General features: G+C 35.9%; 110 protein-coding genes and 1 pseudogene (2 of these 111 running past the window's edge). 67 read left to right on the forward strand and 44 right to left on the reverse strand.

All coding sequences use genetic code 11. From position 1 onward, the window contains the following. Positions 1–566: the 3' portion of a glycosyltransferase gene (locus tag HAV12_RS17545; protein ID WP_171570804.1), read on the forward strand. 346 nt of this gene lie to the left of the window's left edge; the window shows 566 of its 912 coding nt (coding positions 347–912); its start codon lies off the left edge, out of view; it ends in the stop codon at positions 564–566. A gap of 12 nt (positions 567–578) precedes the next feature. After that, positions 579–1,505 (forward strand): glycosyltransferase family 2 protein, encoded by a 927-nt coding sequence (locus tag HAV12_RS17550; protein ID WP_171570805.1) that lies wholly within the window; start codon positions 579–581, stop codon positions 1,503–1,505. Here the strand turns inward: HAV12_RS17550 and HAV12_RS17555 are convergent. Next, positions 1,488–1,895, reverse strand: coding sequence for an FdtA/QdtA family cupin domain-containing protein (locus tag HAV12_RS17555; RefSeq protein ID WP_132035917.1), 408 nt, complete (start codon positions 1,893–1,895; stop codon positions 1,488–1,490). The genes HAV12_RS17550 and HAV12_RS17555 overlap by 18 nt on opposite strands. Next, positions 1,892–2,719: a glycosyltransferase family 2 protein gene (locus HAV12_RS17560; RefSeq protein WP_205423330.1), complete on the reverse strand. Its 828-nt coding sequence runs from the start codon at positions 2,717–2,719 to the stop codon at positions 1,892–1,894. Before HAV12_RS17560 ends, HAV12_RS17555 begins: the two co-directional genes overlap by 4 nt. 40 nt (positions 2,720–2,759) lie before the next feature. Here HAV12_RS17560 and HAV12_RS17565 point away from each other — a divergent pair, with 40 nt between their 5' ends. After that, complete coding sequence (locus HAV12_RS17565; protein ID WP_171570807.1) at positions 2,760–3,905, forward strand: glycosyltransferase; 1,146 nt, start codon at positions 2,760–2,762, stop codon at positions 3,903–3,905. 230 nt (positions 3,906–4,135) lie between these two features. Here HAV12_RS17565 and HAV12_RS17570 read toward each other — a convergent pair whose 3' ends face one another. The 12 genes from HAV12_RS17570 to HAV12_RS17625 all read right to left on the reverse strand — a co-directional run bounded on the left by HAV12_RS17570 (position 4,136) and on the right by HAV12_RS17625 (position 18,747). After that, positions 4,136–4,522, reverse strand: a complete 387-nt coding sequence (locus HAV12_RS17570) for a hypothetical protein (RefSeq protein ID WP_171570808.1) — start codon at positions 4,520–4,522, stop codon at positions 4,136–4,138. Positions 4,523–4,863: 341 nt separating this feature from the next. Then, on the reverse strand, positions 4,864–5,544 hold the full coding sequence (locus HAV12_RS17575; RefSeq protein WP_171570809.1) for a hypothetical protein: 681 nt from the start codon (positions 5,542–5,544) through the stop codon (positions 4,864–4,866). Positions 5,545–5,802: 258 nt separating this feature from the next. Continuing rightward, positions 5,803–6,039, reverse strand: coding sequence for a hypothetical protein (locus HAV12_RS17580; RefSeq protein WP_171570810.1), 237 nt, complete (start codon positions 6,037–6,039; stop codon positions 5,803–5,805). A gap of 3 nt (positions 6,040–6,042) precedes the next feature. Further along, complete coding sequence (locus HAV12_RS17585; RefSeq protein ID WP_171570811.1) at positions 6,043–6,525, reverse strand: hypothetical protein; 483 nt, start codon at positions 6,523–6,525, stop codon at positions 6,043–6,045. Between the two features lie 313 nt (positions 6,526–6,838). Further along, positions 6,839–7,543 carry a hypothetical protein gene (locus HAV12_RS17590; RefSeq protein WP_171570812.1) on the reverse strand — a complete coding sequence of 235 codons (705 nt, stop codon included), beginning with the start codon at positions 7,541–7,543 and terminating at the stop codon, positions 6,839–6,841. Beyond that, positions 7,540–8,169 (reverse strand): hypothetical protein, encoded by a 630-nt coding sequence (locus tag HAV12_RS17595; protein WP_171570813.1) that lies wholly within the window; start codon positions 8,167–8,169, stop codon positions 7,540–7,542. The genes HAV12_RS17590 and HAV12_RS17595 overlap by 4 nt, the downstream gene beginning before the upstream one ends. 140 nt (positions 8,170–8,309) lie before the next feature. Then, positions 8,310–9,020, reverse strand: coding sequence for a hypothetical protein (locus HAV12_RS17600; RefSeq protein WP_171570814.1), 711 nt, complete (start codon positions 9,018–9,020; stop codon positions 8,310–8,312). Next, positions 9,017–9,484 carry a hypothetical protein gene (locus HAV12_RS17605; RefSeq protein WP_171570815.1) on the reverse strand — a complete coding sequence of 156 codons (468 nt, stop codon included), beginning with the start codon at positions 9,482–9,484 and terminating at the stop codon, positions 9,017–9,019. Before HAV12_RS17605 ends, HAV12_RS17600 begins: the two co-directional genes overlap by 4 nt. A gap of 122 nt (positions 9,485–9,606) precedes the next feature. Further along, positions 9,607–10,332: a hypothetical protein gene (locus HAV12_RS17610; RefSeq protein ID WP_171570816.1), complete on the reverse strand. Its 726-nt coding sequence runs from the start codon at positions 10,330–10,332 to the stop codon at positions 9,607–9,609. A 5-nt stretch (positions 10,333–10,337) separates the two neighbouring features. Then, entirely contained in the window at positions 10,338–17,135 is a 6,798-nt protein-coding gene (locus HAV12_RS17615; RefSeq protein WP_171570817.1) for an RHS repeat-associated core domain-containing protein, read from the reverse strand. A gap of 165 nt (positions 17,136–17,300) precedes the next feature. Beyond that, positions 17,301–17,756: a T9SS type A sorting domain-containing protein gene (locus tag HAV12_RS17620; RefSeq protein ID WP_240345180.1), complete on the reverse strand. Its 456-nt coding sequence runs from the start codon at positions 17,754–17,756 to the stop codon at positions 17,301–17,303. Between the two features lie 25 nt (positions 17,757–17,781). Then, on the reverse strand, positions 17,782–18,747 hold the full coding sequence (locus tag HAV12_RS17625) for a hypothetical protein (protein WP_171570818.1): 966 nt from the start codon (positions 18,745–18,747) through the stop codon (positions 17,782–17,784). 288 nt (positions 18,748–19,035) lie between these two features. On the opposite strand from HAV12_RS17625, the gene HAV12_RS17630 reads away from it, so the two are divergent. Next, positions 19,036–19,173 carry a hypothetical protein gene (locus tag HAV12_RS17630; protein WP_205423331.1) on the forward strand — a complete coding sequence of 46 codons (138 nt, stop codon included), beginning with the start codon at positions 19,036–19,038 and terminating at the stop codon, positions 19,171–19,173. Here HAV12_RS17630 and HAV12_RS17635 read toward each other — a convergent pair. From HAV12_RS17635 to HAV12_RS17660, 6 genes are all read right to left on the reverse strand, one after another. Then, positions 19,170–20,444: an O-antigen translocase gene (locus HAV12_RS17635; protein WP_240345181.1), complete on the reverse strand. Its 1,275-nt coding sequence runs from the start codon at positions 20,442–20,444 to the stop codon at positions 19,170–19,172. The genes HAV12_RS17630 and HAV12_RS17635 overlap by 4 nt on opposite strands. A 1-nt stretch (position 20,445) precedes the next feature. Next, entirely contained in the window at positions 20,446–21,582 is a 1,137-nt protein-coding gene (locus tag HAV12_RS17640; RefSeq protein ID WP_171570819.1) for a DegT/DnrJ/EryC1/StrS aminotransferase family protein, read from the reverse strand. Positions 21,583–21,594: 12 nt separating this feature from the next. Beyond that, positions 21,595–22,572 carry a GNAT family N-acetyltransferase gene (locus HAV12_RS17645; RefSeq protein WP_171570820.1) on the reverse strand — a complete coding sequence of 326 codons (978 nt, stop codon included), beginning with the start codon at positions 22,570–22,572 and terminating at the stop codon, positions 21,595–21,597. 63 nt (positions 22,573–22,635) lie between these two features. Next, positions 22,636–23,238 carry a trimeric intracellular cation channel family protein gene (locus HAV12_RS17650; RefSeq protein ID WP_171570821.1) on the reverse strand — a complete coding sequence of 201 codons (603 nt, stop codon included), beginning with the start codon at positions 23,236–23,238 and terminating at the stop codon, positions 22,636–22,638. A gap of 50 nt (positions 23,239–23,288) precedes the next feature. Then, positions 23,289–24,143, reverse strand: coding sequence for a hypothetical protein (locus HAV12_RS17655; protein WP_171570822.1), 855 nt, complete (start codon positions 24,141–24,143; stop codon positions 23,289–23,291). 84 nt (positions 24,144–24,227) lie between these two features. Continuing rightward, a complete protein-coding gene (locus HAV12_RS17660; RefSeq protein ID WP_171570823.1) occupies positions 24,228–24,971 on the reverse strand; it encodes an RDD family protein in 744 nt (247 codons plus the stop codon). A 20-nt stretch (positions 24,972–24,991) separates the two neighbouring features. Here HAV12_RS17660 and HAV12_RS17665 point away from each other — a divergent pair, with 20 nt between their 5' ends. The 15 genes from HAV12_RS17665 to HAV12_RS17735 all read left to right on the forward strand — a co-directional run bounded on the left by HAV12_RS17665 (position 24,992) and on the right by HAV12_RS17735 (position 41,276). Beyond that, a complete protein-coding gene (locus HAV12_RS17665) occupies positions 24,992–25,972 on the forward strand; it encodes a stage II sporulation protein M (protein WP_132035938.1) in 981 nt (326 codons plus the stop codon). A 12-nt stretch (positions 25,973–25,984) separates the two neighbouring features. Beyond that, positions 25,985–26,761, forward strand: a complete 777-nt coding sequence (locus HAV12_RS17670; protein WP_171570824.1) for a DUF4129 domain-containing protein — start codon at positions 25,985–25,987, stop codon at positions 26,759–26,761. After that, positions 26,754–27,962 (forward strand): DUF4350 domain-containing protein, encoded by a 1,209-nt coding sequence (locus HAV12_RS17675; RefSeq protein WP_171570825.1) that lies wholly within the window; start codon positions 26,754–26,756, stop codon positions 27,960–27,962. Before HAV12_RS17670 ends, HAV12_RS17675 begins: the two co-directional genes overlap by 8 nt. A 41-nt stretch (positions 27,963–28,003) precedes the next feature. Continuing rightward, positions 28,004–29,017: a MoxR family ATPase gene (locus tag HAV12_RS17680; protein ID WP_132035944.1), complete on the forward strand. Its 1,014-nt coding sequence runs from the start codon at positions 28,004–28,006 to the stop codon at positions 29,015–29,017. Between the two features lie 107 nt (positions 29,018–29,124). Continuing rightward, entirely contained in the window at positions 29,125–30,456 is a 1,332-nt protein-coding gene (locus HAV12_RS17685) for a DUF58 domain-containing protein (RefSeq protein ID WP_171570826.1), read from the forward strand. A 137-nt stretch (positions 30,457–30,593) separates the two neighbouring features. Then, a complete protein-coding gene (locus tag HAV12_RS17690; protein ID WP_171570827.1) occupies positions 30,594–31,679 on the forward strand; it encodes a phosphoglyceromutase in 1,086 nt (361 codons plus the stop codon). Between the two features lie 355 nt (positions 31,680–32,034). Next, positions 32,035–32,823 (forward strand): RNA methyltransferase, encoded by a 789-nt coding sequence (locus HAV12_RS17695; RefSeq protein ID WP_132035949.1) that lies wholly within the window; start codon positions 32,035–32,037, stop codon positions 32,821–32,823. Between the two features lie 309 nt (positions 32,824–33,132). After that, positions 33,133–35,352, forward strand: a complete 2,220-nt coding sequence (locus HAV12_RS17700) for a bifunctional (p)ppGpp synthetase/guanosine-3',5'-bis(diphosphate) 3'-pyrophosphohydrolase (RefSeq protein WP_132035951.1) — start codon at positions 33,133–33,135, stop codon at positions 35,350–35,352. A 20-nt stretch (positions 35,353–35,372) separates the two neighbouring features. Continuing rightward, the gene (locus tag HAV12_RS17705) at positions 35,373–35,915 is read left to right on the forward strand and encodes a hypothetical protein (RefSeq protein WP_171570828.1); all 543 of its coding nucleotides are present in this window, start codon (positions 35,373–35,375) and stop codon (positions 35,913–35,915) included. A gap of 185 nt (positions 35,916–36,100) precedes the next feature. Next, entirely contained in the window at positions 36,101–36,559 is a 459-nt protein-coding gene (locus HAV12_RS17710; RefSeq protein WP_026981862.1) for a Fur family transcriptional regulator, read from the forward strand. Positions 36,560–36,653: 94 nt separating this feature from the next. Then, the gene (locus HAV12_RS17715; RefSeq protein ID WP_132035955.1) at positions 36,654–37,925 is read left to right on the forward strand and encodes an adenylosuccinate synthase; all 1,272 of its coding nucleotides are present in this window, start codon (positions 36,654–36,656) and stop codon (positions 37,923–37,925) included. Positions 37,926–37,982: 57 nt separating this feature from the next. Continuing rightward, on the forward strand, positions 37,983–38,567 hold the full coding sequence (locus HAV12_RS17720; protein ID WP_171570829.1) for an NUDIX domain-containing protein: 585 nt from the start codon (positions 37,983–37,985) through the stop codon (positions 38,565–38,567). A 119-nt stretch (positions 38,568–38,686) separates the two neighbouring features. Continuing rightward, on the forward strand, positions 38,687–39,571 hold the full coding sequence (locus HAV12_RS17725; RefSeq protein WP_240345182.1) for an alpha/beta hydrolase: 885 nt from the start codon (positions 38,687–38,689) through the stop codon (positions 39,569–39,571). An 88-nt stretch (positions 39,572–39,659) separates the two neighbouring features. Then, positions 39,660–40,541, forward strand: coding sequence for a L,D-transpeptidase (locus tag HAV12_RS17730; protein ID WP_171570831.1), 882 nt, complete (start codon positions 39,660–39,662; stop codon positions 40,539–40,541). A gap of 234 nt (positions 40,542–40,775) precedes the next feature. After that, a complete protein-coding gene (locus tag HAV12_RS17735; protein WP_171570832.1) occupies positions 40,776–41,276 on the forward strand; it encodes a hypothetical protein in 501 nt (166 codons plus the stop codon). Positions 41,277–41,335: 59 nt separating this feature from the next. On the opposite strand, the gene guaB is transcribed toward HAV12_RS17735, so the two are convergent. From guaB to HAV12_RS17755, 4 genes are all read right to left on the reverse strand, one after another. Further along, positions 41,336–42,808 (reverse strand): IMP dehydrogenase, encoded by a 1,473-nt coding sequence (guaB, locus tag HAV12_RS17740; RefSeq protein WP_132035965.1) that lies wholly within the window; start codon positions 42,806–42,808, stop codon positions 41,336–41,338. 221 nt (positions 42,809–43,029) lie between these two features. Continuing rightward, a complete protein-coding gene (locus tag HAV12_RS17745; RefSeq protein WP_171570833.1) occupies positions 43,030–44,430 on the reverse strand; it encodes a DUF5723 family protein in 1,401 nt (466 codons plus the stop codon). Next, complete coding sequence (locus HAV12_RS17750; RefSeq protein ID WP_171570834.1) at positions 44,427–44,981, reverse strand: hypothetical protein; 555 nt, start codon at positions 44,979–44,981, stop codon at positions 44,427–44,429. Before HAV12_RS17750 ends, HAV12_RS17745 begins: the two co-directional genes overlap by 4 nt. 79 nt (positions 44,982–45,060) lie before the next feature. Next, positions 45,061–45,927, reverse strand: coding sequence for a hydroxymethylglutaryl-CoA lyase (locus tag HAV12_RS17755; protein WP_171570835.1), 867 nt, complete (start codon positions 45,925–45,927; stop codon positions 45,061–45,063). A 215-nt stretch (positions 45,928–46,142) separates the two neighbouring features. Here HAV12_RS17755 and HAV12_RS17760 point away from each other — a divergent pair, with 215 nt between their 5' ends. Both HAV12_RS17760 and HAV12_RS17765 read left to right on the forward strand, forming a co-directional pair. After that, positions 46,143–46,748 (forward strand): hypothetical protein, encoded by a 606-nt coding sequence (locus HAV12_RS17760; RefSeq protein ID WP_171570836.1) that lies wholly within the window; start codon positions 46,143–46,145, stop codon positions 46,746–46,748. A 4-nt stretch (positions 46,749–46,752) separates the two neighbouring features. Further along, the gene (locus HAV12_RS17765; protein WP_171570837.1) at positions 46,753–47,469 is read left to right on the forward strand and encodes a DUF3307 domain-containing protein; all 717 of its coding nucleotides are present in this window, start codon (positions 46,753–46,755) and stop codon (positions 47,467–47,469) included. On the opposite strand, the gene HAV12_RS17770 is transcribed toward HAV12_RS17765, so the two are convergent. Next, positions 47,455–48,489 carry a quinone-dependent dihydroorotate dehydrogenase gene (locus HAV12_RS17770; protein WP_171570838.1) on the reverse strand — a complete coding sequence of 345 codons (1,035 nt, stop codon included), beginning with the start codon at positions 48,487–48,489 and terminating at the stop codon, positions 47,455–47,457. The two genes, HAV12_RS17765 and HAV12_RS17770, sit on opposite strands and share 15 nt — an antisense overlap. Before the next feature lie 250 nt (positions 48,490–48,739). Between HAV12_RS17770 and HAV12_RS17775 the strand changes: the two genes are divergently transcribed. From HAV12_RS17775 to HAV12_RS17785, 3 genes are all read left to right on the forward strand, one after another. Then, positions 48,740–49,876 carry a formylglycine-generating enzyme family protein gene (locus tag HAV12_RS17775; RefSeq protein WP_171570839.1) on the forward strand — a complete coding sequence of 379 codons (1,137 nt, stop codon included), beginning with the start codon at positions 48,740–48,742 and terminating at the stop codon, positions 49,874–49,876. 117 nt (positions 49,877–49,993) lie between these two features. Beyond that, a complete protein-coding gene (gene pepT / locus HAV12_RS17780; protein WP_171570840.1) occupies positions 49,994–51,268 on the forward strand; it encodes a peptidase T in 1,275 nt (424 codons plus the stop codon). A gap of 4 nt (positions 51,269–51,272) precedes the next feature. Next, positions 51,273–51,860, forward strand: coding sequence for a YdeI family protein (locus HAV12_RS17785; RefSeq protein ID WP_171570841.1), 588 nt, complete (start codon positions 51,273–51,275; stop codon positions 51,858–51,860). A gap of 300 nt (positions 51,861–52,160) precedes the next feature. Here the strand turns inward: HAV12_RS17785 and yajC are convergent, their stop codons facing one another. The 3 genes from yajC to HAV12_RS17800 all read right to left on the reverse strand — a co-directional run bounded on the left by yajC (position 52,161) and on the right by HAV12_RS17800 (position 54,824). Further along, on the reverse strand, positions 52,161–52,436 hold the full coding sequence (gene yajC, locus HAV12_RS17790; protein WP_127336894.1) for a preprotein translocase subunit YajC: 276 nt from the start codon (positions 52,434–52,436) through the stop codon (positions 52,161–52,163). 76 nt (positions 52,437–52,512) lie between these two features. Beyond that, positions 52,513–53,424, reverse strand: a complete 912-nt coding sequence (gene nusB / locus HAV12_RS17795; RefSeq protein ID WP_132036277.1) for a transcription antitermination factor NusB — start codon at positions 53,422–53,424, stop codon at positions 52,513–52,515. A 290-nt stretch (positions 53,425–53,714) separates the two neighbouring features. Next, complete coding sequence (locus HAV12_RS17800; protein WP_305069501.1) at positions 53,715–54,824, reverse strand: Glu/Leu/Phe/Val dehydrogenase; 1,110 nt, start codon at positions 54,822–54,824, stop codon at positions 53,715–53,717. A 204-nt stretch (positions 54,825–55,028) separates the two neighbouring features. On the opposite strand from HAV12_RS17800, the gene HAV12_RS17805 reads away from it, so the two are divergent. The 4 genes from HAV12_RS17805 to HAV12_RS17820 all read left to right on the forward strand — a co-directional run bounded on the left by HAV12_RS17805 (position 55,029) and on the right by HAV12_RS17820 (position 58,789). Next, positions 55,029–56,807: an ABC transporter ATP-binding protein gene (locus HAV12_RS17805; RefSeq protein WP_171570842.1), complete on the forward strand. Its 1,779-nt coding sequence runs from the start codon at positions 55,029–55,031 to the stop codon at positions 56,805–56,807. Positions 56,808–56,875: 68 nt separating this feature from the next. Next, entirely contained in the window at positions 56,876–57,244 is a 369-nt protein-coding gene (locus HAV12_RS17810; RefSeq protein ID WP_026981839.1) for a PUR family DNA/RNA-binding protein, read from the forward strand. A gap of 145 nt (positions 57,245–57,389) precedes the next feature. Further along, positions 57,390–58,220: an alpha/beta hydrolase gene (locus HAV12_RS17815; protein WP_171570843.1), complete on the forward strand. Its 831-nt coding sequence runs from the start codon at positions 57,390–57,392 to the stop codon at positions 58,218–58,220. A 17-nt stretch (positions 58,221–58,237) separates the two neighbouring features. Beyond that, the gene (locus HAV12_RS17820) at positions 58,238–58,789 is read left to right on the forward strand and encodes an alpha/beta hydrolase (protein ID WP_171570844.1); all 552 of its coding nucleotides are present in this window, start codon (positions 58,238–58,240) and stop codon (positions 58,787–58,789) included. 92 nt (positions 58,790–58,881) lie between these two features. Here the strand turns inward: HAV12_RS17820 and HAV12_RS17825 are convergent, their stop codons facing one another. Further along, positions 58,882–59,217 carry a tRNA-binding protein gene (locus HAV12_RS17825; protein ID WP_171570845.1) on the reverse strand — a complete coding sequence of 112 codons (336 nt, stop codon included), beginning with the start codon at positions 59,215–59,217 and terminating at the stop codon, positions 58,882–58,884. Between the two features lie 130 nt (positions 59,218–59,347). On the opposite strand from HAV12_RS17825, the gene HAV12_RS17830 reads away from it, so the two are divergent. Both HAV12_RS17830 and HAV12_RS17835 read left to right on the forward strand, forming a co-directional pair. Next, on the forward strand, positions 59,348–60,241 hold the full coding sequence (locus HAV12_RS17830) for an alpha/beta fold hydrolase (RefSeq protein ID WP_171570846.1): 894 nt from the start codon (positions 59,348–59,350) through the stop codon (positions 60,239–60,241). 128 nt (positions 60,242–60,369) lie between these two features. After that, complete coding sequence (locus HAV12_RS17835) at positions 60,370–60,924, forward strand: thioredoxin family protein (RefSeq protein WP_171570847.1); 555 nt, start codon at positions 60,370–60,372, stop codon at positions 60,922–60,924. Positions 60,925–61,011: 87 nt separating this feature from the next. On the opposite strand, the gene HAV12_RS17840 is transcribed toward HAV12_RS17835, so the two are convergent. The 8 genes from HAV12_RS17840 to HAV12_RS17875 all read right to left on the reverse strand — a co-directional run bounded on the left by HAV12_RS17840 (position 61,012) and on the right by HAV12_RS17875 (position 66,939). Beyond that, positions 61,012–61,329 carry a cytochrome c gene (locus HAV12_RS17840; RefSeq protein ID WP_171570848.1) on the reverse strand — a complete coding sequence of 106 codons (318 nt, stop codon included), beginning with the start codon at positions 61,327–61,329 and terminating at the stop codon, positions 61,012–61,014. A gap of 92 nt (positions 61,330–61,421) precedes the next feature. Then, a complete protein-coding gene (locus tag HAV12_RS17845) occupies positions 61,422–62,354 on the reverse strand; it encodes a peptidylprolyl isomerase (RefSeq protein ID WP_132036001.1) in 933 nt (310 codons plus the stop codon). A gap of 67 nt (positions 62,355–62,421) precedes the next feature. Then, positions 62,422–63,573 (reverse strand): MFS transporter, encoded by a 1,152-nt coding sequence (locus tag HAV12_RS17850; RefSeq protein WP_240345183.1) that lies wholly within the window; start codon positions 63,571–63,573, stop codon positions 62,422–62,424. 143 nt (positions 63,574–63,716) lie between these two features. Further along, entirely contained in the window at positions 63,717–64,067 is a 351-nt protein-coding gene (locus HAV12_RS17855) for a cupin domain-containing protein (protein WP_171570850.1), read from the reverse strand. Between the two features lie 210 nt (positions 64,068–64,277). Further along, positions 64,278–64,976, reverse strand: coding sequence for an aspartate/glutamate racemase family protein (locus tag HAV12_RS17860; protein ID WP_171570851.1), 699 nt, complete (start codon positions 64,974–64,976; stop codon positions 64,278–64,280). Positions 64,977–65,121: 145 nt separating this feature from the next. Beyond that, entirely contained in the window at positions 65,122–66,000 is an 879-nt protein-coding gene (locus tag HAV12_RS17865; RefSeq protein WP_171570852.1) for a sugar phosphate isomerase/epimerase, read from the reverse strand. Positions 66,001–66,036: 36 nt separating this feature from the next. Further along, positions 66,037–66,501, reverse strand: coding sequence for a nuclear transport factor 2 family protein (locus tag HAV12_RS17870; RefSeq protein ID WP_171570853.1), 465 nt, complete (start codon positions 66,499–66,501; stop codon positions 66,037–66,039). Positions 66,502–66,576: 75 nt separating this feature from the next. Continuing rightward, on the reverse strand, positions 66,577–66,939 hold the full coding sequence (locus tag HAV12_RS17875; protein WP_171570854.1) for a hypothetical protein: 363 nt from the start codon (positions 66,937–66,939) through the stop codon (positions 66,577–66,579). Between the two features lie 248 nt (positions 66,940–67,187). On the opposite strand from HAV12_RS17875, the gene trmD reads away from it, so the two are divergent. Both trmD and rplS read left to right on the forward strand, forming a co-directional pair. Further along, positions 67,188–67,871, forward strand: a complete 684-nt coding sequence (gene trmD, locus HAV12_RS17880; RefSeq protein ID WP_127336879.1) for a tRNA (guanosine(37)-N1)-methyltransferase TrmD — start codon at positions 67,188–67,190, stop codon at positions 67,869–67,871. A gap of 234 nt (positions 67,872–68,105) precedes the next feature. Continuing rightward, complete coding sequence (rplS, locus tag HAV12_RS17885) at positions 68,106–68,456, forward strand: 50S ribosomal protein L19 (protein WP_132036021.1); 351 nt, start codon at positions 68,106–68,108, stop codon at positions 68,454–68,456. A gap of 445 nt (positions 68,457–68,901) precedes the next feature. Here rplS and HAV12_RS17890 read toward each other — a convergent pair whose 3' ends face one another. Continuing rightward, positions 68,902–69,312, reverse strand: a complete 411-nt coding sequence (locus HAV12_RS17890) for a helix-turn-helix domain-containing protein (protein WP_171570855.1) — start codon at positions 69,310–69,312, stop codon at positions 68,902–68,904. Positions 69,313–69,710: 398 nt separating this feature from the next. Here HAV12_RS17890 and HAV12_RS17895 point away from each other — a divergent pair, with 398 nt between their 5' ends. From HAV12_RS17895 to uvrB, 8 genes are all read left to right on the forward strand, one after another. Further along, on the forward strand, positions 69,711–71,933 hold the full coding sequence (locus HAV12_RS17895) for an NADP-dependent isocitrate dehydrogenase (protein WP_171570856.1): 2,223 nt from the start codon (positions 69,711–69,713) through the stop codon (positions 71,931–71,933). A gap of 132 nt (positions 71,934–72,065) precedes the next feature. Then, positions 72,066–74,447 (forward strand): TonB-dependent receptor, encoded by a 2,382-nt coding sequence (locus HAV12_RS17900; protein ID WP_171570857.1) that lies wholly within the window; start codon positions 72,066–72,068, stop codon positions 74,445–74,447. 36 nt (positions 74,448–74,483) lie between these two features. Then, positions 74,484–75,305, forward strand: a complete 822-nt coding sequence (locus HAV12_RS17905) for a DUF4249 domain-containing protein (protein WP_171570858.1) — start codon at positions 74,484–74,486, stop codon at positions 75,303–75,305. Positions 75,306–75,323: 18 nt separating this feature from the next. Further along, a complete protein-coding gene (locus tag HAV12_RS17910; RefSeq protein WP_171570859.1) occupies positions 75,324–75,767 on the forward strand; it encodes a DinB family protein in 444 nt (147 codons plus the stop codon). A gap of 66 nt (positions 75,768–75,833) precedes the next feature. Further along, positions 75,834–76,496 (forward strand): thiamine diphosphokinase, encoded by a 663-nt coding sequence (locus tag HAV12_RS17915; protein ID WP_171570860.1) that lies wholly within the window; start codon positions 75,834–75,836, stop codon positions 76,494–76,496. A 103-nt stretch (positions 76,497–76,599) separates the two neighbouring features. Beyond that, a complete protein-coding gene (rlmF, locus tag HAV12_RS17920) occupies positions 76,600–77,550 on the forward strand; it encodes a 23S rRNA (adenine(1618)-N(6))-methyltransferase RlmF (protein ID WP_171570861.1) in 951 nt (316 codons plus the stop codon). A 252-nt stretch (positions 77,551–77,802) separates the two neighbouring features. After that, positions 77,803–78,747, forward strand: a complete 945-nt coding sequence (locus tag HAV12_RS17925) for an alpha/beta fold hydrolase (protein ID WP_171570862.1) — start codon at positions 77,803–77,805, stop codon at positions 78,745–78,747. Between the two features lie 82 nt (positions 78,748–78,829). Next, positions 78,830–80,821 carry an excinuclease ABC subunit UvrB gene (uvrB, locus tag HAV12_RS17930; protein ID WP_171570863.1) on the forward strand — a complete coding sequence of 664 codons (1,992 nt, stop codon included), beginning with the start codon at positions 78,830–78,832 and terminating at the stop codon, positions 80,819–80,821. Here the strand turns inward: uvrB and HAV12_RS22940 are convergent. Together HAV12_RS22940 and HAV12_RS22945 are read right to left on the reverse strand one after the other, a co-directional pair. Then, complete coding sequence (locus HAV12_RS22940) at positions 80,818–80,994, reverse strand: hypothetical protein (RefSeq protein ID WP_240345184.1); 177 nt, start codon at positions 80,992–80,994, stop codon at positions 80,818–80,820. The genes uvrB and HAV12_RS22940 overlap by 4 nt on opposite strands. 2 nt (positions 80,995–80,996) lie before the next feature. Beyond that, positions 80,997–81,218, reverse strand: a complete 222-nt coding sequence (locus HAV12_RS22945) for a TerB family tellurite resistance protein (protein WP_240345185.1) — start codon at positions 81,216–81,218, stop codon at positions 80,997–80,999. A gap of 56 nt (positions 81,219–81,274) precedes the next feature. On the opposite strand from HAV12_RS22945, the gene HAV12_RS17940 reads away from it, so the two are divergent. The 4 genes from HAV12_RS17940 to HAV12_RS17955 all read left to right on the forward strand — a co-directional run bounded on the left by HAV12_RS17940 (position 81,275) and on the right by HAV12_RS17955 (position 84,766). Next, positions 81,275–82,075 carry an alpha/beta hydrolase gene (locus tag HAV12_RS17940; RefSeq protein WP_171570864.1) on the forward strand — a complete coding sequence of 267 codons (801 nt, stop codon included), beginning with the start codon at positions 81,275–81,277 and terminating at the stop codon, positions 82,073–82,075. A 17-nt stretch (positions 82,076–82,092) separates the two neighbouring features. After that, positions 82,093–83,103: a dipeptide epimerase gene (locus HAV12_RS17945; RefSeq protein ID WP_171570865.1), complete on the forward strand. Its 1,011-nt coding sequence runs from the start codon at positions 82,093–82,095 to the stop codon at positions 83,101–83,103. 4 nt (positions 83,104–83,107) lie between these two features. Continuing rightward, complete coding sequence (locus tag HAV12_RS17950; RefSeq protein ID WP_171570866.1) at positions 83,108–84,139, forward strand: aminotransferase class I/II-fold pyridoxal phosphate-dependent enzyme; 1,032 nt, start codon at positions 83,108–83,110, stop codon at positions 84,137–84,139. 162 nt (positions 84,140–84,301) lie between these two features. Further along, the gene (locus HAV12_RS17955) at positions 84,302–84,766 is read left to right on the forward strand and encodes a DUF1456 family protein (RefSeq protein ID WP_171570867.1); all 465 of its coding nucleotides are present in this window, start codon (positions 84,302–84,304) and stop codon (positions 84,764–84,766) included. 284 nt (positions 84,767–85,050) lie between these two features. Here HAV12_RS17955 and sucC read toward each other — a convergent pair whose 3' ends face one another. After that, complete coding sequence (gene sucC / locus HAV12_RS17960) at positions 85,051–86,244, reverse strand: ADP-forming succinate--CoA ligase subunit beta (RefSeq protein WP_171570868.1); 1,194 nt, start codon at positions 86,242–86,244, stop codon at positions 85,051–85,053. Between the two features lie 416 nt (positions 86,245–86,660). On the opposite strand from sucC, the gene gltB reads away from it, so the two are divergent. The 20 genes from gltB (at position 86,661) to HAV12_RS18060 (ending at position 106,024) form a co-directional block, all read left to right on the forward strand. Beyond that, on the forward strand, positions 86,661–91,175 hold the full coding sequence (gene gltB / locus HAV12_RS17965) for a glutamate synthase large subunit (protein ID WP_171571716.1): 4,515 nt from the start codon (positions 86,661–86,663) through the stop codon (positions 91,173–91,175). Positions 91,176–91,283: 108 nt separating this feature from the next. Further along, complete coding sequence (locus HAV12_RS17970; RefSeq protein WP_171570869.1) at positions 91,284–92,738, forward strand: glutamate synthase subunit beta; 1,455 nt, start codon at positions 91,284–91,286, stop codon at positions 92,736–92,738. 219 nt (positions 92,739–92,957) lie between these two features. After that, complete coding sequence (lysA, locus tag HAV12_RS17975; RefSeq protein ID WP_133509415.1) at positions 92,958–94,181, forward strand: diaminopimelate decarboxylase; 1,224 nt, start codon at positions 92,958–92,960, stop codon at positions 94,179–94,181. Between the two features lie 463 nt (positions 94,182–94,644). Continuing rightward, positions 94,645–94,959: a GIY-YIG nuclease family protein gene (locus tag HAV12_RS17980; RefSeq protein WP_171570870.1), complete on the forward strand. Its 315-nt coding sequence runs from the start codon at positions 94,645–94,647 to the stop codon at positions 94,957–94,959. A 182-nt stretch (positions 94,960–95,141) separates the two neighbouring features. Continuing rightward, a complete protein-coding gene (locus HAV12_RS17985; RefSeq protein ID WP_171570871.1) occupies positions 95,142–95,600 on the forward strand; it encodes a DUF4262 domain-containing protein in 459 nt (152 codons plus the stop codon). Positions 95,601–95,632: 32 nt separating this feature from the next. Next, the gene (locus HAV12_RS17990; protein WP_171570872.1) at positions 95,633–96,124 is read left to right on the forward strand and encodes a YegJ family protein; all 492 of its coding nucleotides are present in this window, start codon (positions 95,633–95,635) and stop codon (positions 96,122–96,124) included. Positions 96,125–96,175: 51 nt separating this feature from the next. Continuing rightward, on the forward strand, positions 96,176–96,511 hold the full coding sequence (locus HAV12_RS17995) for a hypothetical protein (RefSeq protein ID WP_171570873.1): 336 nt from the start codon (positions 96,176–96,178) through the stop codon (positions 96,509–96,511). Positions 96,512–96,550: 39 nt separating this feature from the next. Further along, on the forward strand, positions 96,551–97,000 hold the full coding sequence (locus HAV12_RS18000) for a hypothetical protein (RefSeq protein ID WP_171570874.1): 450 nt from the start codon (positions 96,551–96,553) through the stop codon (positions 96,998–97,000). Positions 97,001–97,122: 122 nt separating this feature from the next. Then, on the forward strand, positions 97,123–98,283 hold the full coding sequence (locus HAV12_RS18005; RefSeq protein WP_171570875.1) for a DUF1624 domain-containing protein: 1,161 nt from the start codon (positions 97,123–97,125) through the stop codon (positions 98,281–98,283). A 507-nt stretch (positions 98,284–98,790) separates the two neighbouring features. Beyond that, the gene (locus tag HAV12_RS18010; RefSeq protein WP_171570876.1) at positions 98,791–99,192 is read left to right on the forward strand and encodes a helix-turn-helix domain-containing protein; all 402 of its coding nucleotides are present in this window, start codon (positions 98,791–98,793) and stop codon (positions 99,190–99,192) included. A gap of 106 nt (positions 99,193–99,298) precedes the next feature. Continuing rightward, positions 99,299–99,658, forward strand: a complete 360-nt coding sequence (locus HAV12_RS18015) for a hypothetical protein (protein WP_171570877.1) — start codon at positions 99,299–99,301, stop codon at positions 99,656–99,658. A gap of 362 nt (positions 99,659–100,020) precedes the next feature. After that, positions 100,021–101,202, forward strand: a complete 1,182-nt coding sequence (locus tag HAV12_RS18020; protein ID WP_171570878.1) for a hypothetical protein — start codon at positions 100,021–100,023, stop codon at positions 101,200–101,202. A 148-nt stretch (positions 101,203–101,350) separates the two neighbouring features. Further along, complete coding sequence (locus tag HAV12_RS18025; RefSeq protein WP_132036068.1) at positions 101,351–101,677, forward strand: helix-turn-helix transcriptional regulator; 327 nt, start codon at positions 101,351–101,353, stop codon at positions 101,675–101,677. Next, the gene (locus tag HAV12_RS18030; protein ID WP_171570879.1) at positions 101,667–102,170 is read left to right on the forward strand and encodes an SRPBCC domain-containing protein; all 504 of its coding nucleotides are present in this window, start codon (positions 101,667–101,669) and stop codon (positions 102,168–102,170) included. Before HAV12_RS18025 ends, HAV12_RS18030 begins: the two co-directional genes overlap by 11 nt. 52 nt (positions 102,171–102,222) lie before the next feature. Further along, the gene (locus HAV12_RS18035) at positions 102,223–102,723 is read left to right on the forward strand and encodes an SRPBCC domain-containing protein (RefSeq protein WP_171570880.1); all 501 of its coding nucleotides are present in this window, start codon (positions 102,223–102,225) and stop codon (positions 102,721–102,723) included. Positions 102,724–102,818: 95 nt separating this feature from the next. Then, positions 102,819–103,244: a DoxX family protein gene (locus HAV12_RS18040; protein WP_171570881.1), complete on the forward strand. Its 426-nt coding sequence runs from the start codon at positions 102,819–102,821 to the stop codon at positions 103,242–103,244. Positions 103,245–103,323: 79 nt separating this feature from the next. Beyond that, positions 103,324–103,692, forward strand: coding sequence for a nuclear transport factor 2 family protein (locus tag HAV12_RS18045; protein WP_171570882.1), 369 nt, complete (start codon positions 103,324–103,326; stop codon positions 103,690–103,692). A 212-nt stretch (positions 103,693–103,904) separates the two neighbouring features. After that, the gene (locus HAV12_RS18050) at positions 103,905–104,432 is read left to right on the forward strand and encodes a hypothetical protein (protein ID WP_171570883.1); all 528 of its coding nucleotides are present in this window, start codon (positions 103,905–103,907) and stop codon (positions 104,430–104,432) included. A gap of 10 nt (positions 104,433–104,442) precedes the next feature. Continuing rightward, positions 104,443–105,288, forward strand: a complete 846-nt coding sequence (locus HAV12_RS18055; RefSeq protein WP_171570884.1) for an alpha/beta hydrolase — start codon at positions 104,443–104,445, stop codon at positions 105,286–105,288. 25 nt (positions 105,289–105,313) lie between these two features. Beyond that, a complete protein-coding gene (locus HAV12_RS18060) occupies positions 105,314–106,024 on the forward strand; it encodes a GNAT family N-acetyltransferase (protein WP_171570885.1) in 711 nt (236 codons plus the stop codon). A 155-nt stretch (positions 106,025–106,179) separates the two neighbouring features. On the opposite strand, the pseudogene HAV12_RS18065 reads toward HAV12_RS18060, so the two are convergent. Then, a pseudogene (locus HAV12_RS18065) lies at positions 106,180–107,715 on the reverse strand (YifB family Mg chelatase-like AAA ATPase). 77 nt (positions 107,716–107,792) lie between these two features. Next, positions 107,793–108,767, reverse strand: a complete 975-nt coding sequence (locus tag HAV12_RS18070; RefSeq protein ID WP_171570886.1) for a Gfo/Idh/MocA family protein — start codon at positions 108,765–108,767, stop codon at positions 107,793–107,795. Between the two features lie 129 nt (positions 108,768–108,896). Here HAV12_RS18070 and HAV12_RS18075 point away from each other — a divergent pair, with 129 nt between their 5' ends. The 3 genes from HAV12_RS18075 to HAV12_RS18085 all read left to right on the forward strand — a co-directional run bounded on the left by HAV12_RS18075 (position 108,897) and on the right by HAV12_RS18085 (position 114,898). Beyond that, positions 108,897–111,893, forward strand: a complete 2,997-nt coding sequence (locus HAV12_RS18075) for an amidohydrolase family protein (RefSeq protein WP_171570887.1) — start codon at positions 108,897–108,899, stop codon at positions 111,891–111,893. 42 nt (positions 111,894–111,935) lie between these two features. After that, entirely contained in the window at positions 111,936–113,243 is a 1,308-nt protein-coding gene (locus HAV12_RS18080; RefSeq protein WP_171570888.1) for an amidohydrolase family protein, read from the forward strand. Positions 113,244–113,581: 338 nt separating this feature from the next. Then, a complete protein-coding gene (locus HAV12_RS18085; protein ID WP_132036095.1) occupies positions 113,582–114,898 on the forward strand; it encodes an ammonium transporter in 1,317 nt (438 codons plus the stop codon). Between the two features lie 149 nt (positions 114,899–115,047). Here HAV12_RS18085 and HAV12_RS18090 read toward each other — a convergent pair whose 3' ends face one another. Further along, on the reverse strand, positions 115,048–115,343 hold the 3' portion of the coding sequence (locus tag HAV12_RS18090) for a thioredoxin family protein (protein ID WP_171570889.1). It continues 1,798 nt past the right edge of the window; only the last 296 of its 2,094 coding nucleotides appear in the window; its start codon lies off the right edge, out of view; it ends in the stop codon at positions 115,048–115,050.

The raw sequence follows: 115,343 nt of genomic DNA on the forward strand, positions 1-115,343 counted from the left end.
TATTGTATCCTGATGAAAAACCAGAAAAAAGCAAACTGTTTCGATGGGTTTACGGAAAAAACAGAGAGGCATTAGATTATAAGATAAGAGAAAAAAAACCTTATCTGAGTTCTCTGAGCCTTAATTTCATCATTCATAAATCGATCTTTAAAAAAGTTTCGTTTAATGAAACCATTCCAAATTTAAGACATGAAGACACTTTATTCTCTTATAGCTTAAGGAAAGAAAACATTCAAATAGAGCACATTAATAATCCGGTTTATCACTATGGAATGGATGATTTTGAAGTGGCCATTCGCAAAGAAAATGAATCATTGCATGCTTTAAAATATTTAATTGACAATCAATTACTGTCTCCGGATTATGTCCGGATTTCTAAATTATTATTGAAAATTCAAAAAACACACCTATTATCGGTTTTTGCCTTTTTTCATAAAATAACGCTGTCTCTTTTTCTTAAAAATTTAAGCGGTAATAATCCTTCTTTGTTTATTTTTGATTTATACAGATTGGGTTATTTATGTCAACTTGAAAAAGAACAAAAGGGTCTCATTTCAGCCCGTTAAACATTAAAAAAAATGCCGTTTTTTTCTATCATTATTCCGTTATACAACAAAGAAAACTTTATCGAAAATACGATACAAAGTGTGCTGGCCCAGACTTTTCAGGATTTCGAAGTGATTCTTATTAATGATGGATCGACAGACAAAAGTGAGGCAAAAGCACTTCAGTTTAAAGATCCCCGAATTCACTATTATTCCAAAAAAAATGAAGGCGTTTCACTAGCAAGAAATTTCGGCATCGAAAAAGCTAAATCTCCAAACATCACTTTTCTTGATGCCGATGATTACTGGTACCCTGATTTCCTGCAGGTAATGTTCGAAAAAATCAGTCAGTTTCCGGAACAAAAAGTTTTTAGTGCCGCCATCGAAATCGAAACTTCAAAAAAAACATTTCCTGCTCAGTACTCAATACCTAAAACTAGCAGTTCCGAACTTGTCAATTACTTTCGTGCCAGCACAAAAGAACCTATTATCTGGACTTCATGCGCTGTATTTCACAAAAGTGTTTTTGACGAAATCGGAGTTTTTGACCCTAAAATAAAAAGCGGCCAGGATACCGATCTCTGGATCAGAATCGGATTGGTTTATCCTGTTTTGTTCTCATGGAACATTCTGGCACGTTATGTCTATGATAACAACAGCTTGTCTAAAAACGATACATTACTGCATGCAAAAATGGATTTCTCTAAATTTACAGCGCTTGAAAAAACGAATGCTGACCTGAAGTATTACTTAGATTTAAATCGGTTCTCGCTCGCCATCAAAAGCAAATTAACCGGTAATAATGCCCTTTTTACTCACTTTTATGCTGGAATTGATTTAGGGAAAATAGGTTTCAAAAAAAGAATTTTATTAAGTCTTCCCTCCTCTTTATTATGGCTTTTGATTCAGCTAAAATTAAAAATGGCTGACCTGGGTCTAGGTTCATCGGTTTTTAAATAGTTTGAAATTTTTATATTCCCTGATGTAATCTTCTTCGTCAAATTCGTCCGAAGCCAAAACCAGACAAACGGCCCCGGAAGAAAAATTTTGCAGTTCCCGCCATATTCCGTCCACAATTAACAAACCTAAGCTGGGTCTGTTTAGCGTTACCGTTTGTGATGATTTTCCGTCTTTTAATACCACGTCAAAACTTCCGCTTAAAGCGATTAAAAATTCCTGTTGTTTTTTATGGGCGTGCCCACCGCGTTTGCTTCCACCTGGAACATCATACAAATAATACACCCGTTTTGAGGCAAACGGAATGGTATCTCCTTCTATAACCGAAAGATTGCCGCGTCTGTCCTGAATTTTTGGAATTTCGATTAACTGAATATCAGTATTTGTAGTCATAGTTTATGTTGCGTTATTTCTCTGAATTTTGCGATTCCTGCTAAACCGCTTTTATATTTTTCTCCAGCTTCAGAAAAGCGAATGTACTTTTTTCTAATCAAAAAAAAGATATATTTTGCCAGCCAGATGTAAGCGAAGCTTCTATGCAATTTATAAAACAAAGCCGCTCTCGAATAAATTAAAGTATCAGATCCTTCGTTTTTTCCGGATGAAAATTCAGGATGTGAAACTATAATTTCCGGGCTAAAATAAACGTTCGCTTTTTGATTTAAGGCTGTTTTTAAAAATAAAAATTCTTCGGCAGTTTCAAAAAAGGAGCCAAGTCCAAAATTGGTGTCAAAAGCGATATTCTTTTTTTTAATCTCTGCTACTTTAAATGCAATTTCAATGGAACTCACATTCCAGATTGTTTCCGAAGTATGTCTAAAAGCTGAATCCCACTTTTTTTGCGGCTGCACAGCACCAATTCTCTGGTGATTAAAGGTAATGATATCTGCTTTCTCCTGATTTTGGAACGCTAAAAGAATATCTTTTCTGAAGTTTTCTGCAAAAACAACATCGTCATCGGAGATTAAACAGATTTTTTTTGAAGCATTCTGAATGGCTGTGTTCCTGCTTTTAGACAATCCCTTTTCAGTACTATTAATCACCCTAACGGAATCAAAATCAGAAGACAAAACCTTATTTAAAGATTGGTTTACAATCAGAATATTGAAGTTTGAAAAATGTTCAGACGGAAACATAGGCATCAAAAAATCAAAATTGCTTCTATCTTTGGTAGCAATTAAAATTTCGAAGTCCTTTTCAGAAAAAACATTTAACATTTTCATATATATTTACGTAAATATAAATATTTCGACACAAATGAGAATACTATTGGTAGGAGAATATAGCCGACTGCATAATTCTTTAAAAGAAGGATTGGAAGTGCTGCAGCATGAAGTGAGCATTATTGCAACAGGGGATAGTTTTAAGCAATTTCCTGTGGACTATTCCATTTTTCCCAGGTATTTTATGGACAACAAACTTTTAGTATTTTTAAACAAAATTTTGTTCCGTCTTTTCAAACTAGATTTGCCACTGGCGGAAAAAGGAATTCGTTTCTGGTTGTTTTTACCCCGATTAAAAGAGTATGATGTTATTCAGTTAATCAATTCCAATGCAATTGAAACCTATCCTTTTTTTTCTAAATTTTTATTAAAAAAACTCTTTCGTCAGAATAAAAAAAGTTTTCTGCTCGTTTGCGGAGAAGACACGCCCATAATCGATTTCATGCTAAAAGATTCTTTACCATATTCTATTTTGACACCTTTGTTAAAAGACAGAAAACTTGGTTCTTATTATCGTTTTTCACTAAAATACACTCAAAAAAAGTATCGCGATCTCTATGATTTCGTAAGCGAAAGCGTTTCCAAAACCATAGTTTCTGACCTAGATTATAAAATTCCATTGCGGGAAAAAACCTTAATTCCGAATCCGGTAAATACCGCTAAAATTGCTTTTGAACCGTTGGATAGCGTCCAAAAAGTCATCATTTTTTTAGGAATAAATAATACGAGCAGCATAAAAAAAGGAACTCCTTTTTTCGAAGAAGCACTTGAAATTATTCAGCAAAAATATGGCAACAAAATAGGTGTCATCAAAACTGAAAACGCTCCTTATAAACAATACATAACGCTTTACAATCATGCTCAAATTTTATTAGATCAGGTTTATTCGTACGATCAGGGATACAATGCACTCGAAGCAATGGCAAAAGGAAAAGTGGTTTTTACAGGTGCAGAAACTGAATTTACAAACTATTATAACCTTACCGAAAGAGTCTGTGTAAATGCGCTTCCGGATGTAGATTATCTGGTTCAGGAATTATCGTATTTAATAGAAAATCCTGAAGAAATAATGGCAATAGGTAAACGTGCCAGAGCTTTTATCGAAAAGGAACATGATTATGTGAAAATTGCTGAAAGGTACCTGAACGTTTGGAATGAAAGTGAAAGAAAAGTTTATTAAAACTACCTCATAACCTCTACCAATGTTATTGCTGTTTTAATTTTTACTTCTTATTTTTTGACATTTTGACATTGTAGGTTTGTTAGGTCATTTCTCCGTCACCGGTCCGTCACTCTTCCGTCACCGCTCCGTCGGTCTTATATCTAAATTTTGTTGATAAACTTTAGAATATTTGTTCTTTTTGCGTCATATTGTCACGTATTCTAGAATTTATATCTCAAAATTAGTTTTTATTTTAATATTAGCAATGAAATTGTATTGCCGTCTTTTTGAATAAAAATAGTATCACTATTTTTATTTTTGCTAATTATAAAAGGAGCTTCAATATCAGATATTCTTGGTTTATGTTTACTCCCTTTAGGTCTCCATATAGCGTCATCCTCTATCTTAATTGTATTAGTTCCAACTATAAAAGTGGAGCTATTTAAGTAATATTGATCATTTAAAATGTATATACCTCTTTCATTGTAAGCTTTTTTAATCTCTAGACTATTTATCTTATCCTCATATTGAATAGCTCTTATTTCTGATTGAATAGAATTATTAATTGAAATTAAATACATAAAAATTATTATTCCGAAAGTGAGCATAATTATAAAGAATGCCTTTTTATTCATAATCTAAATTTTAGTTTTTATCGCTTTGATGATAGGATCATTAAACAAGTCACAATAATTCAGTACTCGCTCGCTCCCTGCCAGAAATTACCTCCTGTCAATTCAGCTCCTACACCTCCGCTTAATGCTCCAAAGGCTATTGTTCCCACTGCGCTGTTAGCAAACTTTCCCGCTCCTGAACTCCATGCCGTCGCTCCCAGACTACCAAAAAATCCTGCTGCTGCTCCGCTCAGAAAACGTGAACCACCGATTGTAGCATCGCCAAAGCATTTTGTTTTAAATTAGGTGAACTCTTTTGAGTAAGAGACAAAAAAAGAGTTTATTGCTGCAATGTTTAATTTTTATTCTAAAACTTTAATTGGAACTTTATTTTTTGATTCAATAATACCATTGTAAACTTTTACATTGTTCTCTTTTATTGTTTCTTGAATATATTTTGGTAAACTTTGATACAAATCTGAACTATCGGACTTTATTTCCATTTTCAGATAATATTTCTTGTTTTTTCCTAACTCTGTGTAATAATTTCTTATTGGAAAAAAAGCAGAAGGTTCATTCAAATTAATAATCTCTTGAAAATATAAAGTTTCATTAGGATGTATAATTATTATATCATTTTCAATATCCTTGAATTTTTGATTATTCCATTTTTTCAAAATTTTATTTTCAAAATTTTCCTTATCTAATAAAAACTTATGCAAACTATCATTTATAAGAAGAGGTTTAATTTTATAATTCAATTCCTTATTGTTAGAATCAAAAACTCTAAAATACAATTTATTAGAAATTATACTTCTTTTAGAATCAGCTTCAAAACTTACAGATTTTTTTATTAAATAAATAGTGTCTGAATTATTTTTTATTTTATAATTCGCTGTTACAATTTCTAATTTATTGTCAACAATTAATGTATTAACTTCTTTATCAACTAATTCTAAACACAAACTAGTATTTTTGCTTTTATCAATACAACTAAATAAGCTAAAAAAGCATAAAAATAAAATTATCGATTTCTTGTCCATATACTTAACATTTCATTATAGTGTTTATCTATCCTACCTAAAACATAACTACTTGTATCTCCCATTTGATATTGCAAAGAATAAGCATCCAATTCTCTCCTAGATTGTAGTCCCACATTTCCATAAAGATTCTCCCAAGCATCAACACGATTTGCAGATCCCATATAAGGTGCAAAATATTGAAATGCATGTCTATATTCGTGAAAAATTGTTCCTGCAAACTTATAAATACCACACGAAAAGATTTGTGCGGGAGCATTATTGTTTAAGAAAGAGAATCCAAACAATTTTTAAAACTATAATAATTATCATCATTATAGAAATTATCTTTCCCAATTTTGCTTTTGTATTGAGATAAGAACTATACTTAGGATTTGAGTCTATTCTATTTTTATATAAATGTTTTTGTTTATCTTTTTTTAAAAAATAATTAGAAAAAAAGAAGATTAAAAAAGTTATAATAATACCAGGAATCATTGAAATTATTTCTTCCATAATTTAAAGTTTTAATCTATTTGGCGTTGTTATTGGCATAGGTTTATTTTGAGGAGTATTAGATTTATTCCAACTATCTTCTAAAGCAGGCATAACATAAGTTTCAGAAAAAGATTTAGCAGAGTTAATTAGATAGCCTGCTGTTTGTGGTAAGTGATCTAATGCTCTTCCCATTCCTAACCCTGCACCAAATTGAATTCCTCTCCATGCAAAACTATCCCATTTACCCTCAATAGCATCCATTGTCATATTACCCGCAGTGCCAAATCCACTTATAAAAGCTCCTTCTTCGGATATTGCCAGAGAAGCTCCACCAGTAAAAGGTGCTGCAACAAAACCAGCTATTTCCATAGTACCTCCTACAATTTCAGCACGATCAAAAATTTGTCGTAAACCAACTTTATTGTTATCATAAAATGTTTCTGCTTGTCGTAATTTATTTTGAAAATACCTTTTATATTTATTTGGCGGGTCTCTAAGAGTCATCTTATGCATCACGTGATTCAATCCGCTAACGAGACCACCCGTAATCGCTCCCTGCCAGAAATTACCTCCGGCAAGTTCAGCTCCTACTCCTCCGCTTAGTGCTCCAAAGGTTATTGTTCCAACATCGCTACTGGGAAATTTACGTGATCCTGATTTCCAGGCTGTGGCTCCTAAACTACCGAAAAAACCTGTTGCTACTCCGATCAGAAAACCTGAACCACTGGACTACCCCAGTGTCAAAGCACTTTGTATTAAAATAGTCAACTTTTTACGTAACGCAAGAAATGGAGTCTGCTGTTACGATATTTAATTTTCACTCTAAAACTTTAATTGGAACTATATTTTTTGATTCAATAATACCATTATAAACTTTTACATTGTTTGCTTCAATAGTTTTTAAAATGTCTCTTGGTAAGACATTTTTATAATTTGAAGAATCACTAGCGATCGATAATTTACAATAATACTTTTTATTCAAATCAAGACTCACATAACCTTGTCTTACTTCATCAGTAATTGTCGGCTTATTTAGATTTAATATATATGCAAAATATATTGTTTCATTTGGGTGAATAAAGAAAATGTTATTTCTTTCATATAAACCAAAATACCTTGAACTATTTTTATTACCAAGTCTAGCTTGATTTGCATGAAAATTTTCAATCATAAAATTCACGCAATCTCCTATTTCCGAGCCTTGATGTCGATAACGTTTATTCTTATATTTAACTTCAATGTTTCTTTCGTCATAAACAAGTAAATTTAGTCCATTATTATAAATGGCTTCTTTTGACAAATTTTCCTGTTCTGTCAAATTATTTACAAAATAAATTTTGTCAGAGTTGTTCTTTAAACTATACTTAACAATATTTATAGAATCTTTATCACTATCTTTTGAATAGCAAATAATATTTTCATTTAATAATGATAATTCTAAATCATTGCTTGTGCTTTCCTTAGTACAAGATGTAAAAAAGAATAATATATATAATCCGATTATTTTTAAGTTAATTTTCATCTTTTTATCCATTTATTCAACATGATTTTATAATAACTATCCATTCTTTCTAAAACATAAGATTGATTATCTCCAAAACGATATTGAGAAGAGTAAGCATCTAATTCCATCATATTCCAAACACCTCCTTCTCCTTTATACCCTGGACCATAAAGCGCTGAATTAGACCATGCTTCGTATCGACTACTATATCTTTTTCCTCCAACTGAATATGGAGCAAGATATTGAAAAGCATGTCTGTACTCATGAAATAAAACACCAGCGAAATATAGATTAGTTTTATTTGAAAACAGTCCCTTATTTAAATTCACGTTACCATTTTCCGTAATAGCAAAATAATCATTCCCTTCTAAATCAAATGTATGTGATGGCGAACCCCCTTCTTCATATCCCTGTGCTAATCCATCTACATTTTGATGTAATTTAGCTATGCCCTCATCAGAAACATCTGCTTTCTGAAAAGCTAAATTTTTGTTTTTAAATCGAGATAACAAACTACGTCTTTTATGCATCAATTCATTCAACCCTGCAATAAGACCTCCAGTAACCGCTCCCTGCCAGAAATTACCTCCTGTCAATTCAGCTCCTACACCTCCGCTTAGTGCTCCAAAGGCTATTGTTCCCACTGCGCTGTTAGCAAATTTAACCGGTCCTGAGCTCCATGCTGTGGTTCCTAAACTTCCACAAAATCCTGATACTGTTGCACATCGACAATAGTACTTTGCGCTAATGAGAGTGCGCTGGCATTAGCGAAGGTACCTAATCCCTATTCTATAAATTTAATCGAAACTCTGTTCTTAGATTTGATTACACCATGATAAACCTGATATCCATTTTTTTGAATAGTTCTTAAAATCGGTCTTGACAACATTTTTTTATAGTTGGTAGAGTCACTAAACATCGTTATTTCAGCACTATATTTTGCATTTTTATCAAAATCCACATGAGCATTTTGGATTGGATCTCCATAAGGAAGATTTACAAACCCTTCAAAATAAAGAGTCTCATTTGAATGAATTATAAAATTTGAATTGTCAAAATATTTTTCATTATCCGTAGTAGAATAATTTAACATTTTTAAAATATAAACATTCCTTTTATTCGATATAGAATTTGGATTAAGATTAAAATTTGGATGACCGTATCTCACTTTAACTCTTTCCTCATTATTTCTATTATCTTTATAAAAATAAATTGTAGCTTGATTTATTGTTAAACCGTCCAAATTAGAATATAATTTACCAAAATAGTTCAAATTAAAATAATAACTTTTGCAATCATAATTTGTCAGTTTAAAAACGATAATTGTTTTTGATTTATAATTAGTTAAACTGTCATCCATATTATTATATGTATTCTTATCTTCAGGAACTAAGGAAAGAATAGATTTATTAATTATCTCAAGTTCTAATCCTTCCTTCCTTTTGCATCCTAAAACAGATAAGCATAACATAATAATTAATATATTTTTTTTCATAATTTTTTATATTTATTAATTCCTTCCGAAACATATGAACTGCGATTTCCTAAATACCATTCAAATTCATATGCGGCTCTTTCTAAATATCTTTCACCACCCAAAGGCACTTCACTAATATAACCAAATGGTCCTTCTTTCGCTGCTAATCTATATGCCAATCCTCCCATGAACACCTCTTGAAAGGCATGATAAAATTCATGGAACATTGTAGACGCTAGTTTAAAATTTGATGTAAACGCATCTTCATAAAAATAGTGTGTTTTATTATCCGTATAACCTCTCATGCCAGAATTTTTTCTATCACTTACTTCGATTTTATAATTACTTTTTTTATGAAGTGCATCCAAACCATCAACATCTTCTAATAAAGCATTTATTGACTCCTCATTCATTTTTGGTTTTGCAAATGGATTTGTTTTATGAAATCTTTTTAAAAAAGCCATTCTTGCCTGTTTTTCCATCGTTGAGTGCATCACTTCATTCAACCCGGTAACAAGACCACCAGTAATCGCTCCCTGCCAGAATCAAGGTAACTTTTTAAGCAACAGAACAATAGTTAAACCGGTTCTACTACATATACATCTTACCTAAAAACAATTGGTATTTTTTGAGTTTCTATTTCTCCTTTAAAAATCTCAATATTATTCTCCTTATAATTAGACAAAATTTCTTTTGGCAGAATTTTATCTATATTATCTTTTAGTTTGTACTTCAAACGAAATGTATATTTTTTTTCAGGATTTAATTTAAAATAAATTGGCCTTCTTAAGTTCTCATCTTTATCTTCAACCACAAATGGAAGGGATAAAGATGTTTGAAAAATATAATTTTGTTTAGGAGAAATAATAACATCCTGATTATAAAAATTTAAATTTTCGCTTTTTATATTATAGCCATTTTTTTTTAGTAATAGCTCTTTTTTAGTTTGATTATAAAAATCCTGTTCCATTAAACTACCCAATTTACAACTGTATGAAGGATCAATTAACGGTGCGTTTTTTTCAAACAAATTACCTTTTTCATCTTCAATGATTATATCCATATTGTATATATCGGATAAGTTTAAATCTTTAATAAAAAGTAGATATTTTTTATCGGTCTGATTCGATACTTCAAATTTTACAACATTAGTAAAGAGATATTTTTCATTTTCACTATTAAACATAGTATGATTATAAAAAGTTTCCATTGTATCTGTAGCAAATCGTTTACTTACAATTTCCTTATTTATTAATTTTAGCTCTAATTTTCCTTCCTGACAAGATGCCAATAGAGTAAATAATAGAGATGTCAGAATGTACTTTTTCATTTTATTTATCTTTGAATATTATTAAAAAATATCGGATAACTTTGTATATTAAAATTATTAAATCCAGATTTATTTGCCATTTTAGAATATAAATTGTAAAAATGCGAATGATCACCATTGCTAAAAACATTATTATCAAAATAACGCATCATTTCATAGGCTCTTGTTTCAGTTATTGCTCTTGATTTAGAACCCCAAGCAGATACTAATCCGTGATAATAATCCCAAGCGTGCATCCCCTCATGCATAATTGTTAAAAACAAACCCTTATTTGTGGTAAAAGCTTTAGAATAAATAGTTACTTCTTTGTTACTATAACTTCCATAATCACTCAGTGCTGAGTCATATTTAATATTAGGATTTCCCGCATCATTATATAAAATATCTGCTGGATATACATTTTTACGCATACCTTTCACATATGCATCTCTACCACTTTCGTCCATACCAGAGATATCTCCATCAGCATCATAACCTCCGCTTGCCAACCATTCGTTTGCATTTGAGTGAATTTTAATTTTTTGCGCAATACGATGCATCACATCATTCAACCCTGCAACAATTCCTCCCGTAACCGCTCCCTGCCAGAAATTACCTCCGGCAAGTTCAGCTCCTACACCTCCGCTTAATGCTCCAAAGGCTATTGTTCCAACCCTGCTATTAGCAAATTTAACCGGTCCTGAGCTCCAGGCTGTCGCTCCGAGACTACCAAAAAATCCTGCCGCGGCTCCGCTAAGGAAACCTGAACCACCCGATTGTACCATCGCCATTACCCCTTGCGCTACTCCATGCGCCGCTGCCTGTACCAAAAATTTGGCACCTTTCAAACTTGACGCAAATACCGTATTAGCTCCTGTTCCTGCGACCGTAAAACAACTTCCAATACCAAAGGTAACTGCTCCCGATACCGCTCCCCAAAAAGCTGATTTTAGCATTCCGGATAAACTTAAACTGGCATCAGCACCATTCATTATGGCCGCCGTAACCCCTATCATATAACTTGCCGTACCTATTATCGCGCCAATAATAATAGAAGCAAGTATTCCCTCGCCTAAACCAATTTCTCCACTTGGGTCATTAAACAACAGCGGATTGTTCGTTACATAGCCATATTTATTGTAACATTGTGTATTGTAAGGATCCTGAATGTTTTCATCGGCATTCAGAAAACGCCTTTGCAACGGGTCATACAGCCTGCCATTCATATGGATAATACCTAATTCTGTAAAATGCTCGTGACTTGTATAGCCGCGATCCAGTACCGTTAATGCACCATTTGTCAGAATACCCCAGGCATCAAAATGGCGTTGTTCTACCAGATTACCTGCTTCATCACTTATGGCCAGAATGCTCCCCAAATAGTCCTTATGTAAAAATAGGTATTTTGCAGTAGCATCAGCATAGTTCTTTGTGTAAATAATATCGCTGCCATAAGGTGTGCCTCCCAGATACAGTACATGTTTTTCCTGTCCTGTAGTATTGTCTGTCGTTATTTCATAACTGCCGTCTTCGCTATAGTATTTGGTGAATTTACCCTGCTTGTCTTCCACAAAATTACCTCCATAAGTGACCATTTGCCTCATGTCGGTAAGTCCGTAACCAAATTGTGCATCCCCTTTTTCTCCGTCAACATAGATGGGGTCGTTATTTTCGTTATAACTTATCGTCAATGGTATGTTATTGGTATAATTTTGCATCCCCACCGCATTAAGGAGCTGCGTGTCGGCCTGATATATTTTATCTGTTCTAAAAGTGGTCGTTCCGGTCTGATCGTTTTCGAGAATACGCCCTTTATCGTCATAACCGTTACTGGACAGCAATCCGGTTTTAGGGTTGGTCCAGGTTTTTAGTCGGTTATTATCGTCATAGGTAAATACTTCATTTACCACTATGCCCCCTTTTCGGGTTCGGTTTTTTAATTCATTTTTTATCGCATCAAAAGCATATGTCATTTGCAGTACATTGGGCTGTATTGTTGAAACATGCGCTACAGTTGTCAGAAAATTATTGGCATCGTACTTATTATCTATCGCCACGGCACCTAAATTGGCTTTAAGTACCTGCCCGTTGGCATTTGCTTTGTTCAATTGCCATAGTACTTTTCCTGTGTTTTTATCTTTTACCTGATACAGGATACCACTCCACGTACTGTAAACGTTCTCGAGAGTCGTTTGGGTCATCTGTCCCGAGGAATAGAGTCCTTTGTCGTAACTGATTACACGTCCTTTATCGTCATACGAGATATTCTTTTTAAAAAACAACTTTCCATTACTGCTCTCACTTGTGGTCAGTACACGCCCGTTTGCATCGTAAGTCAGGTAGGTCAGGTAACTTTTACCATTGGCAGTCCCTTTTTTATCCGTTACCATTCCGGTGGCATTGTAAATAAAACTGATAGCTTTGTTGGTTGCCTTACCATTATCTGCTGTTGACAGCTCTTTTTGGGTCATCAACAGGCCTTTGGTATCATAGCTATATTCCTTGCTTCCTTTTGGGCTGGTTTCTTTGATCAGGTTTCCAAACCCGTCATAATAATACAGATAGGTTCCGTTGGACGGATCGGTAAATTCTGATTTTCTTCCCCAGGAATCATATTTGGTTACCACCGTATTTTGTGCGTAAACAGCCGAAGTATTCTGCCCTGCCGCATTGTACGTAAATTTTATAATTCCTCCTTTGTCTTCCGATTCCGTCACATTACCCATTACATCAGTAGTTTTTCGGGTCGTCCGATTGTAACCGTTTAATTCTTTTACCGTTATCGTCAGCCCTTTGACTTCTGTTTGTACAATTTTTCCATTAAATCCTGTTACGGTCGCTTTTGGAGGAAAAACCGAATCATCATAACTGAACACATTCCATTTTGGTGTTTCGGCCTGATCATAAGGCTCGCTCTCTTTTATTTTTCTGCCTACTGCATCATATTCTACCTGTTTGGCAATATAAGATCCCGACTCAAATCCTTTGGATCTCACTAGGTATTGTTCTCCTTTTTTGTTGGTACGGGTTTCTTTGATATCTCCTGTCGGACTGTATGCTGTAGTAACGATATCGTCCCCTTGTTTTTGATAAGTATATGTAGTAGTTCCGCTTAAGTTGTGTTTAGATTTCGTCAATTTTCCCCATCCGTCATACATATTGGTTAACGTGTTTCCAAGCGGATCAGTTTGCGTAAGCACTTGCCCCCAGTCATTGCTGGTCGTCTGGGTAATCAAACCTAAATTATCCGTAGTTTTTATCACAAACAATCCCTTAGCATCATACTCGTTTTTGACCGATTGCGTCTGGCTGTCCTGATTGTTGGTTTTCTTTTTTTCTGTAACATTACCAAAGCCATCATACGTGTAGGTCTCAGTTACCGATTTCGAATAATCCTGATTGAATGTGGTTATGGTTTTAGGCAGGCCATTTTCATACGTATACCCCACCTTGCTTTTTTTGGTATCCCCATAAGCGGTTACAATATCTTCTTTTTCCTTAACTCTTCCTACATAATAATCCTTGCCTGTTCCGGCAGCGTTGTCCGGTAAATAAGTAGTATTCGAAGTTAATGTAGCAAAACCATTATTGATTTTGGTTTCTACTTTAGTAAGCAGATAAAAATCACCATAGGTCATCGTCGCCACTTGAGTTTTGTTTTCCAGGAAGTTTTTTTCTGTAGACTGTTTTGGCACTATGGCTTCGACTCCCGTGGTAGCCGATTTAGTTGTTGTATATTCTAAAAATTTAAAAGATAGCAACTGCAGATTATTTACAGAAACATCCGTTGGAAAAACATCACTATCCTGTCTGGTACTCCATTCTTTGATGACTGAACCACTTTGAAGCGGATCGATCTCCAGACCGTACCAGATTTTGGTATTTTCGAAACCTGAAGCATACCAATTGGAACGGGCGGTTTTACGAAAACCAATCATTCCCTTACCATTGACGTGCGCCAAAAGTCCGCGGTATTTAAAATCCTGCTTTCTGTCGAGTTGACGCAATTGCGCTACTACAAAAGATTTTGAAACCCTGTCTAACTCTACAAAGGGATATTTTTCTTTTTTGACGGCAGCATAAAAATCAGGATCTGCCTGTCCATCCAGTTCCTTGTAGTCAATTACTGTAGGGATATTGCCCTGTGTGATGGTATTGATACGTGCTGTTTTTGAAGTGTCGTAAAGATTGAAAGTATACATAAAACCTTTAGTAACATCTTCCCGATTTTTGCCCAAAAGCACAATACTGTTGTTGATTTGATTGATATAAAAATCACCAACGAGTTCGTTATAATCATACAATCCATTATTTTTGAACGTGTAAGTAACCGGAGCCTTAAAATTAACATCTGTTGTGCTGCCGGCCCCGCTATCTCCAAATATATTTACGGTAGTTTCTGAATATTTACCGGCAGAGAGTTCAGAATTTATGGTATAAAAATCAAACTGAATGAATTCACTTTTTCCATCTTTATCCAAATCTAAAGCCTGATAGTTTATTCTTCTGGAAGCAGTTACATTGGGTAAATTTAAAGGCTGAAAAGGATACCACTTGCCCAGTCCTGTTTTATATTCTTCTTTAAATCCGTTGCCCGTAGAGGTATAAAGTCGCCAGTCTCCCGACAGTGCATCCGCTTTATAGTTTATTTGCATGTTGCTGGTTGATACTGCAGCGCCCAGTGCCACCGGTATCATCAGATCGGTTTTTTTGTCTCCGTTGAAATCGCCAACCACTGCATTCTCTGTTAACCCATTAAAGACAAAGGAAGTCGGACTGGTTTCTTCTGTAAATTTTTGTGTCGTTTTATCTTTCTTAAACGACGTTATGGTGGTGGCATTACCGGCTTTAAAATTAAGAATTGCAATTTTTCCGTCTCCTTTAAAATCACCCATTACGGGTTTTCGAAAAAGATTGGTATAATAAGAGGTTTCAGAAAAAGAATTCGCAGCGCTCAGATTATAATCAAGATTCAGAACGATATAGCGGTATTCTTCTCTTGTATTGGTATGAATTTCATATCCTACAGGAGGCGCGGCCATTTTCTTTAACTTACCAGTCGAATTATCAATCGTCTCATACACCGATGTTGTATTTTCTTTGATATGAATGATTAGTTCAGAAACGCCGTCACCATCTAAATCCAGCTGAGTAGGATCTAAAACAGTGGTTACTACTTTGTTGCTCTGATAATTACCTGTTCCCCTTGTTCCGGATTCCGTAAAGGAATCCCGGTAAGTCTGATTATTGGTTAATGGTTTACTGTATTCTAATTTTAGCTGGTTGTTGGCATCTAAAGAATAGATCTGACCTTCTATAGCCCCTTGTGTTCCTGATTTCTTAGGAATCAAAATACCTTGTCTGGGACTAATTTCGTTAGCACTGTTTTTGAAGGTAATGACTACGGCTTTATCAAACTCATCCTTAGTAAATGTCGGCGATGCCATCACAGTAAGGCCTTCATTTACTGTGTTGTCCATAAATGATTTAAAAAATCGTATGGCTTTAGGCTGTGCCGGAATTTCATTATATTGTAAACATTCGTAATTATACTCCTGCATTACCCATTGATTGCATATTGTTGCGGCTGGCGTTGCTTCAAAATACTTTAAATAATCCAAGACACCGTCTCCATCAAAATCCCCTACAATTTTATTGTTTTCATTATCTGCAAACGATTTGGCTGCCCAGCCCGTTGCACTCGAGCCTTCATAGCTTAGGGCTAAAGGGTTTGCAGCCTGATTTTGGGAATTGTACTCGGTTATATTTTTGGCATACTGATAATTCGTTCCGTTTGCATCTTTACCATAGCTGACTACATATTTTTTAAATTGTTTATTATTAGCGTTGACTACAATGTCTGAAAGTATTTTGTCCTGCAAAAACCGGATCCCGTGTACATAGGAGACTTCCGGGAGCTCTCTCGTGACATAATTAAAAACAATAGAGTTGAAATGCGGTTTTCCTAAAGTTTCATTACCGCCCCATTGTACACTTGAAATTACAGAGACATTATTGCTTTTTTTATAATTGTAGGTGATGTAGTTGCCCTGAGCATCTTTCCATTTTACAATATTATATTCCACCGGAGTTTGCGCATCTGTTGCTGTACCATACCAGGCCTGAGCACCATTATCAAAAGTAACTTCAAATGAGCCTGGTCCCGCATACGTCTGACCACTAATTGCACCAACAGATTTTATTTTCAGAGTCGAAAACTTCTCTGTAACGTATTCGGTACCATCTTTTCCGTATGTTGCCGGGGCACCGGGTGTTTTTAATAATAGCCTTTGCCCATTAAACTCATAAAAATCAGTATAGTCCAGCTGTACCCCTTTTGATTCACCATCTTTTTCGATATTTTTACCCACTCTCCTGATACTGGTAACGCCCGAAAGCGAAAAACCCATACCGGCAACCCCTACACCGAAACCACTGGTATAAAATAAATTCATTTGTGGTGCCACATCATTGATACTCGGGGGCAATGCAATGGGCAGCATAAACTGCAGCTGTCCATCACCTCCAACGGCAATTGTACCTTTGGTATCGTGAAAACTGCCTGTTCCTACTTCTCCCGAAAGATTGTTTTCTCCAGCAGTTGAATTCGTTGTTCCGCCACTCACAAACGGATCTGAGCTTGTTCCGATCTTAGCAGTAAAAGAACCCGCTGTTGCTGAATTGATACTAAAACCACTTGACAAAATAACTGTCTTGGGATCAGAAACCGTTCTTGATACTGTTTCAGGTTTATTAAGTATTTGCTGAGAAAAACTTAAATTTATAAGTAATAACGAAAAATAGGTAAATAGATGATGCTTCATTACAATGTTTTATTCCCTGGCAGTTTTAACTTCATTTAAAAATGAGGCATAGACTAAAGGTTATTTTTAAACTGATAGTATGATTTTCTAATAAGAAAACTGAATTTTTAGAATAATTTACCCGTTTTGTTCAGGAATTATAATCTTAAAAATTACAATCAAAATTTATTTTTTAATGATTTTAATAGTCTTTTGCCGGCCATTACTGTAATTCAGCACCACTAAATAGAGGCCTGAAGGATAGGGTGCAAAAGCAAGAGTCTGAGTAGTCAGTTGCTGCAGATTCGATACCGTCTTTAAAACCTGACCATTGATGTTATTTACATGTATAGAAGACACTGTATTATCGCTTGAAAATTCCCATTTCAGATACAATTCCTCTTTTACGGGATTTGGATAATAGGAAATCACATCTTCACTATAAAATTTCTGTAAATCTTTTTCTGCAAGTGAATCTATTTCCTTTACATCAGCCGTTTTTTCAGTTGTCGTGCGGCAATTTATACACAAATAGCGTTTAATCTGATTTCCGGCAGCATCATAGTCAAAGCCAATTTTGTTTGTTTGCGCTTTTGTTAAGATTGAAAATCCTAACACAAATAGCGTTATGTAATATCTCATAAATTGTAATTAAAAAACGTGACGTTTATTTTGCAATTAATAATGCTTTAACCTGTGCCTTTAATTCTTCAATTTCTTTGTGCTGCTGAATTAAATACAAGGTAAGTTCTTCGATTTTTTCCTGTTGAATTTTGGTCATTTCTCCCAGTTCCAAACCTTTTTCCGTAATTTCCTTAGCTGATGGTACATTTGGTAAATGACCGTTTTTTTGGATAAAAGTCTCTACCGCATTTAAAGTTGGCAATTCATAGAATGGACTAAAAACGTAATCAGCCCAGGTGTTATAAACTTTTATCTCTTCGGCTCTTATTTTTCCTTTTACGGAAAGCTTATACGTAGTAGCTCCATCTGTAAAACTTGAAGTACCAATGCATAGATTAGTATCTATAAATACATTATTGTCAAATTTTGCTGTCCCTGTTTTAACCCAAAAATTATGTGCTACTGGCCATACAGCTATACCACCAACTGTTAAATAAGAGCCTGGTTTAGTCAAATCAATAAAGGCATTTGTACCATCCTCATAAATCTGAAAAACATTCTTTTGAGTTTTATCACTAAGTCTAAAAAGACTTTCTCCATTAGTAATTGCAGTATGCCTTAACCTATTTGCATCATTTCTATCTTCTACAGCTAACATAGTTCGCGCATTGCCTGAAATATTAGAAGGAGGTATATCATAAAAAGTAAGTAATCTGTAACCACCAGTTGCAGTTGAATTTTCTCTTAAAGTACCAATATTCAATAAAATACTTTTTGCAAAAGAGTCTGCATCATCTACAAAAGTGTAGGTTTGGCCCACAGCAGGAAATCCCGCAATTTCTAACTTGCCTTTGGGGTTAGTAACACCTATGCCTATATTTTTATTTGTAGTTGGGTTATTAGGCAATAAACTTCCTGCACCACCTGTTCCCGTGCTAATTTGGGCACTTGTTTGTAATGCCATTAAAAAAATAATTGCTAAATAAATTTTTGTAGTAATTCTTTTCATATTAAACTTTCAAGACTAAATTAATTGGCGCAAAAGTAGCAAAAACTTTATACCGTGATGATAAATTATTGTTTTTTTTATTCAGAAATTCATTAAAAATTTAATGTTAAAAACATCTATATAATTATATCAAACATTAAACAAAAAAGTAAAATTTGATACTATTAATAGTGCTTAAAGAAAACTCTTAATGAATGTAATTAAATAGTAATAAGTCATTTAAGTCGAGCTGGTAAAAATAACTTAGGATAGCGTTTTCCAAGTAATTATATTATGTTTTAATTACAAATGATAAATCTCCAAAACATCATAGAATTACAAAGAGAAATAACAGCAATAGGCAAACGTGCCAGGGCTTTTATCGAAAAGGAACATGATTATGTGAAAATTGCTGAGAAGTACCTGAATGTTTGGAATGAAAGTTAAATCAAACTCTTCCTAAAATACAAACACAAAACAATCCAATACATAAAATTATCAAATGCCTGAGCCATTACTACGCCTTCAATTCCGTAATAATGCATAAAAAATAAACTGGCAAAATATAAAACGGTAAGAGAAAATAGTTCCGAAATTATAAAAGCTTTCGTTAGCTTTTTAGCAAAAAACTGATAGCCTAAAATAAGGGAGGCCACTTTAAAAACATCACCAATCAATTGCCAAAGAAACAAATTGGTAACCGGTAAAAACTCTTTCGTAAACAATACGTGGATTATGAAAAATCTTAAAAAATAAACGACAATTAATCCTCCGGCAAAAACAGGTAAAATTGATTTATAAAATCTCCAAAAAACAGTTTTAGTTTCTTCATTAGTTTGTGCTATTGAAAGTTTCGGTAAAAAATAGACGGTCAAAATTGTACTAACGAACATTAGATAATAAGAAGATATGCGAGTCATGGTTTCCCAGAAACCTGCCTGATCCATACCTAAATTTTCAATAATTTTATTACGGATAGCCAGAAAAACAACAGGTCCTAAAACAGAGGAGACCAGCGCCATAAGAGAATAAGAAGACAGATTTTTAATGATTTTGAAATCAAACAAATGCAAACGAACCGAACCTAAAAAGTTAATTTCTCTATTTAGAAAATAAAAAGTGACGAAAAACAATACTGCTGGTGTTAGTACAATTGCCAATAAAGCACCAAGAGTTTTAAATTGGAAAATCATAAAAACAGATACAAGCAAACCAATGGCATTGCCAATAATATTGATCCATATTACTTTTTTAAACTGGCTCAATCCATTTAAAATAGCGAGTAAAAATACCGAAACGGCATACCAGGGTAAGGCTAAAGCTAAAATTTTAAAAACGAGGGAATAATCCAATTGATCGCTGAAAATTTTAGCATTCCAGAATGCTGCAAAAAAATATAAAAGAAGACTTAAGATAACAGCAACGGTAATCAAACTTATAAAAACAGTGGCGATTATCTTTTGAAGTTCCCTTTTATTCTTTTGATTTTCGGCTACATATTTTACTATTCCGTTCTGAAAACCAAGTGTAGAAATACTCTCTAAAGAAGTTAAAAAATTACGCAAATTCCCAACCAAAGCCATACCGCCCGGACCAACAAAAATGGCTAATATTTTAGAGGTAATAAGCCCAATTCCTATTTTTAGCGCTACACTAAAACTGTTTAAGGAAGTGATTTTAAACAAGGTTGTCTGCGTTATTTTTTTTAAGGAATTCAAATTAATATTTATTTAAAACCGCAATAATAAAATCCACTTCGCTTTCTGTCAAAACCGGACTCATGGGCAAACTCAAAACCTCTTGATGAATCTTTTCCGTAATCGGAAAAGATAAATGATTCCAGTCTGGAAATGCTTTTTGCTTGTGTACCGGAATTGGATAATGAATAACGGTCTGAATAGTATTTTGGGTTAAATATTCCTGTAAATCTTCGCGATCTGAAGTCCGGATAACAAACAAATGAAAAACATGACTGTTCGAAAAATCCCAAACCGGAAGAACTATTTTTTCGTTCTTGATTTCAGATAAATATCTTTTGGCTATACTTCTTCGTCTGTTATTATCCGCATTTAAATTCGGTAATTTTAGATTTAAAAAGGAGGCCTGAATTTCATCCAGCCTTGAATTTACACCAATATATTCATTATAATATTTTTTTTCAGAACCGTAATTCCGCAGCGAAAAAAGCACTTTTGCTAATGCTGAATCGTTTGTAGTTATCGCTCCACCATCTCCTAATGCACCCAGATTTTTCCCGGGATAAAAGCTGTACGCCATTGCCCCCAAAGACTTTTCAACTTCGATCAAAGTGGTATTGTTGGAATTTGGAATTTTCACCCTATTGGAATTTTCAAAAGCTCCATGCGATTGCGCGGCATCTTCCACCACCAGCAAATTATTCTGGTTTGCAATTTCATTAATTTGATCCATTTCGGCCAATTGCCCGTACAGATGCACAGCCAAAATAGCTTTTGTTTTTAGAGTGATTTTTTCCTGAATCAGATCCGGGTTAAGATTGTAGGTTTCTAATTTTGGTTCGACCAAAACCGGTACTAAATCGGCTTCAATAATGGCTAAAATACTTGCAATATAGGTATTTGCAGGAACGATAACTTCATCGCCTTTTTGGAGTTTTCCTAACGCTACATATCCCATGAAGATTAATGTCAAAGCATCAAAACCATTGCCTGTTCCGATACAATATTCGGTCTTGCAATAGGCAGCGAAAGCTTTCTCAAATGTTTCCACCTCTTTTCCTAAAATATACCAGCCGCTATCCAAAACCGATTTCAGTTTTTCCTGAAAAGCAGTTTCATAGGGTTTGTTTATTTTTTTAAGATCCAGAAAAGGTATCATGTATTTGTTTGATTAGATAAAAACCGTTTCTAATTTACTATAATTGGCTGTTTCAACTTCATAAAAATCATGAATTATGGTACCGGCACCAAAACTTTCTTTCCAGTACGATAATCCTTCATTAAGATTTTTACCCTGATTTTCATTCGAAATTCCAAAATCGAAAAATCTTTTCCCGGCAAATCTTTCCTGAATTAAATACTGAAATAAGTAATCTAAACTGCCCAGGTTGTCACGCTTTTCGTTTTTCGAAATATATTGACAATGCGCTACCGTTTCGGTTTCAAAAATAGTAGTTCCTGCCACAATTTTATCAGCTGCATAAACATTAAACTGATAAATATTATTCGGAAAATGCGCTTTTAGCTGATTCATTTCTACTATCGAATGAACTGGTTTTGCATGATGTTTATATGCTAAATTCGGAATTAGGACTTCATTCCAAAAGGATTCAAAATCATTTTCTTCCTTAATGATCAATTGATTTGAAATGGCCTTCTGAAAACCTCTTTTCCTGATTTTGGAAATGTTTTTTTCCTGTGATAAATCAATTACAGAAAGGGAATCGCGCCGAACTAATTTGGCATCAGCTAAAAACAGACTGTATAAAATTTCTTCAGCGGGCTGGAGATGATAAATGGAGGGAATAGTTTTGTAATGCAATTTTTCGAATTCATTTTCATTCAAAAAAAACAAAATAGCCTTAAAAATTTCGATTACTGATGCTAGTTTTGTACTTCCTTCATACACCAATCCGCCATATGTTAATCCCTGATGCGAATACAACAAATTTCCTTGTTTATTAACGGGTAAAACTGCTTTTACTTTTTGATTTTCGAATACCAAAAGCGAAAAATCTTCAAAACGATCTGCATGATATTCCATGAAATCCCGGTGAAATAAAAACGTAGCATTTTTCGCCTGAGCAATAAACGCATTCCAGGTTGTATAATCACTTTTTTGATATTTCCTTACGGTATACTTTGTCATTTTCCTGCCACAGATTTTAAGGATTCTAATCCTTTAAAGTGGCTAATATATTATTTTAAAATCTTATTTGTGGTCAAATGCCGGTAAATACCATTTGAATTTTACTGCCATTAATCGAACTGAAATAATTACAACGGAAGTAACTATATATAAAATATCATTTTCCAGATTCAGCTTTTTCAGAATAAAGAATACAATTCCACCCAAAATACAGATCGTGGCATAGATTTCCCGTCTGAAAATAGTTGGAATTTCATTACATAAAATATCACGGATTACACCGCCAAAACAGGCTGTCATTGTTCCTAAGGCGATACAAATTACGGGATGCAGTCCGATTGAAATTCCTTTTTCCAAACCAATTAAAGTAAAAACGCCCAACCCAATCGTATCAAATAAAAACAAGGAGGTTCTTAGTTTATCAAATTTTTTCCGGAAAAGAATTGCAAGTCCAAAGCCTAAAATAATCACATAGACATATTGCAGATCCTGCATCCAGCCTACCGGCGTTCTGCCAATGAGAACATCACGAAGTGTTCCGCCGCCCACTGCAGTAACAAAAGCAATAATAAAGACCCCAAACGGATCGAGCTTTTTATGCATTGCCGTTAAGGCACCGGACATGGCAAAAGCCATGGTACCGATTATATCTAATAAATGGAACATTTTATATTTTTAACAGCCGGAATTTGAATTCCCCGGTTTTATTTAATTTTCTATCTTTTTACGTAAATCGGACTTCTTTTTAATAAATACGAAACAGAATCTATCCAGCTGTCTTTTAAATTTAAAAAAGGCTTTCTGGTTTGTGAGTAAATTTTACTGCCGTTTTTGTACATATCAAAATACACCGTATAATAGTAGTACATCTGAGTGTTAGCAGTGGTTGTAGAAATATCGTTTGTTTTTATTTTTTTGTCGTTGTCGCTAATTTTTGCATTTCCGCTGTTATAAGTGGTAGCCGTTGAACTTGAAGACATGGTAAACGAAACTTTGGCAGCCACAATATTATCAACGCCTAAGATTCTTTGAAGGTCCTCGATCGGCGTATCATCAATATTAGTATGGTCGATTCCGGCTTTGTGGAGTAAACTATTGGTAGTCCTTAAATCCTGAACGGTAAGCGGCAAAATATTAGCCGACTTGTCTAATAATTTATTGTAAAGGTCATTCTGTGCAAATTTTGACATGTCTTCCGAGCTTTGCAGATTATCCGAATTCACATAAGGAACCGGCAGTACAGCAATCGTATTGGTTTTCATTGGTGCATTCGCGATCACCTGATTTGATGAACTGCTATTGCTAACAGGATTACTGTTCGCAGCAACATCGAAAGTCTGGGAACGGCCACTCGAAAAATCAATTCTGGCAATCTGGGAAACATCCAGTGAAATTTGTAAAGTTTCCCCGGGTAAGGAATATTCGACTGTTTTATCAGACATTTTCGAAATTGTACACTCAATAATCTGATAATCACGTTTTATTATTTTGTCTAATTTTTTACTTCCCTGAGCAAAATTTGCTACTGAAAAAAGCAACATTATAACCGTAAAAATTTTTGTAATTCTCATAATCTTTATTTTTTAAGTTACCCTACTCTTATGGCTTTTCGGTTACGCCGTGATGAATTCTTTATTGTTTTTATAGTTATAGCACTACATATTCTGTGTGTAAAAATTATAATCTTTTAAAATCACCCGAAGGAAATCACGCTCATTGCCGGATTGATTTTTAATCCCGGAAACAGTTTCAATTTTAGAAACCAGTTTATGAATCGTTTCGTAATCATTTCTACTATCTGCTTTTTGAAATGTTTCCTTAATAATTCGCATATCATTATCAGACAATTTTATCACCAAAGGATAGGTTGGCACATATGCTTCCCCTATTTCTTCGAGAATAGTATGGCTTATATTGATTGTGTTTTTTAAGGTAATCACAGCGGTACCGGCCACCATATCGCCCAAACGCTGTCCTTTTTTACTGGAAACCACGGTTATCACAGCAATAATTCCGCTCAGAATTGAGATATCTACCAGCCTGAAAAACCATCGCATCAGATAATCTCCGAAACCGGCCTGATAACCATCAATTTTTACTACTTTTATTTTAACCAGTTTCTTTCCAATGGTCTGTCCTTCAAAAATGCTCTCCAAAGTGATCGAATAAATTATAATCGGAAAATAAAGGAACAAAAGAATTGACATTCTGGACCAGGTATCTAAACTATCTAATAATTTTCCCAATTGTAACGCATAAAAAAAGATAAGCGAAATCACTATCCCGTAGGCTATTTTAATCACTAAATCGATAAAATAAGAGCCTATCCGCTCGCCGGCAGAAGCTGCTTTAAAATTTATTTTGACATTTTGCGTCGTATTAATTGATAATTCTGACATATTTTATATTTTAGCCCTTAATGAGAGAAATCGCCTTCATAAAACAAAATAAAGAAAAATGGCTGGAATTTGAGCTAGCTATTTTCGGTAAAGCTAAAAAAAATCCTGATGAGTTAGCTAATTTATACATTCAAATGATGAATGATTTATCTTACGCCCAAACTTATTATCCAAAAAGTAAAACGGTGGTTTACCTGAATCACCTGGCTTCACAGATTTATCAGAAGATTTACAAAACCAAACGCGCTGAAAAGAACAGGTTTACGGAATTTTTTAAAACGGAAGTTCCATTGCTTCTTTACGAATACAGAAGGTATCTGCTGTATTCTTTCGTCCTCTTCTTTGTTACCGTTGCCATTGGTGTGATTTCTGCGCGATACGATCAGAATTTTGTGCGGTTGATTTTAGGTGATGGTTATGTCAATATGACTTTGGAAAACATCAAAAAAGGAGATCCCATGGCTGTTTACGGAACCGGAAGTAACTGGGGAAGCTTTATCGGCATCACCATGAACAATCTTTATGTAGGTGCCAGATGTTATATTTACGGAATTTTTGGCGGAATTGGAACTTTTTATATTTTCCTTCAAAACTGCATTATGCTCGGGTCTTTCCAATACTTTTTTTACGAGCAGGGTGTTTTCTGGAAAAGCGTTCGCGGCATCTGGATTCACGGTTCCATGGAAATATTTGCCATTGTAATTGAAACTTCTGCCGGATTTATTTTAGGGGCTTCTATTCTTTTTCCTAAAACTTTTTCGAGAGTAAATTCTTTTAAAATTGGTTTTAAAAACAGTTTCAAAATATTCCTGAGCACCTTTCCTTTTACCATAAGCGCGGGATTCCTGGAAGGTTTCATCACCCGATATTCTATCGATATGCCCAACTGGCTCAGCAGTTTTATTATACTTTTTACTTTAAGCATAATTTCTTTTTATTATCTGGTTTATCCCTATATTGTTCACAAAAAGACACAACCACTATCAGCCAAATTGACTTAATCAGAACCGATAATGAATAAAATTTTCTTTGTTTTATCTTTTCTTTTTTTCTTCAGCATTTCAAATGCTCAGGATTCTTTGACCGTTAAAACCGATCCTCCTGAAATTTCATCCGTAAAATATACCGAGAAAGATATTAGAATCGATACCACTACGGTTGAACGGAAAACCTTTTCTAAAAATTTCAAAAAAAAATATACCGACTCCGATTTTGTATACGAATACAAAGCGCCGGAAAAGAATGCCTGGGATCATTTTAAGGAATGGCTGGCGGGAATTTTAAGAAGCCTATTCACTTTTAACAACCCTGCAGCAGCACTCCATTTTGTATCAATTTTGTTGAAAGTACTGGCTGTCCTGATTATTGTCTTTGTGATTTATCTGATTGTAAAAGCCTTAGTTGGTAAAGAAGGAAGATGGATTTTTGGAAAAGATTCCAACAAAAAAACAATTTACTATTCGGAGCTCGAGAAAAACATTCATCTCTTAGATTTCAAAAAACTCATTCAGGAAAGTATCGAAAGAGGTGAAAAAAGAATTGCCATCCGTTACTATTATCTTTGGTTATTGAAAGTTATGGCGCAGAATCATTATATCGAATGGGATATCGAAAAAACCAATTCCGATTATTTGTATGAGCTTCAAAGTCCCGTTTATAAAGAAGAGTTTACGTATCTGTCTTATTTGTACAATTACATTTGGTATGGTGAATTTGAAATTGACGAAACTACTTTCAAAAAAGCCGAAAACCGTTTTAAGAATTCCATAAAAACCTTTGGCAATGAATAAATCTATCAAAATTTACATCGCTATACTGGTTTTTGTGTTTGCCATAATTCTAATTGCAAGTTCCAACCAGCAAAAACCTATCGATTGGAGGCCAACGTATTCTGTCAATGATAAAATCCCTTACGGATTGTATATTTTTGATAAGGAAATCAATGGCGTATTAAAAAATCAAAAGATTGAAAGGGTTTCCACCATAACACCCTATGAATTTTTAGATTCAAAATATGTACCGGATACAATTGACGGGAAATATAAAATAAAAGGCACCTTCTTAAACATAGCTCCATCCGGAGAAATTGACAACCAGTCGGTAACGGAACTTTTCTATTTTGTATCTCACGGAAACAATGCTTTCCTGAGTATGAAAACATTTCCGCAATCTTTATTAGACAGTCTGAAAATTGAATTAAATACAAATTTTCAAAATCCTGATCCCAACGTAAAAATGTGGATAGCTAATAAAAAAGTAAGTAATAAGAAATACCCTTTTAAAGACATTGATACAGAAAATTATTTTGCAAAAATTGACACTGCAACCACTACGGTCTTAGGATATCAGGGCAATGAAAAACAAAAGCATGTTAATTTTATAAAAGTTCCTTACATTAATGGTTATTTTTACCTGCACATGCAGCCTGTTGCTTTTACCAACTATCATCTTTTAAAAGCAGATCATTATCAATATACTCAAAACGTGCTTTCTTATGTCCCAAAGGGGAATATTTACTGGTATACAAAAGGGCAAAACAGTGAATCGATTTCTGATTCTCCTCTACGGTACATTTTAAGTCAGCCGGCACTAAAATGGGCGTGGTATTTATTTTTAATCGGAATGCTGATTTTTATTCTTTTTAATGCCAAACGAAAACAACGAATTGTTCCAATACTAAAACCTTTACCCAACTTAACAGTCGATTTTACCAAGACAATCGGGAATTTATACTATCAGGAAGGGGATCATTATAATATAATCGATAAAAAAATCATTTACTTTTTAGAAAGAATGAGAAATGAATATATGCTCGATACCACAAAACTCGATGATGATTTTATTACAAAACTGCATCATAAGTCCGGAAAAGACGAAAATGATATCCGGGAACTTGTATTTTTGATCAACGAACACCGGAAAAGTTATCACGGAAGCCTCGAAGAAGATTTAATCCGGATTAATAATGCCATCGAGAAGATTTTAAATTAATATTTTTAACAGAAATTCATTCAAAGAAAAACATACCAAACATGGACGATTTTAATACATCAGAAACAGAAGTTACCAACGAAAACGTAAATTTTGAAACCAGATTAAATTTAGCACCACTTTTAGAGCACGTTAATACGATCAAAAAAGAGCTTGAAACGGTAATTGTTGGTCAGCATAAAATGATCGATCAGCTTTTGGTTGCTATTTTATCCAACGGACATGTTTTACTGGAAGGTGTTCCGGGAGTTGCCAAAACGATTACCGCTAAATTATTATCCAAAACTTTAAATATTGGCTTTAGTCGAATTCAGTTTACGCCGGATTTAATGCCTTCGGATATTTTAGGAACTTCTATATTTAACCTCAAAAATTCTGAATTTGAATTTAAAAAAGGACCTATTTTCTCCAATCTGATTTTGATCGATGAGATCAACCGTGCCCCTGCCAAAACACAGGCCGCCCTTTTTGAAGTTATGGAAGAACGCCAGATAACCATTGACGGATCGGCCTATATTCTTGAGACTCCTTTTTTGGTTATTGCTACACAAAACCCAATTGAGCAGGAAGGAACCTACCGTTTACCGGAAGCACAATTAGACCGTTTTTTATTCAAAATCACCATTGATTACCCTAAACTGGACGAAGAAATTCTGATTATACAAAGAGAGCATTTATTGCAAAATCACGGTAAACTAGAAGCGATAAAAACGATTCTTTCCGCTGAAGAAATCAAGGCATATCAGGCACTGATCAAACAAATAAGAGTAGAACAGAACCTGTTGGAATACGTTGCCAGAATCGTAGTGAACACCCGTGAAAATGCCTTCTTATATCTGGGAGCTTCTCCACGTGCCTCAATAGCAATCCTAAACGCATCCAAAGGTTTTGCAGCCATTCGTGGCCGTGATTTCGTAACACCGGAAGATATCAAAGAAGCAGCAGTTCCCGTTTTACAACACCGTGTTATTGTAACACCGGAACGCGAAATGGAAGGAATTACAAGCGCTGAAATCATTAAGCAGATTATAGAAACTGTCGAAATCCCGAGGTAAAAAAGATTCGCAGTTTACAGTTTTCAGTCGCAGTCTGCACACTGAAAACTGAGACTGAAAACTGTTACTGAGACTGAAAACTGCTAAAAAACATAAAACAAAAAAAATTGAAATTCATAAAAAGTCTATACCTCAATAACTTCTTTTTCTACGTGCTTTTAGGCATTATAGGAATGTTTGTTTGCGCTTTTATTTTTCCGAATTTATACAATGGCGTCTGGTTTGTCGTTTTGGTTTTAAGTACTTTTCTGCTGCTTGATATTTTGCTTTTATACCTGGCCAAAACGGGTATTGAAGCAACAAGGAATACTCCTGAAAAGCTTTCGAATGGTGATTTGAACCCTATTAAAATTGTACTAAAAAATCACTATACTTTTTCAGTTTCAGTGAAAATCATTGACGAGATACCCTTTCAGTTTCAGGTGCGGGATTTTAAAATTCTGAAAAATATAAAAGCTTCTGCCCAGGAAGATATCAAATATGATTTGCGTCCGACAGAACGTGGTGAATATTATTTCGGAAACCTGAATATTTATGTTTCTTCCCCGTTAAAATTAATTTCCAGAAGATTCACTTTCGATAAAGACCAGATGGTTCCTACCTATCCGTCTTATATTCAATTGAAAAAATACGATTTGTTTGCTTTTTCGAATACGCTGTTTCAATACGGAATTAAGAAGATTCGCCGTATTGGACATACGATGGAATTTGAGCAAATTAAGGAATATGTTCAGGGCGATGACCTTAGAACCTTAAACTGGAAAGCAACGGCAAAGAAAAATGCGTTAATGGTGAACCAGTTTCAGGACGAAAAATCGCAGTCGGTTTATCTGGCGATTGATAAAGGCCGTATCATGCAAATGCCTTTTAATGGCTTAAGTTTGCTGGATTATGCGATAAATTCGACTTTGGTTTTATCCAATATTATCCTGAAAAAGCAAGACAAGGCAGGGATTTTTGCGTTCTCTAAAAAGGTTGAAAACCGGGTTTTCGCTGAAAAAAGAGGTTCACAGATGCAAAAAATACTGGAAACATTATACAACATCAAAACTGACTTTTTTGAGAGTGATTACAGCAGATTGTATGTAGACATCAAAAAAAATATCAATCAGAGAAGTTTGATTATTCTGTACACCAATTTCGAAACCATGGATGGCCTGAACCGACAGTTACCCTATTTGAAAGGAATTGCCAAAAGCCATCTTCTGGTGGTTATTTTCTTCAGTAATACCGAACTCAACGAAATCATCAACAAAAAAACCGACACGATTCAGGAAGTCTATGATAAAGTCATTGCCGAGAAATTCATGTTCGAAAAGCGTTTAATTGCCAATGAACTTAAAAAATACGGCATTCATTCGATACTTACACAACCGGAAAACCTGACTCTGGATGCCATTAACAAATATCTGGAAATTAAGTCACGTGGAATTTTATAGCTGATCCTTTTGTTAATTTATGGTTATTTTTAAAACATAAATTAAAAACACTTTTATTGTTTCGAATAATATTGGTTAGTTTTGAATTATTTATTGGTACCAATTCTTAATTTTAAACTTCATCTAAAATAATAAAAATGAAAAAATTACTTCTAATTCCATTCATTTTAATCAGCTTTTTGGCAACGGCACAAAAAACAGAAAACATTATTATCATAACCACAGACGGTTTTAGATGGCAGGAAGTTTTTAAAGGAATGGACCCGGCAATTGCGAATGATAAAAACTTCAATCAGGGAGACAGTACTTACATTTACAAAAAATATTACAGCACCGACAGCAAAGAAAGCCGCAAAAAGCTAATGCCTTTTTTGTGGTCTGAAATTGCTTCCAAAGGTCAGATTTATGGCAATCGTGCTTTAGGGAATAAAGTAGATGTTGCTAACCCGTATTGGTTCAGTTATCCAGGATACAGCGAAATCATGACCGGAAATGTGGATCTTTTGGTCAATTCCAATTCCTATATGGCGAATCCAAATGTGAATGTGCTGGAGTTTTTAAATCAGCAGTCCAAATTAAAAGGAAAAACAGCCGCTTTTGGCGCCTGGGATGCATTCGATCGGATTTTAAATGAAAAAAGAAGCAATTTTCCTGTAATTTCAGCCTTTGATGCTGTTGGAGGAAATAAACCTACGGCTGTTCAGAAATTATTAAATGAAATGCGTGATAATTCGTTTAAGCCGTTTCATGAAGATGAATCCCTGGATGTTTTTACCCATTATGAAGCTTTAAACGAACTGAAAACCAACAAACCAAAAGTACTTTATATTGCCTACGGAGAAACCGACGAATGGGCACATGCCGGACATTACAGATCTTATTTGGATGCGGCAAATCAGGTAGATACCTGGATAAAAGAAATCTGGAATTTTGTACAAAATGATCCCCAGTACAAAAACAAAACGACACTCTTAATCACAGTAGATCACGGACGTGGCGATAAAATAAAATCAGAATGGACAAGCCACGGTGACAAAATTGCCGGCGCCTCCGAAATTTGGTTCGCCGCAATGGGTCCTGAAATTGCCCCAAAAGGCGAGATCAAAACAGAATCTCAATGGTATCAAAAACAATTTGCCCAAACCATCGCCAAAATCATGGGATACACTTTTACGGCAGAACATCCTGTTGCGAGTGAGATTAACGAAGTTTTTAAGAAATAAACTTATGGGATACAGTGCTTTTTTTTGCCACGAATTTCACGAATTTGCACTAATTTTTAATTCGTAAAAATTCATTACCGAACGATAGCGAACAAGCGAAGTAAATTCGCAGCTAACTTTATATTTTATCTCTTAAATACCTATAACGTTTTAAAGACCTTGCAAAAGAAACCTCTGAACCTTTGCACCCTCAACCTTTGCTCCTATTTTAAAAAAATCTCAGTACCTTAGCCCCTCAGAAACTTAGCCTCTATTTTAAAAAAACCTATGAACCTTTGCAACTCTGAACCTTTGCTCCTATTTTAAAAAAATCTCAGTACCTTAGCCCCTCAGAACCTAAGTACCTTTAAAAAAAATGAAACAAATTACTTCAGTACAAAATCCTTTTATAAAATCACTTGTTTTACTGCAGGAAAAGGCAAAAGCCCGTAAACAAACCGGAACTTTTTTAATTGAAGGATTACGTGAAATTTCAATAGCCATAAAAGGCGGCTACGAAATCGAAACGGTTTTATTTTTACCGGAATTAGTTACTGAAAATCAAATCAATACATTAGTCGGCACACCGGTTCCATTAATAGAAATTAACAAAGAAGTGTACCAGAAACTGGCCTATCGCGATACCACCGAAGGCATTCTGGCCATCGCCAAAACAAAATCAATGCAGTTATCCGATTTAAAATTATCGGATAATCCACTAATCCTAGTAGCCGAAGCCCCTGAAAAACCGGGAAATATCGGAGCCCTTTTGCGTACAGCTGATGCTGCAAATCTTGATGCCGTTTTAATCGCCAACCCCAAAAGTGATTTATACAATCCGAATATCGTTCGTTCCAGTGTCGGCTGTCTGTTTACCAACCAAATTGCAACAGGAACTACTGCCGAAATTATTGCTTTTCTGAAAGAAAAAAAGATTGCTTTTTACTGTGCTACCTTACAAGACTCCACTTCCTATCATACACAGGACTTTACAACACCAACAGCTTTAGTGGTCGGTACGGAAGCCACTGGCCTGACGCAGGATTGGCGTGATGCTGCCACAAAAAACATCATCATCCCTATGCAGGGCGAAATCGACAGCATGAATGTATCTGTTGCAGCCGCCATTTTGATTTTTGAAGCCAAACGTCAGAGAGGGTTCTGATTTTAGATTCTTAGATTCTTAGATTCTTAGATTCTTAGATTCTTAGATTCTTAGATTCTTAGATTCTTAGATTCTTAGATTCTTAGATTCTTAGATGAAATTAAAAGCCTGCGGCTTTACTTTTTTTGCTTTTAAATATTTTTACTATTTATTTTTGAACAAATAATAAACATTTCTCTTGTCAGACTGAGCGAAGTCGAAATCCTTTTTAAAAGGCAAAAATCTAAAATCTAATATCATAAATCTCCAATCCATTCCCTTGCGTATGTTCTAACTTATGCTTATTTTTAGTACTTGAACTATGCCGTTATGATAGAAATAGATATTGAAAAAGAAAATAAAGCAATTGCGCAGGAATACAAAGAATTACTTCGAATTAGCTACCAGACTTTATCCCCTGCCGACAAAAAACTGATCCGAAAAGCTTTTGATGTTGCAGTTGATGCCCATAAAGAACAACGCCGCAAATCCGGAGAAGCGTATATCTTTCATCCTATTGCAGTTGCAAAAATTGTGGCCTCAGAAATTGGTTTGGGAGCGACCTCAATTGCAGCCGCTTTATTACACGATGTAGTGGAAGATACGCCAATAACGGTTGAAGATATTGAACGATTATTCAATCCCAAAGTGGCACAACTGGTCGAGGGGCTTACCAAGATTTCGATGGTTCAAAAGGATCTTAATGCCTCCATGCAGGCTGAGAATTTCAGAAAAATGATCCTGACTCTTAACGATGATGTACGTGTTATCCTGATCAAACTGGCCGATCGTCTGCACAATATGCAAACCATGGATTCGATGGCGGAATATAAACAAACCAAAATCGCCTCCGAGACGCTCTACATTTATGCTCCGCTCGCCCACCGTTTAGGTCTTTACAACATTAAAACGAAACTTGAAGATTTAGGTTTAAAATATACAGAACCGGCTGTTTACGAAGATATCGTAAGTAAAATCAGGGAGACTAAAGAAGAACAGGACGCTTATATCAAAGATATTTCAGATGTTTTAAAGAAATCTTTAGACAACGAAAATATTGACTACATCATCAAAGGCCGTCCGAAATCTATTTATTCGATTCGTAGAAAAATGCGTGCACAAAGTGTAAGCTTTGATGAAGTATACGACAAATTTGCCCTTAGAATTGTCTATAAATCAGACCCTCACGATGAAAAATTCGTAGCCTGGAAAATATATTCTATCGTAACAGATCATTACAGACCAAGCCCAAGTCGTTTGCGCGACTGGATTTCATCTCCAAAATCAACCGGTTACGAGGCATTGCACATCACCGTCATGGGGCCAAAAGGCCGCTGGGTTGAAGTACAGGTTCGAAGCGAGCGTATGGATGAAATTGCCGAAAAAGGTTACGCTGCCCATTACAAATATAAAAATGGAGCTACAGAAGAAAGCGGTTTGGATGTCTGGCTGAATTTACTTCGTGAAGCGCTGGAAAATCAGGAAACCAATGCAGTTGATTTTGTAGAGGATTTTAAAATGAATTTATATTCAAAAGAAATCTTCGTGTTTACCCCAAAAGGAGAAATCAAATCCCTGCCAAAAGGTGCCACTTCACTTGATTTTGCTTTTAGCATTCACTCCGAAATCGGAATCAAAACCAGAGGAACACGTGTAAACGGACGTCTTGTTCCCTTAAATCACGAACTAAAAAGCGGTGATCAGGTCGAAGTTATTACCTCTGCCAATCAAAAGCCAACCGTAAACTGGCTGGAGTACGTAACGACTTCAAGAGCTAAAAATAAGATCAAAAACGTTCTTAACGAGAACACCAAAAAAATTGCCGAAGAAGGAAAGGAATTGCTTACCCGAAAACTTAAACATCTAAAAATTACAATAAGTGAGCAGGTTATCAATGAATTGGTTAACTTCTTCAAGCTTAAAACGAGTTTAGATTTATTTTACAGAGTTGGAATTGGTGCTATCGAAAATCAGCAGTTAAAAGATTACGCTGCACAAAAAGGCAACACGTTTATCAATTTCTTTAAAAATAAAATCAAAAGAAATAAAGATACTGCTGCCGATGATATTCATAAACCCGTCATTAGCAGTAATTATGATATGTTGGTTTTTGGAACCGAACATGATAAATTAGATTATAAACTTTCACAATGCTGCAACCCAATTCCGGGTGACGATGTTTTTGGTTTCGTAACGATCAATGAAGGAATCAAAGTCCATAAAAAAGATTGTCCGAATGCGATCGGAATGCAGTCGAATTACGCGTATCGTATCATGAGCGCGAAATGGATTGATTCGTCTCAGGAAGAATTCAAAGCGATTATCAATATTACCGGAATGGATGTTTTGGGACTTACCAACCAATTGACCAGAGTGATTTCGAACAATATGAGTGTGAACATTCAGAGTATTTCCCTGAGTACGGATGCCGGAATTTTTCACGGTCAGATTGCGGTAATTGTCAAGAATAATACGATTTTGAAAAAGATGATCAATGCCATCAAAAAAATTGACGGCGTTGACAAAGTGACCCGAGAATACAGAACGTAAGCCTTAATAAAAAAGATCTCATGAGAAAGGACCATTTAAAAATACCCGAATTAACTTTTGATGAAAACGGAGTACTTATCATTACAGCCTCTGATTCTTCTTCTAAAAATGATTTTGATTTTTTTAAAGGCAAGTCCAATATCATCAATAAAAAACTAAAAAAGAGACTTTGTAATTGTACAGAGTGGATTGAATTTCCGTCGACTCAGGACATGTATACTATTTTGAAGGGAATTGGCAACATCGATAATTTTCTGGCCACTTTTGATGGAGAACCTTTTGAAGGAATGACCGTCCGTTTATTTAATCCGTTAACAAAACTATGGAGTATTTATTGGTCAGATTCGAACACAGGAGTTTTAGACAGGCCCGTAGTTGGTTCGTTTGAGCATCATGTGGGACACTTTTTTTCAGAAGACACTTTTGAAGGCCAAAATGTAATTCAGGTATTCCGATGGGATGCCAGAGATGAAAAAAATCCGGTGTGGAGCCAGGCGATGAGTGCTGATAAAGGAAAAACATGGGAATGGAACTGGTACATGTTTATGACAAAAACAGAATAAAAATTTTGTTAGTTTTATCTCATATAAAAATAAATATGTTAATAAAGTTTCTGCAAATCCATAAATAAAACACGATGTAAAACCCTTAAACAGGAGTATTGACAGCGTCTAAATCGAGATTTGAAAGTTAAACTTTGAACCTTAAACTTTTATTCATTAAAATAAAAAATTATCTTTGCCAGATTATGACACTAATTTCAACTGACAATACTAAAAATCAAGAAATTGTAAAAAATGTTTTTACAATGTATCTTGAGCAGAAAGGGCATCGCAAAACTCCTGAGCGTTATGCTATACTTCAGGAAATTTACGATAGCGAAGAGCATTTTGACATAGAAAACCTTTATATCAAAATGAAAAACAAAAACTACCGTGTGAGTAGGGCAACTTTATACAACACGATCGAGTTACTGTTAGACTGCGCTTTGGTTAGAAAACATCAATTTGGGCAAAATCAGGCTTACTACGAGAAATCTTATTTTGATAAGCAGCACGATCACATTATCATGACAGATTCCGGTGAAGTGATTGAGTTTTGCGATCCAAGAATTCAAACCATCAAAAAAACAATCGAGGAAATCTTTGACATTGAGATCACCAATCATTCATTGTATTTCTACGGAAACAAAAAACAAAAACAATAGTCCGGAAAGGAATTATTCAAAAAATAAAAAAAAGAAAATTAACTACATTAATCAGTAGGGCAACTTAAATTGTCTCAACGCAAATTAAAACAGAATGACCGTAGATTTATTACTAGGATTACAATGGGGAGATGAAGGTAAAGGAAAAATTGTTGACGTTCTTACCTCAAATTATGATATTATTGCACGTTTTCAGGGAGGACCAAATGCAGGACATACATTAGAATTTGACGGAATTAAACACGTTCTGAGAACGATTCCTTCCGGGATTTTTCATAAAAAATCAATAAACATCATTGGAAATGGTGTTGTAATAGATCCGGTAGTTTTTCAAAAAGAAATTGAAGGTTTAGAAAAATTTAACCTTGATATCAAAAGCAAATTGATCATTTCAAGAAAAGCACATTTAATTTTACCAACACACCGTTTGCTGGATGCTGCTTCTGAAGCATCAAAAGGAAAAGCGAAAATTGGTTCTACCTTAAAAGGAATCGGGCCAACTTACATGGACAAAACCGGTAGAAACGGATTGCGTGTAGGAGATATCGAGTTAGAAGATTTCAAAGAAAGATATAGAGCTTTAGCAGACAAACATGAAGCAATGATTGCTTTTTATGATGTTGCAATTCAATATAACCTCGAAGAACTTGAAAAAGAGTTTTTTGAAGCTGTTGAAGAATTGAAAAAATTAGATTTTATTGACAGTGAAGAATACATTTATCAGGCTCAAAAAGCTGGTAAATCTATCTTATGTGAAGGTGCCCAGGGATCTTTGTTAGATGTTGATTTCGGAACTTATCCTTTCGTAACTTCATCCAATACTACTGCTGCCGGAGCTTGTACCGGTTTAGGAATTGCTCCTAATAAAATCAAAGAAGTTTACGGAATTTTTAAAGCTTACGTTACACGTGTGGGCAGCGGACCTTTCCCAACGGAACTTTTTGACGAAGTTGGTGCTACAATGGCAAGAGTCGGAAACGAATTTGGATCTGTTACAGGAAGACAAAGACGTTGCGGATGGTTAGATCTTGTAGCTTTAAAATATGCTGTTCAGGTAAACGGAGTAACACAATTAATGATGATGAAAGGTGATGTTCTTTCCGGATTTGAAACCTTAAAAGTGTGTACCGAATACAATTATAAAGGACAAAACATTTCTCACTTTCCTTATAACATCGAACCTGAAAACGTAACTCCGGTTTATAAAGAATTTAAAGGCTGGAAAGCGGATCTAACAGGTTTGACTACTTACGATCAATTGCCAATCGAGCTAAAAGAATATATTGAGTTTATTGAAGAAGAAGTAGGTGTACCAATCAAAATTGTATCGGTTGGGCCAGACAGAAAACAAACAATAACAAAATAACAAACACTAAACGCTCTGATAACCAGGGCGTTTTTTTTATATAAAACTATTTTCGCCATGAGAAAAAACCCAGAAATCAAAATAACAGAAACTAAATTATTATCTGACAATTGGTATGTACTAAACAAGGTAACTTTTGATTACCAGAAGAATGATGGTAAAACAGAATCGCATATTCGTGAAGTTTATGACCGCGGAAACGGAGCAGCAATTTTATTGTATAATACGGCCAAAAAAACAGTTGTTTTAACAAGACAATTTCGTTTGCCTACTTACCTTAACGGAAATAAAACCGGAATGATGATCGAGGTTTGTGCGGGACTTTTAGATAAAGATAATGCACAACAAGCCGTGATTCGTGAAACGGAAGAAGAAACGGGGTATCGTTTAAGTAAAGTTCAGAAAGTTATCGAAACCTACATGTCTCCGGGTTCTGTAACAGAAATTCTATACTTATTTGTTGGAGAATATGACGAAACAATGAAAGTGAACGAAGGCGGCGGATTAGATGCTGAGCAGGAAAACATCGAAGTGCTTGAATATACTTTCGACGAAGCTTATGCGATGATTGAATCCGGTGAGATTTCAGATGCTAAAACGATTATGTTGTTGCAGCATGCTAAGATTAAAGGACTGATTTAATTTTTTTTTCCTATGCAATGTGTTATTTTTAGATAACATAAACTATGACATTATTCTAAATGAAATTACTTAAATACGTAAAAATAATTTTCACAATACTATTCGCTATTTTTATAATAATGAATACTATTGCTTTTTTTCATGCATACAAATTCACCCATTTTTCGAATAGCAAAGCTGAAAAAACTAAAAGCCCGGAAAAATTAACTTCGTTTGAAAAAGCGAAAATTTTATTTTTTGGTGTTAATAACCCGAAACCAAAAAGCACAAAATTCCCTTCTCAAGAATACCAAACTTTAAAATTGCAAAGTAATAAAGAAATTGAATGCTGGTTAATTAAAACAGAGAAGTCAAAAGGAACCGTAATATTATTTCATGGCTACGGTGGTGAAAAATCTTTAATGATTGAAAAATCAGATAAATTTATAAAATTAGGTTATAGCACAATGCTTGTCGATTTTATGGGAAGCGGAAATTCAGAAGGAAATCAGACTACAATTGGTTATAAGGAATCTGAAGAAGTTAAAACAACATTCGACTATTTAAGGCAAACCGGAGAAAAAAACATTTATCTATTTGGCACTTCTATGGGAGCTGTTGCCATAATGAAATCTATTCATGATGACAAAATAAAACCAAAAGCAATTATACTTGAATGTCCGTTTGGTTCGATGTACGAAACTGTATATGCAAGATTTAAAAGAGCCAATGCACCAACTTTTCCGATGGCCAGAATGCTGTTATTCTGGGGAGGAATTGAAAATGGATTTTGGGCATTTAGCCATAATCCGACTGCCTATGCAAAAAGTATAACTTGCCCCACTTTATTACTGTATGGACAAAAAGACAAAAGTGTAAGCCTAACAGAAATAAATCAAATTTATGCCAATTTGAAAGGTTCTAAAAAACTCAATACTTACAAAGATACAGGACATGAAAACTATTTGATTAAAAACAAAATTGAATGGGTGAAAGATATTTCTGGTTTTCTAAAATCAACTTAAAATGAAAATATAGCAAACAATTCAAAAAATTGTGTAAGCGATTTGAGAGGTGATTAAAATAACTTTACACCAATCAAAAAACCAATTTATGAAAAAGTTATACTATACATCCAATATCCTTCTTTTACTTGTTTTAGGCTTAGTAGGTTCTTGTAAAAAAAATGAAACTGCCAAAGAAAAAAACGGAGCAAAACCACATAAAACTGTTGAATACAAGAAACCAAAATCAATCGGTTTTCATTTTGAAAAAACAAAACAATGGCTTGAAGCCAACAAAAGCGATTCGACTAAACTGGATATCGTTTATGCTATAAACAGAACGGACAAAGCTAATTTTGCTAAAATGGATTCCGTTATTGTTCCTGCTGACTTTAGTGGTGATTTACCTTCTTATCTCCCTTTCCCGATTCATGTTTCTAATTTAGAAAATGTTGATAAGGTTTTAATTTTCTCTTACCCGGCCCAAATTTTTGCTGCTTACGAAAATGGCGAATTGGTGTATACCGGTCCGACCAATATGGGAAGAAAAAACGACCAGACGCCAACCGGGTTATTTTTCACCAACTGGAAAGCCGAAAAAACAACCAGTACTTTTAATGACGAATGGGACCTAAAATGGAATTTCAATATCGAAAATAAATTAGGAGTTGGTTTTCATGAATATGAATTACCGGGCTATCCGGCTTCGCATTCCTGCCTGCGTTTATTAGAAAAAGATGCTAAATATCTGTACAAATGGGCCGATGAATGGATTTTGAAAGACTCCGAAAATGTAAAAGTAAAAGGAACTCCGGTAATTGTTTTCGGAAGCTATCCTTTCGGTTCACCAAAACCCTGGTTTGAATTAGTTAAAAATCCGAAAGCTTTAGATATTTCTGAATCAGATCTTGAAAGTCAAACAGCTCCTTTTATTCAAAAAATAATAGACAATCAAAAAATTAGAACAGGAGATGAAACTGCTACACCTTAAAAAATCTTGACACTCTATATATACTTACGAAATCAGCTACAACAGTATTGTTTAGCTGATTTTTTTAATCATTACCAATTGTAGAGTGTTTGTTTGTGAACACGAATTTTTAAAGAAAGTTAATGCTGTTTTGACAAGAAGTCTCTTTAATTTTCCTATTTTCGTTAAAGAAATTTACCCTCAAGGAAATAAAAAAGACCGGAGAAAACTTAAACGCCTAAACCCATAACCAAAATGTTAAATAAATTAATGCTGTTATTTCTGCTGTCCGCTGCCTGCATGACAGGACAAACTAAAAGCAATACAAAAGTAGAAACGTACACTAGTCGAAAAAAACTTTATGAAATAAAATATGCCCCTGAAAGATGGATACGTGCAGATACATCAGATTGGGATGTTGAATTTCACGATCAATACAATTTAGTGACTGCGTATTTTATCGAATATGATTATTTCATCAGCGATAAAAAATTAAAAAGCACCATTGAAGAGGAATACAAAGAGTTTGGTAAAATCAAAAATCTTAAAATCTACAAAAAGAAAATAAATGACTTAACGGTTAATTATTTCGAATGTGAACTGGATTATAATGATATGCTATACAAATATCAGGGTTTTATCTACAACGGAAAAGGTGGCTCGATACAAATGCAGTTTGGCGCACAGGCCGAAGCCATAGAACAAAATAAGGACATTATTGATGAACTGAGTAATGGAATTTCGATCGTTAAGTAAAAACAAAAAAGGCGTAAAAATAAATTTTACGCCTTTTGTTTTATATGGAAAACTGAAAATTATCTGGAATAATTTGGAGCTTCTTTTGTAATCGTAACATTATGCGGGTGACTTTCCGTAATTCCACTTGAAGTGATTCTCACAAAACGCCCTGTATCCTGCAAAGTCGGAATATCTTTTGAACCACAGTAACCCATTCCGGCACGAAGACCACCGATGAATTGAAGCATACTTTCATTTAATTCTCCTTTGTATGGAACACGCCCTACAATTCCTTCCGGAACCAATTTTTTAACATCATCTTCAACATCCTGGAAATAACGGTCTTTAGAACCTGTTTGCATCGCTTCTACAGAACCCATTCCGCGGTAAGATTTGAATTTTCTTCCTTCAAAGATAATAGTTTCTCCCGGAGATTCTTTTGTTCCTGCTAATAGAGAACCCAACATTACACAGTCAGCACCTGCAGCGATTGCTTTAGGAATATCTCCTGTATAACGAATTCCACCATCTGCGATAACCGGAACTCCGGTTCCTTTTATAGCGGCTGCAACTTCAAGAACTGCAGAAAACTGAGGAAAACCAACACCTGCAACAATACGTGTTGTACAGATAGAACCGGGACCGATTCCAACTTTTACACCATCGGCACCATTTGCTACTAAATATTTAGCCGCTTCCGGAGTCGCAATGTTTCCAACGATTACATCTATTTGCGGGAATCTTGATTTTACTTCTTTCAATGTATTTACAACACCTTCCGTATGTCCGTGAGCAGTATCGATAATGATGGCGTCAACACCCGCAGCAACTAATGCAGCGGCTCTTTCGACAGCATCTCCGGTAACTCCAATGGCAGCAGCAACTCTCAAACGTCCAAAGATATCTTTGTTTGCGATTGGTTTTTGAGTTAGTTTGGTAATATCCCTGAAAGTGATTAAACCAACTAATTCGTATTTATCATTTACAACCGGTAATTTTTCGATTTTATGGCCTTGTAAAACTACTTCAGCCTGCTCTAATGAAGTTCCTTCTGCTACAGTAACCAGATTGGTACTTGTCATTACTTCTACAATGGGTCTGGCTCCGTTTTTTTCGAAACGTAAATCACGATTGGTAACAATTCCTTTTAAAATTCTGTTTTCATCAACGATTGGAATTCCGCCAATTCCGAATTCTTTCATGGCATTTTTAGCATCTGCAATGGTAGAAGTCATTGGTAAAGTTACAGGATCAATAATCATTCCTGCTTCAGCACGTTTTACTTTTCTAACCTTCGCCGCTTGCTGCTCGATCGTCATGTTTTTATGTAAAACACCAATTCCGCCTTCCTGTGCCATAGCAATAGCCATTGCACTTTCAGTAACAGTATCCATAGCAGCTGATACTATTGGAACGTTTAGTGTTATGTTTCTTGAAAATTTTGATTTGATACTCACTTCGCGTGGAAGCACATTCGAGTAGTTAGGTACTAATAATACATCGTCGTAAGTTAAACCTTCGCCGATAATCTTGGAGTTGTGTGCTATCATGTTGCAATTTCTAGTTGAATTGCGTGCAAATGTAGTGAATAAATCGGCAACTTGTTCACTAACTTAATCATAAAATTGTATTTACAGGAAAGGTCTTACAATGATTTAAGCGATAAAATCCAATTTTTAAATTCCAAATTCCAATAAAGGCGAGGAAAATTTCAATACTAAAAAAGCCAGATTTGGTATTTGAAATTTTGAAATTGGATTTTATATTTTTATTAATCTTCGGAATCCTGAAAAACGAAATTCAATCCGAACTGAAAGGCCAGACTATTGGCTTTGGTGACATCTTTGTACTCTAAAACATTGTCGACAAGAGCATAGATGTTAAATTTCCCAATCGTTCCGGCGACTCCTAAACCAATATTTTTCTTCGAAAAGGAATCGAATGTATAGGTGGCTTTTATATCTAATTTCTCCAGAATACTGCGTTTGTAAAAAACGGTGAAAGCTGTAAAAGGTGCTCTTGGCATTGTCATCAGAAATAACTGACCTCCAACTGCATTCAGGTATCTTCGGCCCACTTTTCCCTTACAATTACAATCGGCATCAGATCGGTATTCTCCAAACGAATATTGCATTGACGAATAGAATTTTACAGGCCGCCAGGTGGTGTATTTGTTATAAAGTGTGTCACGTGGAATGGCTTTTTCGAAATCATCAAAAACATTTTCAGGTTCATTCGTATCAGAGAAAATAGGGTTTACGCCTTCATATTCATAATACCCTTTGTAGGTTAATGTCTCGACATCTTTGGACTGTTTTATGAAACCCACATCAACAACACTTGCGGTAAATTGAAGGTTCTCTTTGAAATAGTACGTAATTCCGGCATCGAAACCCAGGCCTAAACTTCCGTTAAAAAAAGTATTGTGTGCTATATCTCCCGCAATACTTCCTTCGTATTCGTCTTTTGTAAAACTTGCAATTCCTGAGGTTTTAAGTTCTAAATCAGAAGAAATGATCTGATTATAAACATTAGCAGTTCCTGCATCTTTACCGGTATAAATATAACCGGAATTCTTTGTAGATGTTGCATTGGCGCCACTCGAATAGATTTTGGCACGACCACCCAAAACCAGCTTTTCATTTACTTTTTTATGAAATCCAATATGGAATACGGAAAGTACTTCGGCTCTAAGGTTTACATCCCTCAGATTGAATAATTTACCGATATAATCGCGGTTCCCGTCTAAGGCAAGGACACCAATATCTTTTGGGAAGTACATTAAAAAATCGAATTCCTGATAAACTCCAAAGGAAACATAAGATTTGCTTTCTTCCCCTCCTACTCTAAAACCGCCCGAAAATAATTCAAGCTGCTGGTTGATCTGGGTCTTATCATTATTGGATGACCGGTTTACGATTCTTCTGACTTTCTCATTAAAATCAACTCCATTATTAGCAAATAAATCATAAGCCGAAAAGCTTTTGGAACCGATATTTGCCGAAATCCCGGACAATACCGGAACTCCGAAATAAAATTTGTAGGAAACATCGGCACCCGGATTTACAAGTGAGGACTGTGGAATAGAGGTAAAATTATACAGCACTTCTTTATTTTGGGAAAAAGAAGCAAGCTGAAAAAGCACAGTTAAAATACAGAGTACCTTTTTCATTCGATTTCCAGATAAGCGGTTGCACCAGATTGCAATTTTAAACTTCCCGGACTATTTTCGTCCAGAGGAGCTCCCGACCCCATTGTTACTACAAAACCGATTTTAACAGTTTGTTTTAATAAATCCAATCGTTGGCCTTCGAATATTTCAGTAGTATGTTTTATAATGTTAGAATTTCCTGAATACGCAGGGGTTTCCAGTGTTATCGTTTCAAGGACGTCATCATTTTCATTAAAAAGTAATAAATCAATCGTAAAGGCACGTGCTATGGTGTTTTCAGTTTCGCAATCCAGCTCCAGTTTTACGAGATTATCTGTGAAAAATTTCTTTTTGAAAACATCAAATTCTTTTTCGTCAAAAGCAATTAGCTGTTCTTGTCCATTATCTGTAAATTCATTTGCAGGCACATCAAAATGAGCCACATTGGCAACAAAAACAGGCTTTAGTTTCAAATCATCCACCTGATCAAAATCTAAATCACTGGAACATGAAATAAATAACAGAGGAAAAAAAGCAAATAGAAAGATTTTATTTTTGAGGTATAATCCCATGACTGTAGACAATTAGATTTAAACTACAACGGATGAAAGTTGCTGATTATTATTCCTTTGTCATAAAGATACTTTATTTTTAATGAAATTTCCCAAACAATTTTGACGCTTCATTATAAGCACTTTCAAAACTTAAAGAATTGAGTCCTGTTATTTTTTTGTTAGCCGTAAAATATGAAATGAGTTTTTCTGTAGGCATATTTCCGGTCAGTTTATCGGTTGCCATTGGACATCCTCCAAAACCCTGGATAGCACCATCAAAGCGGGTACAGCCTGCCTGGTGTGCAGCCTCTATTTTCTCAAACCAGCTGTCTGGTGTGGTATGCAAATGGGCTCCGAATTCTATTTGGGGATATTTTGGAATTAAATTTGAAAAAAGATACGTAATAACCTCCGGAGTAGAACTGCCGACTGTATCCGAAAGGGATAAGATTTTTACGCCCATTTTAGACAATTTTTCAGTCCATTCCCCTACTATTTCTACATTCCAAGGGTCTCCATACGGATTTCCGAAACCCATAGAAAGATAGGTAACCACTTCTTTATTTTTTTTATCGGCAATTTCAAGGATTTCTTCCAGTGTAACTAAAGATTCAGCAATGGTTTTATGTGTATTCCGCATCTGAAAATTTTCTGATATCGAAAAAGGAAATCCCAGATACTGAATGGGTTCATGCTCTGAAGCGGAGGCTGCTCCTTGTGTATTCGCAATTATGGCTAAAAGTTTACTCTCGGTCTGAGACAAATCGAGTTGCGCCAGAACCTCTGTTGTATCCTGCATTTGCGGAATAGCTTTTGGCGAAACAAAACTCCCAAAATCAATGGTATCAAACCCTACCCTCAGCAAAGCCTGGATATAGGAAACTTTATTTTTGGTGGGAATAAAATCCTTGATACCCTGCATGGCATCACGTGGACATTCGATAATTTTGATTTCTTTATTCAAAGCTTATTCTTTAGTGAAGGCTAAGTTAGTTTCTTTTTTAAAGAAATAAAAGTTATAATTTTCTTTAATTACAATATTCCGTAATAGTGTAACATTTCAAAATGTTACTTAAAAACGTAACAATTAATAATGTTACATAAAAAAGTAACATTAAAAAATATTATCTATATTTGTACTATTATTATTATCTATTTATTTTAATTATATTTGAATCTATGACCAGTGTAATTACAGGAGACCTAATTGACTCGAGAAAGCAAAAATCCAAAGACTGGGTAGAAGGTTTAAAAAAGATCCTCTCCCCTTTTGGCGAAACCCCTGCAGAATGGGAAATTTACAGAGGTGACGAATTTCAAATTGAAATAAAAAACCCTGAAGATGCATTGTTGTCAGCTATCCTGATAAAAGCACATTTAAAGGCAATCAAACTGGACGCCCGTATGAGTATCGGTTTTGGGGATAAAACACATGGTGCCGAAAAAATATCTGAAAGTAATGGCTCTGCCTTTATAAATTCAGGAGAACTTTTTGAAACTTTAAAAAAACAAAGAATGACTTTAGCCATGCGAACAGGCGACATGGTTACAGATGAAAAAATGAACCTGATGATCCGGCTGGCTTTAACTTTTATGGACAACTGGCCTGCGCCATCTGCAGAATTTACAGCCATTGCAATAGAAAACCCGGGTTTGTCGCAAGAAGAATTAGCTCCGAAATTAGGTGTTAAAAGAGCTGCCGTAAGCCGAAGACAAAAACGTGCCCAATTTGATCTGGTTATGGATTTAGATCGCTATTTTAGAAAACAAATAAACAATTTATAATCTTATGATTTTATTTATAAAACTGCTTTTAGCACATTTACTGGGCGATTTTATATGGCAGCCCAATTCATGGGTAGCTGATAAAGAAGCTAAAAAACACAAAAGCATTTATTTATATCTTCACATCCTGCTGCATGGGACTTTAGCAGCAATTCTTGCCGGAGAAATTCAATTTATACCGTATGCTGTTCTTATTGCCGTTACACACGGAATTATTGATCTGATCAAACTAAATTTTCAGAAAAATAAAACAAAACGCATTTGGTTTATAGCCGACCAACTCTTGCATATCATCGTGTTAGCCGGAATAACAATCCTTTATCAAAACAAATCCATAAACCTGAACTGGTTTGACAATCAGTTCTGGATTTTAATAACGGGAATTTTGCTGATAACCAAACCCACTTCTATTTTTATCAAAATAATAATTTCGATATGGAGTCCTGAAAGCAGCACTACTGACAGTGATCATTCGCTTGCCAATGCGGGAAATTACATTGGCATACTAGAGCGATTGTTTGTTTTCTGTTTTATCCTGACCGGTCATTTTGAAGCAATAGGTTTTTTATTGGCAGCAAAATCTATTTTTAGATTTGGAGACCTGAAAGAAGCCAAAGACCGGAAACTTACCGAATATGTTTTAATCGGTACTTTGTTAAGTTTTGGAATTGCAATACTTACGGGATTTATAGTACAGGCGCTACTTTTACAACTGCTGTAAAACCTTTTTATTTATAGCTTTAATCAAAGCCGGACCTTCATAAATAAAACCGGTATACAATTGCACCAGGCTGGCCCCCGCATTTAACTTTTCGATCGCATCATCGGCGGAATGAATTCCTCCTACTCCAATAATAGGGAATGCCTTATTGCTTTTCTCAGAAAGAAAACGAATAACTTCAGTAGAACGATTTGTCAATGGTTTGCCGGACAAACCTCCCATTTCAGTTTGATTTGCAGCTTGTAATCCATCACGTGAAATTGTAGTATTAGTAGCAATTACACCGGCAATCTGAGTTATTTTTATAATATCAATAATGTCTAACAATTGTTCGTCTGTTAAATCCGGAGCAATTTTCAGAAGTATTGGCTTTATTTTTTGAGTGCTTGTTTTTTGCTTTTCTATGTTTCTGTTCTGCAAAGTCTGGAGTAAAGCCGTAAGCGGTTCTTTATCCTGTAAAGCTCTCAAATTAGGTGTATTGGGCGAGCTTACATTCACCACAAAATAGTCTACATGATCAAATAAGGCATCAAAACAAATGATATAATCATCAACAGCATTTTCGTTTGGGGTAATTTTATTTTTACCGATGTTTCCACCGATTAAAACACCTGAATTCTTTTTCAAACGTTCTACCGCTTCCAGAACCCCTCCGTTATTAAACCCCATTCGGTTAATAATAGCCTGATCTTCCTTTAGTCTGAACAATCGTTTTTTAGGATTTCCTTCTTGTCCAACCGGGGTTACAGTTCCTATTTCTATAAAACCAAATCCAAAATCAGAAAGTTCTTTATACAATTTGGCGTCCTTATCAAATCCTGCTGCAAGTCCAACCGGATTTTTAAACTTAATTCCAAAAACTTCCCGTTCTAAACGAGTATCTTTTACTTCGTAAACAGACTTTATAATCGACGAAACGCCAGGGATTTTTGACAGGAATCTAATAAATGAAAAAGTAAAATAATGCACTTCTTCCGGATCAAACCAAAAAAGTATCGGGCGAATTATCAATTTATACATAGTAAGTTGTTGTTGTTTTTTCGGTTGCAAATTTAACTATAATAGTTGAAATCTCCCTATATACTTTACCACTGAAGTTAAAATAATTTGCACAAAAAATATTTATCCTATAGAATAAGTAGAATTTTTATATCTTTGAAATAAAATTATACAACCTTATTAAATAAATCCTATTTGATAAGGTTATTTTTTTATTAATCGAATTCTATTTAGCTGTAAAACAACCATTTTAAAATTAAAATTTGCCCTGATGAAAAATAAAATTTACTGGATATTTGCCATTCTGATCTTAGCTGCTATTTCAGTCGCTTACAGCTTCACCAAATTTAATACGCCAAAAGAAAAATTAACCGCAATGGATTGTACAGAGGCTCCAAATACTACAGCGGTATCTGAATTCGAACCTACCATCATTAATAAAAATTCAGCCCCCTCCAAAGCTCCAAAAGGAATGGTTTGGATTCCCGGAGGTGAATTTTCGATGGGCAGCAATGTTGAAGACGAAAGTTTGTGCAGCATAAAAGGCGTTACAAAGGATGCCGCTCCTATTCATCGCGTTTATGTGGACGGATATTTTATGGATGAAACCGAAGTGACCAATGAACAATTTGCGAAATTTGTAAACGCTACCGGTTATGTGACTGTCGCGGAGCAAAAGCCAACTCAGGAAGAATTCCCGGATGCTCCGCCACAAAATCTAATTGCAGGTTCTGTAATATTTTCTCCAACACCGGCAGCTGTAAATCTCAATGACTTCCTTCAATGGTGGTCTTACGTAGGCGGAACCGACTGGAAACATCCCCTGGGCCCTGAAAGTTCGATAAAAGGAAAAGAAAAATATCCCGTGGTACAAATTACTTATGAGGATGCTGCTGCTTATGCAAAATGGGCGGGAAAAAGATTACCAACTGAAGCCGAATGGGAGTTTGCCGCCCGCGGCGGAAAAACAGGAAATCTGTACGCGTGGGGAAATACGTTAAAACCAAACGGAAAATTTCAGGCTAATATCTATCAGGGGCACTTTCCTATTAAAGACGGAGATACGGGAGAAGACGGCTTTAAAGGAATTGCACCCACTGCCCAATTTAAACCAAATGCCTATGGATTATATGATATGGCAGGAAATGTCTGGGAATGGGTAAACGACTGGTACAGCACATCCTATTATAGTGAATTAAACAAAGACGGAAAAACAGCAAAAAACCCTCAGGGACCCGATAGTTATAATGATCCTAATGATCCAACTGAAAAAAAACGGGTACATCGTGGCGGCTCTTTTTTATGTACCGATCAATATTGCACCCGATACATGGTGGGCACAAGAGGAAAAGGAGAAATACGGTCTGCCGCCAACCATCTTGGATTCAGATGCGTCAAAAGCATTTAAAAGAGAAAAATAAAAAGGATTCTATAGTAAACTGAATCCTTTTTTATTTGAATTTAGATATTAGGAGCGGCAATAATACAGCTCATAAAAATGCCTATATTTGCTAAAAAATAAAAAATGCAACATATTATAGATCGTTTTATCAGTTATGTAACAATTGATACAGAATCTGATCCGAACTCAAAAACTACCCCAAGTACAGAAAAACAATGGAATCTTGCCAACAAATTAGTTGAAGAACTAAAAACAATTGGATTACAAGAGGTTACCATTGACGACAAAGCCTATATCATGGCAACCCTTCCGAGTAATGTTGATCATGAAGTTCCCGTAATTGGATTTATTTCACATTTTGATACTTCACCGGACTTTAGCGGAGCTAATGTAAAACCGCAGATTATTGAAAATTACGACGGAAAAGATATTGTCCTGAATGCTGAAAAAAACATTATTTTATCGCCTAATTACTTCAAAGATTTAATACAATATAAAGGCCAGACCATTATTACAACAGACGGTACCACACTTTTGGGTGCTGATGACAAAGCCGGAATTACCGAGATTGTTTCTGCTATGGAATATCTGGTGCAGCACCCTGAAATCAAACACGGCAAAATCAGAATTGGCTTTACACCTGATGAAGAAATCGGTCGTGGTGCCCATCATTTCGATGTCGAAAAATTTGGTGCTCAATGGGCGTATACGATGGACGGAAGTCAGATTGGTGAACTGGAATATGAAAACTTCAACGCTGCAGGTGCTAAAATTACGTTCAAAGGAAAAAGTGTTCATCCGGGTTATGCCAAAGGAAAAATGATCAATTCGATGCTGATAGCAAATGATTTTATCAATGAACTTCCAAAAGGAGAAACACCACAGGAAACAAAAGGATACGAAGGTTTTTTCCATGTGCATCATCTGAAAGGTAGCATCGAAGAAACGGTTTTGGAACTTATTATTCGCGATCACAACAAAATCAAGTTTGAAAAAAGGAAAAGCTTAATCGAAAAAATCGCGAAAAAAATCAATAAAAAATTCGCAAAACAATTTAGTGAAGATATTGTAACTACTGAAATAAAAGATCAGTATTACAATATGAAGGAAAAAGTACTTCCGGTGAAGCATATTGTTGATATTGCCGAAAAAGCAATGAGAGAATTGAACATTAAACCGATCATCAAACCCATTCGTGGCGGAACTGACGGATCTCAATTATCGTTTATGGGATTACCTTGCCCGAATATCTTTGCGGGTGGTCACAACTTCCACGGGAAATATGAATATGTTCCTGCAGAAAGCATCCAGAAAGCGACTGATGTGATTGTAAAAATTGCGGAACTAACTGCTGTTCCCGGAGCTTTCGATACAACTGAAAAAGCTAAAAAAAGATAATACTTTGGAACCGGAATCCGATAAAAAACACGTTTGGGACAAAGTCAATAATTGGGAAGAGGAATTGCTTTTCCTCAAATCAATTATAGACAAAACCGAATTGACCGAAACCACAAAATGGGACGGTCCGGTTTATGTTTACAATACAAAAAATGTTGTCGGAATTGGTGGCTTTAAAGACTATTTTACCATTTGGTTTTTTAATGGCGTTTTTCTGAAGGATGAAAAAAAGAAACTGATCAACGCCCAGGAAGACAAAACAAAATCTTTACGCCAATGGCGATTTACTTCTAAAGAAGAGGTCAACGAAAAGGAAGTGCTGGAGTATATTCTGGAAGCTATTGAAAACGAAAAGCAGGGAAAAATCATAAAACCGACTAAAAAAGAAACCATTGTTTCTGAATTATTGGAAAAAGAAATGAATCAGAATCCGGCTTTATTAGAGGCTTTTCAGAAATTCTCTCCTTATAAACAATATGAGTTTTTAGAATATATTGAAACAGCTAAACAGCAAAAAACGAAACTTTCGAGAATTAAAAAAGTGATTCCGATGATTCTTGGAAATATTGGACTGAATGATAAATACAGATAGTTGTAAATTCCAAATTCCAATTGAAGCTGTCACTCTGAGCGAAGTCGAAGAGCCAAATTCCAATTTTGCGGATATTAAGAGGAATCGAAATACATATGTCACATCGAGCGGAGTAGAGATGCACAAAGGTTCTCGACTCGGCTCGAACTGACAAATAGAACAAACCTTTGTCAAAGTTTTAAAACTTTGACAAAGGTTTTTTTTAGCTCTTTTTGAACATGAAAAATCCCAAACTCCAATCGTTAATTGGAATTTGGGAATTTTATCCCGACGCTTCGGGATTGGAATTTTATAAAAAACTTACGCTTTTTTATTCAACGCAGAACTCATTTCCAAAGAAATAGCAGAACGCTCAATTTTTAATTTCCCAGACATGGTTTCGATGATTACAGAAGTTTCACCAAGTTCAACAACTTTACCGTGAAAACCACTTTTTGTAATTATTTTATCACCTACTTTCAGGCTGCTTTCAAATTCTTTTTCGTTTTTAGCTCTTTTTTGTTGTGGTCTGATCATAAAGAAATAGATCACTACAAACATTAATAGAAATGGCGCAAATTGAGTTAATTGTCCCATAATTTAAATTCTTTTTTTTGTTTATTATTAATATTCTTTTGGAATTTGGCTTTTATTAATTGAAATTTCTTCCCGATTACATCAAACCTCTTCCCACTTTAATCATTTTTTTGTTGGCTTCCAGCTCTTTAACCAGATTATCTAAAATTCCGTTGATAAAAATACTGCTTTTTGGCGTAGAATACTCTTTAGCAATTTCTAAATATTCGTTCAGCGTTACTTTTACGGGAATAGAAGGAAATTTTAAAAACTCGCAGATCGCCATTTTCAGAATAATCGTATCAATCTCTGCAATACGATCGCTGTCCCAATTTGGTGTTTTGTCTTCGTATTCTTTTGCTAAGATCGATTCGTTTAAAACTGTTCTTCTGAACAAATCTTTTGCAAAATCTTTATCTTCAACATCCTTATACAATTTTGGCACTCTGAAATCATCCGGATCTTCGGTTTTGATAGCTTTCAATTGTTTGATAATATGCGTATTCACAACAGGAATATCATCAACCCATGTTAACTTATCGTCTTCCAGGTATTCATACAATTTATCATTCGGAACAATAACATCGGCAAACAAATCAACAATAAATTGTCTGTCTTCCTGAAATGTATTCACGGAAGTCTTCATGTAGTTGGCGTACAATTCACTTGCTTTAATATCATTTAAAAGCAATAAAATATAATCATCATTTAATGACCAGTTATTGATTTTACGATTTTCTAAAGCGATACTAAGTGAATTACTTTCGGCAAGTAGCTGAAAAATTTTGTTTTTGATAAATTTTTCATTTGGATTACGTTCTGCAGCAGTTGCAAGATGTTTTTTACTTGACAGATGTAAAAAAACAGATTCTTTTTTACAGATCTCTATCAATGAAGATAGCATTATTAAATATAAGTCCTGAATATTATCAATACTGTAAAAAAGAAACTTCTCTTCTTTTTCCATATTGTCAGAACCGCTTTGATGCATTGCATAAATGGACTGCATTACCTTAACGCGTATGTGTCTTCTATTTACCACCTTGTAAGAACATTTAAAAATTAGTCTGCAAAAATAAGTATTTAAGACCTGATATTAAAATTTAAATCCATTAATTTTCGAACAAAAAGCAGTCGCAGTGTTCAGTCCCAGTTTTCATTGCAAACCGGTTAAAGAGCCGCAGTCGCAGTCTGCAGTATAAAAAAGTCTCAGTCTCAGTCACAGTTTTCAACTTATACCGAAAACTGAGACTGATACTGAGACTGTGACTAATTACTAAGACTGAGTCTATAAAAAAACTACTTCTTAGCTGCGTTTTCAATTTTTCTCAAATCGATACGATTCTGAGCAATTGTAAGTGCGGCTTTATGCGTTGTCATTCCGTTTTTCACGGCATAATCGATAATTTCTAAAGTAGTGTTGTAGATATTTTCGGTTTTACGCATGATTTCTGCTTTACCATAATGCTCTAATTCAGCATAAACATTGATAATTCCACCAGCATTGATCAGGAAGTCAGGTGCATATAAAATACCTCTTTCTGACAATCTTGCCCCGTGAATATTTTCATCAGCCAATTGATTGTTGGCAGCACCGGCAATCACTTTAGCTTTTATTTTATTTACTGTATCATCATTGATTGTAGCTCCCATTGCACATGGCGCATAAATATCAACATCGGCAGTATATATATCTTCACCTGTAAATATTGTTGCGTTGTATTTTTGAGCTACTTCATATAATTTCTCTTCGTTGATATCTGTAATGAAAACCTTTGCTCCTTCTTTGGTTAAGTACTCCACCAAAGCTTCACCAACGTGACCAATTCCCTGAACCAAAACTTTTTTACCGTCTAAAACATCAGAACCAAACTGACTTTTTGCAGCCGCTTTCATTCCTAAGTAAACGCCATAAGCCGTTACGGGAGAAGGATTTCCGGAACCACCTCTTTCTTCTGAAATACCTGTAACGTAAGGCGTTACATCTCTTACAGTATCCATGTCTTTAGTTTCCATTCCAACATCTTCAGCTGTAATATATCTTCCGCTTAAAGAGTGCACAAATTCACCAAACTTACGCATTAACTCGGGTGTTTTTTGTGTCTTGGCATCCCCAATAATGACTGCTTTTCCACCACCAATATTAAGTCCTGTAATGGCAGATTTATAAGTCATACCTCTTGAAAGACGCAAAACATCGTTTAAAGCTTCCCATTCCGTATTATAATTCCACATTCTAGTACCTCCTAAAGCCGGGCCCATAACTGAATTATGAATACCAATAATTGCTTTTAAACCTGTATCTTTGTCATTGCAAAATACAATTTGTTCGTGATCGTTAAAAGATAACTGACCAAAAACAGGATCCATTTTTTGAAGTTCCTTTCCAGTTGCGAAAGTTGCATCCATAGCGTTACTGTTTATTTGTTAAAATTATGAATTTGTCAAAAAGACATCTCAAACATAAACAAAAAATACACATGTGCTAATATTTTATCTTTATAATAACAAATTAACAATCCATTTATATTGATTAAATTACACTTTCTATTGCTTTTAATTGAAAGTAATTTATAAAATCAATATCATTTCAACATTGAATATCTTAAAAAAATGAAAGAATTACGCTATTTAAACAAATATTTCATTAAATATAAATATAGTTTTTCACTAGGAATTTTAATCACCATAATCGCACAAATATTTTCCTTATTTACTCCCAAGCTGATTAGCAAGTCTTTAAACGCAATTGAAAACTTTGACAAACTGTCAAAAGCCGATCAGAGCTCAAAAGTGATCATCGCTTCTTATCATCAGGATTTAATTCATAATGTATTGCTAATCATAGCGACTACAATTGTTGCGGGTTTTTTGACCTTCTTAATGCGTCAGACTTTAATCGTGATGTCACGTCATGTCGAATTCGATTTAAAAAACGAAGTCTTCAGACAATATGAAAACCTTTCTCAAAATTTTTACAAACAAAACAGGACCGGGGATCTAATGAACCGAATCAGCGAAGACGTTTCAAAAGTCCGAATGTATGTTGGTCCGGCCGTAATGTATACGATCAATACCTTTATTCGTTTTGCCATTGTTATTATCTACATGTACAATGTATCGCCATTATTGACGCTCTATACCATATTACCGCTGCCGATACTTTCGTATTGCATTTTTAAACTGAGTTCGGAGATCAATAAAAGGAGTACTATTTTTCAACAATATTTATCTAAAGTTTCCAGTTTCTCTCAGGAAATATTTTCAGGAATCCGGGTCATTAAGGCGTATTCTTTAGAAAATCAACATCAGAATAACATGATCGCTCTTGCTGACGAAAGCAAAAGCAAAAGTTTAAACCTGGCGAAAGTTCAATCGTTGTTTGGTCCCCTGATGATTGCGCTAATCGGAATCAGTAATTTGGTGGTGATTTATTTTGGAGGTGTTATGTACATCAACGGAACGATCCGGAACATAGGAACAGTTGCAGAGTTTATTCTCTACGTAAACATGCTAACCTGGCCTGTAGCATCGTTGGGATGGGTTTCTTCGATGGTTCAGGAGGCAGAAGCTTCCCAAAAACGTCTGAATGAATTTTTAAAGATTCAACCGGAAATCAAAAACAACAATGAAAACTCATCTGACATTCAGGGTTCCATTTCTTTTGAAAATGTAAGTTATACGTATGAAGACACTAATATCACCGCTTTAAAAAATGTAACTTTTACCGTTAAAAAAGGAGAAACTTTAGCAATCCTTGGAAAAACAGGTTCCGGAAAATCAACCATATTATCCCTGATCTCCCGTTTGTATGATGTTACGGATGGAAGAATAACAATTGACCAAAATGAAATAAGTACTTTAAACCTAAATGACTTAAGAAATAACATCGGAATTGTTCCTCAGGATGCTTTTCTATTTTCAGATACGATTAAGAATAACATCAAATTTGGCAGCCGCAATGCTACAGATGAAGAAGTAATCAATGCAGCCAAAAACGCTGTGGTTCACGACAATATCATTACTTTCAACAAACAATATGATACCATTTTAGGAGAAAGAGGCATCACACTTTCAGGCGGCCAGAAGCAGCGTGTTTCTATTGCGAGAGCCATTATTAAAAATCCTGCAATTTTACTTTTTGACGATTGTTTGTCTGCTGTCGATACAGAAACAGAGGAAACCATTCTGAATAATTTGTTCGAAATTTGTAAAGATAAAACTACAATAATAGTCAGTCATCGGGTATCTTCCGCTAAAAATGCCGACAAAATAATCATTTTAGAAGATGGTAAAATCATTCAACAAGGCTCTCATAATCAATTAATAAATCAGGAAGGGTATTACGCATCGTTATATTTAAAACAACTTTCGGAAAAAGAATTACTTTAATTGTTGCGTAATAGATAAATTTTTATGATTTTTGAGTACTATTAATTCCAAAAATGATAGAACGTATTATGAGAGAAAATGACATGTTAGAAAAAGAAGAGATTTTTTCTAAAGTATTACGAGCAGGGAGAAGAACTTATTTCTTTGATGTAAGAGCTACGAAAGCTGATGATTATTATATCACGATTACTGAGAGCAAAAAATTCACTGAAGAAGATGGTTCTTTTCATTTTAAAAAACACAAAATTTACTTATACAAAGAAGATTTTGGTGCTTTTGCTGAAATACTCGAAGAAATGACTTCCTATGTCTTGAACCACAAAGGCGAAGAAGTAATTTCTGAAAGACATCAAAAAGATTTCAAAAAAGAGTACGGTTCTGATAAACCAGAAGGACAAAGATCCAGCTTTACTGATATTGATTTTGACGATATTTAGTCCTAAATAACTTTTTAAAAAGTACGAGTCCAACATGTATGTCCTGCATTTTGGGCTTTTTTTTATATATTTAAGTTTAGATTTTAGACCATTCAATTTTTAAAACCTTCCTAAAACCACCATTGCTGGTTAATACGTTATAAAAATGAAAAAAATACTTCTTTTATTTAGTTTCTTCTTAATTGCAGCTTCTTCTTTTGCTCAAAAATTAGAATATGAGACCAAATCGAATATTCAATATTATAATTCAGCTGCCAGTAAAGCTGACGCTTATAGTAATGAACGTTGCGTATTAGACATTTATTATCCTAAGAACAGTAAAAATTTTGCTGCTATCGTCTGGTTTCATGGAGGAGGGCTGACGGGAGGAAACAAGGAAATTCCCGAAGCCCTTAAAAATAAAGGTTTCGCTGTTATTGGCGTAAATTATAGATTATCCCCAAAAGTAAAAGCTGCAAAAGCTATAGAAGATGCCGCTGCTGCTGTTGCCTGGACCTTTAACAACATTGATAGTTATGGAGGAAATCCGTCTCTGATTTTCGTCTCCGGGCATTCTGCAGGAGGTTATCTAGGGACAATGATTGGCTTGGACAAAAAATGGCTGCAAAAAAAAGGTATTGATGCTAATAAAATAGCAGGACTTATTCCGTTTAGCGCGCAATGCATCACTCATTTTGAAATCAGGAGAGAAAACGGAATTCCGGATACACAACCCACAATTGATGCTTTTGCACCGCTTTTTCATGTTCGTGCTGATGCTCCGCCCTTATTATTAATAACCGGGGATCGCGAACTCGAAATGTTAGGCCGTTATGAGGAAAACGCTTATATGGCGCGCATGATGAAAGTTGCCGGACATAAACAAACCCAACTTTTTGAGCTGGACGGCTATGGTCACGGAATGACTGAACCTGCTTTTCCGTTACTATTAAATGAAGTAAACCGAATTATAAAAGAACACCAAAAAATAAACTAAACTTAAAATCCACGGTAATGGACACCAATTTATTAATACTACCGGGACTAGGAAACTCAGGCGAAAAACACTGGCAAACTTTCTGGCATGAAAAATTTAAAAACTCAAAAAGGATTGTTCAGGACAATTGGGTTGAGCCAGTCAGGGAAGAATGGCTCGAAAGATTAAACGAAGAAATTTCAAAATTAGACCAACCGACGATTCTTGTGGCGCATAGTTTAGCTGTTTCGCTGGTTTTACACTGGGCAGCTTCACATACAAACAAAAATATTGTCGGCGCTTTATTGGTTGCTCCAGCCGATGTAGATTCACCTCAGCATACTCCGGAATCCATTCGCAATTTTTCTCCTATGCCGACTCTTAAATTGCCCTTTCCATCCATTGTTGTAGCAAGTGAGAACGACCCTTATGCATCATTCGAGAGAAAACAATATTTTGCAGCCATGTGGGGAAGCGATTTCATCAATGTGGGACAGCAAGGACACATCAACTCTGATTCAGATTTAAAATACTGGGAAGAAGGACAGGTGATTTTACAACAATTAGTTGCAAAGATTAATACTTTTTAAAGCAGTGTTCAGTCACAGTCGCAGTTTTCAGTCTCTGTTTGTGACTGTAAACTGTGACTGTAAACTGAGACTGTAAACTGAGACTGAAAAAACTACCCAATCCTCAACCCGTTTTCTATTTTAAAATCGGGAGCTAATAAAACAACATCTCCCTCCTCGCCTACTGCGCCCAGCACCAGGCATTCGCTCATGAACTTTCCGATTTGTTTTTTAGGGAAGTTGACAACAGCAACGATTTGTCGGTTTAGTAAATCTTCTTTTTGATAGCGTTTTGTAATTTGTGCCGATGATTTTCTGATGCCAATTTGGGAACCAAAATCAATCGTAAGCTGATAGGCCGGTTTTCTTGCTTCCGGAAAATCATTTACTTCTAATATTGTTCCAACACGCATTTCGGTTCTTTCAAATTCATTCCAGGTTAAATCCATAGTGTATTTCGTTTGATAGTTACAAACCTATTAATTTTGTAAGTATTACTACTAATTGTATAACCCTTTTTTTTGTGTAGCTTCTACTTTTACAATAGAGATTAGCATGCTAACGTTAAAAAAGAAAAAAATGGAAAATAATATCATCGACTCAACACTTTCTGAGAAAAATTTCGAGTCCAATCTAAAACAAATTCACACCGACAAATATATAGAAACAGCCCAAAACGTAAAACTTTACGTAAAGGATTATGGTCAGGGTAAACCTGTAATTCTTATTCACGGGTGGCCGCTTTCTAATGAAATGTGGGAATATCAAATCGAATTCCTTGTTCAGAACGGATTCAGAGTAATAGCGTATGACCGTCGCGGATTTGGTAAATCGTCACAACCTTGGGATGGTTACGATTACGATACCTTATCAGATGATTTACAGGAAATTATTGAACAATTAGAATTAACAGATACTACACTTGTCGGTTTCTCTATGGGCGGTGGTGAAGTAGTTCGTTATTTTAGCCGTCATGGCGGAAAAGGAGTCTCAAAAGCAGCTTTGATTTCTTCTGTCATTCCTTATTTGCTAAAGACCAATGACAATCCTGAAGGACATCCAAAAGAGAAAAGTGAAGCCACTGCAAATGCTATTAAGGAAGACAGAATTGCTTTTATTGATAATTTCGGAAAAACATTCTTTGGCGTAAACATCATCAACAAGCCTTTAAGCACACCTTTATTGGAATATTACAGAAATCTTTGTTCTGTTGCATCTCCCCGAGCAACTTTAAAATGTGCAGAATCTTTTTCGTTTACTGATTTCAGGGATGAACTGAATTTTGTAAAAGTTCCAACCTTAATTATTCATGGGGATGATGACAAAATTGTTCCAATTGAACTGACGTCAAAAAAAGCGGCTGAAGGTATTCGAGAAAGCACTTATATTGTGTATGAAGGCGCACCGCACGGCTTATTTTACACCGAAAGAGAAAAACTAAACAACGATTTACTGAATTTCTTAAATTCATAATTTACATATAAAAATATCCAAAGAGTATTTTAAGGTAATCCTGAACTCTTTGGATATTTTTTTTAATACTATTGTGCTTTTATTTAAGGAATATTAAGTTTATTTTTGAGAAATCAATTCTCTTTAAAATGGCACAAACTCCTTCAAACATGTTACCTCTTGGAACGATTGCTCCGGAATTCAGACTGAAAGACACCAATTCTAATGACACCTATTCGTTTGAAGATCTCAAAGGATCAAAAGGGACACTTGTGATTTTTATGTGCAACCACTGTCCTTATGTACTTCATGTAATCAATGAAATCATTATGATTGCAAATGATTACCGTGTACAGGGAATAGGAATAATTGCCATTTCAAGCAATGATATTGAAAAATTTCCTCAGGATTCCCCGGAAATGATGACTGAATTTGCTTTTCAGAACAAGATCGATTTTCCTTATTTATTTGACGAAACTCAGGAAGTAGCCAAAGCTTTTGATGCTGCCTGTACTCCTGATTTCTTTTTATTTGATAATAGAGACCGCTTATTTTACCGCGGACAACTGGATGATTCGAGACCCAATAACGGAATTCCGTTAAGCGGAAGCGATCTGCGCAGTGCTATAGATGGACTTATTTACAACCGAAGCTTAAAAGATCCTCAAAAACCAAGTGTGGGCTGTAATATCAAATGGAAATAAAAATTCAAACACCTCATCTGTGAAGGTGTTTTTTTAGGCTTGATCCCAAAAAAAGTATCCCGGTTAAGAATGCTTCTTTTATTTTTTTTACAATTGCGAATTGATATAATTCGTAATCGATGTCATTTGTGCAGCATCTAAATGTGCTTTTTTACCCATTCTCACAAGAATTGGCGTCCATTCTTCCTGAGTAAATTTTTTCGGCTGAAACAATTCGTGGCATTTTGCACAATTGTTTGAGTACAAATTTTGACCCTCTGCAAGTTCAGGAGTCAGTGTTACAGCTTTAGCACTTTCAGTTGGTGGGGTGGCTGGCTCAGCTGCTGCAACCGGAGCTGTCTTTTGAGTACCACAGGAAACTACAAATAAAGCTAGCGCTGCAAGAGTTATAATTTTTGATTTCATCAGGTATATTTTTGAAGTAAATATAAAAAAAATCCCATTCGGCAAGCGAATGGGATTCTTTATTTAAGACAATTTAGAAGTTGTCTAATTACTTATTTTACTTCCATTAATTCAACGTCAAAAATCAAAGTTGCATTTGGTGGAATAACTCCTCCTGCACCGGCAGATCCGTAAGCTAAATGAGAAGGAATAACAAAACGGGCTTTGTCTCCAACCTGCAATAAAGCAATACCTTCATCCCATCCTTCGATAACCTGACCCTGACCTAATCTGAATTCGATTGGTTTTTTACGTGGGTAAGAAGAATCAAAAACTTTTCCGGTTTCTAAAGATCCTTCGTAATGAACTGCAACTGTTTTACCTGCTTCAGCTCTTTTGCCATCTCCTTTTTGAATCATTTTGTAACGTAAACCACTTTCTGTTTTATCAAAACCAGCAGCAAGTTGTTCCATTTTAGCTTCAGCTGCAGCTTTTTCATCAGCATCACGTTTTGCACGGGAACCTTCAAAAACTCTGAAAGCTTCAACAGCATTCCATTTTTCAGCTTCTTCTCCTACTCTTACAATTTCTAAAGTTTCAAGAGCATCTCCCTGAGCAATTGCATCAACGATGTCCTGTCCTTCTACTACGTGACCGAAAACGGTATGTTTTCCGTCTAACCATGAAGTTGGAACGTGTGTAATATAAAATTGAGATCCGTTTGTTCCTACACCGGAATTAGCCATTGCTAATACTCCCGGACGATCATGTTTTAAACTTGGATGAAATTCATCATCAAATTTGTAACCAGGACCACCTGTTCCTGTTCCCTGAGGACAACCTCCCTGAACCATGAAATCAGGAATTACACGGTGAAATGATAATCCGTCGTAATATTTGTTTCCTTGTGGTTTAATTTTATTTTCTAAGTTTCCTTCAGCCAGTCCTACGAAGTTACCCACTGTTCCCGGTGTTAAATCGTGTGCCAATTTTACTAAAATCGACCCTTTGCTGGTATTGAATTTAGCGTATATTCCGTTTTCCATTGTTGTTATTTTTAATTTGAATGCAAATTTACAAATTAATTTTATATCAATTTGTGCTTTCTATTGTTTAATCCGATCCCGAAGCGTCGGGACGGGATGATTTATAAGTAAGTCCGTAAACCAGTAATGCCAGTATCGCCAGAAGTGCACATCCGATGGTGACACCATGCCACCCGCCTAACTTCCATAGTAATAATCCATACGCAGATCCGGCAGCAGTGCCCAGGAAACTAAAGGACATAAATACAGTATTGAGTCTGTTTCTGGCTTCCGGCAAAAGTGAATATACTCTTGTTTGGTTGGAGATATGTACCCCCTGAATTCCGATATCGATAAAAACGATTCCTATAATTACTCCTATCACGCTTTCGATTGAAAAATAAAAAGTGATAAAACTGATCAGCATCAATAAACAGCCGTAGCCCACTGCAACCCTTGGATTTCCTTTATCTCCCATTTTACCAACCAATGGCGCTGCCAAAGCTCCTGAAGCTCCCACAATCCCAAAAAGACCAATTGTTGCACTATTAAATTTAAAAGGTTCTCCCGAAAGCAACAATACCATTGTAGTCCAGAAAGCACCAAACTGTGCAAAACAAAAAACATTGATTAATGTAGCTTCACGCAGAACAGGCTGGGTTTTAATCAATGTAAAAAGTGATTTTATCAACTGACCGTAGGAACCCTGAAATTGAGGTTTATTGACCGGAAATTTTTTCTGAATAGCAAAAAATATCAAAAGACAGATTCCGGCAGCGATCCAAAACATAGATCTCCATCCAAAAAGCTGACCGATAAATCCGCTTAGCGTTCTGGAAAGTAAAATTCCCACCAGCAAACCACTCATAATAGTTCCTACTACTTTCCCACGTTGTTCCGGCGCTGTTAATGATGCTGCCAGAGGTAAAATAAGCTGAGGCACTATAGAAGTAATCCCTAAAAGCAATGAGGCAATTTGTAGTATAAAAAAACTTTTGGCCGTAGCGGCGATAATTAAAGCAATAACAGAGGCAAAAGTGGTCATCAGAATTTGTTTTTTACGCTCGATTTTGTCTCCAAGCGGTACCATAAAAAACAAACCAATTGCGTAACCTGCCTGAGTAAGATAAGTTATCGTTCCGGCATTGGCTTCCGGAATTTTAAATTCGTTGGCAATTAAAACAATTAGGGGTTGGCAGTAATACAGATTTGCAACTATAAGTCCAGTGCAGGCTGCCATAAATAAGACATTCGTTTTGGATAGATTCATTTTGCAAAAATACTATTCTAATTCTAACCTAAACTTAAAAAAAAGTATAATTTTTCCTGAAGTTATGGTCAAAACAGTTCTTTATTTTATCTCTTCTAGTGCCATTCAAAACTTTACAGTTTCAAAAAATCTTCACGCATCGGACTGAAAACATCTGTCAAAGTACCGCTTTCCAGACACAACACACCGTGAATCGCATGGGGCGGAATATAAAAACTGTCTCCTTCTTTTAAAGTCTCTGTTATTCCACTGATCGTAACATCAAATTTGCCACTCGAAATATAAGTTACCTGCGTATGATAATGCTCGTGCAAAACACCAATCGCCCCTTTTTCAAAATGAACATTTACCAGCATGGCCTGATCATTATAAGCCAGAATTTTTCGTTTAATGCCTTCTCCAACCACTTCCCACTCTATTTCATCTCCTTTTATAAATTCCTTACTTGTCCCTGAACTTTGCATATTCTTTTATTTTAATTTAACTCCTCGATTTCCTCTTCAAAATTCCGAATGAATGCTACAAGATTATGCAGTGTTTTTTCATCCGTAATCGTTCCGTCAATACTTAATTTTCCTCTTATGCCTTGTATCAAAAGCTTCGTTTAAAATTACTGAAATTCTTTCTGGTGCTTCCTGGAACGGTATTTTTTTCTTTTGATCTGTCATTGCGATTTACTCTGCTGAAACAGCAAAATGCACCGCTGCCTCCGAATGAATTTTCGTCGTATCAAAAACCGGAACCGACACATCTTCCTGACTTATTAGCAACGGAATTTCGGTACAGCCCAAAATAATTCCTTCCGCACCGTTCTCAATTAGTTTTTCAATAATGGAAAGATAAGCTCTTTTGGTTTGTTCTTTTATGATTCCGCGTCCTAATTCTTCCTTTAAGGTCTGTTGAATAAAATCTCTTTCGTCCTGAAGAAAAGGAACAATGGCTTCTATATTATTTTCTGCGAGTTTTTTAAAGTAAAAATCCATTTCCATCGTGAATTTTGTACCCAATAAACCCACCTTTTTTAATCCCTGCTTATTAATTGCGTTCGCCGTAGCTGTTGCCACGTGAATAATAGGCAGGTTAATTTCCTGTTCCAGCTGGTCTGAAACCGCATGGGCCGTATTGGCACATAAAACAATTGCATCAGCACCACTTTTTTCCAGACTTTTGCAGGCGTTTAAAAGTAATTCGAAAGTCGCATCCCAGTTTCCATTGGTATTATTTCTTTGAAAGTCATCAAAATTCAAAGAATAAATAATGCATTCTGCAAAATTAAGCCCTCCTAATTTTTCGTTGATTCCTTCATTTATAAATCGATAATAATCAATTGTCGAAACCCAGCTGATTCCGCCAACAAGTCCTAGTTTTTTCATATTTGTATGCTCTGTTATGAGTTTTTATTTTACGTTATTAGGTATTGCTTTCTGACCGTTTACTATCATCTGTACACCAAATAGTTAAATTGTTCAGCAAATACTAACGATTGCATCATGCGGCAATGTTTTTTTTTAATTTTGATTAGTAACGAATTAGATTATTCAAAATAAAATCACAACTTGTTTTTATAGAATCAAAAGAATTAATAGCAAAATTGTTCTCCTGTTCTACAAAAAAGTGTTCCATTCCGGCAAGTTTTGCTTCCTTAAAAATGGGTTTAAAATCGATTGATCCTGAACCCACTTCCGTATTCAGGGCCGGTTTAAGTTTATCCATGTCTTTTACATGCCACAATTTAAAACGCCCGGGATTTTCTTTGAATATGTGCAACGGATCTTTCCCGGCACGCACGACCCAATATAAATCCATTTCAAAATACACCAGATCCTTATCGGTTTCCTTCAATAAAATTTCGTAGCCTGTAACTCCGTTATGATCTTCAAATTCAAAATCATGATTATGATACGCTAATTTCAAACCTGCATCCTGACACATTTTCCCAGCTTCGTTTAAGCGGCCGGCAATTTTTTTGTAATCTTCGCTGTTTTTTCTAAAAGGCGGATCTATCCATGGAATGGTGAGATATTCACTTTTTAAAGTTCTCGCAGCAGCAATTGCGGCTTTAAGTTCAGCTGTGTCTCCATCAGCCAGAAAAGAGGCTATCCCATAATGACCACTCACTGCTTTTAAGTGGTTTGTGTCCAGTATTTCTTTGAACTCAGCCGGTGATAATCCCCAAAACTGATCCCTGATCGAAAAACCGTACGTCTCCACAGTTGTAAATCCCGCTGAAGAGACTTTCTCTAAAGTCTCTTTTATATCTTTCGGAATTTCTTCACGCAAAGTATACAATTGCAGACCAATTTCTTTTTTGTTCATAGTAAAAGCGAATGACGGCACAGCCAAAACCGCCGCAGTAGCCAGGCTGCTGTTGATTATAAAGGTACGTCTGGAAGTCATTTGTTGTTTTTCTAAATTAATAAAGTAAAACTAACTTTATTTATTAGATTTTGAATCATCGAAATTATCAAAATAGGTAAAATCTTTCGTTATTTTTCCGTTCTCGATGGTGAAAATGGTACAAATCGGCAGCTTAAATTTCGAACCGTCCGAAGCCGTTCCGGTTGAAACAAATTCTACAATGATGTGTTTCTCATCTGAAGGATAGATATTGATAATTTCATCATGCAGATCCGGAAAAACAGCCTGAAGCGAGGCGTATTTATCGATAGTTTGTTTCCGGGTCTGTGTAATCATCTCTTTTCCGAATGACGGATCTTTAAAATCCGATATTGGAGCATACATCTCTGCCAGTTCTTTCCAATGGTGTTTATTGAAATACTCAAAATATTGTTTTACTATTTTTTCTTTTTCTGTTGGATCTAAATTTGGTGGTTTTACCTCATTATTGCAGGAAACAACTAATAGCGCTGCGATTAATATTAAAAATATTTTCTTCATAATTTCAGGATTTAGAGAATTTTATATCTTATCCTAAATTAAATAAAAAAAGAAATCATTTTACAGAAGATTTTTTTATTTGGCACTAATTGCATTAGTTCCTTTTAATAAGCTGGCATCTATTTGTTGCGGTGGAAAATTTTGCTTTTCATTTCTCAGGGAGGTCACTTTTCCTTCGTTATTTACATATACATACAGGTATTCCCAGTTGTTTGAAGCATGCATTGGAGATCCGTTCGTATTATCTGCTTTTTTATAGACCTGATCGGCATAAATAAGTATTTCTCCGTCAGCATTCTGTAATGTCCGAACAGGTGGCCCTAAAGTTATAATGAAACTTTGTTTTGTTTTTCCGACCCAGCTATCCATGGATTTTTTAGTACTTGTACATGCTGCGTTAATCAACAACACAACAATTAATATGTAGCGCTTTTTCATGAGGATTCTGATTTGTTAGTGGTATGATAATTTTCTTACGTAAAAGTAATATTTTTTATCAAACAAAAACACAACATAATGTTTATCAGCATGTTATTTTTTAATTTAAAAAACAATTCTCACAAAATAAATACTTTCTGTTACATCCCAAAACGGATATTTATTGCATTATTTACGGAATCTTTAAATCTTTAAAATTCCCAATATTTACTTTGTATATTTGCCGCTTACACTATTGAAGAGAAAAAATGCGAATTGACATTATAACGATTTTGCCGGAATTATTAAAAAGCCCGTTTGAGGCTTCGATTATGAAACGTGCTATTGACAAAGGCTTAGTAGAAGTTCATTTTCATAATTTAAGGGATTACACGACCAACAAACAAAAAAGCGTTGACGATTATCCGTTTGGCGGTGGCGCCGGAATGGTAATGACCGTACAGCCAATCGATGCATGTATCACACATTTAAAAAGTGAGCGCGAGTACGACGAAATCATTTATATGTCACCTGACGGAGAAACGCTGAATCAGAAAATGGCCAACACCATGTCGATGTATGAAAATATCATCATTTTATGCGGTCACTATAAAGGTGTGGACCAAAGAGTCCGGGATCATTTTATTACCAAAGAAATCTCGATTGGAGATTATGTTTTATCCGGTGGCGAGTTAGGAGCTTTGGTTTTATCAGATGCACTAATCCGATTAATTCCGGGTGTTCTAAGCGATGAAACCTCAGCATTGACAGACAGTTTCCAGGACAATTTACTTTCAGGACCTATATACACAAGACCCGCAGACTATAAAGGATGGAAAGTCCCTGAAGTTTTAACCAGCGGCCATTTTGCCAAAATCGACAAATGGCGCGAGGATATGGCGTATGAACATACAAAGAACAGACGTCCGGATTTGCTTGAAGGACAGGAGTAGTTTCAGGTTTCAGGTTATTTTTGTTTCAAGTTCCAACTTTGCGCAATCCAACCTGAAACTTGAAACCTGAAACAGAAAAACACTCTAAATAACTTTTTATCAACAACTTAAAATAATTTATAATTTACAATTTATAATTCATAATTATTTTCTACATTTGCACCCAAATTAGACTAACCTCTGGCGAGATCCGTGAATGTTGCTCTATTATAAAAAACCATAATTAAAGATATCATGGCAGATTTAATGAAATTCGTTCAAACCGAATTAGTTGAGAAAAAAGATTTCCCTGTTTTTGGAGCTGGAGACACTATCACAGTTTACTACGAAATTAAAGAGGGTGAAAAAACAAGAACTCAGTTTTTTAAAGGAGTTGTTATTCAAAGAAGAGGTTCTGGTAACACAGAAACTTTTACTATTCGTAAAATGTCTGGTGCTATCGGAGTTGAGCGTATCTTCCCGGTAAACTTACCAGCTTTACAGAAAATTGAAATCAACAAAAAAGGAGCTGTTCGTAGAGCTAGAATTTTCTACTTCAGAGAACTTACTGGTAAAAAAGCTAAGATTAAAGATAAAAGAAGATAATCATTTATCTCTTTGTTATAAAAAAGCTCGTTTCATTTATTTGAAACGAGCTTTTTTTGTGCTTAATTTTTAAAAAGGATTTCCACTTCTATCGGGGCTAGGCCAATCATTTTCAGAACAATATTTTCGTTTAGTTTGTCATTTCGACGCAGGAGAAATCTTCGCAAGTAACTCCGCAAAGAGAATCAAATCTTTGTCGAGCTCCTCGTGGAGATTTCTCCTGCGTCGAAATGACAATATTGGGCTGAGGCTTCGACTTCGCTCAGCCTGACAAAAAGTTCTTGTTTACGCTTTACGTGAGGGATAGAAGTGGGAAGCCCACAGCCTGACGAAGGAAGTACGAGGACTTGAAACGGATAGCCCGATTCGCCGCGGCGAACACGCCAAAATAAAAAAACCGACACTTATAAAGCATCGGTTTGTATTTTAATGAAAAATGGGCATCCTATTTTTTCAATAGTTTTTCCAAATACTCAATTTTATCTTTTTCAGCTTGTAGCAATCGTTCGTAAAGCTTTTCTTTTTCATGAAAAGTTTCAATTAATTTATCTAATGGATTAAAAGTGCAATGATTATTTGCAAAATGACCGTTATTGATACTATTGTCGTGGAAACTATTAAAATAATTAATCATATTTTCTTCTGAAAAATTCTTGATTGCTTCTACGGTTACGCCAAGCGCTTTTGCAACTTCTGCAAGCTTTTCTTCATCAATAGTCTCACTGTTTTCTATAATTGAAACAGCCTGCTGATTAGTCCCTAAAGCTTGTGCTAAAGCTTCCTGTTTCATATCACGCAGTTCACGGATACGACTGATTTTTCGGCCAATATGACTTGGTTTGGTTAGTGTGCTCATAATTCAAAGATAATAATTAAGTTTAATAACAAACAACTTGTAAAAACATATTCTACAATGTAGCTACGCTTTATTGTCTGTGTTTTTTATTGAGACAAACGTACAATTTTTCATACAAAAATACAAATTTAAATTATTTTTATATAACTGAAAAGCTTTCGCTTTTTCAAAATCGGCGACTTTTATCCGTGATTCATCAAAACTGTAATTTTTTAATATCAAAATCATCGATTTGACAATTAAATGAGCGCGAAATAACAATCTGATAATTTCGGTATTTCTTGGGAAAACTACACCGTTTTCGGACTGATTTTATTATATTTGCTCCGCTCATTCTGAGCCGAATATATCTTTTACATCACCATCCCTTGGCGATACGATTATAAAAAAAAAAAAAAATGACACAGAATTCAAAAATTTTTTACACCTTAACTGATGAGGCGCCATTATTAGCGACCTATTCTTTGTTACCAATTGTTCAGGCTTTTACTGCTACTGCCGGTATCGCTATTGAAACCAGAGATATTTCTTTGGCAGGTAGAATTTTATCTAACTTTCCTGAAGTTCTTACCGATGCTCAGAAAACGGGAGATGCATTGGCAGAATTGGGTCAGTTAGCGACACAACCTGAAGCTAATATCATCAAATTACCAAACGTTTCAGCATCAGTACCACAATTAAAGGCTGCTATTACTGAATTGCAATCGCACGGATACAATATCCCGAATTTCCCGGAAGATCCACAAAACGATGCTGAAAAGGAAATTAAAGCAAAATATGCGAAGGTTTTAGGTTCTGCCGTAAATCCTGTTTTGCGTGAAGGGAACTCAGATCGTAGAGCTCCAAGAGCCGTTAAGAACTTTGCAAAAGCAAATCCACACTCGATGGGTGCCTGGTCTGCTGACTCAAAAACTAAAGTAGCTTCAATGCCAAACGGTGATTTCTACGGAAGTGAAAAATCACTTACTTTAAATGAAGCAGATGATGTAAAAATCGAATTCGTAGCCAAAGACGGTACTACAACTGTTTTAAAAGCAAGTACGCCATTAAAAGCAGGAGAAATTATTGACAGCTCTGTTTTAAGTGTAAAAAAATTAAAATCTTTTGCTGCTGAAGCGATCGCTGATGCAAAAAAAGAAGGACTTTTACTTTCTGTGCATTTAAAAGCTACCATGATGAAAGTTTCAGATCCAATTATCTTTGGCGCTATCGTTGAAGTTTATTTTGCTGATCTTTTCAAAAAATATGAAACCTTATTCACTGAATTAAACATCGACACCAGAAATGGTTTAGGTGATATCTATGCAAAAATTGCAGGAAGACCGGAACAGGCTGAAGTTGAAGCTGACATTACGAAAGCAATCGAAAACGGACCGGCTTTGGCAATGGTAAATTCTGATAAAGGAATTACTAACTTACACGTTCCGTCTGATGTTATTGTTGATGCTTCTATGCCGGCAATGATTCGTACTTCCGGACAGATGTACAACAAAGAGGGAAAACAACAAGATACAATTGCGGTTATTCCGGACCGTGCTTACGCCGGAATTTATACTGCAACTATCGATTTCTGTAAAAAACACGGTGCTTTTGATCCTAAAACAATGGGAAGTGTTCCTAACGTAGGTTTAATGGCTCAAAAAGCAGAAGAGTACGGATCTCACGACAAAACTTTCCAAATAAAAGGTGATGGTGTGGTTCGCGTTACAGATAACAAAGGAACTGCTCTAATGGAACAAAACGTTGAAGCCAACGACATTTTCAGAATGTGTCAGGCTAAAGACGCTCCTATTCAGGACTGGGTTAAACTGGCTGTAAACAGAGCACGTTTATCAGATACTCCTGCGGTTTTCTGGTTAGACGAAAACAGAGCTCATGACAGAGAATTAATTGCAAAAGTTCAGAAATATTTAAAAGATCACAATACAACAAATTTAGATATCCGTATTTTAAACCCTGTTGCTGCAACTGAATTTACTTTAGACAGAATCATCAAAGGTTTAGACACTATCTCTGTAACAGGAAATGTTTTACGTGATTATTTAACTGATTTATTCCCGATTTTAGAATTAGGAACTTCGGCTAAAATGCTTTCTATCGTTCCGTTGATGAATGGTGGCGGATTGTTCGAAACGGGTGCAGGAGGTTCTGCTCCAAAACACGTTGAACAATTTACAGAAGAAGGTTATTTACGTTGGGATTCATTAGGAGAGTTTTTAGCGCTTGGTGCTTCATTAGAGCATTTAGGACAAACTTTAGACAATTCTAAAGCCATTATTCTATCTGAAACTTTAGATCAGGCAAACGATAAATTCCTGGCAAATGACAAATCTCCGGCTCGTAAAGTAGGTCAAATTGACAACCGTGGTTCTCATTTCTACCTTGCTTTCTATTGGGCTCAGGCTTTGGCTGCTCAAAATAAAGATGCTGAATTAAAAGCAATTTTTACTCCAATCGCTGCTCAATTTGAAGCGAACGAAGCTAAAATCAACGAGGAATTAATCGGTGCTCAGGGAAAACCACAAACTCTTGGCGGTTACTATCAGCCGACTCCTGAGTTAATGAGCAAAGCAATGCGTCCTAGTGCGACATTCAATGCAATTCTTGCTGAAATAAAATAGTACAATTACATATACTATCCATATCTAAAAGGCAGCCTTAATCGGTTGCCTTTTTTCTTAACTAATGTTTAACAATCGTTCCGAGGTAATATTTCGTAAGAATTCCTAACTATGTAATTCAAAACCAATACAATGATTTCAAAAAATAGCTTCATATTTCTTATCATTATTTTATCTTCATTTGCATCCTTCTCTCAGGAAAAATTTACACTAAGCGGCACTATAACGGATAATAAAAACAATGAGACCTTAATTGGTGTCAATATTTACATTCCATCCTTAAAAATAGGAACTACAACCAATGAATATGGTTTTTATTCGCTAACCGCTCCTGCCGGGGAACAACAAATTGAAATAAGTTATGTTGGCTACCAACCCATTCAGAAAACAATAAATTTAAATCAGAATATTAAAAATAATTTCTCCCTAAACGAAGGCGGCGAAGAACTTCAGGAAGTGGTAATTACAGACAATAAAGGCAAAGCCAACATTAAATCTCCTGAAATGAGTACCAATAAACTCTCTATTGCAGCCATCAAAAAAATGCCGGTGGTTTTGGGTGAAGTGGATGTTTTAAAATCAATTTTATTATTGCCCGGTGTGACAAATGCAGGCGAAGGTGCTTCAGGATTTAACGTCCGTGGCGGCGGTGCCGATCAGAATTTAATTTTATTAGACGAAGCTACTATCTTTAATTCTTCTCACGTATTTGGTTTCTTCTCTGTTTTTAATCCCGATGCCATTAAAGATTTAAAATTGTACAAAGGCGGAATTCCTGCCCGTTACGGAGGGAGAGCTTCTTCTGTTTTAGATATTTATCAGAAAGACGGAAGCAGCAAGGATTTTCATATGAATGGCGGAATCGGATTAATCTCCAGCCGGCTTCTTGCCGAAGGGCCGCTGGTAAAAGACAAAGGTTCCTTTTTAATTGGCGGAAGAGCTTCCTATGCCCATTTATTTTTAAAATTATCTGAAGACAACAAAGATAATGCGGCCTATTTTTATGATCTAAACACCAAATTAAGTTATAAAGTAAACGACAATAATAGTTTATACTTATCCGGATATTTTGGCCGTGATGTCTTTAGCATTAACAAAAGTTTCTCTAATACTTATGGAAACGCAACCCTGAACCTGCGTTGGAATCACTTGTTTTCTGATAAATTATTCTCCAACCTATCCCTGATTTACAGCGACTATTATTACGGACTGGATCTGGATTTTGTGGGTTTCAAATGGGATTCCGGCATCAAAAATTACAATATCAAATACGATTTCAAACATTATATTTCAGACAAATTCAAACTCAATTACGGATTAAGCGGTATTTATTACGAATTCAATCCCGGAACGATCAAACCAACAGGAGAGGTTTCCGGAATTAATCCTGATCAGTTAGATAAAAAATATGCTTTTGAACCTTCTGTCTATCTGGATGCCGAAAGTCAGCTTTCAAAAAAAATAACCGTTTCCTACGGATTGCGTTATAGTTTATTTTATCGTCTGGGCGCTTCTACGATTAACTATTATGCCAATAATAATCCGGTCGTTTTTAATACCAGCACAGAGATCTACGAAAAAGGCAAGCCAACTTCAACAGCCTATTTTGGTAAAAACAAAGTAATTCAGGATTATAATAATTTGGAACCGAGGTTTGCTATTTCTTATCAATTAAATGACGACCAGTCTATTAAAGCGAGCTACAACCGAATGGCGCAATATCTTCAGCTAATTTCGAATACCTCATCGCCTACTCCGCTTGACGTATGGATGCCCAGTGACAAATACATAAAACCTCAAATTGCAGATCAGGTAGCGCTGGGGTATTTTAGAAATATCAAGAACGGGGCTTATTCTGTCGAAGTAGAAACTTATTACAAAGAAATTCAAAACAGACTGGATTATATTGACGGTGCTAATTTAATTGCCAATGAGGCTATTGAACAGGTCATTCTAAACGGACAAATGAGAGCGTATGGTCTGGAAATTATGTTTAAGAAAAATGAAGGCAAATTTAACGGATGGATTTCGTATACGCTGTCAAAATCAGAACAGCAAACACCCGGAAGAACACCGGAAGAAACCGGAATCAACAACGGGCAATGGTACAGTTCTGCTTATGATAAAACACATAATCTAGCCATCACCTCTGCCTACACCTTAAACGATAAATGGTCGTTTGGAGCTAATTTTGCGTTACAATCGGGACAGCCGGTCACCTATCCGAATTCGCAATATGAATATTTGGGAATTAAAGTTCCAAACTACGGATTAAGGAATGAAAATCGTCTCCCTGCCTATCACCATTTAGACATCTCAGCCACATTAACTTCAAGAAAAAATAAAAACAGAAATTGGAAAGGCGAATGGGTTTTCAGCATTTACAACTTGTACAATCGCCAAAACGCCGCTTCGATAAATTTCAGGCAAAATGTGGACAGCGGAGCAAATGAAGCCGTGCAGACCTCCATTTTCGGAATTGTACCGGCCGTTAGTTATAATTTTAAATTTTAAAAAATTCTTCCGTAAAAAGAAAACAAAAAATATAGCATGAAAAAAGCAACCCTATTAATCGTATTTTTTATATCACTATTCTTTACAAGTTGTGAAGAAGTAGTCGATGTCGATCTGGATACTGCTCCCCCTAAATTGGTTATTGAAGCGTCAATCAACTGGAGAAAAGGAACAAATGGCGCACAGCAATCCATTAAATTAACTACCACTACCGGTTATTTTGAAAATCAGATTCCGGTTGTTTCAGGTGCAGTTGTTTTTATAAAAAACAATCAAAACGAGCAATTCAATTTTATCGAAGTTTCGAAGACCGGACGTTATGTCTGCAATAATTTCAAACCTGTAATTAACGAGCAATATACCCTGACCGTCGTTACTAACGGCACAAACTATACGGCAACTGAAACTATGAAATCCGTAGCTCCAATTACCCGAATAGAACAAAACAACGAAGGCGGTTTTACCGGAAAAGATATCGAAGTCAAAGCCTTTTATAATGATCCGGGAAATGAAGATAATTTCTATTTATTCAAATATACCTATTCCAGTAAAGTGACTTCTACATTTTATGCCTCCGAGGATAAATTTTATCAGGGGAACGAAATTTTCAGCAGCTCCGATGATGAGGATTTAAAAGCGGGCGATCAAATTGAAATCATACATTACGGAATCTCCGAACAATATTATAATTATATGAATATCTTAGTGAGTATTGCAGGAAACAATGTTGGCGGGCCCTTTCAGTCCCCTCCCGCGACCGTAAAAGGCAATATTATCAACACTGCCGATAAATCAAATTATCCGCTGGGTTATTTTTCACTGAGCGAAATTGATGTCAAAAAATATATAATCGAATAATAAACAGAAATCAGAGTTATGCTAATCGAAACCCTAAAATCACTTTTTAACCGTGATCTTACCAAATTGAAACTGGAGATTGAATCGTATCAAAATGAAACCCAAATCTGGGCAATTGACAAAAACATTTCCAATTCAGCCGGAAATCTTTGCCTGCACCTTATCGGAAACATCAATACTTATATTGGAGCAGAAATTGGAAAAACCGGTTATATCAGAAATCGTGAACTCGAATTTTCATTAAAAGACATTCCGAAAGCCGAATTGATTCAAAAAATTGAGAATACCATATCGGTAGTAAATACAGCATTAGATAAGCTGATCCCAGCCGATTTAGAAGCTATTTATCCCTTAGTTGTTTTCGAAAAAGAAATGACGACCGGTTTTTTTCTGGTCCATCTTTCGACGCATTTAGCCTATCATTTAGGACAAATCAATTATCACAGAAGATTATTAGCTTAGGTTCTCGGAGACTAAGTATCTCGGATTCCCTATCTTTGAATTTTAAAATCAAAACCTCAATTCAAAATGTCTTCACACCATATCGTACGCGACGACCAGGAACCCGCTTTAATTATTGCTAACGGTGCCGCCTGCGATCCGGAATTATTAGGTCAGTTGCTCGAATGGTCACCGTTGGTTATCGTTCTCGATTCTGCTATCGAAAGAGTGATTGATCTGGGTATAAAAGTAGACGTCCTTCTGGGAGATTTCGACCGTGGTTTTGATCCTGAAAGCTACAAAATAGCTCAATATCCGCTTGAGATTGTACATGCACCGGACCAAAACAAAACTGATTTAGAGAAAGCTTTTGATTATTTAATTGACCGCAAAATCCCTGCTGCCAATGTGGTTTGGGCTACCGGAAAACGTGCTGATCATACGATAACGAATTTAACCAACATTGTTCGGTACCGAAATTTACTTAAAATTGTCATCCTCGACGATCATTCCAAAATATTCCTGCTGCCCCATAAATTCGAAAAATGGTATACGGCCAAAACCCCCATATCACTAATTCCAATCGGAGTGGTAAACGGTATTTTCTCTACCAATTTAGAGTATCCGCTGGAAAACGATACACTGACCATTGGCTACAGAACCGGCAGCAGCAATTCCGTTACAAACGATGGTCTTGTAACCATTACATATTCAGACGGTGATTTACTGCTCATGGAATGTATGGATTAGCAACGAGACATTTAGAGTTTGGAATTTGGAATTTAAAAAATTGGATTTTCAATAATCCCTTTCCTCCAAAAGGAATGACTATCTTTGCACCCAAATTCACAAAATGAAAACAATAGACAATTCCGAAAAAAACAATTTACATCCCCGAAATCTGCATCGTTCGCGATATGATTTTGAACTTCTTATTTCGAATTGTCCGGAATTAAAAAAGCATGTAGCCATCAATGCTCATGGCATCGAAACTATTGATTTCAGTGATCCGCAGGCAGTAAAAATGCTCAACAAAGCATTATTACAGACCTATTACGACATTCAGGGCTGGGATATTCCGGCCAATTATCTTTGCCCTCCTATTCCCGGACGTGCCGACTATATTCATTATCTGGCCGATTTATTAGCCGAAACCAATAATGGAATTATTCCGGAAGGGAATTCTGTTTTAGGTCTTGATATCGGGACAGGCGCAAACTGCATCTATCCGATATTAGGGAATGCTGTTTATGACTGGAGTTTTGTAGGCACAGATATCGATTTGAAAGCGATTGAAAATTGCAGCAAAATCATCGAAGCAAACCCGAAACTAATTGATGCGATCAGTTTGCAGCAGCAAACCGAAGCGCGGTTTATTTTCAAAAACATTATAACGCCCGAAGACCGTTTTACCTTTACCATCTGTAATCCGCCCTTTCATGCCTCCGCTGAAGATGCCAATCAGAGTACGGTAAGGAAAGTTTCCAATCTGAATCCGAAAGAAAAGAAAAAAATGAATCCTGTTTTAAACTTCGGAGGTCATAATGCTGAATTGTGGTGTGACGGCGGTGAAATTGGCTTTGTAACCCAAATGATTTACGAAAGTGCCAAATACCCAATGCAATGTTTGTGGTTTACTACTCTGGTTTCCAAAAGAGAAAATCTTTCGAGTATTTATAAAACGTTAAACAAAGTAAACGCAGCTTCCATAAAAACGATAGACATGGCTCAGGGCCAGAAAACAAGCCGCATTATAGCCTGGACTTTCTTAACCGAAGCACAACAGAAAACCTGGAAAATTTAAATAAAATCGTTAGGGATAATTCAAAATTGGTGTCAGGCTGAGCGAAGTCGAAGCTCTTTCCATGTATAAAAGCCTTCGACTTCGCTCAGGATGACATTGATTAAAAAAAAAAATAAGGTTTCAGTGAATTACACGCAACGCATTAAATGATTACATTTTAAACAGTATAACATTGTAATTTTGATACTTTAAATTAAAATTCTAATATCTCCCCGGACTTTTTTGAAGTACCTTTAGACTAAATTGAATTTTATGAATATTAAAAAATTACTCTTCATCTCTTTATTATTTATTTTACTTTCAGGCTGTTCTTCAACAAAAAAAGCCAAATTTGACGATTACATCTTTCAAACCAAAAAAGATAAAAATTCCTATATTACTTCATACGACAAATCCCTGAAACTTTGGGGGATTGCGTATACTGAAGAAAATCTAAAAACCTCATACGGAACCGCTCATATTGTAATGGCCGGACCTAAAAACGGTAAAGATCTCGTTTTGCTTCACGGTATGGACGCAAGCTCTACGATGTGGTATCCCAACATTAAAGCTTTAGCAAAGACCTACCGCGTCTACGCCATTGATTTTCTTATGGAACCCGGAAAATCTACGATGACCTCAAACCCTCTTTCATCAGAAGAAATTGTAATTTGGTACAACGAAATTTTCAACCATTATAAGCTAAAAAAATTTGATATTATCGGGGCTTCACGAGGGGGATGGATTGCGACTTTACTGGCGACTCAAAAATCAAATTCAATTGATAAAGTCGTTTTACTGAGTCCGGCACAAACCTTTAAATTTATTGATCAGGTCGGAAAAACAACTTCTGCCCTAATGCTCAAACTTTTTCCAAGTGAAAAGAAATTCGGAAAAACATTAAAAGCTTTTGCTACACATCCCGAAAATATTAGTCCGGTATACAGAAGACAATTTTATCTGGCCAACAAATATGCCAAATCGAATTCGAGCCTGCTTAAAATGCATCCTTTTTCAGATGACGAGTTAAAGTCAATTTCAAATCCTGTTTTGGTTTTAATTGGCGATAATGATGTCATAAACTCACAGGAAAGCTTAGAAAGAGCCCAAAAATATATGGCGAAAAGCAAGACTAAAATCATAAAAGATGCGGGTCATTTTTTAACCATTGATCAACCCAAAATTGTAAACGATGCCATTATGGATTTTTTAAAATAGACTGAATTTTTAAATTCAACTACCTATTTTATAGAATTCAAACTTTGTATCTTTACAAAACTAAAATTTTCATCAAGCAAAAATGGAGTTTCAAGTTACCTCAGATTATAGTCCAAAAGGCGATCAGCCGCAAGCCATTCAAAAATTAGCACAAGGAGTTGTTGATGGCGAAAAATATCAAACTTTACTGGGTGTAACAGGTTCCGGTAAAACATTTACGGTAGCCAATGTTATTCAGGAAGTGCAGAAACCGACTCTGGTTTTAGCCCATAACAAGACTTTGGCGGCGCAGCTGTACTCGGAATTCAAACAGTTTTTCCCGAATAATGCGGTGGAGTATTTTGTTTCGTACTACGATTATTATCAACCGGAGGCTTTTATGCCGGTAACAGGGGTTTTTATTGAAAAAGATTTATCGATCAATGAAGAACTTGAAAAAATGCGTTTAAGCACCACTTCTTCCCTGCTTTCAGGTCGTCGTGACATTTTGGTTGTTGCTTCCGTTTCCTGCCTGTACGGTATCGGGAATCCGGTAGAGTTTCAGAAAAACGTCATTGCCATAGAAAAAGATCAGGTCATTTCGCGCACCAAATTATTACACAGCCTGGTACAAAGTTTATATGCCAGGACAGAAGCAGATTTTACACCCGGAACATTCAGAATAAAAGGAGACACGGTTGAAGTGTATCCGAGTTATGCTGACGATGCTTTCAGGATTCACTTTTTTGGAGATGAAATCGAAGAAATAGAATCTTTTGATGCCAAGACTTCCCAGGTCATTGAAAAATTTAAAAAACTGACGATCTATCCCGCCAATATGTTCGTGACTTCTCCGGAAGTTTTACAAGGCGCCATCTGGGACATCCAGCAGGATTTGGTCAAACAAGTCGATTATTTTAAAGAAACAGGTAAACATCTGGAAGCCAAACGTCTCGAAGAGCGCACCAATTTTGACTTAGAAATGATTCGGGAACTGGGGTACTGCTCCGGAATTGAGAATTATTCAAGATACCTTGACGGAAGATTACCCGGAACAAGACCTTTCTGTTTATTAGATTATTTTCCTAAAGATTATTTGATGGTTGTTGATGAAAGTCACGTAACCGTTTCTCAGGTTCATGCCATGTACGGAGGTGACCGCAGCCGAAAAGAAAACCTGGTGGAATACGGTTTCCGTTTACCGGCTGCCATGGACAACAGGCCTTTGAAATTTGAAGAATTTGAAGCTTTGCAAAATCAGGTGATTTATGTATCTGCCACTCCGGCCGATTATGAATTGGAAAAAACAGACGGTGTTTACATAGAACAGGTGATTCGTCCGACAGGATTACTGGATCCCATTATAGAAATTCGTCCGAGTTTAAATCAGATTGATGATTTAATCGAAGAAATTCAGGTTCGTTGTGAATTAGACGAAAGGGTTTTGGTGACCACTTTAACCAAAAGAATGGCCGAGGAATTAGCCAAATATCTAACCAAAGTAAATATCCGCTGTCGCTATATCCATTCTGATGTCGATACCTTAGAGCGTATCGAAATCATGCAGGATTTACGAAAAGGTATTTTTGATGTTTTAATTGGTGTCAATTTACTTCGTGAAGGTTTGGATTTACCCGAAGTTTCGCTTGTTGCGATTCTTGATGCCGATAAAGAAGGTTTCCTGCGAAGCCACAGATCCCTGACGCAGACTATTGGTCGTGCGGCAAGAAATCTTAATGGTAAAGCCATCCTGTATGCTGATAAAATTACGGCCAGTATGCAAAAAACAATCGACGAAACGAATTACAGAAGAACCAAACAAATTAATTACAATACGGAACATAATATTACGCCGCAGGCCTTAAATAAAAAAATCGAAAGTGCGTTTACTAAAAATCCATTAGTAGATTATGAACTGGGCCATATTTTGACAGCAGCTGCCGAACCGGATACCAAATACATGTCCAAGCCGGATCTGGAGAAAATGATTCGCGAGAAACGAAAATCAATGGAAAAAGCTGCTAAGGATCTAGACTTTTTACAGGCCGCGAAATTGCGCGATGATATTAAAAAACTACAGGAACAATTGCCTTAATTGTGCTGTTCCTGAAAAACTTTCAATAATAATTTAGGGTTAATCATAGCATTTGGTGCTTTGTGCATCAGATCTAAAATGCGTTTTGTAGCATTGGGGTTCAAACCCATTTCTATGGCGATTTGCTGGATCGCTTTAGCTTCTTTTTCATGCAAAATACCATCGCAATGCATAATCAAAGCCAATCTGTAGAATTGCTGAATGCGCTGAACTCTGATTTTATGTTTAATGGAGGGGTTTCCTGATGAAATAAATCCTGAAAATCTTTTTTATCGATATTTAATTCCTGGGCTACCAGCCACAAAAAGTCCAGTTCCCTTTTATGCAGCTGACCATCGACTGTTGAGAAAGCAATCATTTCTAAAAGTAAGCTTCTCTTTTGTTCTTCGGTATCCATCAATTTATTATTTTTAGCTAAAATATTGTTTTTAAATCTAAAACACAATAAAACATATGATTCGGTTATTCTCCTTTTTTATTTTTCTGGGCATAATCTTTAGCGGAAATGCTCAGGAAAACACAGCGTCAAAAAATGTTTCTACTTTTACGATTGAAGCTCCACAACTCAAAACCACCAAAAAAATCTGGATTTATCTACCGGAAAATTATACCGCTTCAGACCAGAAATACAGCGTAATCTATATGCACGACGCCCAGAATTTGTTTGATGCCAAAACTTCTTATGTCGGCGAATGGAATGTCGACGAAAAACTGGACAGCTTAAAAGCAAAGGTAATTGTTGTCGGAATAGAGCATGGAAACGACAAACGAATCGATGAATTAACACCTTTCAAAAATGAAAAATACGGCGGCGGAAATGCCGATAATTATCTCGATTTTATTGTAAAGACAGTAAAACCATACATAGATAAAAACTACAGAACCAAAACAAAAGCCAAAAATACCATTATTATGGGAAGTTCACTTGGCGGATTGGTATCGTATTATGCCATCTTAAAATATCCGGAAGTTTTTGGTAAAGCGGCTGTTTTTTCTCCTTCTTTCTGGTTCTCGAAAGACATTTATACCTTAACAGAAAAAACACCCAAAATTAAGACCAAAATTTACTTTTTATGCGGTGACAAAGAGGATGAGAACATGGTGCAGGATATGACCAAAATGGAACGTTTATTAGACACAAAACGTTGTTATTGCCTTCACCTTACCAAATCAAAAATTGTAAAAGGAGGAGAACATAATGAAAAACTCTGGCGCGACGGCTTTGTTGGTGCACTTTCATGGCTGAAATATTAAATTAAAAACAACAAATTATGGAATTGATTTTAAGAGCATACAACCTAAAACTAAAACATACTTTTACTATTTCCAGAGAATCCATTGATTTTCAGCCTTCGTTGATTGTTGAACTCAAAAGTGATGGTTTTTCCGGTTTTGGTGAAGCCACCTCCAATCCGTATTATAAAACAACAGTTCCGGTCATGATGCAGGATTTAGAAAAAATCAGACCTCTCATTGAAAGTAACGAAAACGAAACTCCAGAAGCTTTTTGGACAAAAATATATCCTTTTTTAAAACACGACATGTTTGCTTTATGTGCATTAGACCTGGCTTATAATGACTGGTATGCCCGTAAAAAAGGGAAAAAATTATATGAATTATGGGGCTATTCTCCAGATAAAAACCCAATGACCGATTACACGATCGGAATTGCTTCAATCGAAAAGATGGTCTCAAAAATGAAGGAATTACCCTGGCCGATTTATAAAATTAAACTGGGAACCCAGGAAGATATTGCCATTGTAAAAGAATTGCGCAAACATACCGATTCCATTTTTAGAATCGACGCCAATTGCGGCTGGGGAGTTGATGAAACGATTAACAATGCAATTGAATTAAAAAAATTAGGGGTTGAATTTTTAGAACAGCCTATGAAAGCAGATAATTGGGAAGCGCACAAAGAAGTGTACAAACATTCTGTTTTGCCTGTTATTGCCGATGAAAGCTGTATTATTGAAGAAGACGTTGCCAAATGCCACAACTATTTTCATGGTGTAAATGTCAAATTGGTCAAATGCGGCGGACTGACTCCGGGGAAACGCATGATAGAAGAAGCCAAAAAGTTAGGTCTCAAAACCATGGTGGGTTGTATGACGGAATCTACGGTTGGAATCTCTGCAATCGCTCATTTATTACCGCAACTCGATTATGTAGATATGGATGGCGCACTGCTTTTAGCACAGGATATCGCAACCGGAGTAACGATACAAAATGGTGTCATCAGCTATTCTGAACTAAACGGAACCGGTGTAACTTTAATCTAGTTATATGAAAGTCAGCCAATTTCCGGATCGGATTATCGAAATAGACCAGGAACAGTATTTGTATTTTGGCGGAACGGCCTATTTGGGCTTATCGGTCCATAAAGAATTTCAGCAATTGGTCCTTAAAAATATTTTAAGATGGGGAACAACTTACGGAAGTTCCAGGAACGCGAATGTAAAAGTCACTGCTTATGATGATGGCGAAGCATTTTTAGCGCAATATATCAAAGCAGAATCAGCCGTTACGGTTTCGTCGGGAATGTTGGCCGGAAAAATGGTAATCGAGGAACTGAACAAGGAAACAGATTGTTATTTTCATTTTCCCAACGCACATCCTGCAATTAAAGCCCATGATAGTCTTCCCTTTTTTGAAGCTGGTAAAATCAATCCCAGATTATTCAATCCTAAACCGGAGAGAATTACCATTCTTACCGATGCCGTTCCTTCCTATCAGACAAAAGCAGTTGATTTATTGGTTTTAAAAGAAATCCCTAATCATAAAGAAATTACCCTGGTTATTGATGAATCCCATTCGCTTGGAATTTTGGGCAAAAATGGCAGTGGAATTTATTCGGAAATCAATCTTCCAACAAAGAGAAAAATTATGGTTTCCTCACTTGGGAAAGCTTTTGGGTTAACCGGAGGAGTAATTGCAAGTGACGGAGCTTTCATTAATCAAATAAAAAAATCAGGCACTTTTATTTCCGCAGCCGGAATGAATCCTGCTTTTGTGCAAACGCTGGCAGAAGCTGCTGAAATTTATCCGATTCAACATCAGAAACTATTAGAAAACCTGAAGTATCTGGATTCCAAACTGATCAAAAATGAAAACATCAAATTTGACAAAACCTATCCGTTGATTTATATTGAAATTGAAAGTATTACTGAAATCCTGAAAGCAAATAAAATTATTATTACCAATTTCAGGTATCAGGAAAACGCCAAAGACATCAATAGAATTGTAGTTACGGCAAATCATCTTAAAGAAGATCTGGATAAATTAGTCAATATCTTAAACGCCTGTAATTCTAAATAAAGTAAAAAAGTGTGCCACGAATTACACCAATTTCCACGAATTAATTTTTAAATACAATGCAATTCGTGGAAATTGGTGTAATTCGTGGCAAAAAACAGTAGCCCGACTCAATAAATTGTAATCAAATTACTTTTAAAACGTACCTTTGTAAAAAATTAAACGATGACGAATAACGATATCCTAAAAAAACTTCGCGTAGCTTTGATGCTCCGTGATGACCAAATAGTTGAGATTTTAGAATTAGTAGATTTTAGAATTACAAAATCAGAATTAGGAGCTTTTTTCAGGGCCGAAGATCATGAAAATTATATGGAATGCGGTGATCAGGTTTTACGTAATTTCTTAAACGGATTAGTAATTCATTTAAGAGGAACGAAAGAAAACCCTAAAAACCCGAATGATGTTTTAGCAAAGCATAAAGCAGAAATTCCGAAGAAAGACAGCACAAAAGACAGACCTGAATTTAAAGCAAGCGCAAAAGATGCCGAAAAAGGAAGAGGCGACAAAGCACCTTCTAAAAATGGTCCGGCTGCTAAAAAACCGTTCAAGAAAAACAACACCAAAACAGCTCCTAAAGTACAGGTAGTTGAAAAAGTGATTTACAAAAACGGGAAGAATAAAAAATAATAATTTTTGTAAAAGGTAAAATGTGAAATGTGAAAGTTTAACCGCAAAGAACGCTACGATTTTATCCTGTTATTAAACTTATAAACGCAAAAATTCGCAAAGCTTTTTTAGCCACAGATTATCAGTATTAAAAGGATTTTTAAAATCTGCGTTAATCTGTGTAATCTGTGGCTAACTTTTTTATACAATCCTTTGTTTTTTTGCAGTTAAAATGATTTCAAAAAAAAAAAAAAACCATTCCGTTAGGAATGGCTTTTTTTTTATATAATCGATTTCTTATTTGATTAAGATAATGCAGCTTTAACCTGATCAGCAGCTTCCTGAAATTGAGTAGCTGATAAAATTGGCATACCTGAATTGTCAATTAATTCTTTTGCAATTTCAGCATTTGTTCCTTGCAAACGAACGATAATTGGCACATTGATAGCATCACCCATATTTTTGTAAGCGTCAACAACTCCTTGCGCCACACGGTCACAACGAACGATTCCACCAAAAATATTGATCAAAATAGCTTTTACGTTTGGATCTTTTAAGATAATACGGAAAGCAGTTTCAACACGTTTTGCATCAGCAGTTCCACCAACGTCAAGGAAGTTAGCAGGCTCAAAACCAGCGTATTTAATTAAATCCATAGTTGCCATTGCAAGACCTGCTCCGTTTACCATACATCCTACAGTACCGTCAAGATCTACATAGTTCAAACCTACTTCTTTAGCTTCAACCTCGATTGGATTCTCCTCACGGATATCTCTCATCTCAGCATATTTTGGTTGTCTGTATAAAGCATTATCAACGATATTTACTTTAGCATCAACAGCCATAATTTTGTTATCTGAAGTTTTCAAAACCGGGTTGATTTCAAACATAGAAGCATCAGAACCAATGTAAGCATTGTAAAGTGAGTCAATGAATTTCACCATTTCTTTGAAAGCATTTCCTGAAAGACCTAAGTTAAAGGCAATTCTTCTTGCCTGAAAACCTTGTAATCCAACAGTAGGATCTACTTCTTCAGTAAAAATTAAGTGAGGTGTGTGCTCCGCAACTTCTTCAATATCCATTCCACCTTCAGTAGAATACATAATCATGTTACGACCAGTAGCTCTATTTAATAAAACAGAAACATAAAATTCAGAGGTTTCACTTTCACCAGGATAGTAAACATCTTCTGCTACTAAAATTTTGTTTACTTTTTTACCTTCAGCAGAAGTCTGAGGCGTAATCAATTGCATTCCGATAATTTGTCCTGCAATTTCTTCAACTTGTTGTAAGTTCTTAGCAAGCTTAACTCCACCACCTTTTCCACGGCCACCTGCGTGAATTTGGGCTTTAATTACGTGCCATCCTGTACCGGTTTCGGCAGTTAATTGTTTTGCAGCAGCTACAGCTTCAACTGCATTGTTAGCCACAATTCCGCGTTGAATGCGTACTCCGTAACTCGCTAAAATTTCTTTTCCTTGATATTCGTGTATGTTCATAATATAGAATTTGTCTGGTTCTGAATTTATTTCAGAATAAAAGTGCGACAAAAATAGCAAAATTCAACTGAATAGTAAAATCTTTTTTCAATTAAAAAATGCCTTAAACCGACATTAAACAGTTATTCATTTTCAAAGAAAAGGAATCGTTAAACTATCGCTTCTAAAATGTTAACTAAAAAACACTAAAAAGTTTGATATTTAACAAAAACCTCACTGATTTCAAAGCCTTACGCCCAATTTCATTCCACATATTACAATGTAAATTGTGATTTTATCATTTCACAATGCTTTCTGCAATATTATTATCATTTAAGAATCATTTTTCTAATATTACAACAAAAATGAAAGCGGAATTACATTTTCAATACATTATGTTTAACGAAATCTCTATTTTTGTAGAAAAAATATCAAGAATGAGAGTTAAAGAACAAGGGCTTTATTTGCCTGAATTTGAACACGACAATTGTGGTGCAGGATTTATTTGTAATTTGAATGGTATTAAATCTAATGACATCATTCACAAAGCATTGGACATCTTAATAAAACTGGAACATCGTGGTGCAGTTAGTTCTGATGGAAGAACTGGAGATGGAGCCGGAATTTTATTTGATATCCCACATGACTTTTTCAAAAAAGTATGTGATTTTGAAATCCCTGAAACACGTGAGTATGCAGTAGGAATGGTTTTTTTACCAAAAAGCAAAAACCAGGTTTCTTTTTGCATGAATGCTTTCGAATCAACAATCAAAGATCAGAATTTAAAGGTTTTAGGCTGGAGAGACGTACCCGTTGACGTAGAAAATTTAGGGCAGATTGCCGCAGAAAAAGAACCATCTGTTAAACAGGTTTTTGTTAGCAAAAACGGTCAGGATTTAACAGAACAGGAATTTAATGCAAAACTTTTTGCAGCCAGGAAAATTGCAGAACACGCGATCAGAGGATCTAAAACCTCCGAAAGTCACATGTTTTATTTTACCAGTTTATCGACAACTACTATAATATATAAGGGCTTATTGATGCCGGAAGACATCAGCCGCTATTATATTGACTTAAAAGATCCCGATTTAGTGACGCGTCTGGCGTTAGTTCACCAGCGTTTCTCTACCAATACTTTCCCTTCATGGGACTTAGCACAGCCATTTCGATACATGTGTCACAATGGAGAAATCAATACGCTTCGCGGAAACGTAAGCAGAATGCGTGCCCGTGAAGAATTAATGGAAAGCAAAATTTTTGGGGATGATATCAAAAAATTATTTCCGATTATCTTAGAAGGAAAATCAGATTCTGCTTCTATGGACATGGTTATTGAACTTTTATTAATGACCGGACGTTCCTTGCCTGAAGCCATGATGATGGTAGTTCCGGAAGCCTGGGAAAAACACCAGACGATGTCGGCAGAAAAGAAAGCGTTCTATGAATTCAACTCCTGCATCATGGAGCCTTGGGATGGACCGGCTTCGATTCCGTTTACAGATGGAAACGTAATTGGTGCTTTATTAGACAGAAACGGATTGCGTCCTTCCCGTTACACCCTGACAAAAAGTGGTTTCGTAATCATGTCATCAGAAATTGGTGTACTGGATATCGAACCGGAAGATGTAATTCAGCACGGTCGTTTAGAGCCGGGAAAAATGTTCCTCGTAGATATGAACGAAGGCCGTATTATTGAAGATGAGGAGATTAAAAAAGCAATTGTAACCAAGCGTCCTTATAAAGAATGGGTTGAAGCTAACTTGTTGCCATTGGCTAAAGTTCCCTACACCAACAACCCTGTTCCGGTTGAAAAGCTTGATTTTCATACCAGACAGCGTTTGTTCGGTTATACTATCGAAGACTTAAAAACGATTATCAATCCAATGGGATCAGATGGTGCTGAAGCCATCAGTTCTATGGGTAATGATACGCCTTTGGCCGTTTTATCAGATCAGCCACAATTATTATACAACTATTTCAAGCAATTATTTGCTCAGGTTACTAATCCACCTTTGGATGGTATTCGTGAGGAAATCATTACCGACATCAGTTTAGCCATTGGAGGTGATTTTAATATTTTCGAAATTGAAGCAAAACAATGTAAAAAATTAAAAATCCAGAATCCGGTTATTTCGAATGAGGATTTGGATAAAATCAAAAACATTGATCACGAAGATTTCAAATCGGCTACCATTTCTACTTTATACAAAATAGAAAAAGGAGTTAACGGTTTAGAGCGTGCTTTAGAGAAATGCGTTCAGGCTACATTCAAAGCAGTTTCTGAAGGCTGTAATATTATCATCCTTTCCGACAGAGGTGTAAGTGAGCAGATGGCTCCAATCCCGATGTTATTGGCTTGTTCTTACATCCACCACTCTTTAAACATCCTGAAAGTTCGTTCTAAATTCGGAATCATAATCGAATCTGCAGAGCCTCGTGAACCGCATCATTTTGCTTTATTGTTCGGATATGGTGCCAGTGCCATTAATCCATATATGGTCAACGAGATCATTCACGATCAGGTCAATCAGGGATTCATTACAAAGGTGAAAGCGGATTACGCTATTATCAACTATAACAAAGCGATTGCAAAAGGTATTCTTAAAATCATGAACAAAATTGGTATCTCTACTTTACATTCGTACAGAGCTGCCCAAATTTTCGAGATTTTAGGTTTAAATAAAACATTCACTTCAAAATATTTCCCTTACACCCCTTCCAGAATCGAAGGAATTGGTTTAATGGAAGTGGAGAAAGAAGTAAAGAAACGTTTCCAGAAAGCATTTCCAAATTCAAAAATCGCCAACTTATTGCCTTTAGAAATTGGAGGTATTTACAGATGGAGAAGAGGCGGGGAAAAACACATGTTCAACCCAACTACGATTTCTAAATTACAACAGGCCGTTCGTCTGAACAGTCCGGAAAGTTATAAAGAATACTCCGATATGGTCAATGAGCAAAGCTCAAACTTAATGACGATCAGAGGTTTGTTTGAATTCAACAATTTAGATCCGATTTCTATTGACGAAGTAGAACCGTGGACAGAAATTGTAAAAAAATTCAAAACTGGTGCCATGTCTTACGGATCGATCAGTAGAGAAGCCCATGAGAATTTAGCGATTGCCATGAACAGAATTGGCGGAAAAAGTAATTCCGGAGAAGGTGGAGAAGATCCTAAACGTTTCCAGAAAGAAATTAACGGAGATTCCAGAAACAGTGCTATCAAACAAGTGGCTTCGGGACGTTTTGGTGTTTCGATCAACTATCTGACAAACGCGAAAGAAATTCAGATTAAAATGGCTCAGGGGGCTAAACCCGGAGAAGGCGGACAATTACCGGGAGAAAAAGTAGTGCCATGGATTGCTGAAACCAGAAATTCCACTCCTTATGTAGGTTTGATTTCACCTCCCCCACATCATGATATTTATTCTATTGAAGATTTATCCCAGTTAATTTTCGACTTGAAAAACGCCAATCGTGAGGCACGTGTCAACGTAAAATTAGTTTCTGAAGTGGGAGTTGGAACTATTGCTGCGGGTGTTGCCAAAGCAAAAGCTGACGTTATCCTGATTTCAGGTTATGACGGAGGAACAGGTGCTGCACCTTTGACTTCCTTACAGCACACCGGTATTCCGTGGGAACTAGGTTTAGCCGAAGCACAACAGACTTTAATTTTAAATGATTTAAGAAGCCGTGTCGTTTTAGAATGTGACGGACAATTGAAAACTGGTCGTGATGTAGCGATTGCTGCCTTATTAGGTGCTGAAGAGTTTGGTTTTGCCACTGCTCCGCTTGTAGCTTCAGGCTGTATCATGATGAGAGCTTGTCACTTAAATACTTGTCCGGTTGGTATTGCCACTCAGGATCCTGAATTGAGAAAAAATTTCAAAGGAACTCCGGAGCACGTGATCAACTTCATGTATTTTATTGCTGAAGAGTTAAGAGAAATTATGGCACAGTTAGGTTTCAGAACCCTGAAAGAAATGGTGGGTCAGTCACAAAAATTAAATGTGAACAAAGCGATCAAGCATTACAAAGCCAATGGTTTAGATTTATCATCGATTCTGTACAAACCGGAAAAAGCAAAAACAGAACCAATTCACAATACAACTACGCAAGATCATCAACTTGAAAACGTATTGGATTTCGAAATTATCAAAGAAGCGATTCCTTCTATTTACAGAAAAGAAAAAACAAGAGTTACGTTTAAAATTAAAAATACAGACCGTTCTGTAGGTGCTATTCTGAGTAATGAAATCTCAAAAATATATGGCGCACAAGGTTTACCTGAAGACACTATTTTAGTTGATTTTGAAGGTTCTGCCGGACAAAGTTTTGGTGCATTTGCTACCAATGGATTGTCATTTAAAATTCACGGAAACTGTAATGATTATTTAGGAAAAGGACTTTCAGGAGGAAAATTAATTATCAAAGTCCCTCCTACTGCCACCTTCAAACCTGAGGAAAACATCATTATTGGGAACGTTGCCCTTTACGGAGCGATTACCGGAGAGGCGTATATTAATGGAATGACCGGAGAGCGTTTCTGTGTGAGAAATTCGGGAGCAACTGCGGTTGTGGAAGGAATTGGAGATCACGGATGCGAGTACATGACAGGTGGTACAGTTGTAGTTTTAGGTAAAACAGGAAGAAACTTCGCAGCCGGAATGAGCGGTGGTGTTGCTTATGTGTACGATCCTAAACAACAATTTGATGCAACAGTGTGCAACATGGAAATGGTTGCCTTTGATCCTATCGAAGCAGAAGATGTGACCAAACTACGAAAACTGATCAAAAACCACTCTTTGTATACCAACAGTCCATTAGCAAAAAGAATTTTGGCAGACTGGGAAAATCAACAAAACAATTTCGTAAAAGTAATGCCTACCGATTACAAAAAAGCATTACAACGAATTGCAGAAGAGAAAAAAATAGAAGAATTAATTGCTTAATAAAAATCAATTTCAAAACCAATAACAATGTCTTCCTGAACGTCCCGAGAATTCGGGAGAAGGATTGGAATTTGGAATTTAAGAAATTGGAATTTTAATTAAAATGTCATGGGTAAAATAGGCGGATTTAAAGAATATAACAGAGCCGACGAAAGTAATTTAGCAGTAGCAGAACGTGTTTCGAACTACAACGAATTTACCATTCCGTTAGCAGAAGATAAGAAAAAAGAACAAGGTTCAAGATGCATGGATTGTGGGATTCCTTTTTGCCACAGTGCCTGTCCGTTAGGAAATTTAATTCCTGATTTCAACGACATGGTGCATCAGGAAGAATGGCAGAGTGCTTTAGCGATTTTACAATCGACTAATAACTTTCCGGAATTCACAGGCCGCTTATGCCCTGCTCCATGTGAGAAATCATGTGTATTAGGCATCATCAAAGAACCGGTTGCGATTGAAAACATCGAAAAAAACATCATCGAAAGAGGTTTTGCCGAAGGATGGATCAAACCACAAGCGCCATTAACCCGAACAGGGAAAACTGTAGCCGTTATTGGATCCGGCCCTGCAGGTCTGGCAGCTGCCCAGCAATTGAACAGAGCGGGTCATACCGTTACAGTTTTTGAAAGAGACAATGCTATCGGAGGTTTACTGCGTTACGGAATTCCGAATTTCAAATTAGAAAAAGGAATTATCGACAGGCGTGTAGCCATCCTGGAAGCTGAAGGAATCACTTTTAAAACAAATGTAAATGTTGGCGTTAACTTTAGCGTTGCAGAATTAAACGCTTTCGATTCTATCGTATTGTGCGGTGGAGCAACCGAAAGAAGAAGTTTACCAACCAAAGGAATCGAAAGCAAAGGCGTTGTTCAGGCAATGGATTTCTTAACACAGCAAACTAAAGTTTTATACGGAGAGTCCATTCCGGACCAGGTTAAGGCAACCGGAAAAGACGTCATCGTAATTGGTGGTGGAGATACCGGTTCTGACTGCGTTGGAACATCAAACAGACACGGAGCAAAATCAGTTACTAATTTTGAAATTTTACCAAAACCTCCGGTTGGAAGAAGCGAATCAACGCCTTGGCCTTTCTGGCCGTTGCAGTTGAAAACGTCCTCTTCTCACGAAGAAGGCTGCGACAGAAACTGGCTAATCAATACCAAAGAATTTTTATCTAATGATAAAGGAGAACTGGTTGGATTAAAAACGGTTGAAGTACAATGGAAAATGACTCCGGGTCAGCGTCCTGAATTAATCGAAAAAGAAGGTTCCGAAAAAATCTGGCCTTGCGATTTAGCTTTACTGGCTTTAGGATTTACAGGACCTGAAAAAACGTTAAGCGAGCAATTAGGACTTGAAATTGATATGAGAAGCAATTATAAAGCTAAAAATTATCAAACAAACGTTCCTCACATCTTCACTGCCGGTGATATGCGAAGAGGACAATCCTTAATCGTATGGGCTATTTCAGAAGGCCGCGAAGCAGCAAGAGAAGTAGATCTGTTCTTAATGGGTTCTACTAATTTGCCTACTAAAGGAAATGGGGATTTACCGAGTTTATAGTTTTTAGGCTCAAAGGTTCAGAGGAACAAAGGGTCACTCAGAGGAAAAAACTTTGTTCCTCTGAATCTTTGTCCCTTTGCACCATAAAAAAGATTTACAAAAATCTTTTTTAACCGAATTTTTGTTTAAAAACAAACAATTTGTTACAATTTGTTATTTTTCTACAAATAATTTGCTGTTAGTCAAAAGTGTAATAACTTTGCTCAAAATAGTTTAAAAATGCAAGCAAAAGATTTACTGCAGTTAGCAGACCAATTTGGAAGTCCATTATATGTTTATGATGCCGAAAAAATCCAGTCACAGTACAACAGGTTAACCAAAGCTTTCTCTAAGGTAGAAAACTTGAGAGTTAATTACGCCATGAAGGCATTGTCTAACGTTGCGATTCTTCAGTTGTTAAAGAACATGGGGTCCGGGTTAGATACTGTATCAATTCAGGAGGTTTTATTAGGACTTCATGCTGGATATGAACCTGAAAAAATCTTTTTTACACCAAACGGAGTTTCTCTGGAAGAAATCGAAGAAGTTGCCGCAATGGGTGTACAAATCAATATTGACAACCTATCTATTCTGGAGCAATTCGGAACAAAATATCCTCAGATTCCGGTATGTATTCGTATTAATCCGCACGTAATGGCGGGAGGAAATGCTAATATTTCGGTAGGACATATCGATAGTAAATTTGGAATTTCAGTACATCAAATACCGCATATATTGCGAATTGTTGAAAATACAAAAATGAGTATTGTCGGAATTCACATGCACACAGGATCTGATATTCTTGATATCGAAGTATTCCTGTATGCCGCTGAAATCTTGTTTGATACGGCTAAACATTTCAAAGATTTAGAATTTTTAGATTTCGGAAGCGGATTCAAAGTCCCTTACAAAAAAGACGATATTGAAACCGACATCGAAGAATTAGGTAAAAAATTATCTAAAAGATTCAATTCTTTCTGTGCGGAATATGGCAGGGATTTAACATTGATTTTCGAGCCAGGTAAATTTTTGGTGAGTGAAGCAGGTTTCTTCTTAGCCAAAGTAAACGTAGTAAAACAAACAACCTCAACGGTTTTCGCCGGAGTTGACAGTGGTTTCAATCACTTAATCCGTCCGATGTTTTACGGTTCACAGCACTATATCGAAAACATCTCTAACCCAAAAGGAAAAGAGCGTTTTTACTCTGTAGTAGGATATATTTGCGAAACGGATACTTTTGCCAACAACCGCAGAATTTCAGAAATTACAGAAGGTGATATTTTAGCTTTCAGAAACGCCGGAGCATATTGTTTCTCAATGGCTTCGAACTACAATTCAAGATACAAACCAGCTGAAGTTTTATGGATGAACGGAAAAGGAATCTTGATTCGTCAACACGAAACTTTCGAAGATTTACTTAAAAATCAAATTCCGTTGCCACAAGAAGTTGCTGCAACAGTTTAAAATAAAAAAAAGAGAATATTGTTAAGTCCCGTTTCATTTTGAAATGGGATTTTTTTTGTTTTTGTTTCACGCAGATTGAGCAGATTTTATTCTACAAGCTTGTCAGGCTGAGCGAAGTAGAAGCCCACGCAAAGTAACCACAATATTGTCATTTCGACGAAGGAGAAATCCTCGCAAGAAACTCCGCAAAGTAATAACCATAGATTCATTTCGAAATCAAAGCTACACAAATTAACACCATTTTGTCATTTTGCCACAAAGAGAAATCTTCGCAAGAAACTCCGCAAAGTATAACCATAACATTATTTCGAAATCAAAACCACACAAAGTAACCACAATATTGTCATTTCGACACAAGGAGAAATCCTCGCAAGAAACTCGACAACGGATATCGATTTTTAAATTTTAATTATAAGAAAAATCTTAAAAAAAATCCATATCTTTAGCCCAAAAAAAATGCAAAATGCAATTACAAGAAGGCTATCATACTTACTACATATACATCATAACGAACAAATATAAAACTGTTTTTTACACCGGAGTTACCAATAATCTGAGAATTCGCTTAAATCAACATACAGAAAACAAAACCAATGGAAACAAAACCTTTGCATCAAAGTATAATGTTACGTACTTGCTTTATTATGAAAAATTCACCTGGATTCAAGAAGCAATTGCACGTGAGAAAGAAGTAAAAGACTGGCGCAGGGAAAAGAAGATCGAATTGATAAAGACTATTAACCCCAATCTGGATTTTTTGAATGATTTATTTGCGTGATTTTATAAGCGGATCTTAGGGTACATTTCCTCGCTTTGTAGAGCTACTTGCGAAGATTTCTCCTTCGTCGAAATGACATACTTTACGCATAACAAACTTAAAAATTTAACGTATCCCTGACGCAGTCAAGTTTTCATCAGAAGCTAAACATTCATTATGATATAAAAATATTATATTTGAAAATGAAACAAACCGAAGATAAAAAGCAAATCTATTTTAACCAGGTTTATGATAACATAAAAAACATTGGCTATCATACAACAGCAGTAATGGAGGCAGAAAACTTCACTCCTTTTGCATACTCCACGGGAATATTTGAAAATTTCAAAATCCCTGAATTGTTCATTTCCGGTCTCGGCCCGAACCTATCCGGGGAAATAATTAAAAACTACGCAGAAAAATATAAAAACAGTACAGTTCCCGTAAATAAAAAAATAGACGATTTAACAGATCGCTTTTCGATTTACTTTATAAAAGTTCATAATGAAAACTTAGAAGAATACGTCCTTACTTCAATAAAATTTTATGAAAATCGCAATTATGAATACTTACAATTGGTGTTTCCTGACCTAAATGGAAAATTTCCAAATGAAATTAACTATGATTACGACCAAAAAATAATGGGAGAATTTAATCTATAAATTAACCCAATTCGAAACCTATCAATTCAAAAATGAAAACAAAAATTCTAATTACATTTATCCTATTAAGTTTTATAAGCTGTAAGGATTCCGATAAAATCGAAAGAGAAAACCAGCCTACAATCTACAGTGTTGAAAATGATGATAAAGAAATGTCTGAAGCAATAGAAAAAGCGAATCAAACATTAACAGATTTTAATGCTGTCTTATCAAACCCGAAAATTGATGTTAAGTCACTGAAAGTTAAATTTGAAACTTCGGACGGAGGCGGCGAACATATCTGGCTCACTGATATTGAATATAAAAACGGGAGATATTCAGGAATTTTAGACAATGAACCTGAATATATTACGGAGTATAAAGTTGGAGACAAAATCGAGGTAGATAATTCAAAAATCAGTGATTGGATGTATATTGAAAACGGAAAATTATTTGGTGGCTATACCATAAAACTTTTGAGAACCAGAATGACTGAAGCCGAACGAGAACAATTCGATAGAGAAAGTGGAATGCAAATAGATTAGAGTTTTGATAAATAAAATATTATTTAGTTCTATAAATTAAACCCAAAAACCATGAAAAAACTAACCTTTCTCTTATTTATAATTTTACTTTCCTTTTCAAGCAAAGTAAGTGCACAAAATGCTCAGTCAATCTTTCTGGAAAACCTCGAATCATTTGAAAGATTAGCAAAAAGCGAAAATGAGTCAATAAGTTTAAACATGGTTTACGAGGCTCGAAAGTTTTTAATAGATGTAACCGGCATTACTTATAAAATGGAAAAACCATTTGATATGCCTGTCTTTCTACCAGATAAAACTATAAAAAAATGGAGATCTTGGTTCGAGAAAAATAAAGACCTTCTATATTATGATGAAAAAGAGAAAGAAGTTAGAGTGAGAAAAAAATAAAAAAACTATTTTAGCAAGCCAAACCAAACCCTACAAATCATGAAAATCACGATTCCCCTATCGCTATTATTCCTGTTACTTACTACTACTGTTTTCAGCCAGACCATTGCTGATTTAAAACTAAAAAGCAAAGAAATCCCTAAAGGCTATACTTTAAGCGACGGTCATATTTGTGTTTCTCCTCAGGCTTGCACTTTTTATACTGATATTGAGACGTACAGCAACATGACGGGAGTCTTAAAAAGCAAAGCCGTTCAAAGTTTCAAAAATAAAACAGATAGCGGTTCTATCATGTATTTTGAGTTTGAAAACAGATTCAAAGGAGATCGGTTCCTACAGGGAATGCTTTGGGGAAAAGACGGAGAACCAACAGACGAGCATCCGGAAGAGTATCTTGCAACAGGAAAATTTCTGATCATCTGGAGTTTTCATCCGAACAGCAAGATCAAAGAAAAATCTGAAACCAAAATAGATGCTATTTTGCAATAAAGAATAAAATTATAAAAGCCGCCAGCTGAAATTAAAAAACAATTTCAAGAAGTATCTCATCGCCGAAAGAGTATATAGTAAAATATCAAAAACCATTTCTAATACATTTAAACTTCAAGAAAATGAAAAGAGAAAATTCAATTGATATAGTTCGTGGAATTGTGATGATTATCATGGCATTAGACCATGTTCGTGACTTAATGCATATAGATTCTATCACACAAAGTCCAACCGATTTAACCACCACAACCCCTTTCTTGCTTTTTACGCGCTGGATTACACATTTGTGTGCGCCTACCTTTGTTTTTCTGGCAGGAACTTCTGTTTATCTTTCGTTAAAAAGGAAAAACAATTTTACAGCAACAAGACAACATTTAATCAAAAGAGGTTTATGGTTGCTATTGCTCGAATTTACGGTTGTTAATTTTGGATTATTTTTTGATATTGGATTTCACACCCTTTTATTTCAGGTCATAGCCGCAATAGGTTTCGGGTTTATTCTTTTGGGTTTATTGCTAAAAATCCCGGCGAAGCAATTAGGAATTATAGGCTTAATTATTATTTTTGGTCATAATCTTTTGCCTCTTATTCCGTTTGCGGAAGGCTCTGTTGTGAAAGCCGTTCTATCGCCATTTTTTAGTCCTGTAGTAATTCCGTTTAGCGATCGTGCCTTTATTATGGGCTATCCTCCTATTCCCTGGCTAGGAATTATGTTAACCGGATTTGGATTTGCACGCTTTTTTGAAATGGCTTTCGAGCAACGAAAAAAACTCTTCATCAAACTTGGTTTCGGTTCGTTAGCCTTATTTGTCCTTCTTCGGTTTCTAAATATTTACGGCGATCCGGTACAATGGTCTCTTCAAAAAGATACCGCACTTACATTTATATCGTTTATGAATGTGACGAAATATCCGCCTTCACTTTTATATTGTTTGCCTACATTAGGCATCATGCTTTTGCTGTTGGCTTTTGCGGAGCAGTTTACCAACGGTCTAAAAAAAGTGACTATCGTTTACGGAAAAGTACCTTTGTTTTACTTTATTCTGCATTTTTACCTGATTCATATGCTAACCCTTGCTATGCTGTTTTTGCAAGGATTTAACTGGTCGCAATTAGAATTTGCAACCGGATCTTTTGGAAGACCAAAAGGCGTAGAAAGTGGTTTGCCTCTTTGGACGATTTATTTAATCTGGATCGCCGTAGTAGCAGTACTCTATAGACCGTGCATTTGGTTTGGTGAATATAAAGCGAAAAATAAACATTGGTGGTTGCAATATATTTAATGAAATAAAAAAGAAACTTACTTTTTAAGCATTAATCAATAAAATCCATACTTAAACCCATCAAAAACTCCCTGACAAAAAGACAGAAAAAGAATACAATTTAGTAAAAGTTTTCAATAATTTTCAGATATAGGAGCGACGGAAGAGCGACGGAAGAGCGACGGAAGAGCGACGGAAGAGTGACGGAAGAGTGACGGAAGAGTGACGGAAGAGTGACGGAAGAGTGACGGACCGGTGACGGAGGAATGACATATAAAAAAAACAATGTCAAAAGGTCTGAATAAAAGTAAAAAATCTATCTTGATAAATTTTCTCAATAGCATAAACACGCTAATCGCATCAATAAAAGAAAACTCAAAAAATTATAATTCTAAATAAATCTATTAAATTATATAAGAAAAAGACTATATTTGTTACGCGGAAAATCCAAACAAAAAAATAGTATCGCTACAAAAACTTGTTTTTAGCAACCACTATTTTTTAAAGAATTTTAAATATCTTTGAATTATGAGCACAGCAACAAAACCAAATCACATAGGGCGAAAAATCAGCCGTATTCGTGAACTAAAAGACATGAAGCAGGAAGCACTGGCGCAGGCTTTAGGAACCAATCAGCAGGCGGTTTCGATTATGGAAAACAGCGAAACCATTGAAGACGAAAAATTAGTTGAAGTAGCAAAGGCTCTTGGCGTAACTGTAGAGGCCATTAAGAATTTTTCGGAAGAAGCGGTCTTTAATTATTTCAATAACTATTACGATACAAAAGATAGTGTATTTAATTCAGGAAGTCATGCAACTAATCACTGTAATTTTAATCCTCTTGATAAAGTAGTTGAACTTTTCGAACGTTTGGTTCAGTCCGAAAAAGAAAAAGTAGAGTATTTAGAAAAATTACTAAAAGAAAAATAATTGTCTCTCTAGAGAACTTTTAATAAAAAATGTGCAAATGTCTTCTCTGACTTTGTACTTTTTTTGTTTTAAGCCCAAAATCAACCATCCCCCTAAAAATTTCAAAATGAAACTACAAATCCGATTCCTGATCTATTCCATATTATTTCTTACCTATAGTTTTTCGACTTCGTTTTTACTATTACTGGGCGAAAAATTAAAAGACCACCGATTTATAACCCTGGGCTGTGGATTTTTCGTGATCAATATTATATTTTCCCTTTTTGTATTAAAATGGACGCCTTTGTTAAGTATTCTTACTTCCCTTATCATTGCTGCTTTAGCCTTATTTCTGGCTTTAAAATTTGGAGATTTGCATCTGTTTTCACAATATGATGCGTATGGCGTTAAAACTGCTTTAATGGCCAACGCTGTTTTTTCGGTGCTGTTTTGGGAAATTGCGTATCAGATAAAAAACAGGAAATAATGAAACTATGAGTAATCGCATTATTTAGCACCTCGTTTTACGTGTCATTTCGAGGAACGAGAAATCACATCTCAATATTCCGCAAGCAATATAAAAAACATCTTGTATGGCTACACTTTGCGTACCTACTTTATGTGATCTCTCGTTCCTCGAAATGACACAATTATGTCTCTTATGGAAAACTAAACCGTCTAATGTAGCCCCGATAGAGCCGGTATCCTCGCAATGAAATGGAGAGATAAAGGCGAAAGCGGGACAGAGGGTTGTGGTGAAAACAAAAATTACTGCTTCTTAAATTTAAAAACTGCATGGTCTGAATTTAGCTAAAAACAGATATATTTACACCTTCAAAAGCAAGCCTTATGCAAAAAATTACTTTATTCGTTTCTATCCTGTTCCTGGCTTTTTCGTGTGGTGTAAAAACTACGCAGTCCCTGTTAAGCGATGGCAATTATGATGGCGCAATAGACCGTGCCGTAGACGCATTGAAAACCAAAAAGGACTCCAAAGGAAAACAGGATTATGTGTATTTGCTGGAGGAAGCTTTCGCCAAAGCCAAGGACCGTGATTTACGAAGTCTTGAACTGATGGAAAAAGAAAAAAATCCGGCCAATCTGGAGCGCATCTACAATACATACGTGCAGCTTACTAATCGTCAGGAAAAAATCAGGCCTTTAATGCCGCTTCAGTTGTTAAAGCAAGGCAAAAATGCACAATTTCCGTTTGACAATTATTCAGATGAGATCGTGAGCAGCAAAAATGCTCTATCAAAATATTTGTACGATAATGCAGTAGTACTTTTAAAGTCAACGAACAAACTCGATTCCAGAAAAGCGTACGATGATCTGGCGTATATCGAAAGCATCAATCCGAATTATAAGAATGCCAAAAAACTGATGGATGATGCGCAGTTTAAAGGAACCGACTTTGTGAATGTGTACGCGACAAACGAAACAGAAATGGTCATTCCGAAGCAGTTGCAGAACGATTTATTGGATTTCAGCACTTACGGACTAAACGATAAATGGACTGTTTACCATAGCTTAAAACAAAAAAATGTCAAGTATGATTATGGCTTAATTCTGAATTTCAGGGAAATCTACATTTCACCGGAACAAATTAAAGAGAAGGAATTTATCAAGGAAAAACAAATTAAAGACGGTTTAAAAACACTTTTCGACAGCAGGGGAAATCCTGTAAAAGACAGTTTAGGCCGCCCCATAAAAGTGGATAATTTTAAAACCATCAAAATCAACATTTACGAATACAGACAATACAAAGCCTGCCAGATCACTGCCAAAGTAGATTATGTAGACCTAAAAACCAATCAGTTGATACAATCTTTTCCTGTAGCCAGCGAGTTTGTTTTTGAGAACATTTATTCTACCTATCGCGGTGACAGAAACGCCTCCGACGAAAGCTATCTGGGTTATTTTAACAAACGCGCCGTTCCGTTTCCGAATAACGAACAGATGGTTTTTGATACCGGAGAAGATTTAAAAGCCAAACTCAAAGACATCATCGTCAGAAACAGATTCAGGTAAGATACAAATACATTACTTTCCTCCCATTTGCCACAAGCAGGTGGGATTTTTTTTGCCTGTTATAAAAAAAAATCAAAGAAACATAACGCGAAACCAAAAAGTTGCATATATTTGCAACTGATTGATTGCGTATTAAAATAAAACCAAAATGAAACGAGATATTTTTCAGGCCATTGCCGACCCGACACGCAGGGCTATTTTAGTATTGATTTCGTCTACTGCATTGACACCGAATGCAATTGCGGAACAATTTGATACTACCCGTCAGGCGATTTCAAAACACATTAAAATCCTTAACGAATGTGAATTACTGCAGGAAAAAAAGATGGGAAGAGAAATTTACTATCAACTTAAAATTGACAAAATGAAAGAAATAGATCAATGGCTGGCACAATTTAAAGAAATTTGGGAAAACCGTTTCAGTCAACTGGATCAAGTATTAATGAATTTAAAAGCTAAAGAAAATGGAAAGTAATCTTTTAATGGATTTTACCGTAGACAAAGAAAACAGTATGGTACACATCAAAAGGGAGTTCAACGCATCGCTCGACCATGTCTGGTCGGCCTGGACAGAACCTGAAATATTAGACCAATGGTGGGCTCCTGCCCCATTCATTTCTAAAACAAAAAGCATGGAATTTAAAGAAGGTGGACGAAGATTGTATGCAATGGTTGGTCCTGAAGGTCAGGAAAAATGGAGTTTTTTTGAGTATAATTCCATTTCTCCGAAAACTAATTTTAAACATTCCTCAACTTTCTGTGATTCGGAATCGAATCCGGATCCCAATATCGGGAGTTCTTACTGGGATCTGACTTTTTCCGAACAAGGCGATTTGACCATTGTTGCTATTGCGATTAAACGAAATAGCCTGGCGGAATTAGAAAAAATAATTGAAACCGGTTTCAAGGAAGGATTTGCACTTATCCTTAAAAACCTGGATACATTGCTGGAAGAAAAAAGTAACTAATCTCTTCTACAAACAGCTCTTGATACTATTTCTAATTTTAAAATTGAACTAAATGAAAAATAATCTTTTAATGAATTTTACGGTAGATAAAGAAAACAGTACCGTTCATGTAAAACGAGAATTTAATGCCCCGGTTGCAAACGTGTGGTCAGCCTGGACACAACCTGAAATCCTGGATCAGTGGTGGGCTCCCGCTCCGTGGAAATCTAAAACAAAAAGCATGGATTTTAAAGTGGGCGGACGAAGACTTTATGCGATGCTAGGGCCGCAAGGCGAAGAACACTGGGCTATAGCTGATTTTACTTCCATCAGTCCGAAAACGAACTTTAAATACCTGGATGCTTTTTCTGATGCCGAAGGGAATCTAAATACCGGTTTTCCTCGTTCGGACTGGAATGTGACTTTTTCTGAGCAGGGCGGTTCTACTATTGTTGATGTGGCCATTAAACATGATAACTTATCCGATCTGGAAAAGATCATCGAAATGGGCTTCAAAGAAGGATTTACCATTGCGATGGAAGGTCTGGATAAAATTTTTGAAGAGGCAAAGTAACTTTTTGCGAAATGAAATATAAACAATACTTTTAATGAAATATAGAGCCGTCCTGAATAGTCACGGCTTTATATTAATTAAAAAAGAACAATTTTATGAATTCGAAATTAATTAAACTCCTCTTACGCCTTGCCATCTCCGCTGGCTTCCTCTCTGCTGTTGCAGACCGATTTGGATTTTGGAGCAAAGAAAATTCGGCATGGGGAAATTGGGAAAACTTTCTGTCTTACACTAAAGTCCTGAATCCCCTGGTTCCCGAAAGTTTGTTATCTCCCGTTGCCATCATTGCCACGGCTCTTGAAATCATTTTTGCGGTTTTTCTTTTAGCAGGTTTCAAAACCGAATTGTTTGCGAAGCTAAGTGGTTATTTATTATTGCTTTTTGGTCTTTCGATGACGTTTACTATCGGAATAAAAGCACCACTGGACTACTCGGTTTTTACAGGTGCGGCAGCCTGTTTTGCTTTGAGTTTACTTAAAGAAAAATATCTGGAAATAGATACTGTAGTTGCTAAAAACTAAAATAAAATAATACTTTCTGAAGCTTTTAAGGTGCCTGTAAAGCTATAAAGGCCAAGATTAATTGTAAACTATTTTGATTATGAGTATAAATAAACAAACTGTAGAAGAATATATGGCTGCTTTCAGACTAAGCGATCACGAAAGAGTGCTGGCTTGTTTAACTGACGATGTGATCTGGGAAATGCCCGGAATTTACCAGCATGTTGGAAAAGAAGCTTTCGATAAGGAAATTGAAAATGAAAATTTTATAGGAAGTCCAACGATTCAGATTATAAAACTGGTTGAAGAAAATGATGTGGTTATTGCCGAAGGCGCCGTACAAGGCAACATGAAAAACGGAAATATATTAGACGCCGTATTTTGCGATGTTTTTGAAATGAAAAATGGCAAAATCAAAAAACTGACTTCTTATCTGATGTCCAGAAATGCTTCTCTCAAATTTGAATAATTTCAAAAGCAGTTACCTCCTTTATAAAATCCCGATTCAACAGAATTGGGATTTTTTTGGACCAGATAATTGAGACTTCATAGAAAAGTCAGCTGTAGTTATAAATTTATCCCGTTCTTACGCGACTTCACCTCTATTTACAATTTTAAGTTGTATTTTCGATAAGTAAAAGTCCGTCAGAAAAAAATAACCTAAAAAGGATCTAAGAACAAATGATTAAAAAAGTACTCCCGTTTGAAGAATTAACCTATCATTCCACATTAACAAAAGAGGCCCTTTTGGCGCATCTTCAAAATGAAATTGAAGCCGAAAAATCTTTTGGTATTGGCTTCAACAGAATTTCATATGGCAAACCTTATATTGGTAAAATTAGCAATCCAACATTTGAACTCAAAAGAGCCATAAGCTACCGAAATTCGTTTTTACCCATTATAAAAGGAGAAATCAGAGACGATATCAGCGGTTCAAAAATAGAGGTAAAAATGGGGCTGCCCGATTTTGTTAAAGTATTTATGTGCATTTGGCTGGGAATCGTTTTTTTGGCCAGCTTAGGAACATTGTTCGCTTTAGTGTACAATAACGGCCTTAAAGAAGGACCTTTTATATTTATTCCTTTCGTAATGCTTTTTGCAGGAGTAGCCATGGTTGTTCTGGGTTTTAAAACGGAAAGCAAAAAAAGCATCACCGATCTCGAGCAACTGCTTCAGGCGAAAAGAATACAAAACAACAGCCGTCATTAAATACCAAAAAATGAATAAATTTTTCACCGTCATCCTTTTACTTTTTTCCTCTGTTTTACTCTTTAGCCAAACCAGCAAACCTTTTGTTCTGGGGGTTGTAGAGGAAATACAATCGAAAGAATTAGGAGAAAACAGAATCCTGAACATTTACCTTCCCGAAGATTACAAACCAGAAAATGCCACAAAATATCCGGTAATTTATCTCCTGGATGGTTCTGCAGATGAAGATTTTATACACATTGCAGGTCTGGTACAATTTAATAGTTTTGAATGGATCAATCAGGTTCCGAAATCAATTGTGGTGGGGATTGCCACTGTGGACCGCAGAAGAGATTTTACGTTTCCAACCAGCATCGAAAAAGATCAGAAACGTTTTGCAACCTCTGGGCATTCCGAAAAGTTTATTGCTTTTATCGAAAAAGAATTACAGCCTTTTATCGATAAAAAATACAAAACAACGGCTTCCAAAACCATCATCGGACAATCTTTAGGCGGATTGCTGGAAACCGAAATCTTATTGAAAAAACCAACGCTTTTTAATCATTATGTTATCGTGAGTCCTAGCATATGGTGGAATAATGGTTCGATCTTAAATCTGGACAGTCCAATATTTCAGCAGAATTTCGCGCAGGAAACCGCTGTTTACATTGCAGTAGGCAAAGAAGGATTAACGCCAACCGAAATCCCAAGAGTGATGGAAGTAGATGCCAATCTACTGGCTGAAAAAATCAAAGCTCCTAAAAGCAAAAACATAAAAGTATTCTTTGATTATCTTCCCCAGGAAAATCATGGGACCATTTTACATCCTGCGGTTTCCAATGCCTTTAAATTCTTTTATCCGAAAGTTCAGGAATAGATAAAGTTTCAAAAATCCCATAAAAATGAAAACGACAGACAAACATCCATTAGACAATCCGGTTTGGAATGCTTTAGCAGAAACCCATCAGGAATCTGCTATTGCTTATGAAGGGACCAAATTTTACAATCCGGAGTATTGTCCTTTTGGTGGTTTTGTAAAACCGGAAAACACTGCTGATACTGTAAAACAATATGCGGCATTAACGGAGAACTTTTTTATTGTTGGAGAAAAACCGCTGCTTCCGGATTCTTTAAAAATCAATAAAGAACTGATTTGCCTTCAAATGGTTATTGATCAAAAAATTGATCTGCCTGTTGACTTAGAAATTGTGAAGCTTACACCAGAACATAACGCAGCATTATCCGAATTGGTCAATTTGGTACAGCCGGGTTATTTCAAAAACAAAACCTTTTTACTGGGTGATTATTTCGGAATTTTCAAAGAAGGCCAATTAGTCGCTATCACCGGAGAGCGAATGAAAATGAATGATTTTACAGAGATTAGTGCCATTATCACACATCCCGATCACACCGGAAATGGTTATGCAAAACAATTAATAACGCATTGCGTAAACGCTGTTTTTGACCAGCATAAAATTCCGTTTTTGCATGTGCTCGAAAGTAACACCGGCGCCATTTATCTCTATGAAAAACTTGGTTTTGTCACCCGAAGAAAAATAAGTTTTTGGAATATTGTGTCAAAATCAAATTCCAATCCTGAAGTTTCGGGATAAATTCCAAATTCCAATAATCCCGATAGCTATCAGGACCAAATTCCAATTTTTCAACTTCGCAAAAAAATCCAAAATTCATCCTTCGACTTCGCTCAGGACGACATCGAACATAAATCTAAAATCTGAACTCTGTAATCTAAAATCTAAAATCTAAATTACCCCAGCCAGCCATCGCGATCTAAACTTCGATACTGAATGGCCTCGGCAATATGCGAGGTAATAATCTTTGCAGAATCATCTAAATCAGCAATTGTTCGGGCTACTTTTAAGATTCTGTCGTAAGCGCGGGCAGAAAGATTCAGTCGTTCCATGGCGGTTTTGAGCAATTATTTTGATTGTTCGTCGAGCGCACAATATTCGCGAATTAGCTTGCTGCTCATTTGTGCGTTGTAATGAATATTTTCTATGGTTTCGAATCGGCTGGTCTGAATTTCACGGGCTTTAGTCACCCGTTTTCGGATTTCAACGCTGCTTTCGGCTTTTCGGTCGTCAGCTAGTTTTTCGAAAGGAACCGGCGTCACTTCAATATGAATGTCGATCCTGTCCAATAAAGGCCCTGAGATTTTGCTCATATAACGCTGCATTTCGTGTGGTGAGGAAGTATTGGGCATACCCGGATCGTTAAAAAAACCACTCGGACTCGGGTTCATACTCGCCACCAGCATAAACGACGACGGATAGGTAACCGTAAACTTGGCCCGCGAAATAGTGACCTCACGATCCTCCAGCGGCTGACGCATCACCTCGAGAACATCCCGTTTGAATTCCGGCAGTTCGTCTAAAAATAAAACACCGTTATGCGCCATCGAAATTTCACCCGGCTGCGGATAACTCCCTCCGCCTACCAGAGCGACATTGGAAATCGTATGATGGGGACTGCGGAATGGCCGCTGATTCATTAATCCTACCTCTTTTAATTTACCGGCAACACTATGAATTTTAGTCGTTTCCAATGCTTCCCGCAAAGTCATGGGCGGCAAAATACTGGGTAATCTTTTGGCCAGCATTGTTTTTCCGGCTCCGGGCGGACCAATCAGAATGATGTTGTGTCCGCCCGCAGCAGCGATTTCCATGCAACGTTTGATACTTTCCTGTCCGCGTACGTCCGAAAAATCAAATTCAGGGAAATCCAGGGTTTTATAAAATTCGGACCTGGTATCGATAATCGTGGGTTCCAGAGTTCCTTTTCCTGCAAAAAAAGCAATAACTTCCTGTAAGTTTTCAACTCCGTAAACATCCAGTCCGGCAACAATTGCGGCCTCTTTTACATTTTGCTTCGGCAGAAAAAACCCTTTATAACCTTCTTCCTTAGCTTTTATGGCAATCGGCAAAGCTCCGATTATGGACTGCAGGCCTCCGTCAAGCGAAAGTTCTCCCATGATGATATATCGATCCACTTCGGGTGCTTTGATCTGATCGGATGCGACCAAAATTCCAATTGCCAGTGGCAAATCGTAAGCAGAACCTTCTTTTCGCAGATCGGCAGGAGCCATATTGATGGTTATTTTTTTTCCAGGAAGCGAATATCCATTGTTCTTTAAAGCAGCCGCAATCCGGTAACTGCTTTCTTTTATGGCATTGTCGGGCAAACCCACCAAATGATATCCAATTCCTTTATCTATATTTACCTCGACGGTAATAGTTGTGGCTTCTACTCCAAAAACGGCACTTCCGTAAACTTTAATCAACATAATATTCTTTATTAAATATTTTTAAAACTAATTAAAAATATTTAATTTATAGCTTTTTTACTACAAAATATTAATTATTAAAAATCCAACCTGATCTGTTGCTTCACTTCTTCCACCATTCTACTCAAATCCAGACTGTTCTGATGTGACCATAACTTGCTCTCTATCTGATTGTTTTTAATACAGTTATGACATTCTATAGCTTCATGTGTATATCCTTTGCCTAAATTGGGTAAACTAAAAGTTTCTTCTTTTTCATTTTTAAAAAGTGTATAACCATCGGCAACATACCAGGGAGAGTTAAGTTCAATTCGACCTTTATTTCCGCTAATGGTGGCTTTCATATCAGCATCATAAACGATAGAAGCCTGCAAAAGTGATTGTGCGTTTTCATATTGCAGCAGCATGGAAGTCTGCAAATCGATTCCGTTTTTATGATAAATCGATTTTGCTGTTATTTCTTTCGGAAGTCCAAGCAGTACATAAGACAGAAACAACGGATAGACACCAATATCAAATAAGGCTCCGCCGCCCAAATTTTTATCAAAAAGCCTTCCTCCTGCTGCTTCATTGGCATAAAAGGCAAAATCGGCTTGTACCGCTTTTATGTCACCAATTACTCCCTGATTTACCTTTTCCAACACTTCCTGAACTGTCGGAATAAAACGGGTCCAGAATGCTTCCATAAAAAACCTGTTGTGCTTTTTAGACGCCTCAACCATACGAACGGCATCCTGATAAGAGAGTGCCATTGGTTTTTCACATAAAACGTGTTTACCGCTTTCCAACGCTTTTATAGCTAATTCGGCATGGGAATTATGTGGCGTCGCGATGTAAACAATATCCACCTGATCGTCTTCAAAAAGCGCTTCGTAAGAATCATAGGCTTTTGTACAGTTGTATTTTTGGGCGAATTCAGTTGCTTTATTCCTATTTCTGGAGGCAACCGCTGTTAATTCGGCATCATCGAGCAAAAGTAAATCAATCGCAAACTGATTGGCAATATTTCCAAGGCCTATTATCCCCCATTTTATTCTGTCCTTATTTGTCATAAAATTCTTTAAAGCCCTAAATCAAAGGGTTACTTAATAATGTGTAAAATAAAGAAAAAAAACATCTTAAAAAAACAAAACAGTATAACATATATTTCATATTTTTAGCATCAAATCATTAAATAACCTATGAAAAAAGCCTTACTCTTATTCTTTTTCGCTGTTTTTTTAACAAAAACGCAGGCACAAAATTATTTCCCAGTTAATGAAAGCGTGCAGAACAAAAATAAAAACTACACCGTCTTTACGAACGCCACAATCTATGTTTCGCCAACGCAAAAAATCGAAAAGGGAACTTTACTGATTCAGGACGGCAAAGTAGTGGCTGTCGGAAATACCGTTTCAATTCCAAAAAATAGTATTACAATTGATCTTGAAGGAAAAACAATCTATCCTTCTTTTATTGATATTTATACCAATTTCGGTATTGAAAAACCCAGAAGAAACCTAAATCCTGACGGTGACCGCAATCCATTATACGATACTAAAAGAGTGGGCTATTATTGGAATGAAAGTGTTCGTTCTGAACTAAACGGATATGAAACTTTTAAATATGATACCGCAAAAGCCGAAGAATTATTAAAAGCAGGTTTTGGTGTTGTGGGTACGCATATTCCTGATGGAATTGCGCAGGGAACCGGAGTATTGGTTGCCCTGAATAATACGGAGAACAGCAAACAAATTATAGCGGACAAAATTACCAATCATTTTGCTTTTTCAAAAAGTGCCTTAACCAATCAGGCGTATCCAAGTTCTCTGATGGGTATGATGGCCCTGCTGCGTCAGATGTATCTGGATTTGGACTGGTACAAAAAAGGAAATTCTGAAACTAAAGATTTATCGCTGGAAGCACTGGTTGCCAATGAAAAACTGGTTCAGATCTTTGCCACCGAAGATAAGCTGAACAGCCTTCGAGCCGCTAAAATTGCCAAAGATTTTGGTTTAAACTACGTTTTAAAAGGCAGTGGAAATGAATTTGAAAGAATCGAAGAAATCAAAAATACAAAAGCCCAGTTCATTATTCCGATAAGTTTCCCTGAAGCTTATGATGTCTCCAATCCTTATTTATCGAATCAGATCGAATTAGCCGATATGCGTTTTTGGAATCAGGCTCCTTCCAACCTTAAAGTACTCTCAGACAACGGAATTGTTTTTGCTTTAACAACGGATAAACTGAAAAAAACGGAAGATTTTAAAGTTAATTTATTAAAAGCGATCAAATATGGTTTCGACAAAACCAAGGCTTTAGAATCGTTAACAACAATTCCGGCTGCGATTTTAGGAAAAAGCAATGAAATCGGGAGTTTAAAAACCGGCAGTTATGCCAATTTTGTCATTACATCCGGTGAAATTTTCGACGAAAAAACTGTTCTATACGAGAACTGGGTTCAGGGAACCAAATATGTAGTCAATGATATCACGGTGAAAGATATTCGTGGTAACTATGATCTGACCATCGGAAATGATACTTACAAATGGAAAATTGACGGAACTCAACTAGCCACGAAATCTGAAATAACGACGGTAGCTGTTGCAAAAGTAAACAGCACGTTTAACTTTTCCAAAAATTGGATTTCTATGGTGTTAAAGCCCGGAGATACTATTAAATCTAACTTTACACGTTTAACCGGATTTGTAGAAAAACCGGAAATTCTATCCGGAAAAGCGGCGCTTTCAGACGGCAGTGAATTGATTTGGACTGCTAAAAGAACAAGTATTTTCACAGCTGTAAAAGACACGGTTAAAGCAGAAAAACCAAATTTAATCCTTCCGACAACGTATCCTAACGTTGCTTTTGGTGATTCAAAAAAACTAACGGCACAAACCTTACTTTTCAAAAATGCGACCGTTTGGACCAATGAAAAAGAAGGTATTTTAACGGAAACCGATGTTTTAATTAAAAACGGAAAAATTGCCGCAGTGGGCAAAAACCTTTCAGATCCTTCAGCTGTTGTAATTGATGCCAAAGGAAAACATATTACGAGTGGTATCATTGATGAGCATTCGCATATTGCAATTTCCCGAGGAGTAAACGAAAGCGGCCACAACTCCACAGCAGAAGTTACGATTCAGGATGTAGTCAATTCCGAGGACATTAATATTTACAGAGATCTGGCCGGAGGCGTAACTATTTCACAGCTGCTACACGGATCTGCAAACCCGATTGGCGGGCGTTCTGCTATTGTAAAATGGAAATGGGGTGCTGCACCGGACGAAATGTTATATAAAAATCAGCCTAAGTTTATCAAATTTGCTTTGGGAGAAAATGTAAAACAAGCCAATTGGGGAATTCAGAATCCAACTCGTTTTCCACAAACGAGAATGGGTGTTGAACAAGTTTTTACGGACTATTTTCAACGTGCAAAAGAATACGACGAAAGCTGGAAAACTTTTAATTCGGGTTCTAAAAAAGGAAAAGCTCCGAGAGTCGATCTGGAATTGCAGACCTTAGCTGAAATCCTCAACAAGGAAAGATTCATTACCTGCCATTCCTATATTGAATCTGAGATTTTGATGTTGATGAATGTTGCTGAAAAATTCAATTTCAGGGTCAATACGTTCACGCATATTCTGGAAGGGTACAAAGTAGCTGATAAGATGAAAGAACACGGTGTTGGTGCCTCTACGTTTTCAGACTGGTGGGCTTATAAATTTGAAGTGAATGATGCGATTCCGTTTAACGGACCTATCATGCACAATGCCGGAGTAGTAGTTGCTTATAATTCTGATGATGCTGAAATGTCCCGAAGATTAAACCAAGAAGCGGCAAAAGCTGTAAAATACGGAAATATCTCTGAGGAAGAAGCCTGGAAGTTTGTCACATTAAATCCTGCTAAACTTTTGCATATTGACGATAAAACAGGAAGCCTTAAAGTAGGCAAAGATGCCGATGTGGTATTGTGGAGCGACAATCCTTTGTCTATTTATACCAAAGCCGAAAAAACAATTATCGAAGGGGTTGTTTATTTTGATATTGAAAAAGATGCAGAAAAGCAATTGTCTATTGCGAAAGAAAGAAGCCTTCTGATTGGGCAAATGTTACAGGAAAAAAACAAAGGAGCAAGCACACAGAAACCGGCTAAAAAAGAAAAAAAGGAATATCACTGCGATACTTTAGAACAATAATAATGGCTTCGTCAGATAATTTCAAAGTTAAAAACAAATAAAATGAAAAATAAACACCTCTATATAATGCTGCTCGTTTTTTGTGCCTGGCTTCCGATAAAAGCGCAACAAATACCTGCTCAGAAACAAACAAAATCAATTTTGATTTTAAACGCCACGGCACACTTAGGCAACGGAACCGTGATTGAAAATAGTGCCATCGGCTTTAAAGACGGCAAAATTACTTTAATCGCTGATGCCACCACGATCAGACTTGCCGCTGGTGCCTACGATACCACAATCGATGCCAGCGGTAAACATATCTATCCCGGATTTATTGCCCCGAACTCTACGCTGGGTTTGGTAGAAATTGATGCCGTAAAATCATCTGATGATCAGGAAGAGATTGGAAGTTTTAATCCAAATGTAAGGAGTGTTATTGCTTACAATTCAGAATCAAAAGTTGTTGAAACTGTACGTCCAAATGGAATTTTAATCGCGCAGATAACACCTCGCGGAGGCAGAATATCAGGTACTTCTTCTGTGGTACAACTGGATGCATGGAGCTGGAAAGATGCTGTTTTAAAAGAAAATGATGGAATTCATCTTAATTTTCCCTCTAACTTTAGAAGATCCGGATCCTGGTTTGAACCCGGAATAGTGGAACCCAATAAAGATTATCCGAAACAGGTGGAAGAGATCAATGCTTTTCTGGCTAACGCCAAAGCCTACAACCAAACTGTCTCAAAAGAAAGAAACATAGTTCTGGAAGCTACAAAAGCCCTGTTTGACGGATCGCAAACACTTTACATACATGCAGATGAAGAGAAACAAATTGTGGATGGAATACAACTGGCCGTTAACAATCAGATTAAAAAAATTGTAATCATTGGCGGATTTGAAGCCTATAAATCTTCGGATTTACTACAGAAGTATAATGTTGGAGTATTATTAAGACGTGTTCATGACATGCCTACAAGTGATGATCAGGATGTAAACCTGCCGTATAAAATGGCCAAAATACTTACGGACAAGGGTATACTTGTTGGTCTTGAAAATAGCGGAGACCACGAACGCATGAGTACAAGAAATTTACCTTTTCTGGCGGGAACCTGCGCCGCTTTTGGTTTAGACAAAGAGAAAGCTTTACAGTTAATAACTTCAAATACGGCAAAATTATTAGGAATTGATTCTATTTGCGGTACACTGGAAACAGGTAAAGATGCTACGTTGTTTATTTCTGAAGGAGATGCTTTAGAGATGAGAACAAATAAATTGACAGCTGCCTTTATTCAGGGAAGAACTATTAATCTGGAAACCTTCCAAACCAAACTAAATGACAAATTTAAAGCAAAGTACAATCAGCAATAATTAGATCGGATGTAAAAATACGGCGTCAGGTGAGAAATCATTTGGCGCCTTTTTTATTCAAAAAAAATCAAGTTTTAAACCAAATCATTACACATCTGCGCATAATTACTCTTAAATTTAAAATTATTGTATTGATTTTATGTTAACACATAGCTTAAATCTTTCATTTTACGACTTCAACATTAGCAAATTGTAAATTTTATATCTATTTTAACAAATACACGCAAAACAATGGGGGTTAAAATGAAAAATTAACAAAAATTAAACATTAGACTCTATTTTTCATAGGGGTGTCGAATGATTTTATATTTTTATCAAAAATTTAAAACTAAATAACTATGCGAAAAATTATTTTAAGTGTGATTCTTATCACTATTTTGGTACTAACCTTTGTCTCGAACTTCATCTTAACAGATAACCCAATACCTGCAGAAGCCGTAAAGTTTGATACAGGAGACACAGCCTGGATGATCGTAGCAACTGCATTTGTATTGCTGATGACTCCCGGACTTGGTTTTTTCTACGGAGGTATGGTCGGTAAGAAAAACGTTATCAGTACGATGCTACAAAGTTTTATGGCCATGGTAATTGTTACTATTCTATGGGTAGTAGTTGCTTTCGGATTAGCATTTGGTCCTACTATCGGAGGAATTATAGGTGATCCAACTTCTAATTTATTCTTTCAGGGTGTTGGCACTAATACTGCATGGAGTCTTGCTCCAACAATTCCTTTTATGTTATTCGCATTATTTCAGGCTAAATTTGCCATCATTACACCGGCTTTAATCACAGGTGCTTTTGCAGAACGTGTTCGTTTCTGGGCGTATTTATTATTCATGGTTTTATTTATATTAATTATATATGCTCCGTTAGCGCACATGACATGGCATCCTGATGGAATTTTCTTTAAAATGGGAGTATTAGACTTCGCCGGAGGAACAGTAGTACACATGAGTGCTGGTTGGGCTGCATTGGCCGGAGCGATCTTCTTAGGAAAAAGAAAAATTCAAAAAGTTAATCCTGCAAGAATTACGTATGTATTATTAGGAACAGGTTTATTATGGTTCGGATGGTTTGGTTTTAATGCGGGTTCTGCATTAGGTTCAAACGGATTGGCTGTACAAGCCTTAGGAACTACAACTGTTGCTGCCGCAGCTGCTGCAATGGCATGGGTTTTCCTTGACAAAATAATAGGACACAAATTATCAGCTCTTGGAGCTTGTATCGGAGCCGTTGTAGGTCTTGTTGCCATTACTCCTGCTGCCGGTTTCGTAAGTATTCCTCACGCCATTTTTATCGGAGCTTTTGCTGCTATCGTAAGTAACCTTGTGGTAAGCAAATTCCCTAAAGGAAAAATTGATGATGCATTGGATGTTTTTGCCTGTCACGGTGTTGGTGGAATGGTCGGAATGTTGTTAACAGGTGTTTTTGCTTCAAAAGCCATCAACCCTGTAGTTGGAGACAACCAAGGTTTGATTTTCGGAACCCCAACCTTGTTTATCAACCAATTGATTGCTTTGGTAGCAGTTTCTATCTTTGCTTTCGTAGGTTCATACATTTTATTCTTTGTTGTAAATAAAATCACTCCGCTAAGAGTAACTGAAGAAAAAGAAGAACTAGGTCTGGATATCTCTCAACACGGAGAATACCTATAAGAATTAATTTTTCAACACTATACCAAAAACAAAACAGCCCTCTGATTAAACCAGAGGGCTGTTTATTTGAATTAAATTCAACCTGACATAAATCCGAAACTCTTTATTCTATTCTCTTTATTCTATTCTCTATCCTCCCTAAAAAAAACTTACTTAAAATTCCCAATCCCTTCATTCAGCCATTGCAAATATTCCTCAACCCCAACATAACTAATCGTAGGTTTTGAAGTATGCAAATTTTCACCTTCCAGATCCGTTATCACATACAAAGGCTGCGTGTTTGTTTTGTATTTTGAAATCATAAAATCAGTCCATTTATCACCAACGGTAATGATTTCATCACCTGAAGCGGTTTTAAACTGTTCATTTTTAGGCAATTCTCTTTTATCATCTACGTAAAGAGAAATCAATACCACATCATTTTTTAATATCGGTAAAATTCTCT

Origin of the sequence: Flavobacterium sp. CLA17 (assembly GCF_013112255.2) — a bacterium.
Taxonomy (GTDB): domain Bacteria; phylum Bacteroidota; class Bacteroidia; order Flavobacteriales; family Flavobacteriaceae; genus Flavobacterium; species Flavobacterium circumlabens.

Coding starts and splice junctions, on each gene's coding strand:
- HAV12_RS17995 (WP_171570873.1), top strand. CDS start 96,176: ATGAAAAAACTAACCTTTCTCTTATTTATAATTTTACTTTCCTTTTCA.
- HAV12_RS17590 (WP_171570812.1), bottom strand. CDS start 7,543: ATGAAAATTAACTTAAAAATAATCGGATTATATATATTATTCTTTTTT.
- HAV12_RS17850 (WP_240345183.1), bottom strand. CDS start 63,573: ATGGCAGCCTGCACTGGACTTATAGTTGCAAATCTGTATTACTGCCAA.
- HAV12_RS17905 (WP_171570858.1), top strand. CDS start 74,484: ATGAAAAAAGCAACCCTATTAATCGTATTTTTTATATCACTATTCTTT.
- pepT (WP_171570840.1), top strand. CDS start 49,994: ATGCAACATATTATAGATCGTTTTATCAGTTATGTAACAATTGATACA.
- HAV12_RS17865 (WP_171570852.1), bottom strand. CDS start 66,000: ATGACTTCCAGACGTACCTTTATAATCAACAGCAGCCTGGCTACTGCG.
- HAV12_RS17670 (WP_171570824.1), top strand. CDS start 25,985: ATGAATAAAATTTTCTTTGTTTTATCTTTTCTTTTTTTCTTCAGCATT.
- HAV12_RS17605 (WP_171570815.1), bottom strand. CDS start 9,484: ATGGAAAAACAGGCAAGAATGGCTTTTTTAAAAAGATTTCATAAAACA.
- HAV12_RS22945 (WP_240345185.1), bottom strand. CDS start 81,218: ATGGATACCGAAGAACAAAAGAGAAGCTTACTTTTAGAAATGATTGCT.
- HAV12_RS17810 (WP_026981839.1), top strand. CDS start 56,876: ATGAGAGAAAATGACATGTTAGAAAAAGAAGAGATTTTTTCTAAAGTA.
- HAV12_RS17630 (WP_205423331.1), top strand. CDS start 19,036: ATGATAAATCTCCAAAACATCATAGAATTACAAAGAGAAATAACAGCA.
- guaB (WP_132035965.1), bottom strand. CDS start 42,808: ATGATAGCACACAACTCCAAGATTATCGGCGAAGGTTTAACTTACGAC.
- HAV12_RS17770 (WP_171570838.1), bottom strand. CDS start 48,489: ATGTATAAATTGATAATTCGCCCGATACTTTTTTGGTTTGATCCGGAA.
- HAV12_RS18000 (WP_171570874.1), top strand. CDS start 96,551: ATGAAAATCACGATTCCCCTATCGCTATTATTCCTGTTACTTACTACT.
- HAV12_RS17625 (WP_171570818.1), bottom strand. CDS start 18,747: ATGAAAAGAATTACTACAAAAATTTATTTAGCAATTATTTTTTTAATG.
- HAV12_RS18045 (WP_171570882.1), top strand. CDS start 103,324: ATGAGTATAAATAAACAAACTGTAGAAGAATATATGGCTGCTTTCAGA.
- HAV12_RS17940 (WP_171570864.1), top strand. CDS start 81,275: ATGATTCGGTTATTCTCCTTTTTTATTTTTCTGGGCATAATCTTTAGC.
- HAV12_RS17585 (WP_171570811.1), bottom strand. CDS start 6,525: ATGACTCTTAGAGACCCGCCAAATAAATATAAAAGGTATTTTCAAAAT.
- HAV12_RS17765 (WP_171570837.1), top strand. CDS start 46,753: ATGATTTTATTTATAAAACTGCTTTTAGCACATTTACTGGGCGATTTT.
- trmD (WP_127336879.1), top strand. CDS start 67,188: ATGCGAATTGACATTATAACGATTTTGCCGGAATTATTAAAAAGCCCG.
- HAV12_RS17955 (WP_171570867.1), top strand. CDS start 84,302: ATGACGAATAACGATATCCTAAAAAAACTTCGCGTAGCTTTGATGCTC.
- nusB (WP_132036277.1), bottom strand. CDS start 53,424: ATGCAGTCCATTTATGCAATGCATCAAAGCGGTTCTGACAATATGGAA.
- HAV12_RS17875 (WP_171570854.1), bottom strand. CDS start 66,939: ATGAAAAAGCGCTACATATTAATTGTTGTGTTGTTGATTAACGCAGCA.
- HAV12_RS17580 (WP_171570810.1), bottom strand. CDS start 6,039: ATGGAAGAAATAATTTCAATGATTCCTGGTATTATTATAACTTTTTTA.
- HAV12_RS17655 (WP_171570822.1), bottom strand. CDS start 24,143: ATGAGAATTACAAAAATTTTTACGGTTATAATGTTGCTTTTTTCAGTA.
- HAV12_RS17620 (WP_240345180.1), bottom strand. CDS start 17,756: ATGAGATATTACATAACGCTATTTGTGTTAGGATTTTCAATCTTAACA.
- HAV12_RS22940 (WP_240345184.1), bottom strand. CDS start 80,994: ATGCATTGCGATGGTATTTTGCATGAAAAAGAAGCTAAAGCGATCCAG.
- HAV12_RS17820 (WP_171570844.1), top strand. CDS start 58,238: ATGGACACCAATTTATTAATACTACCGGGACTAGGAAACTCAGGCGAA.
- HAV12_RS17700 (WP_132035951.1), top strand. CDS start 33,133: ATGATAGAAATAGATATTGAAAAAGAAAATAAAGCAATTGCGCAGGAA.
- uvrB (WP_171570863.1), top strand. CDS start 78,830: ATGGAGTTTCAAGTTACCTCAGATTATAGTCCAAAAGGCGATCAGCCG.
- HAV12_RS17750 (WP_171570834.1), bottom strand. CDS start 44,981: ATGGGATTATACCTCAAAAATAAAATCTTTCTATTTGCTTTTTTTCCT.
- HAV12_RS17890 (WP_171570855.1), bottom strand. CDS start 69,312: ATGAGCACACTAACCAAACCAAGTCATATTGGCCGAAAAATCAGTCGT.
- HAV12_RS17980 (WP_171570870.1), top strand. CDS start 94,645: ATGCAATTACAAGAAGGCTATCATACTTACTACATATACATCATAACG.
- HAV12_RS17735 (WP_171570832.1), top strand. CDS start 40,776: ATGTTAAATAAATTAATGCTGTTATTTCTGCTGTCCGCTGCCTGCATG.
- HAV12_RS17745 (WP_171570833.1), bottom strand. CDS start 44,430: ATGAAAAAGGTACTCTGTATTTTAACTGTGCTTTTTCAGCTTGCTTCT.
- HAV12_RS18025 (WP_132036068.1), top strand. CDS start 101,351: ATGAAACGAGATATTTTTCAGGCCATTGCCGACCCGACACGCAGGGCT.
- HAV12_RS17990 (WP_171570872.1), top strand. CDS start 95,633: ATGAAAACAAAAATTCTAATTACATTTATCCTATTAAGTTTTATAAGC.
- HAV12_RS17760 (WP_171570836.1), top strand. CDS start 46,143: ATGACCAGTGTAATTACAGGAGACCTAATTGACTCGAGAAAGCAAAAA.
- HAV12_RS17830 (WP_171570846.1), top strand. CDS start 59,348: ATGGAAAATAATATCATCGACTCAACACTTTCTGAGAAAAATTTCGAG.
- HAV12_RS17680 (WP_132035944.1), top strand. CDS start 28,004: ATGGACGATTTTAATACATCAGAAACAGAAGTTACCAACGAAAACGTA.
- HAV12_RS18070 (WP_171570886.1), bottom strand. CDS start 108,767: ATGACAAATAAGGACAGAATAAAATGGGGGATAATAGGCCTTGGAAAT.
- HAV12_RS17775 (WP_171570839.1), top strand. CDS start 48,740: ATGAAAAATAAAATTTACTGGATATTTGCCATTCTGATCTTAGCTGCT.
- HAV12_RS17725 (WP_240345182.1), top strand. CDS start 38,687: ATGAATACTATTGCTTTTTTTCATGCATACAAATTCACCCATTTTTCG.
- yajC (WP_127336894.1), bottom strand. CDS start 52,436: ATGGGACAATTAACTCAATTTGCGCCATTTCTATTAATGTTTGTAGTG.
- HAV12_RS17690 (WP_171570827.1), top strand. CDS start 30,594: ATGAAAAAATTACTTCTAATTCCATTCATTTTAATCAGCTTTTTGGCA.
- HAV12_RS17575 (WP_171570809.1), bottom strand. CDS start 5,544: ATGGACAAGAAATCGATAATTTTATTTTTATGCTTTTTTAGCTTATTT.
- HAV12_RS17900 (WP_171570857.1), top strand. CDS start 72,066: ATGATTTCAAAAAATAGCTTCATATTTCTTATCATTATTTTATCTTCA.
- HAV12_RS17895 (WP_171570856.1), top strand. CDS start 69,711: ATGACACAGAATTCAAAAATTTTTTACACCTTAACTGATGAGGCGCCA.
- HAV12_RS17835 (WP_171570847.1), top strand. CDS start 60,370: ATGGCACAAACTCCTTCAAACATGTTACCTCTTGGAACGATTGCTCCG.
- HAV12_RS17645 (WP_171570820.1), bottom strand. CDS start 22,572: ATGACAAAGTATACCGTAAGGAAATATCAAAAAAGTGATTATACAACC.
- HAV12_RS17730 (WP_171570831.1), top strand. CDS start 39,660: ATGAAAAAGTTATACTATACATCCAATATCCTTCTTTTACTTGTTTTA.
- HAV12_RS17805 (WP_171570842.1), top strand. CDS start 55,029: ATGAAAGAATTACGCTATTTAAACAAATATTTCATTAAATATAAATAT.
- HAV12_RS18080 (WP_171570888.1), top strand. CDS start 111,936: ATGAAAAATAAACACCTCTATATAATGCTGCTCGTTTTTTGTGCCTGG.
- HAV12_RS17925 (WP_171570862.1), top strand. CDS start 77,803: ATGAATATTAAAAAATTACTCTTCATCTCTTTATTATTTATTTTACTT.
- HAV12_RS17720 (WP_171570829.1), top strand. CDS start 37,983: ATGAGAAAAAACCCAGAAATCAAAATAACAGAAACTAAATTATTATCT.
- HAV12_RS17985 (WP_171570871.1), top strand. CDS start 95,142: ATGAAACAAACCGAAGATAAAAAGCAAATCTATTTTAACCAGGTTTAT.
- HAV12_RS17840 (WP_171570848.1), bottom strand. CDS start 61,329: ATGAAATCAAAAATTATAACTCTTGCAGCGCTAGCTTTATTTGTAGTT.
- HAV12_RS17870 (WP_171570853.1), bottom strand. CDS start 66,501: ATGAAGAAAATATTTTTAATATTAATCGCAGCGCTATTAGTTGTTTCC.
- HAV12_RS17845 (WP_132036001.1), bottom strand. CDS start 62,354: ATGGAAAACGGAATATACGCTAAATTCAATACCAGCAAAGGGTCGATT.
- HAV12_RS17855 (WP_171570850.1), bottom strand. CDS start 64,067: ATGCAAAGTTCAGGGACAAGTAAGGAATTTATAAAAGGAGATGAAATA.
- HAV12_RS17705 (WP_171570828.1), top strand. CDS start 35,373: ATGAGAAAGGACCATTTAAAAATACCCGAATTAACTTTTGATGAAAAC.
- gltB (WP_171571716.1), top strand. CDS start 86,661: ATGAGAGTTAAAGAACAAGGGCTTTATTTGCCTGAATTTGAACACGAC.
- HAV12_RS18015 (WP_171570877.1), top strand. CDS start 99,299: ATGAAACTACAAATCCGATTCCTGATCTATTCCATATTATTTCTTACC.
- HAV12_RS17610 (WP_171570816.1), bottom strand. CDS start 10,332: ATGAAAAAGTACATTCTGACATCTCTATTATTTACTCTATTGGCATCT.
- HAV12_RS17695 (WP_132035949.1), top strand. CDS start 32,035: ATGAAACAAATTACTTCAGTACAAAATCCTTTTATAAAATCACTTGTT.
- HAV12_RS17565 (WP_171570807.1), top strand. CDS start 2,760: ATGAGAATACTATTGGTAGGAGAATATAGCCGACTGCATAATTCTTTA.
- HAV12_RS17945 (WP_171570865.1), top strand. CDS start 82,093: ATGGAATTGATTTTAAGAGCATACAACCTAAAACTAAAACATACTTTT.
- HAV12_RS17550 (WP_171570805.1), top strand. CDS start 579: ATGCCGTTTTTTTCTATCATTATTCCGTTATACAACAAAGAAAACTTT.
- HAV12_RS17715 (WP_132035955.1), top strand. CDS start 36,654: ATGACCGTAGATTTATTACTAGGATTACAATGGGGAGATGAAGGTAAA.
- HAV12_RS17825 (WP_171570845.1), bottom strand. CDS start 59,217: ATGGATTTAACCTGGAATGAATTTGAAAGAACCGAAATGCGTGTTGGA.
- HAV12_RS17675 (WP_171570825.1), top strand. CDS start 26,754: ATGAATAAATCTATCAAAATTTACATCGCTATACTGGTTTTTGTGTTT.
- HAV12_RS17710 (WP_026981862.1), top strand. CDS start 36,101: ATGACACTAATTTCAACTGACAATACTAAAAATCAAGAAATTGTAAAA.
- HAV12_RS17910 (WP_171570859.1), top strand. CDS start 75,324: ATGCTAATCGAAACCCTAAAATCACTTTTTAACCGTGATCTTACCAAA.
- HAV12_RS18050 (WP_171570883.1), top strand. CDS start 103,905: ATGATTAAAAAAGTACTCCCGTTTGAAGAATTAACCTATCATTCCACA.
- HAV12_RS18005 (WP_171570875.1), top strand. CDS start 97,123: ATGAAAAGAGAAAATTCAATTGATATAGTTCGTGGAATTGTGATGATT.
- HAV12_RS17860 (WP_171570851.1), bottom strand. CDS start 64,976: ATGAAAAAACTAGGACTTGTTGGCGGAATCAGCTGGGTTTCGACAATT.
- HAV12_RS17555 (WP_132035917.1), bottom strand. CDS start 1,895: ATGACTACAAATACTGATATTCAGTTAATCGAAATTCCAAAAATTCAG.
- HAV12_RS18030 (WP_171570879.1), top strand. CDS start 101,667: ATGGAAAGTAATCTTTTAATGGATTTTACCGTAGACAAAGAAAACAGT.
- HAV12_RS17560 (WP_205423330.1), bottom strand. CDS start 2,719: ATGTTAAATGTTTTTTCTGAAAAGGACTTCGAAATTTTAATTGCTACC.
- HAV12_RS17815 (WP_171570843.1), top strand. CDS start 57,390: ATGAAAAAAATACTTCTTTTATTTAGTTTCTTCTTAATTGCAGCTTCT.
- HAV12_RS18040 (WP_171570881.1), top strand. CDS start 102,819: ATGAATTCGAAATTAATTAAACTCCTCTTACGCCTTGCCATCTCCGCT.
- HAV12_RS18075 (WP_171570887.1), top strand. CDS start 108,897: ATGAAAAAAGCCTTACTCTTATTCTTTTTCGCTGTTTTTTTAACAAAA.
- HAV12_RS18010 (WP_171570876.1), top strand. CDS start 98,791: ATGAGCACAGCAACAAAACCAAATCACATAGGGCGAAAAATCAGCCGT.
- lysA (WP_133509415.1), top strand. CDS start 92,958: ATGCAAGCAAAAGATTTACTGCAGTTAGCAGACCAATTTGGAAGTCCA.
- rplS (WP_132036021.1), top strand. CDS start 68,106: ATGGCAGATTTAATGAAATTCGTTCAAACCGAATTAGTTGAGAAAAAA.
- HAV12_RS18020 (WP_171570878.1), top strand. CDS start 100,021: ATGCAAAAAATTACTTTATTCGTTTCTATCCTGTTCCTGGCTTTTTCG.
- rlmF (WP_171570861.1), top strand. CDS start 76,600: ATGAAAACAATAGACAATTCCGAAAAAAACAATTTACATCCCCGAAAT.
- HAV12_RS17950 (WP_171570866.1), top strand. CDS start 83,108: ATGAAAGTCAGCCAATTTCCGGATCGGATTATCGAAATAGACCAGGAA.
- HAV12_RS17660 (WP_171570823.1), bottom strand. CDS start 24,971: ATGTCAGAATTATCAATTAATACGACGCAAAATGTCAAAATAAATTTT.
- HAV12_RS18055 (WP_171570884.1), top strand. CDS start 104,443: ATGAATAAATTTTTCACCGTCATCCTTTTACTTTTTTCCTCTGTTTTA.
- HAV12_RS17570 (WP_171570808.1), bottom strand. CDS start 4,522: ATGAATAAAAAGGCATTCTTTATAATTATGCTCACTTTCGGAATAATA.
- HAV12_RS17915 (WP_171570860.1), top strand. CDS start 75,834: ATGTCTTCACACCATATCGTACGCGACGACCAGGAACCCGCTTTAATT.
- HAV12_RS17640 (WP_171570819.1), bottom strand. CDS start 21,582: ATGATACCTTTTCTGGATCTTAAAAAAATAAACAAACCCTATGAAACT.
- HAV12_RS18035 (WP_171570880.1), top strand. CDS start 102,223: ATGAAAAATAATCTTTTAATGAATTTTACGGTAGATAAAGAAAACAGT.
- HAV12_RS17615 (WP_171570817.1), bottom strand. CDS start 17,135: ATGAAGCATCATCTATTTACCTATTTTTCGTTATTACTTATAAATTTA.
- HAV12_RS17650 (WP_171570821.1), bottom strand. CDS start 23,238: ATGTTCCATTTATTAGATATAATCGGTACCATGGCTTTTGCCATGTCC.
- HAV12_RS17665 (WP_132035938.1), top strand. CDS start 24,992: ATGAGAGAAATCGCCTTCATAAAACAAAATAAAGAAAAATGGCTGGAA.
- HAV12_RS18085 (WP_132036095.1), top strand. CDS start 113,582: ATGCGAAAAATTATTTTAAGTGTGATTCTTATCACTATTTTGGTACTA.
- HAV12_RS17970 (WP_171570869.1), top strand. CDS start 91,284: ATGGGTAAAATAGGCGGATTTAAAGAATATAACAGAGCCGACGAAAGT.
- HAV12_RS18060 (WP_171570885.1), top strand. CDS start 105,314: ATGAAAACGACAGACAAACATCCATTAGACAATCCGGTTTGGAATGCT.
- HAV12_RS17600 (WP_171570814.1), bottom strand. CDS start 9,020: ATGAAAAAAAATATATTAATTATTATGTTATGCTTATCTGTTTTAGGA.
- HAV12_RS17800 (WP_305069501.1), bottom strand. CDS start 54,824: ATGGATGCAACTTTCGCAACTGGAAAGGAACTTCAAAAAATGGATCCT.
- sucC (WP_171570868.1), bottom strand. CDS start 86,244: ATGAACATACACGAATATCAAGGAAAAGAAATTTTAGCGAGTTACGGA.